The organism is Gemmatimonadales bacterium (assembly GCA_036279355.1).
Taxonomy (GTDB): Bacteria; Gemmatimonadota; Gemmatimonadetes; order Gemmatimonadales; family GWC2-71-9; genus DASQPE01.
The window spans coordinates 1-114,175 of sequence record DASUJH010000004.1 but is presented as its reverse complement, the minus strand read 5'-3'; the positions used below and the strand labels follow the sequence as shown (position 1 = coordinate 114,175).

The 114,175-nt window shown below is 71.4% G+C and carries 102 protein-coding genes (1 of these 102 cut by a window edge); 42 read left to right on the top strand and 60 right to left on the bottom strand.

The genetic code is table 11. The annotated features are described in order from the left end of the window. The 5 genes in view from VFW66_01265 to VFW66_01245 are tightly spaced (at most 36 nt apart) and all read left to right on the top strand, a layout consistent with a single transcriptional unit that may run on beyond the window. Positions 1–266, top strand: the 3' portion of a protein-coding gene (locus VFW66_01265) for a response regulator transcription factor (GenBank protein ID HEX5385309.1). It extends 424 nt beyond the left edge of the window; only the last 266 of its 690 coding nucleotides appear in the window; the start codon falls outside the window, past its left edge; the stop codon is at positions 264–266. Continuing rightward, positions 256–1,719: a HAMP domain-containing sensor histidine kinase gene (locus tag VFW66_01260; GenBank protein ID HEX5385308.1), complete on the top strand. Its 1,464-nt coding sequence runs from the start codon at positions 256–258 to the stop codon at positions 1,717–1,719. The genes VFW66_01265 and VFW66_01260 overlap by 11 nt, the downstream gene beginning before the upstream one ends. A 36-nt stretch (positions 1,720–1,755) precedes the next feature. Beyond that, a complete protein-coding gene (locus VFW66_01255; protein HEX5385307.1) occupies positions 1,756–3,066 on the top strand; it encodes a TolC family protein in 1,311 nt (436 codons plus the stop codon). After that, positions 3,063–4,136 (top strand): efflux RND transporter periplasmic adaptor subunit, encoded by a 1,074-nt coding sequence (locus tag VFW66_01250; protein ID HEX5385306.1) that lies wholly within the window; start codon positions 3,063–3,065, stop codon positions 4,134–4,136. The genes VFW66_01255 and VFW66_01250 overlap by 4 nt, the downstream gene beginning before the upstream one ends. Then, positions 4,133–7,213: an efflux RND transporter permease subunit gene (locus tag VFW66_01245; protein ID HEX5385305.1), complete on the top strand. Its 3,081-nt coding sequence runs from the start codon at positions 4,133–4,135 to the stop codon at positions 7,211–7,213. Before VFW66_01250 ends, VFW66_01245 begins: the two co-directional genes overlap by 4 nt. 55 nt (positions 7,214–7,268) lie before the next feature. Here VFW66_01245 and VFW66_01240 read toward each other — a convergent pair whose 3' ends face one another. The 5 genes from VFW66_01240 to VFW66_01220 all read right to left on the bottom strand — a co-directional run bounded on the left by VFW66_01240 (position 7,269) and on the right by VFW66_01220 (position 12,108). Further along, positions 7,269–7,676 carry a hypothetical protein gene (locus VFW66_01240; GenBank protein HEX5385304.1) on the bottom strand — a complete coding sequence of 136 codons (408 nt, stop codon included), beginning with the start codon at positions 7,674–7,676 and terminating at the stop codon, positions 7,269–7,271. 75 nt (positions 7,677–7,751) lie between these two features. Next, on the bottom strand, positions 7,752–8,063 hold the full coding sequence (locus VFW66_01235; protein ID HEX5385303.1) for a hypothetical protein: 312 nt from the start codon (positions 8,061–8,063) through the stop codon (positions 7,752–7,754). After that, a complete protein-coding gene (locus VFW66_01230) occupies positions 8,060–9,985 on the bottom strand; it encodes a hypothetical protein (GenBank protein HEX5385302.1) in 1,926 nt (641 codons plus the stop codon). Before VFW66_01230 ends, VFW66_01235 begins: the two co-directional genes overlap by 4 nt. A 204-nt stretch (positions 9,986–10,189) precedes the next feature. After that, positions 10,190–10,786 (bottom strand): YSC84-related protein, encoded by a 597-nt coding sequence (locus VFW66_01225; protein HEX5385301.1) that lies wholly within the window; start codon positions 10,784–10,786, stop codon positions 10,190–10,192. Positions 10,787–10,815: 29 nt separating this feature from the next. Then, positions 10,816–12,108, bottom strand: coding sequence for a glucose-1-phosphate adenylyltransferase (locus VFW66_01220; GenBank protein ID HEX5385300.1), 1,293 nt, complete (start codon positions 12,106–12,108; stop codon positions 10,816–10,818). Between the two features lie 65 nt (positions 12,109–12,173). Here VFW66_01220 and VFW66_01215 point away from each other — a divergent pair, with 65 nt between their 5' ends. Beyond that, positions 12,174–13,040, top strand: a complete 867-nt coding sequence (locus tag VFW66_01215) for a neutral zinc metallopeptidase (GenBank protein ID HEX5385299.1) — start codon at positions 12,174–12,176, stop codon at positions 13,038–13,040. Here VFW66_01215 and VFW66_01210 read toward each other — a convergent pair whose 3' ends face one another. The 9 genes from VFW66_01210 to VFW66_01170 form a co-directional block, all read right to left on the bottom strand. After that, positions 13,041–13,538, bottom strand: coding sequence for a hypothetical protein (locus VFW66_01210; GenBank protein HEX5385298.1), 498 nt, complete (start codon positions 13,536–13,538; stop codon positions 13,041–13,043). 44 nt (positions 13,539–13,582) lie between these two features. Then, entirely contained in the window at positions 13,583–15,505 is a 1,923-nt protein-coding gene (locus VFW66_01205) for a PAS domain S-box protein (GenBank protein HEX5385297.1), read from the bottom strand. A 199-nt stretch (positions 15,506–15,704) separates the two neighbouring features. After that, positions 15,705–16,697, bottom strand: a complete 993-nt coding sequence (locus tag VFW66_01200) for a GNAT family N-acetyltransferase (protein ID HEX5385296.1) — start codon at positions 16,695–16,697, stop codon at positions 15,705–15,707. Next, complete coding sequence (locus tag VFW66_01195; GenBank protein HEX5385295.1) at positions 16,694–17,779, bottom strand: glycosyltransferase; 1,086 nt, start codon at positions 17,777–17,779, stop codon at positions 16,694–16,696. The genes VFW66_01200 and VFW66_01195 overlap by 4 nt, the downstream gene beginning before the upstream one ends. Then, on the bottom strand, positions 17,776–18,663 hold the full coding sequence (locus VFW66_01190) for a PIG-L family deacetylase (protein HEX5385294.1): 888 nt from the start codon (positions 18,661–18,663) through the stop codon (positions 17,776–17,778). Before VFW66_01190 ends, VFW66_01195 begins: the two co-directional genes overlap by 4 nt. Before the next feature lie 47 nt (positions 18,664–18,710). Continuing rightward, positions 18,711–19,253 (bottom strand): CoA-binding protein, encoded by a 543-nt coding sequence (locus tag VFW66_01185; GenBank protein ID HEX5385293.1) that lies wholly within the window; start codon positions 19,251–19,253, stop codon positions 18,711–18,713. Next, on the bottom strand, positions 19,214–20,512 hold the full coding sequence (locus VFW66_01180; GenBank protein ID HEX5385292.1) for an O-acetylhomoserine aminocarboxypropyltransferase/cysteine synthase family protein: 1,299 nt from the start codon (positions 20,510–20,512) through the stop codon (positions 19,214–19,216). The genes VFW66_01185 and VFW66_01180 overlap by 40 nt, the downstream gene beginning before the upstream one ends. Positions 20,513–20,522: 10 nt before the next feature. Beyond that, a complete protein-coding gene (locus VFW66_01175; GenBank protein HEX5385291.1) occupies positions 20,523–22,718 on the bottom strand; it encodes a glycogen debranching N-terminal domain-containing protein in 2,196 nt (731 codons plus the stop codon). Positions 22,719–22,815: 97 nt separating this feature from the next. Beyond that, positions 22,816–23,874, bottom strand: a complete 1,059-nt coding sequence (locus VFW66_01170) for a glycosyltransferase family 4 protein (GenBank protein HEX5385290.1) — start codon at positions 23,872–23,874, stop codon at positions 22,816–22,818. Between the two features lie 170 nt (positions 23,875–24,044). On the opposite strand from VFW66_01170, the gene VFW66_01165 reads away from it, so the two are divergent. Then, the gene (locus tag VFW66_01165) at positions 24,045–27,200 is read left to right on the top strand and encodes a BamA/TamA family outer membrane protein (GenBank protein HEX5385289.1); all 3,156 of its coding nucleotides are present in this window, start codon (positions 24,045–24,047) and stop codon (positions 27,198–27,200) included. Positions 27,201–27,380: 180 nt separating this feature from the next. On the opposite strand, the gene gcvP is transcribed toward VFW66_01165, so the two are convergent. Both gcvP and gcvH read right to left on the bottom strand, forming a co-directional pair. Then, positions 27,381–30,332, bottom strand: a complete 2,952-nt coding sequence (gene gcvP, locus VFW66_01160) for an aminomethyl-transferring glycine dehydrogenase (protein ID HEX5385288.1) — start codon at positions 30,330–30,332, stop codon at positions 27,381–27,383. 5 nt (positions 30,333–30,337) lie between these two features. Further along, on the bottom strand, positions 30,338–30,724 hold the full coding sequence (gene gcvH, locus VFW66_01155) for a glycine cleavage system protein GcvH (GenBank protein HEX5385287.1): 387 nt from the start codon (positions 30,722–30,724) through the stop codon (positions 30,338–30,340). A gap of 110 nt (positions 30,725–30,834) precedes the next feature. On the opposite strand from gcvH, the gene VFW66_01150 reads away from it, so the two are divergent. Further along, positions 30,835–31,098, top strand: a complete 264-nt coding sequence (locus VFW66_01150) for a type II toxin-antitoxin system HicA family toxin (protein ID HEX5385286.1) — start codon at positions 30,835–30,837, stop codon at positions 31,096–31,098. Continuing rightward, a complete protein-coding gene (locus VFW66_01145) occupies positions 31,095–31,439 on the top strand; it encodes a type II toxin-antitoxin system HicB family antitoxin (GenBank protein ID HEX5385285.1) in 345 nt (114 codons plus the stop codon). Before VFW66_01150 ends, VFW66_01145 begins: the two co-directional genes overlap by 4 nt. Here the strand turns inward: VFW66_01145 and VFW66_01140 are convergent. From VFW66_01140 to VFW66_01125, 4 genes are read right to left on the bottom strand one after another with little or no spacing between them, the layout of a single operon-like run. Further along, the gene (locus VFW66_01140; protein ID HEX5385284.1) at positions 31,388–34,435 is read right to left on the bottom strand and encodes a glycosyl hydrolase; all 3,048 of its coding nucleotides are present in this window, start codon (positions 34,433–34,435) and stop codon (positions 31,388–31,390) included. The genes VFW66_01145 and VFW66_01140 overlap by 52 nt on opposite strands. Positions 34,436–34,464: 29 nt before the next feature. After that, positions 34,465–35,073: a dephospho-CoA kinase gene (gene coaE, locus VFW66_01135; protein ID HEX5385283.1), complete on the bottom strand. Its 609-nt coding sequence runs from the start codon at positions 35,071–35,073 to the stop codon at positions 34,465–34,467. Next, on the bottom strand, positions 35,070–35,675 hold the full coding sequence (locus tag VFW66_01130) for a thymidine kinase (protein ID HEX5385282.1): 606 nt from the start codon (positions 35,673–35,675) through the stop codon (positions 35,070–35,072). Before VFW66_01130 ends, coaE begins: the two co-directional genes overlap by 4 nt. Positions 35,676–35,721: 46 nt before the next feature. Further along, positions 35,722–37,203, bottom strand: coding sequence for a potassium/proton antiporter (locus tag VFW66_01125; protein HEX5385281.1), 1,482 nt, complete (start codon positions 37,201–37,203; stop codon positions 35,722–35,724). Positions 37,204–37,286: 83 nt separating this feature from the next. Here VFW66_01125 and VFW66_01120 point away from each other — a divergent pair, with 83 nt between their 5' ends. Then, on the top strand, positions 37,287–37,625 hold the full coding sequence (locus VFW66_01120) for a ribbon-helix-helix protein, CopG family (GenBank protein ID HEX5385280.1): 339 nt from the start codon (positions 37,287–37,289) through the stop codon (positions 37,623–37,625). After that, the gene (locus VFW66_01115) at positions 37,622–38,116 is read left to right on the top strand and encodes a DUF6036 family nucleotidyltransferase (GenBank protein HEX5385279.1); all 495 of its coding nucleotides are present in this window, start codon (positions 37,622–37,624) and stop codon (positions 38,114–38,116) included. The genes VFW66_01120 and VFW66_01115 overlap by 4 nt, the downstream gene beginning before the upstream one ends. On the opposite strand, the gene VFW66_01110 is transcribed toward VFW66_01115, so the two are convergent. Continuing rightward, complete coding sequence (locus VFW66_01110) at positions 38,106–39,650, bottom strand: DbpA RNA binding domain-containing protein (GenBank protein ID HEX5385278.1); 1,545 nt, start codon at positions 39,648–39,650, stop codon at positions 38,106–38,108. The two genes, VFW66_01115 and VFW66_01110, sit on opposite strands and share 11 nt — an antisense overlap. Before the next feature lie 226 nt (positions 39,651–39,876). Here VFW66_01110 and VFW66_01105 point away from each other — a divergent pair, with 226 nt between their 5' ends. Both VFW66_01105 and VFW66_01100 read left to right on the top strand, forming a co-directional pair. Then, the gene (locus VFW66_01105; protein HEX5385277.1) at positions 39,877–41,088 is read left to right on the top strand and encodes a pyridoxal phosphate-dependent aminotransferase; all 1,212 of its coding nucleotides are present in this window, start codon (positions 39,877–39,879) and stop codon (positions 41,086–41,088) included. After that, positions 41,085–41,597 carry a hypothetical protein gene (locus tag VFW66_01100; protein ID HEX5385276.1) on the top strand — a complete coding sequence of 171 codons (513 nt, stop codon included), beginning with the start codon at positions 41,085–41,087 and terminating at the stop codon, positions 41,595–41,597. The genes VFW66_01105 and VFW66_01100 overlap by 4 nt, the downstream gene beginning before the upstream one ends. Positions 41,598–41,606: 9 nt before the next feature. On the opposite strand, the gene VFW66_01095 is transcribed toward VFW66_01100, so the two are convergent. From VFW66_01095 to VFW66_01075, 5 genes are all read right to left on the bottom strand, one after another. Next, entirely contained in the window at positions 41,607–42,191 is a 585-nt protein-coding gene (locus VFW66_01095) for a TMEM175 family protein (GenBank protein ID HEX5385275.1), read from the bottom strand. A 5-nt stretch (positions 42,192–42,196) separates the two neighbouring features. Beyond that, positions 42,197–42,565, bottom strand: coding sequence for a PIN domain-containing protein (locus VFW66_01090; protein HEX5385274.1), 369 nt, complete (start codon positions 42,563–42,565; stop codon positions 42,197–42,199). After that, positions 42,562–42,759, bottom strand: a complete 198-nt coding sequence (locus VFW66_01085; protein ID HEX5385273.1) for a type II toxin-antitoxin system VapB family antitoxin — start codon at positions 42,757–42,759, stop codon at positions 42,562–42,564. The genes VFW66_01090 and VFW66_01085 overlap by 4 nt, the downstream gene beginning before the upstream one ends. A gap of 64 nt (positions 42,760–42,823) precedes the next feature. Next, complete coding sequence (locus VFW66_01080; protein HEX5385272.1) at positions 42,824–44,635, bottom strand: ABC transporter ATP-binding protein; 1,812 nt, start codon at positions 44,633–44,635, stop codon at positions 42,824–42,826. A 110-nt stretch (positions 44,636–44,745) separates the two neighbouring features. Further along, positions 44,746–45,345 carry a histidine phosphatase family protein gene (locus tag VFW66_01075; protein HEX5385271.1) on the bottom strand — a complete coding sequence of 200 codons (600 nt, stop codon included), beginning with the start codon at positions 45,343–45,345 and terminating at the stop codon, positions 44,746–44,748. A 121-nt stretch (positions 45,346–45,466) separates the two neighbouring features. Here VFW66_01075 and VFW66_01070 point away from each other — a divergent pair, with 121 nt between their 5' ends. From VFW66_01070 to VFW66_01060, 3 genes are read left to right on the top strand one after another with little or no spacing between them, the layout of a single operon-like run. Then, on the top strand, positions 45,467–46,546 hold the full coding sequence (locus VFW66_01070; protein ID HEX5385270.1) for a glycosyltransferase: 1,080 nt from the start codon (positions 45,467–45,469) through the stop codon (positions 46,544–46,546). After that, positions 46,547–47,368 carry a sugar phosphate nucleotidyltransferase gene (locus VFW66_01065; GenBank protein ID HEX5385269.1) on the top strand — a complete coding sequence of 274 codons (822 nt, stop codon included), beginning with the start codon at positions 46,547–46,549 and terminating at the stop codon, positions 47,366–47,368. Positions 47,369–47,378: 10 nt separating this feature from the next. Continuing rightward, positions 47,379–48,266: a hypothetical protein gene (locus tag VFW66_01060; GenBank protein HEX5385268.1), complete on the top strand. Its 888-nt coding sequence runs from the start codon at positions 47,379–47,381 to the stop codon at positions 48,264–48,266. Here VFW66_01060 and VFW66_01055 read toward each other — a convergent pair. The 13 genes from VFW66_01055 to VFW66_00995 form a co-directional block, all read right to left on the bottom strand. Next, positions 48,254–50,566: an HAD-IIIA family hydrolase gene (locus VFW66_01055; GenBank protein HEX5385267.1), complete on the bottom strand. Its 2,313-nt coding sequence runs from the start codon at positions 50,564–50,566 to the stop codon at positions 48,254–48,256. The genes VFW66_01060 and VFW66_01055 overlap by 13 nt on opposite strands. Positions 50,567–50,587: 21 nt before the next feature. Then, a complete protein-coding gene (locus tag VFW66_01050) occupies positions 50,588–51,361 on the bottom strand; it encodes a TIGR04290 family methyltransferase (protein HEX5385266.1) in 774 nt (257 codons plus the stop codon). Beyond that, positions 51,358–52,473, bottom strand: a complete 1,116-nt coding sequence (locus VFW66_01045; protein ID HEX5385265.1) for a glycosyltransferase — start codon at positions 52,471–52,473, stop codon at positions 51,358–51,360. The genes VFW66_01050 and VFW66_01045 overlap by 4 nt, the downstream gene beginning before the upstream one ends. Then, complete coding sequence (locus VFW66_01040) at positions 52,470–53,555, bottom strand: glycosyltransferase (protein ID HEX5385264.1); 1,086 nt, start codon at positions 53,553–53,555, stop codon at positions 52,470–52,472. Before VFW66_01040 ends, VFW66_01045 begins: the two co-directional genes overlap by 4 nt. Then, positions 53,552–54,664, bottom strand: coding sequence for a glycosyltransferase (locus VFW66_01035; GenBank protein ID HEX5385263.1), 1,113 nt, complete (start codon positions 54,662–54,664; stop codon positions 53,552–53,554). The genes VFW66_01040 and VFW66_01035 overlap by 4 nt, the downstream gene beginning before the upstream one ends. Next, the gene (locus tag VFW66_01030) at positions 54,652–55,887 is read right to left on the bottom strand and encodes a glycosyltransferase family 4 protein (GenBank protein HEX5385262.1); all 1,236 of its coding nucleotides are present in this window, start codon (positions 55,885–55,887) and stop codon (positions 54,652–54,654) included. The genes VFW66_01035 and VFW66_01030 overlap by 13 nt, the downstream gene beginning before the upstream one ends. After that, the gene (locus VFW66_01025) at positions 55,878–56,951 is read right to left on the bottom strand and encodes a Gfo/Idh/MocA family oxidoreductase (protein HEX5385261.1); all 1,074 of its coding nucleotides are present in this window, start codon (positions 56,949–56,951) and stop codon (positions 55,878–55,880) included. Before VFW66_01025 ends, VFW66_01030 begins: the two co-directional genes overlap by 10 nt. Beyond that, positions 56,948–57,880, bottom strand: coding sequence for a zinc-binding dehydrogenase (locus tag VFW66_01020; GenBank protein HEX5385260.1), 933 nt, complete (start codon positions 57,878–57,880; stop codon positions 56,948–56,950). Before VFW66_01020 ends, VFW66_01025 begins: the two co-directional genes overlap by 4 nt. After that, complete coding sequence (locus VFW66_01015; protein HEX5385259.1) at positions 57,877–59,070, bottom strand: NAD-dependent epimerase/dehydratase family protein; 1,194 nt, start codon at positions 59,068–59,070, stop codon at positions 57,877–57,879. The genes VFW66_01020 and VFW66_01015 overlap by 4 nt, the downstream gene beginning before the upstream one ends. Then, on the bottom strand, positions 59,067–60,185 hold the full coding sequence (locus VFW66_01010; protein ID HEX5385258.1) for an NAD-dependent epimerase/dehydratase family protein: 1,119 nt from the start codon (positions 60,183–60,185) through the stop codon (positions 59,067–59,069). Before VFW66_01010 ends, VFW66_01015 begins: the two co-directional genes overlap by 4 nt. Positions 60,186–60,412: 227 nt before the next feature. Next, positions 60,413–60,868 (bottom strand): hypothetical protein, encoded by a 456-nt coding sequence (locus VFW66_01005; GenBank protein ID HEX5385257.1) that lies wholly within the window; start codon positions 60,866–60,868, stop codon positions 60,413–60,415. 88 nt (positions 60,869–60,956) lie between these two features. Then, positions 60,957–61,607 carry a hypothetical protein gene (locus VFW66_01000; protein ID HEX5385256.1) on the bottom strand — a complete coding sequence of 217 codons (651 nt, stop codon included), beginning with the start codon at positions 61,605–61,607 and terminating at the stop codon, positions 60,957–60,959. A 68-nt stretch (positions 61,608–61,675) separates the two neighbouring features. Further along, positions 61,676–63,376: a PQQ-binding-like beta-propeller repeat protein gene (locus VFW66_00995; GenBank protein ID HEX5385255.1), complete on the bottom strand. Its 1,701-nt coding sequence runs from the start codon at positions 63,374–63,376 to the stop codon at positions 61,676–61,678. A 94-nt stretch (positions 63,377–63,470) separates the two neighbouring features. Here VFW66_00995 and VFW66_00990 point away from each other — a divergent pair, with 94 nt between their 5' ends. Continuing rightward, positions 63,471–65,351, top strand: coding sequence for a hypothetical protein (locus tag VFW66_00990; GenBank protein HEX5385254.1), 1,881 nt, complete (start codon positions 63,471–63,473; stop codon positions 65,349–65,351). Positions 65,352–65,368: 17 nt separating this feature from the next. Here VFW66_00990 and VFW66_00985 read toward each other — a convergent pair whose 3' ends face one another. Both VFW66_00985 and VFW66_00980 read right to left on the bottom strand, forming a co-directional pair. Beyond that, positions 65,369–67,297, bottom strand: a complete 1,929-nt coding sequence (locus tag VFW66_00985; GenBank protein ID HEX5385253.1) for a chloride channel protein — start codon at positions 67,295–67,297, stop codon at positions 65,369–65,371. A gap of 1 nt (position 67,298) precedes the next feature. Beyond that, a complete protein-coding gene (locus VFW66_00980; GenBank protein ID HEX5385252.1) occupies positions 67,299–67,823 on the bottom strand; it encodes a MarR family transcriptional regulator in 525 nt (174 codons plus the stop codon). An 89-nt stretch (positions 67,824–67,912) separates the two neighbouring features. Here VFW66_00980 and VFW66_00975 point away from each other — a divergent pair, with 89 nt between their 5' ends. From VFW66_00975 to VFW66_00960, 4 genes are read left to right on the top strand one after another with little or no spacing between them, the layout of a single operon-like run. Next, positions 67,913–69,091: an exonuclease SbcCD subunit D gene (locus VFW66_00975; protein ID HEX5385251.1), complete on the top strand. Its 1,179-nt coding sequence runs from the start codon at positions 67,913–67,915 to the stop codon at positions 69,089–69,091. Further along, on the top strand, positions 69,091–71,511 hold the full coding sequence (locus VFW66_00970) for an SMC family ATPase (protein ID HEX5385250.1): 2,421 nt from the start codon (positions 69,091–69,093) through the stop codon (positions 71,509–71,511). The genes VFW66_00975 and VFW66_00970 overlap by 1 nt, the downstream gene beginning before the upstream one ends. After that, complete coding sequence (locus tag VFW66_00965) at positions 71,498–72,457, top strand: GNAT family N-acetyltransferase (GenBank protein ID HEX5385249.1); 960 nt, start codon at positions 71,498–71,500, stop codon at positions 72,455–72,457. The genes VFW66_00970 and VFW66_00965 overlap by 14 nt, the downstream gene beginning before the upstream one ends. Before the next feature lie 5 nt (positions 72,458–72,462). Then, entirely contained in the window at positions 72,463–73,686 is a 1,224-nt protein-coding gene (locus tag VFW66_00960) for an SLC13 family permease (GenBank protein ID HEX5385248.1), read from the top strand. Positions 73,687–73,711: 25 nt separating this feature from the next. Here VFW66_00960 and VFW66_00955 read toward each other — a convergent pair whose 3' ends face one another. Next, complete coding sequence (locus VFW66_00955; GenBank protein ID HEX5385247.1) at positions 73,712–73,852, bottom strand: hypothetical protein; 141 nt, start codon at positions 73,850–73,852, stop codon at positions 73,712–73,714. Between the two features lie 327 nt (positions 73,853–74,179). On the opposite strand from VFW66_00955, the gene VFW66_00950 reads away from it, so the two are divergent. From VFW66_00950 to VFW66_00930, 5 genes are all read left to right on the top strand, one after another. After that, positions 74,180–74,578 carry a 6-carboxytetrahydropterin synthase gene (locus tag VFW66_00950; GenBank protein HEX5385246.1) on the top strand — a complete coding sequence of 133 codons (399 nt, stop codon included), beginning with the start codon at positions 74,180–74,182 and terminating at the stop codon, positions 74,576–74,578. Then, a complete protein-coding gene (gene folE, locus VFW66_00945; protein HEX5385245.1) occupies positions 74,565–75,227 on the top strand; it encodes a GTP cyclohydrolase I FolE in 663 nt (220 codons plus the stop codon). Before VFW66_00950 ends, folE begins: the two co-directional genes overlap by 14 nt. Continuing rightward, on the top strand, positions 75,224–75,997 hold the full coding sequence (locus tag VFW66_00940) for an SDR family oxidoreductase (protein HEX5385244.1): 774 nt from the start codon (positions 75,224–75,226) through the stop codon (positions 75,995–75,997). Before folE ends, VFW66_00940 begins: the two co-directional genes overlap by 4 nt. A 25-nt stretch (positions 75,998–76,022) precedes the next feature. Beyond that, positions 76,023–76,643 (top strand): hypothetical protein, encoded by a 621-nt coding sequence (locus VFW66_00935; GenBank protein HEX5385243.1) that lies wholly within the window; start codon positions 76,023–76,025, stop codon positions 76,641–76,643. A 383-nt stretch (positions 76,644–77,026) separates the two neighbouring features. Then, the gene (locus VFW66_00930; GenBank protein HEX5385242.1) at positions 77,027–77,248 is read left to right on the top strand and encodes a hypothetical protein; all 222 of its coding nucleotides are present in this window, start codon (positions 77,027–77,029) and stop codon (positions 77,246–77,248) included. Between the two features lie 20 nt (positions 77,249–77,268). On the opposite strand, the gene VFW66_00925 is transcribed toward VFW66_00930, so the two are convergent. The 3 genes from VFW66_00925 to VFW66_00915 are packed head-to-tail and all read right to left on the bottom strand — an operon-like array spanning position 77,269 to position 80,242. Further along, positions 77,269–79,077, bottom strand: a complete 1,809-nt coding sequence (locus tag VFW66_00925) for a long-chain fatty acid--CoA ligase (protein ID HEX5385241.1) — start codon at positions 79,075–79,077, stop codon at positions 77,269–77,271. A 5-nt stretch (positions 79,078–79,082) separates the two neighbouring features. Then, the gene (locus tag VFW66_00920) at positions 79,083–79,802 is read right to left on the bottom strand and encodes a hypothetical protein (protein ID HEX5385240.1); all 720 of its coding nucleotides are present in this window, start codon (positions 79,800–79,802) and stop codon (positions 79,083–79,085) included. Then, a complete protein-coding gene (locus tag VFW66_00915) occupies positions 79,799–80,242 on the bottom strand; it encodes a tetratricopeptide repeat protein (GenBank protein ID HEX5385239.1) in 444 nt (147 codons plus the stop codon). The genes VFW66_00920 and VFW66_00915 overlap by 4 nt, the downstream gene beginning before the upstream one ends. Positions 80,243–80,370: 128 nt before the next feature. Here VFW66_00915 and VFW66_00910 point away from each other — a divergent pair, with 128 nt between their 5' ends. Then, on the top strand, positions 80,371–80,880 hold the full coding sequence (locus VFW66_00910) for a phosphoribosyltransferase family protein (GenBank protein HEX5385238.1): 510 nt from the start codon (positions 80,371–80,373) through the stop codon (positions 80,878–80,880). A gap of 28 nt (positions 80,881–80,908) precedes the next feature. Here the strand turns inward: VFW66_00910 and VFW66_00905 are convergent, their stop codons facing one another. Further along, complete coding sequence (locus tag VFW66_00905) at positions 80,909–81,718, bottom strand: serine/threonine-protein kinase (protein ID HEX5385237.1); 810 nt, start codon at positions 81,716–81,718, stop codon at positions 80,909–80,911. Between the two features lie 144 nt (positions 81,719–81,862). Between VFW66_00905 and VFW66_00900 the strand changes: the two genes are divergently transcribed. After that, complete coding sequence (locus VFW66_00900; GenBank protein ID HEX5385236.1) at positions 81,863–82,867, top strand: DUF4097 family beta strand repeat-containing protein; 1,005 nt, start codon at positions 81,863–81,865, stop codon at positions 82,865–82,867. Here the strand turns inward: VFW66_00900 and VFW66_00895 are convergent. The 6 genes from VFW66_00895 to VFW66_00870 are packed head-to-tail and all read right to left on the bottom strand — an operon-like array spanning position 82,864 to position 92,577. Next, positions 82,864–83,286: a hypothetical protein gene (locus VFW66_00895; GenBank protein ID HEX5385235.1), complete on the bottom strand. Its 423-nt coding sequence runs from the start codon at positions 83,284–83,286 to the stop codon at positions 82,864–82,866. The genes VFW66_00900 and VFW66_00895 overlap by 4 nt on opposite strands. A 54-nt stretch (positions 83,287–83,340) precedes the next feature. Then, positions 83,341–86,151 carry a serine/threonine-protein kinase gene (locus VFW66_00890; GenBank protein ID HEX5385234.1) on the bottom strand — a complete coding sequence of 937 codons (2,811 nt, stop codon included), beginning with the start codon at positions 86,149–86,151 and terminating at the stop codon, positions 83,341–83,343. A gap of 16 nt (positions 86,152–86,167) precedes the next feature. Then, positions 86,168–89,089 (bottom strand): protein kinase, encoded by a 2,922-nt coding sequence (locus VFW66_00885; GenBank protein HEX5385233.1) that lies wholly within the window; start codon positions 89,087–89,089, stop codon positions 86,168–86,170. A gap of 60 nt (positions 89,090–89,149) precedes the next feature. Then, a complete protein-coding gene (locus VFW66_00880; protein ID HEX5385232.1) occupies positions 89,150–89,752 on the bottom strand; it encodes a V4R domain-containing protein in 603 nt (200 codons plus the stop codon). A gap of 33 nt (positions 89,753–89,785) precedes the next feature. Beyond that, a complete protein-coding gene (ligA, locus tag VFW66_00875; GenBank protein HEX5385231.1) occupies positions 89,786–91,801 on the bottom strand; it encodes an NAD-dependent DNA ligase LigA in 2,016 nt (671 codons plus the stop codon). After that, complete coding sequence (locus VFW66_00870) at positions 91,798–92,577, bottom strand: GAF domain-containing protein (GenBank protein ID HEX5385230.1); 780 nt, start codon at positions 92,575–92,577, stop codon at positions 91,798–91,800. The genes ligA and VFW66_00870 overlap by 4 nt, the downstream gene beginning before the upstream one ends. 224 nt (positions 92,578–92,801) lie before the next feature. Here VFW66_00870 and VFW66_00865 point away from each other — a divergent pair, with 224 nt between their 5' ends. Beyond that, positions 92,802–93,128, top strand: coding sequence for a YtxH domain-containing protein (locus tag VFW66_00865; protein ID HEX5385229.1), 327 nt, complete (start codon positions 92,802–92,804; stop codon positions 93,126–93,128). Here the strand turns inward: VFW66_00865 and VFW66_00860 are convergent. Continuing rightward, positions 93,112–93,993 carry a hypothetical protein gene (locus VFW66_00860; protein HEX5385228.1) on the bottom strand — a complete coding sequence of 294 codons (882 nt, stop codon included), beginning with the start codon at positions 93,991–93,993 and terminating at the stop codon, positions 93,112–93,114. The two genes, VFW66_00865 and VFW66_00860, sit on opposite strands and share 17 nt — an antisense overlap. A 65-nt stretch (positions 93,994–94,058) precedes the next feature. Between VFW66_00860 and VFW66_00855 the strand changes: the two genes are divergently transcribed. Continuing rightward, positions 94,059–94,256: a hypothetical protein gene (locus tag VFW66_00855; GenBank protein HEX5385227.1), complete on the top strand. Its 198-nt coding sequence runs from the start codon at positions 94,059–94,061 to the stop codon at positions 94,254–94,256. Between the two features lie 76 nt (positions 94,257–94,332). Then, positions 94,333–95,052 (top strand): hypothetical protein, encoded by a 720-nt coding sequence (locus tag VFW66_00850; GenBank protein ID HEX5385226.1) that lies wholly within the window; start codon positions 94,333–94,335, stop codon positions 95,050–95,052. Positions 95,053–95,104: 52 nt separating this feature from the next. Here VFW66_00850 and VFW66_00845 read toward each other — a convergent pair whose 3' ends face one another. Together VFW66_00845 and VFW66_00840 are read right to left on the bottom strand one after the other, a co-directional pair. Continuing rightward, positions 95,105–95,719, bottom strand: coding sequence for a Uma2 family endonuclease (locus VFW66_00845; GenBank protein HEX5385225.1), 615 nt, complete (start codon positions 95,717–95,719; stop codon positions 95,105–95,107). Between the two features lie 50 nt (positions 95,720–95,769). Continuing rightward, positions 95,770–96,945, bottom strand: coding sequence for an alpha-hydroxy-acid oxidizing protein (locus VFW66_00840; protein HEX5385224.1), 1,176 nt, complete (start codon positions 96,943–96,945; stop codon positions 95,770–95,772). A 133-nt stretch (positions 96,946–97,078) separates the two neighbouring features. Between VFW66_00840 and VFW66_00835 the strand changes: the two genes are divergently transcribed. Then, complete coding sequence (locus VFW66_00835; GenBank protein ID HEX5385223.1) at positions 97,079–97,687, top strand: gluconate 2-dehydrogenase subunit 3 family protein; 609 nt, start codon at positions 97,079–97,081, stop codon at positions 97,685–97,687. Next, complete coding sequence (locus VFW66_00830; protein HEX5385222.1) at positions 97,665–99,371, top strand: GMC family oxidoreductase; 1,707 nt, start codon at positions 97,665–97,667, stop codon at positions 99,369–99,371. Before VFW66_00835 ends, VFW66_00830 begins: the two co-directional genes overlap by 23 nt. Before the next feature lie 39 nt (positions 99,372–99,410). On the opposite strand, the gene VFW66_00825 is transcribed toward VFW66_00830, so the two are convergent. Genes VFW66_00825 through recF form a run of 4 tightly spaced genes read right to left on the bottom strand, consistent with a single transcriptional unit; the run spans position 99,411 to position 103,273 of the window. Beyond that, positions 99,411–99,845 (bottom strand): YbjN domain-containing protein, encoded by a 435-nt coding sequence (locus tag VFW66_00825; GenBank protein ID HEX5385221.1) that lies wholly within the window; start codon positions 99,843–99,845, stop codon positions 99,411–99,413. A 3-nt stretch (positions 99,846–99,848) separates the two neighbouring features. After that, complete coding sequence (gyrB, locus tag VFW66_00820) at positions 99,849–101,804, bottom strand: DNA topoisomerase (ATP-hydrolyzing) subunit B (protein HEX5385220.1); 1,956 nt, start codon at positions 101,802–101,804, stop codon at positions 99,849–99,851. Between the two features lie 15 nt (positions 101,805–101,819). Next, a complete protein-coding gene (locus tag VFW66_00815) occupies positions 101,820–102,140 on the bottom strand; it encodes a DUF721 domain-containing protein (GenBank protein HEX5385219.1) in 321 nt (106 codons plus the stop codon). After that, positions 102,137–103,273 (bottom strand): DNA replication and repair protein RecF, encoded by a 1,137-nt coding sequence (gene recF / locus VFW66_00810; GenBank protein HEX5385218.1) that lies wholly within the window; start codon positions 103,271–103,273, stop codon positions 102,137–102,139. Before recF ends, VFW66_00815 begins: the two co-directional genes overlap by 4 nt. An 84-nt stretch (positions 103,274–103,357) precedes the next feature. Here recF and VFW66_00805 point away from each other — a divergent pair, with 84 nt between their 5' ends. Beyond that, positions 103,358–104,014 (top strand): hypothetical protein, encoded by a 657-nt coding sequence (locus tag VFW66_00805; GenBank protein ID HEX5385217.1) that lies wholly within the window; start codon positions 103,358–103,360, stop codon positions 104,012–104,014. Between the two features lie 60 nt (positions 104,015–104,074). Then, complete coding sequence (locus tag VFW66_00800) at positions 104,075–105,403, top strand: hypothetical protein (GenBank protein HEX5385216.1); 1,329 nt, start codon at positions 104,075–104,077, stop codon at positions 105,401–105,403. A 22-nt stretch (positions 105,404–105,425) separates the two neighbouring features. On the opposite strand, the gene VFW66_00795 is transcribed toward VFW66_00800, so the two are convergent. Then, complete coding sequence (locus VFW66_00795) at positions 105,426–106,208, bottom strand: enoyl-CoA hydratase-related protein (protein HEX5385215.1); 783 nt, start codon at positions 106,206–106,208, stop codon at positions 105,426–105,428. Between the two features lie 268 nt (positions 106,209–106,476). On the opposite strand from VFW66_00795, the gene VFW66_00790 reads away from it, so the two are divergent. From VFW66_00790 to VFW66_00760, 7 genes are all read left to right on the top strand, one after another. Continuing rightward, positions 106,477–107,031 carry a hypothetical protein gene (locus VFW66_00790; protein HEX5385214.1) on the top strand — a complete coding sequence of 185 codons (555 nt, stop codon included), beginning with the start codon at positions 106,477–106,479 and terminating at the stop codon, positions 107,029–107,031. A 27-nt stretch (positions 107,032–107,058) separates the two neighbouring features. Further along, positions 107,059–108,582, top strand: coding sequence for a tetratricopeptide repeat protein (locus tag VFW66_00785; protein HEX5385213.1), 1,524 nt, complete (start codon positions 107,059–107,061; stop codon positions 108,580–108,582). 30 nt (positions 108,583–108,612) lie between these two features. Next, the gene (mtnA, locus tag VFW66_00780; protein HEX5385212.1) at positions 108,613–109,653 is read left to right on the top strand and encodes an S-methyl-5-thioribose-1-phosphate isomerase; all 1,041 of its coding nucleotides are present in this window, start codon (positions 108,613–108,615) and stop codon (positions 109,651–109,653) included. 22 nt (positions 109,654–109,675) lie between these two features. After that, positions 109,676–111,172 (top strand): glycerol kinase GlpK, encoded by a 1,497-nt coding sequence (gene glpK / locus VFW66_00775; GenBank protein ID HEX5385211.1) that lies wholly within the window; start codon positions 109,676–109,678, stop codon positions 111,170–111,172. Between the two features lie 65 nt (positions 111,173–111,237). After that, the gene (locus VFW66_00770) at positions 111,238–111,660 is read left to right on the top strand and encodes a cytochrome c maturation protein CcmE (protein HEX5385210.1); all 423 of its coding nucleotides are present in this window, start codon (positions 111,238–111,240) and stop codon (positions 111,658–111,660) included. Continuing rightward, positions 111,657–113,696: a heme lyase CcmF/NrfE family subunit gene (locus tag VFW66_00765; GenBank protein HEX5385209.1), complete on the top strand. Its 2,040-nt coding sequence runs from the start codon at positions 111,657–111,659 to the stop codon at positions 113,694–113,696. The genes VFW66_00770 and VFW66_00765 overlap by 4 nt, the downstream gene beginning before the upstream one ends. After that, positions 113,693–114,175 (top strand): cytochrome c-type biogenesis protein CcmH (locus VFW66_00760; protein ID HEX5385208.1); only part of this gene is annotated, 483 nt, incomplete at its 3' end. The genes VFW66_00765 and VFW66_00760, both read left to right, overlap by 4 nt.

Below are 114,175 nucleotides of genomic sequence, written 5' to 3'. Positions count from 1 at the left end.
ACTTGGGCTCGCGCGCGGTGCGGCGCGGCGGCCGCCCGATCGAGCTCACCGCGAAGGAGTTCGCGCTCCTCGAGTTCTTCGTGCTCAACGCCGGCGCGGTGGTGGATCGCGCCGCCATCACCGCGCACGTGTGGGACGAGAACCACGATCCGTTCACCAACGTGCTCGAGGTGCTGATCCGCCGGCTCCGCCGCAAGATCGACGACGACTTCGAGCCCAAGCTGATCCACACCGTGCGCGGCGCCGGGTATCGCTTTGGCGCGTGAGCCGCTTCGGCGCGAGTCCCTCGGGCGCGAGTCCCTCGGGCGCGAGCCACTCCGGCGCGAGCCCCTCACGCGCCTGCGCTGGAAGCTCACCGGCTGGTACGTGGCCACGCTGGCGCTCGTGCTCGTGGCGCTGGGCGGGCTTCTCTTCGGCGTGCTGGTGCACCTCGCCGCCGCGGACCTCGACGCCTCGCTCCACGCGGCCGTGCGCGAGATTGCGAGCGCCGCCGGCCGGCGCGAGCGCGAGATCGCGATGACGGGCGGCGGTGCCATTGACGCGGTCGAGGAGCTGCGGATTCCCGGCCGCGGTCTCTATCTCTTCGACCTGTCCGGCCACCCGGTGACGCCCGCCGCGGCGCCCGATTCGCTGCAAGCCGTCGCCGCGCGTGCAGGGGCCGACGGAAGCGCCGATGGGCGCTGGCGCAATGCGCCCGCGAGCGCAGCCGGGGGGACCGGTCGCGGCAACCTCGAGATCTACGCCGAGCGGTTCGCGACGCCGCGCGGCGCCAGTTACGTGGCGCTCGCCACCGCCGACCGCGCGGCGCTCGACGAACGCTACGCCGCGCTCATGGGCGCCTTCGGCGGGGTGGCGCTGCTCGGCCTCGTGCTGGTGGCGGGCGGCGGGTGGCTTCTGGCCGGCCAGTCGGTGCGGCCGGTGCAGCAGAGCGTGGCGTACATGCGCCGCTTCATGGCCGACGCGGCGCACGAGCTGCGCACCCCCATCGCCGTGCTCCGCACCCGCGCCGAAGTCGCGCTCCAGCGCCCTCGCACGCCCGACGCCTACGTCGCGGCGCTGGAACAGGTGGACCGCGAATCGGAGCGGCTCGGCGCGCTGGTGGACGACCTCCTCACGCTCGCGCGTGCCGATGCGGGGGAGCGGCCGGTGCGGCGCGAGCGGGTGCGGCTGGACGAGGCCGTGCTCGATGCGGTGGCCGCCGCGAGTGCGCTGGCCGAGCGGCGCGGCGTACGCGTGGATGCGGGCGGGATGGACGAGGTGTCGGTCGACGCCGACCCCGCGCTGGTGCGGCAGCTCGCGATGATTCTGCTCGACAACGCGATCAAGTTCAGCGAGCCGGGCGGCGTGGTCGAGGCGAGCGTGTCGCGCGACGGCAAGAGCGCCGGAGCAGGGCAGGGCCACAGCGGCCACGCGAGCGGTCCCCAGCTCACCGTGCGCGACGCGGGGCTTGGCATCCCGCCGGCCGAGCTGCCGCACGTCTTCGACCGCTTTTACCGAGGCGACGCGGTGCGCGGCACCACCGGCGGCGCGGGCCTCGGGCTCGCGATCGCGCGGTGGATCGCCGGCGCGCACGGGGCGACGATCGACATTGCGTCGGCGATGGACGAGCGCACCGCGGGCGAGCGCGCGGCCCGCGGCGACGGCGCCGCGCGCGCCGGCCAGCAGCCCCGCGGCACCACCGTGCGGGTGACCTTTCCGGAGCCCGGGCGGCGGCTGTAATCCTGGCGACAGCTTCGGCCGCTAAGCTTTGCCGCCATGACGAGGCGAACGTGGGCGCTCGCGTGCGCCGCCCTGCTCCTCGCCGGTGCGGCGACGGCGCCGTGCGCGGCGGGTCAGGCGCCCCAGGCGGCGCTCGGCGCGCCGGGTGATCCGGCGCGCGCGGCCGTCATCGAGTCTCGCGCCATCGCCCCGCGCGCGCTCACCCGCGAGGAGGCCGTCGCCCTTTCGCTCTCGCAGGGCTCGCGCGCGGCGCTCGCCGCCGCCGCGGCACGGGCGGCCGCCGCCCGGCTCGTGACCGCGGGCGCCGTCGCCAATCCCACGCTCAACGCGAGCTACAGCAAGTCGGTCCCTCGTTATCACGCCACGGTCGACCTGCCGCTCGACGTTCTCCTGCTCCGCCCGCTCCGGGTCGCCGCGGCGACGTCGGCGAGCGAGGCGGCCGGCGACCGGCTCGCCCTGGAGCGCGCGCTGGTGCGGCTCACCGTCGATACGCTCTACACCACCGCGGCGGCGGCGGCAGTGCACGCGCGACTCGCGGCGCGCAATGCGGCGGCCGCGGAGAGCCTGCTCGTCGCCGCGCGCATCCGGCGCGACGCCGGCGACGCGAGCGACCTCGACGTCGAGTTGGCGCGCGTGAGCGCGGGGCAGGCGGCCAACGCGGCGGCAAGCGATTCGCTCGCGGCCATTGCCGGCCTGCTCGACGTGCAGGCCGCGCTCGGTATGCCGGCGGGCGAGGTGAGCATTGCGCTCGCCGATTCGCTCGCGCTGCCGGCGCCGGACTCGCTCGCGCGGCTGTCGCGCGGCGGAGCGGCCGCCGGCACCCCGCTCGCCGTCTCCGCGGCGGAGCACGATGTCCGCGCGGCCGAGCAAACCATCCGAGTCGAGCGCCGCGGCGGCTGGAGCGGGCTTGCGGTCCAGGCCGGCGTCGAGGCCTACGATCCGACGGGAAGCGAGACCGGCGTGCTGCCGACGGTGGGCCTGAGCCTTCCACTTCCGATCTTCCGCGCGCACCGCGGTGACGTGGCGCTCGCGATGGCCGAGCGCGACCGGGCCGCGCTCGAGTTGGCCGTGGCGCGCCGCGAGAGTGCGGGCGCCGCGGCGCGCGCCGAGCGCGAATTGAACGCCGCCGCGGCACGAGCGGAGCGTGACCGCGACCTCGCGGCAAGCGCATCGCGTCTGGCGGCGCTGGCGGTCCGGGCGTACGGCGAAGGCGCGTACGGACTGGCCGCGGTGCTCGAGGCCGAGCGCAATGCGCGCGAGTCGCTGGCGCAGTTGGCCGACGACACCGCGGCGGTGCTGCGCGCGTCCGCCGTGGTGCGCTTTTACTCGGAGGCGACGGCGCCATGATCGGTCGCGCGTTGCCTGCCGCGTGGCTCGCGGCGTTTCTGATTGCCCTCGCCGCCTGCCACGGCTCCGGCGCCCCGGATGCTTCGGCTGACAGCACCGCGGTGCCGGTCGTCGGCGCCACCACCGCCGTCGCGCAGCGCGAGCCGTTCACCCGGACGATTGACGCCATCGGCACCGTGGCGGCGCGGCCCGGGCACATCGCCCAACTCGCCGCGCCGGGGCCGGCACGCGTGGCGCGAGTGTACGTGGCGCCGGGCGAGGCGGTGGCCCGCGGCGCGCCGCTCGTCGCCTTCGATCAGGCGCCGTTCGAGGCCGACGCGCGGAGCGCGGACGCGGCGCTCGCGGCGGCCGAGCGCGGCAGCGAACGGGCGCAACGGCTCACGGAGGCCGGCATTCTTCCGCGCAAGGATGCGGAGCAGGCCGCGGCCGCGCTGGCGCAGGCGCGCGCGAACGCGGAAGCGGCCCGGCGCGCGCGCTCGCTCTCGACCTTGCGCGCGCCGATCGCCGGCGTGGTGACCCGGCTCGACGCCGTGCTCGGCGCGAGCGTCGATCGCGGCCAGCCGATGGTCGAGGTGGCCGACCCCGCCGCGCTCGACATCCTGCTCACGCTGAGTCCGGCCGACGCGGCGCGCGTCCGTCGGGGTGCCGCCGTCACCCTCTCCGCCGGCCAGCGCGCGAGCGGCGAGCCGCTCGGACAAGGCCGCCTGCTCGACGTGGCCGCCACGGTGGACTCGGCATCGGGCGGCGTCGTGGCGCGGGTGCGCGTCGCCCGGCCGGCGCGTCCGCTCCGGATCGGCGAGACGGTGTTCGGGCAGATTGCCATCGGCACGACCGCGAGCGCCGTGACGGTGCCGCCCGAGGCGATCGTGCCCGACGGCGAGCACTACCAGGTATTCGTGGTCGACTCCGCCGGCATCGCCCACGCGCGGCAGGTGACGGTGGGCGGCCGCACCGCATCGACGGTCGAGATCACGAGCGGCCTCGAGGGCGGCGAAACGGTGGTGACCCACGGCGCGTACGGCGTCACCGATTCCGCGCTCGTGGTGCCGCCGCGCGGCCGGCATCCGTGAAGCTCTTCGATCTGCTTGGGGCGCAGCGCCGCTTCGTTTATCTCGCAGTGGCGCTGCTCGCCGCCGCCGGCATCGGTGCCGCGCTCTCGCTTCCGTCGGCCATCTATCCCGAGCTGCTCTTCCCCCGCATCACCATCGTCGCGCAGGGCTCGGCACTGGGCGCGCGCCAGGTCGTGTTCAGCGTGACGCGGCCGCTCGAGGAGGCGGTGGCGATCGTGCCCGGCGTGCGGCGGGTGCGCTCGCGCTCGATCCGCGGCGCCAGCGAGATCGACATCTACTTCGCGCCCAGCACCGACATGCAGGTGGCCTTGCAGCAGACCCAGGCGCGGGTGAGCCAGGTGCGCGCGCAGCTCCCGGCCGACCTCGAGCTGGAAGTCGAGCGACTCACGCCGTCGGTGTTTCCCATCCTTTCGTACAACCTCGAGGGCGGTGATCCCGCGACGCTCTACGACATCGCGCGCTACCAGATCCGCCCCGTCCTCTCGCGCATTCCGGGCATTGGGCGGGTGGACGTGATGGGCTCCGCGGTGCGCGAGATCGAAGTCGTGGCCGATCCGGCCCGGCTCGCCGCGCACGGCATGACGTACGGCGACCTCGCGGCCGCGATCTCCCGCTCGCTGGCCGTCGACGCCGTGGGCCGCGTGGCGCAGGACTACCGGCAGTACCTCGTCGTGTCCGACCAGCAGGCGCGGACGCCGGAGGATGTGGGTGCCGTGGTGTTGGGCGGCGGTCTCCGCGTGCGCGACGTCGCCACCGTTTCGCTCGGCACCGAGGACCGCACCCGCGTGATCGCGGGCGACGGCCGGCCCGCGGCACTGCTCAACATCACCCGCCAGATCGGCGGCAACACCGTCGCCATCGCCGACAGCGTGGCGGGTGCGGTGGCCCAGCTCGCGCGCACGCTGCCGCCCGGCGTCCACTTCAAGGCGGTGTACGACCAGGCCGCGCTGGTGCGCGAGGCGGTTGCCTCGGTGCGCGACGCGATGCTGATCGGCGCGGCGCTCGCCGTGCTGGTGCTGCTCGCCTTTCTCCGGCAGGGACGGGTGACGGCGATCAGCGCCGCCTCGATTCCGCTGACGCTCGCGATCACGGTGTTCGTGATGTCGCTCGTCGGCCAGACGTTCAACCTGATGACGCTCGGCGCCATGGCCATCGCTATCGGGCTCGTGATCGATGACGCCGTCGTGATCACGGAGAACATCGTGCGCCACACCCGCCTGGGCGGCCCGCGCGACCGCGCCATCCGCGAGGCGGTGCAGGAGCTGGTCTGGCCGGTGGTCACATCCACGCTCACCACCGTCGTGGTGTTCCTGCCGCTCGGATTGCTCCAGGGCGTGGTGGGACAGTTCTTCAAGGCGCTCTCGATCACCCTCACGATCGCCGTGCTGGTGTCGCTCGGCTTGGCACTCACGATCATCCCCTTGCTGGCCGAGCAGTTCCTGCCCGTGGAATCCGCGGCTGCCGATGCCATGCGCGGGGGCAGGGGCGTGCGCGCCGGCTTCGGTCGCGCCATCGAAGGCCTCGCCGACCGCTACGAGCGCTCGCTCGGTGCGGCGCTCCATCATCCGCGGTTCCTGGGCGGCGGCGCCATCGTCCTCGCCGCGCTCGGTGTTCTGGTGTACCGCTCGGTCGGCACCGGATTCCTGCCCGAGATGGACGAGGGCGCCTTCGTGCTCGATTTCTGGACGCCCGGCGCCACCTCGCTCGCGGAGTCGGACCGGGAGGTGAACATCGCGGAGCGCATCCTTGCCCGGGAGCCCGAGGTCACCGGCACGTCCCGCCGGCTCGGCGCCGAGCTCGGGCTCTTCGCCACCGAGCAGAACCGCGGCGATATCGTGGCGCGGCTCAAGCCGGCGCGTAAGCGCAGCCGGTCGAGCTTCGAGGTGATCGACGATGCGCGGGAGAAGATCAACCGGGCGGCGCCGCGGCTCCGGATCGAGTTCGTGCAGATCCTCTCGGACGTGATCAACGATCTGGCCGGCGCGGCGCGTCCGGTCGAGCTCAAGCTCTACGCCGACCGGTTGACGACGCTGGAGGGCTACGCCCGCTCGCTCGCGCCCGAGCTGGCGCAAGTGCCGGGGCTGGAAGACCTGTTCGACGGCGTGAGCGAGCCCGCGGCCGAGCTGCGCATGCGGGTGAGCGATGCCTCGGCGAGCCGGCTCGGCCTGACGCCGGCCGAGGTGGGAACCGAGGTGAGCGGCGCGCTGCTGGGCGCCGGGGCGGGGCAGGTCTACCTCGACGACCGCGCCATCGGCGTCCGCGCCCGCGCGCCCGACTCGGTGCGCTACGACGCGACGGATCTCGCCGCGCTCCCGATCGTGAACCCGCGCACCCGCGCCGCGACGCCGCTCGGCGCGCTCGCGACGCTCACGCGCGTCGAATCACGGGCCGAGCTCACGCGGGAGAACCAGCAGCAGATGATCGCGCTCACCGCCGACGTGAGCGGGCGCGCGCTCGGCAGCGTCATGGCCGACGTGCGCGGGGTGCTCGCGCGCCACCCGCCGCCACCGGGGGTGCGGCTCGAGGTGGGCGGCCAGTACGCCAACCAGCAGGCGTCGTTCCACGCACTGCTGCTGGTGCTTGGCCTCGCGGGCGTGAGTGTCGTGGCGCTCATGCTGATTCAGTTTCAGTCGTTCGTCGAGCCGATCGTCATCGCGCTCGCCGCGCCGGTCTCGTTCGTGGGCGCGGTGGCGCTCCTCTGGATCACGGGGACTCAGCTCAACGTGTCGAGCTTCATGGGACTGATCTTGCTGGTGGGCCTCATCGTGAAGAACGGGATCATCCTGCTCGACTTCACCCGGCTCCGTATGCGCGCGGGAGGTGTGCCGCTCGAGACCGCCATTCGCGAAGCGGGGCGGGTGCGGCTCCGGCCCATTCTCATGACGACGCTCTGCACCCTGTTCGGCCTGCTGCCGCTGGCACTCGGCCTGGGCGCCGGGAGCGAGCTGCAGCGGCCGCTCGCCATCGCGGTGATCGGCGGGCTGGCGCTCTCGACACCGATCACGCTCTATGTGGTGCCGGCGCTCGTGGTGGCGGTGCGCGGGCGGGGGTTCATGCTGGAGGACGGGCAGACCTGAGACGCCGCCGCGCCGATCGCGGCGCCTTGGCGGAATGGAGCTTCGATAGGCGCTGTCAGCGGGGGCCCGGCATCTGCGCCGGGGCGTTCGCGGTCTCCTGGTAACACGCCGGGCACATGCCGTGGGTGGTATGCAGGTTGTCCCGGCGGTTGACGTAGGTCTCGATCGAGACCCACTCGCCGTCCGTGCGGATGCGTTTGCACCAGGCGCAGATGGTGAGCAACGTCTCGAGCTCGCGGATCCGGTGAAAGGCGCGCACCGAGGCGGCCACGACGAGGGCGCCGAGCAGCACGACCGCCGTGCTCTCGAGCCAGCATTCCTCGGGGCGGATCGGCGAGCGCGCCGCGTGCAGCAGGATGTGCGGCAGGTCGAGGTATTCGTCCAGCCAGATGAGCAGGATGACGAACAGGAAACCGCCGATTTCGGCGGCCAGTACCCAGGGCAGCGCGCGTTGCTGTCGCATCGTCGAGGAGCGGTGCAAAGGGAAATGCGTGCAAGCTCCCCCGGAACCTAGCGGAGTGGCGCGGCGCGCGGCGGGTCAGGCGTTCGGAGCGCGCATCCGCCGCCAGAGGACCGATCCCGCGGCCGCGATCAGCGTCGCGTTGGCGCAGAGCCCGGCCACGAGCGCGATGGTCTTGCCGCCGCTCGTCTCGGGCCTGATCCAGCGCGCGCACCAGACGAACCAGGGCTGCGCCGCGCCGAGCATGAGCGGGTCGATTGCCCTCACCACGGCGCCGGGCAGCCGGCGCCAGAGATTGAGATAGATCGCCACCGCGGCGGCGATGCTGAGCCAGAGCGCGGGCAGCGGGGTGATGGAAAAGCCCGGCGACTCGGTCGGCTTGGCCTTCACCGGCGCGCCCCCGCCACCTCGACCTCCACCCGCCCCTTTGCCGCCGTGCCCGGCACCGATGCCGTAAGCGTCTGCGTTGTGCCCTTCCGTCCCGGCGTCCATCGCGTCGCCGCCGTACCCGCGGGGTCGGTCATGGCGCGCGCCGGCGCCACCGTGCCGGCTGGTGCGCTGAACGCCACGAGCTGCCGCGCGACCGGATTGCCGTAGACATCGGTCACGAGCACCCGCACCAAGGAACGCGGCGGCCGGCCCGCCCGCGCGGCGCTCGGGGGATCGCGAAACACGAGATTGGCCGCGGCACCGGCGCGCGCCCGCGCCGTAAGCTCGAGCGACGGGATGTCCGGCGCCCGCACGGTGAGATGCTGGTCACCCGCCTTCTCGCCCAAGGTCCAGGCGATCGACGCGCGCCCCGCCGCGTCCGTCGTCGCGATGCTGTCGGGCACCGAGCCGCTGGCGGCCGCGAGCACGAGCCGCACATCCGGCACCGGATTGCCCGCCGAGTCGGCCACCTCCACCACAACGGCGCGCGCGAGCGGCCGGCCAGCAACGCCGGTGTAGCTCACGCCGCGCGGCGCCGTGAGTGTCGCCGCCGCGCCCGCGAGCGCGTGCGCCACGAGGATGAACGGCGGTACCCCGCGCCCGCGCCCTACCACCACCTCGGCCCGCTGGGCGCCCGACTTCGGTCCAAGCGTCCAATCCGCCTGCGCTTCGCCCAGCGAATCGGTGCGCGCGGCGCTGCCGCGAATCGTGCCGCCGCCGCGAGCACTCCAGAGCACCGGCACGCCGCCGAGCGGGCGTCCGAGCGAATCGTTCACCCGCACCCCGACGGGTAAGGTGAGCCGCGCGCCCGCCGGCCCGCTCGGCGCCGAGTCGATGGCACTGATGCGCGTGTTGGCCGCCACCGGATCGGCCTCGGCGGTGAGGGTGAGCCCGCTGTCGAGCCCCGACACCGCGGCGACGAGCCGCTGGCGCCCGGGCAGCTCGCCGAGCGTCCACACGGTGCGGGCCACGCCGTCGGCCGCGGTCACCGCGCTGTCGGGCGAGACGGCGCCCGCAAGCGCACCCGCGTCCGCCGGTGTGAAGCGAACCGTCACGCCGCCCAGCGGCGCGCCGCCTCGAGACTCCACCCGCACCGCCGCCGGTTCCGGCAACCGCCCGCCCGCGGCGAGCCGCTGCTCGTCACCGTGCACCGCGACGAGGCGCGCGGGCACCGGCACCACCTCGATGGCGACGCTGTCACTCGCACCGTCCACCGTCGCCACGACCATCGCGCGACCCGGCGCGCGGCCCAGCACGGTGTCGCCCGCCCCGACCGCCACAACGGCGGTGTCGGACGAGCGGAGCTCGGCGCGTCGCGGCAGCAGATTGCCACGACCATCGCGCGCGCGGACCCGCACCTCGCGCTCGGCCCCCTCGGCCACGCGCAGTACGCCCGGGCTCGCGAGACTATCGCGCGTCGGATCACCATGCGCGCTGTCGCGCGGGATCTCGACTCCCGTCACCACCGGCAGCACCACGATCCGCGCGCGGGCCACGTGCTCACCCACCCGCGCCACCACGAGCGTCGTGCCCGCGCGCCGCGCCACCACGAACCCCGCGCTGTCCACCGTGGCCACCGTGCCGTTCTCCGTGCTCCAGCCGAGCGTGGCACCGATGAGCGCGGCGCCGCGGCGGTCGGTCACCGTGGCGACGTAGCGCAGCGTGTCGCCGAGCGCGCGGGCGGTGTCGGCCGCGGGCGACAGGCCGATCCAGTTCACCGCGAGGTCGGTGAGGCTCAGGCGCGACGACTGGTCGCCCATGAGGCCGCAGGAGTGGGCCGACGCGAGGATGGTGGCGATCGTCGCGATCACGCCGAGTGCCGCGCTCAACCATCGTCGCGTCTCGCTGAGCGGCTGCAAGGTCTTGCGCTGCGCCTGGGGCACGCGTCGTCGCCGGAAGGGAGAGGGTCGGCGTTCCTGCACGGGTCGAACCACGGCGCGCCGAGCGCCGGCGCAACCCGACGCACGCGGTTAACCTGTTGCCGCTGAACCGCGTTCGGCACCGAGCGTGACGGGGGCTCCGCGAGCGGAGCGCCACGCCCCGGCCGTGTCCCATTGAAGAATGCGGGAGCGCCTGCTTCAGGCCGCCTATTTGTCGGCGTCGCCGGTGTCGCCCACCGGCGTGAACGAGAACTTCTGCCCGCCCACCGACGCCTCGTACATGAGCCCGCCCTTCGACATCGTGACGATCGCAATGCCGGAGCGCCACGGCAGGTCGCCCGAAGCGCGCGCCTTGAGCGCCACCGCCGAAGCCTGCGCATCGAGCTTGAGGTGCCCGGTGCGGAAGCCATCCAGCGCGCCCTTGTTCTTGAAGAACACCACCTCGCTATAGGCCTGTCCGCCGAGCTGGAAGCCGATCGACACCTGGGTGAGGGTCGAGCGGCCGATGAGCTTCCCGGCCTCGTACACCCAGCCCTTGCCGCGGGCGCCCCCGATCCCGATGGCGCCTTTGCCGACGCTCGGGAAGACCGCGTAGCCGTACGCGTCGGCAAAGACCTGCGCCATGCCGGGGTCCTTCTCCTTGAACTTGGCGATCACCTTGGCGACGTCGCCTTCATCGACCGGACTGCCGTCGGCGCGCGCGGCAGCCGGCGCGGTGGCCCGCGACATCGCCGGCGCGGGCGCCGCCGCGGTGAGCGCAATGGCGGAAATCGCGAGCAACGCGGACCGGCAACGTGACAGCATGCGGAGCCTCCGGAAGGAAACGGGTGGCGTCAGATCACCGTGCCGCTCGGCACCACGGCGTTCTTGGGGATCACCACGATGCCGTCGCGCACGTAGTAATTCGGGCCGTCGAGATCGGGCGGCTTTCCTTCGGGCGAAATCCGCACCCCGTCGCCGATGCGCGCGTTCTTGTCCACGATGGTGCGCTCGATGCTGGTGCCGTGCCCGATGCCGAGGGGCGGCGCACCGGGCGCGGGCGGGCGATCCTCGGTCTCGTAGTAGTCGGCGCCCATCACCAGCGACGAGCGAATGGTGGCGCCGGCCTCGATGCGGCTCCTGAGCCCGATGAGCGAATAGTCGATGAGCGCGTCGTTGATGATGCACCCTTCGGCAACGACGGCGCGCGACACGCGGGCGTGGATCATCTTGGTCGCGGGCAGGTAGCGCGCGTGGGTGAAGATCGGCGCCGACGCGTCGTAGAAATTGAACTTGGGCACCGGCTGGCAGAGGTCGAGATTGGCCTCGTAGAACGCGCCGATGGTGCCAATGTCCTCCCAGTAGCCCTGGTGCAGGTAGGCAAAGACCCGGCGCGACTCGATGAGCTGCGGAATGATGTGCTTGCCGAAATCGGCTTCGCGCCCGGCGAGCGCCGCAGCGAGCACCTCGCGGTCAAAGACGTAGATGCCCATCGAAGCGAGCAGCGAGCCCGCTTCGGGCCGTTCGGCCAGCGGCCCGATGGCGGCACCCTGCACGCGGAGCGTGCTCAGCACGGCGGGGTCGGTCGGCTTCTCCACGAACCGCGTGATCCGGCCGTCCGCCCCGACGTCCATGATGCCGAAAGCGTGCGCCTCCTCGGGGCGGACCGGGAGCGTCGCCACCGTGACCTCGGCGCCGGTGGCCACATGCTGCTCGATGAGCGTGCGGAAGTTCATCCGGTAGAGCTGGTCGCCCGAGAGGATGAGTACCCAGCGGTGGGGATGGTCGTTCAGGTGGACCAGGTTGCGGCGCACCGCGTCGGCGGTGCCCTGGTACCACTCGGCCCACTCGGGCGTCTGCTGCGCCGCGAGGATCTCGACAAATCCGGGTGAGAACTGGTCGAAGCGGTAGCTCTCCTGGATGTGCCGGTGCAGCGAGCTGGAATTGAATTGGGTGAGCACGAAGATACGGCGCAGGTCCGCGTTGATGCAGTTGCTGATCGGGATGTCGACCAGCCGGTACTTGCCCGCGAGCGGCACCGCCGGCTTGGCCCGATCCTTGGTGAGCGGAAAGAGCCGGGTGCCGGCGCCGCCGCCCATCACGACGGCGACGATGTCGAGCGGGCGCAGCATGGATGCCCAGGGCATGGACAAGCATACCGCGGTGAGTACTGTTGGGGCAATCGATCTGACGCAGAGCCAAGGAGGCCACCGTGCGCTGGAGACCGGGTGGGCGGAGTACGGACCTGGAGGACCGCCGGGGACAGAGCGGCGGAGGCGGCGGCTTCATCCCCGGCGGCGGCATGCGCCTCGGGCTCGGCGGCATCGTCGTGCTGCTCGTACTGAGCCTTGTCTTCAAGCAGGATTTCTTCAGCCTGCTCGCGGGCGCCGGCGGCGATGCCGCGCCCGCCGGTCAGGTGGCGGACGGGCCGGTCGCGAGCACGCCGGAAGAAGACCGGATGGTGCAGTTCGTCTCGTTCGTGTTCGACGACGTGCAGAAGAACTGGGAGCAGATCCTCCCGCCGCTTGGCGTGCCCTACCGCCACGCCAAGCTGGTGCTGTTTCGCGATGAGATCCAGTCGGCCTGCGGGTTTGCCGAGACGGCGAGCGGACCTTTCTATTGCCCGGGCGATGAAAAGGTGTACATCGATCTGGGCTTCTTCGACGAGCTGAGCCGCCGCTTCGGCGCGCCCGGCGACTTTGCCCAGGCGTACGTGCTGGCGCACGAGCTTGGGCACCACGTGCAGAAACTGCTCGGCACCGAGGCTAAAATGCGCGAGGCGGGCGCGCGCCGCCCCGACCTTGCCAACCAGCTCTCGGTCAAGCTCGAGCTGCAGGCCGACTGCTACGCCGGGATCTGGGCCAACTCCACCCAGCAGCGGGACATCCTGGAGCGCGGTGACATCGAGGAAGGCCTGGGTGCCGCTGCGGCCGTCGGCGACGACCGGATCCAGCGCATGACCACCGGTCACGTGAACCCGGAGACGTTCACCCACGGTACATCGGCCGACCGCGAGCGCTGGTTCCGCGAAGGCTTCAGCGCCGGTCGCCTCGATGCGTGCGATACGTTCAGGTCCTGACTACTTCTTGATCTCGAATTCCCTGGTGCCGACCGATTTGCCGTCGAGAAAGAGCTCGACCTGATACTTCCCGGTGGGCCACGGGCTCCGCTTGGTGATGTGGAACTCGGTGGTGGCCGGTCCCGTGGGCGCGATAGGTTGCGCGGTCGAGTCCACCTTCTGCCCGGTGTGGTAGGTCCATTTGGCCGAGAGCGTGGCGCTCGGCGCCGCGCCCGTGGTGGCCACCGACGCGTAGATCGTGTCGCGCAGGCCGAACGTCGCGGTGGGCGACGCCACCGTCTTGTCGTCGTTGAGATGCTTCCCCATCTCGATATTCCGGACGGCAAGGTGCGCGGGCGCGCCCGGCGCGGTGGACTCCGCCGGCGCCGCTGCGGGTGCCGAGCTCTCGGCCGCCGGCGGAGCCTCCTTCGACTTGCAGGCGGCCAGGGCCAGCACCACCCCGCCCGCCAGCGCTGCGCGATGAAGCGACGTGCGAAAGCTGTCGTCGGGGGCAAACATGCGGCTGTCCTCGCGAGGCGCGCGTGTCGCCATTATAGGCCGCGTCAGGCTCGCGCGTCCAGTACGCCGCGCACGCGTGCCAGCAGTTCCTCCAGCGCGAACGGCTTCTCGATAACAGTCGACTCCGTGTCGGGTGGGAGGGGCTCGCCCGGACCGCCGGCGGCGTAACCGGACATGAAGATCACGGGCAGGCTCGGTCGCTCGGCCCTGAGCGCCGCGGCCAGCTCGACGCCGCCCATGGCCGGCATGCGTAGATCGGTGATGACGAGCTGCACGGCCGCGCCGCGCTCGCGCCAGAGCGCCAGCGCCTCGGCGCCGTCGCGCGCCTCCACCACGGTGTACCCGTGTCGCTCGAGCGCCCGCCGGGCGGAGGCGCGCACGGCCGCTTCGTCTTCCACCAGGAGAATGGTCTCGCTGCCGCCCGGCACCGCGGGGCGACGCTCAGGCATCGGGGCCGTGGGTTCCGTGGTGCACGGAAAGGTGAGGGTGAACGTGGTGCCCCGCCCAGGCGCGCTCTCCACCCGCACCGCGCCGCCGCTCTGCGTCACCACGCCGTAGACCATCGCGAGTCCCAGTCCGGTGCCCTGGCCCACCGGCTTGGTGGTGAAGAACGGCTCGAAGATGTGGGGGACGTTGGCCGGTGCGATGCCGACGCCGGTGTCGCGCACGGTGAGCCGCACGTACTCGCCCGGCGCGAGGCCACCGCTGCCGGGACGCACGTCGGGCTCGACCAGGAGCGGCGCGGTCTCGATCGTCACGGTGCCACCCTCCGGCATCGCGTCGCGCGCGTTCACCACCAGGTTCATCAGCACCAGCTCGAGTTGATCCGGATCGGCGCGCACCGGTGCGAGCCCGGGTGCCAGCTCGAGCTCGAGCATCGTGCGCTCGTCCAGCACCCGGGTAAGCAGCGGGGCCGAGTCCCGCACCACAGCGTTGAGATCGAGCGGCCGGGCCGACTGCATCTGCTTCCGGCTGAAGGTGAGCAGCTTGTGGGTGAGCGCCGCGGCGCGGCGCGCGGCGCGGGCGATCTCGTCCAGCTCATGCCGCGCCGGGGTTCCGGCGGGGAGGTCGGCCGCGGCCAGCTCGGCGTTGCTCAGGATGGCGGTGAGGAGGTTGTTGAAATCGTGCGCCACGCCGCCGGCGAGCTGGCCCACCGCCTCCATCTTCTGCGCCTGCCGGTACTGCGCCTCGAGCGCGATCCGGTCGGTCACGTCGACCGCCACCGACCAGGAGGAGAGTCCCGTCAGCGGTATGGTGCGCGCGCGGGAGGACCAGGAGAGCGTCCGCTTCTCGCCGTCCTTCCGGGTGAGGGTGAACTCGCGGTCGCGGAAGTCGCCCAGCTCCTTCATCTCCTCCCGCTCGCGCAGCACCGCGTCCCGGTATGCCGGATCGGGGTACATGAGCGCGTAGGCGTCGGTATTCCCCACCATCTCCTCGCGCGAATAGCCGGTGACGCGCTCCGCCTCGCGGTTCCATACGCTGATGAGCCCCTGCTCGTCGCGCGCGACGAAGACCACCGGCATCCCCTCGACGATGGAGCGGAACCGCGCCTCGCTCACGCCGAGTGCTTGCAGGGCCCGCTGCAATGCGCCGGCCGAGCGGCGGCGCTGGGTGACGTCGCGGAAGACGGCCAGCACCCCGGGACGCCCCTCGAATTCGATCGGTGTGCCGATCACTTCGGCCGCTACCGTCGCCCCATCGAGCCGCAGCAGCTCGATCTCCGCCGGGCCCGAGCTCTCCCGCCGGCCCACGACGCCGTAGATGCGCTCGCGGACGAGCGCGCGAAACGCGGGGTGTGCCAGGTCCACAGCGTCGAGGCCGATCAGCTCCCCGACCGATGCGGCGCCGAAGAGCCGCGCTGCCGCGCCGTTGGCGTAACGCACGCGGCCGTCCACGTGCACGAGGACGCCATCGGGCAGCAACTCGATGAGGGCGGCGAGCTCGTCGCCGGCAGGGATCTCGGGCATGGCTGTCCGGGACCCGGCGCGAGGCGCAATGGCCCGCGGCGCCGGTGGGTCAAGTATGGGAACCGTGCGGGATGCCGGTTCGGACGAATCGCGGCCAGGAAGGAAAGGGGTGCCGCGCTCCGGAAAAGGTACCGCGCGAATCGGGGGAGCGCCATGCGCCGCGGGCCTGCGCCGCGGGCCCTGCGCCGCGGGCTACGCCTCAGTCCGTGCGCTCCAGTCGGAGCCGCCAGGTGAGCCGGTCGCGCGCCCCCCAGGCATACTTGTACGGCTCGCGCCCCCGGAGGAAGTCCAGCTCGCGCGCGCCCTCGCGCGCCGCTTCCTCGGCGGCGTGCGCCAGGACGAGCGTGCCGACGTTGAACCGCGCCCACGCGGGGTCGAACCCGGTGATGTATGCGAACGCGCGTCCCTTGGCGGCAAGGCCGTAGTACGCGGCGGTTACGGCACCGTGCACTTCGAGCAGATAGAGCCGAAGCACGCCGCCGGCGAGGAGCCGCGCCGCGGCTTCGCGATGGAATGCGGTCACCGCGCGGTCGGCGAGCACGCCCGGCTCGCCTTGCGATTCCCAGCGCGCCGTGTGGACCGCCGCGAGCGCGTCAAGCGCCGCCGGGAGCGCGCCCGCCTCGGTGACGCGTACGATCCGCGGCGGGGGCTCGGCGTGGGCGCGCTCGAGATGGCGGCGGTAGTAGCTGATCCGCGGCGAGAGCTCGATGGGGAGGGCAATTGTGGTGCAGGTCTCGTCGGGCTCGCGTGATGCCCGCCAGCCCGCCGGGGCCGTGGCGCCGAGGAGCGGCGAGTCGGCGGGGAGGGCGACGAGATCGATGCACCGCGAGTCGGCGCAGCCCGCGAGTGCGGAGAGGAGCAGTGCCGCGTCCGCCGCATCCACCCTGTCATCGCCGATGACGTCGAGTCGGTCGCTCACGCCGACGCCGACGGCGCGCATCACGCCGCCTTCGCCCAGGTAGCACGGCAGGAGCGCGGCCAGCCGGCCCGCGCGCCGGAGCGTGGCCACCCGCGGCGTGCCCCGGCCGAAGGCGTGCCACCACGGCATGAGCCACGCCGGCGACTCGAACGGGGTTGCGCGGGTGCTGGCGCTCCAGAGCGCGTACCACTCGGGCTCGAGCGCGGCGAGATCGGAGCCGACCTCCGCGTCGACCCGTGCGCTCGCGGACGCTGGGCGCGCGCGCACGGTCACGCGGCGTTGGCCGGCGGTGCAAGCGCGGCAGGCGCGAGTCGGTCGGGATCCGCGACGATGGTCCGATACATTCGCAGGTAATCGCCGGCCATGCGCTCGGCGGAAAACCGGCGCCCCGCCGCGCGGCACGCCTCACCCGCGAGCGCGGGCGCCGCGCGGAGTGCATCGGCCAGCTCGGACACGTTGCCGACGAGCATTCCCGTCGTGCCGTGGGTGACGATCTCGCCGAGCGCGCCCGCGGCGAGCGCCACGACCGGCGTGCCGCAGGCAAGCGCCTCCATCGCCACGAGCGAGCTGGTTTCCGGTACGAGACTCGATACCACGAGGCAGCTCGCCCCCGCGAGCAGCCGTTGCTTGCGGCGGAGTCCCACGGGCCCGATGAACCGCCGTAGCCGATCGAGCCGCGGAACGATCATCTGCTCGAAGTAGCGGCGGTGCGCCGGAAAATCGAACACGTCGCCCGCGAGCAGGAGCGCCACGCCGGCCCGGCGCGCGGCGTCGAGCGCCAGATGGAAACCCTTCTCCGGACAGATGCGGCCGAGCGCGAGCGCGAACCCGCGCCGGCGGGGCGGCTGGGTGAACGGCGGCTCGGGCACGCCGTTCTCGATCACCGGAATGGCGAGCGGGGAGAAAGGGCAGGCGCGGCGTTGCGTCGCGGAGACGCAGTTGAGCCAGGTGCGCGGCCGATCCGGTGTGAAGATGGACGCGGGATACCACGCAGGCGGGAGGTGCAGCGTCGCGAGCACCGGTCGCCCGGGCGGCGGCAGGTAGCGGTGGAAGTCGACCCCATGCATGTGCACCAGGTCCACCGGCCATCGTGCGAGCGCCGAGTCGATGCCTGCGCGGCAGCGGGCGTGCGCGTCCGCCCACGCGCGCTCTTCGGTGGGGTCGAGTCGGGGCATCGAGATGAGCGTCCCCGCGGGCGACGAGCCCTCGCACGCCACCACGAGGGATTGGTGCCCGCGCCGGACGAGTGCCGCGTCGAGCGCGGTCAGCACCTGCTCCGCGCCGCCCACGGCGTCGGCGCCCACCGGCGCGAACGGGAACGCCACGCTGAGGACGGTGAGCTGCGCGAGCGTCACAGCGGCGCCTCCGCGTCGAGATCCAGCTCGCGCGCGGCGCGGTGAACGAGCGCAGGCCAGCGCGCGCTCGTGAGTCCCCAGTGAAATCCGTCGTAGAAGAGCGGCGGAGTGGCGGGCAGCCGGGCAAAGCGATAGGCGGGCGCGTGCCGGATCCGCTCGCGCTCGACGCCGAACGGCGCCAGCGTCGCCGCCTGGGTGCGGAAGCACGCCAGCATGCGCCGCTTGAGCGCGCGCTCGGCGGGGGAGAGCTCGAACGCGGGGACGTCCGCGCCGTGAGCACCTGCCTCGGTCTCGGCGGCACCGTCGAGCGGCGCGAACTCGCCGGTTACCATGCGGCCGCCGCGCGCGTGATAGCCGGCGAACTCGAACACCACCGGCGCCGCCCGACCCATACGAAGCAGCAGCGCGCGCGCCGCGTGGACCGCGAACGCCACCGCGTCGTGATCCGGGTGGCCGCCTTCGTAGGCGTGGGTGAGCACCGCGGCGGGCCGCCGCCGGTCGAGCACCGCGGCGATCGTCCGAGCGAGTGGCGCGAGCGAGAACGCGACGCCCTGGTCGCGCACGCCGAGCGACGCGACGCACTCGGGCCCGACCCGCGCGAGGGCCAGCGCGTCGAGCGCCTCGCGCCGGCGCGCGGCCGCGTATCCGCGCCACCCGGTGAAGCCTGCGCGCCGCGCGTCGGTGAGGTCGCGCGGCGCGCCATCGGTCACGTGCAGAATCGCGATGCCGGGCAGCCCGGCGAGCTGCGCGCCGGCGCCGATGACCTCGTCATCGGGGTGGGCGACCAGGACGAGCGTGCTTTCGGCGAGCGGGCTGGCGGCGCGAGTGCTGGTGGGAAACGGACTGCCGGGCGTACGGGATCTCCGGTCGGGAAGGAAGCTCAAGGGACCGGAAGAATCGCGTGCCGACCGAGGTGGAGTTGTGACGGCGGTCACGCCGTCGCGAGCCGCCGTTTCCGGGCGGTGACGATCTCCGTATTCATGCCGGCCCAGTGCAGGCTCCCCGCCCAGCGGCCGTGCTCCATCTTGATGCAGCGGTCGAGGACCGCCGTCAGTCCGAGCGACGCCGCCCGTTCGGCGGCTTCGTTCGCGTGGATACGGAGCTGAAACCAGATGGCCGGGATCCCGACCGCGGCCGCCTGCGCCGCCACGGTCACGCACTCGTGTCCCGGGCGGAACACATCGACCAGATCCACCTTGAACGGAATGCTGCCGAGATCGGGATACGTCGTCTCGCCGAGAATCGTGCCCGCGCGCGGCGTCACCGGCACGATCCGGTAGCCCTCGTGCTGCAGGTACGTGCCGACGAACCCGCTCGCCTTCTGCGAATCGGCCGAGAGGCCGACGATCGCGATCGTCCGACTCTCGCGCAGCAGCCGGCGAATGGTCTCGACGTTCTGGAAGCGGCGGCGCTCGTCAGCGGTGAGCTGCGTGTTCAGCCGAATGTCGCACGCAGGGCCTGATCCAGGTCCCACAGCAGATCCTCCCGGGTTTCGAGTCCCACCGAGAGCCGGATAAGCTCCGGCCCCACCCCGGCGCGGGCCAGCTCGTCGTCGCTGAGTTGCTGGTGCGTGGTGGACGCGGGGTGGATGACCAGGCTCCGCGCATCGCCCACGTTGGCGAGGTGGGAGAAAAGCTGGAGCGATTCGATGAAGCGGCGGCCCGCCGCGCGCGCATCGCCCGCGGGCGCCTCGAGTCCGAACGAGAACACGGCGCCCGGCCGGCCGCCCATATACTTGCAGGCGAGCCCGTGCTCCGGATGGTCGGGGAGCCCGGCGTATGCCACCCACGCCACCTTCGGGTGGTCGTGCAGGAATTCCGCCACCGCGCGCGCGTTCGCCACGTGCCGGTCCATCCGCACCGAGAGCGTCTCCAGTCCCTGTAATAAGAGGAAAGCGTTGGTGGGCGAGAGGCACGCCCCGGTGTCGCGCAGCGTCTCGGCCCGGGCCTTCATCAGGAACCCGTAGTGACCGAACGTCTCGTAGAACTTGAGATCGTGATACGACGGCGACGGCGCCGAGATGGTGGGGAACCCGCTGTAGTCGAACGTGCCCGACTCCACGATCGCGCCGCCGATGCTGTTGCCGTGGCCGCCGATGAACTTGGTCGCCGAGTGGACCACGATCGTGGCACCCCATTCGATCGGGCGGCAGAGGTACGGCGTCGCGAAGGTGTTGTCCACCACGAGCGGAATGTGGTGCGACTCGGCGAGCGCGGCCAAGCGTTCGAGATCGAGAATGCTGCCGCGCGGATTACCCACCGTCTCGCCGAAGAGCGCGCGCGTCCTGGGCGTGATGGCGCGCTCCCAGGCGCCGATGTCGCCGGGATCCACCCAGCGCACATCCACCGAAAGCTTCTTGAACGTGTGGGTGAACTGCGTGACCGTGCCGCCGTACAGGTGCCTGCTCGCCACGATCTCGTCACCCGGACCGAGCAGCGTCATGAACGCCACGAGCTGCGCCGCCATGCCGCTCGCCGTGGCGAGCGCGCCGGTGCCGTTCTCGAGCGATGCGAGCCGCTCCTCGAACACAGCGGTCGTCGGATTCGCGATCCGCGTGTAGATGTTGCCGTACTGCTTGAGCTCGAAGAGCTGCGCCGCACTCTCCGCGTCGTCGAAGACGTAGCTGGTCGTCTGATAGATGGGGACGGCACGCGCGCCCACCACCGGGTCGGGAATGTGTCCGGCGTGGAGCATCCGCGTCTCGAAGCCGAACCGAGGTGTGCGTGAGGCCATGGGCCGGAAATCAATCCAGCTCGATCCTCACTTGCAATGGGCCGCCGCGCACCTCGAGCAGGTTGGCGAGCGTGCGCTCGCCGTAGCGGCGGAACTGGAGCGCCACGCGCGCCTGGCCCACGGCGAGGTTGGTGATGGTGAGCCGGTCGAGGAAATCCGGCAGCACCGGATTGCGGATGTGCAGCAGGCCGGCCGGCGCCTCGGGAAAGACCCCGAGCAGCGCCTGCAGGAGCATGAAGAACGCACCCGAGGCCCAGCCCTGGGGCGAACAGCTCACCGGGTACCGCACCGGCCTGACACCGCGCTGCCGCGTCATGCCGCAGAAGAGCTCGGGCAGGCGCTGGAACTCCGCTCGCACCGCCGCCTCGTGCAGCCCCCGCACCACCGGGAGCGCCTGCCGCGCGCGCCCGTAGAGTGCCATGCCCAGCACGACGATCGCGTTGTCGTGCGGCCAGACCGAGCCGTCGTGATAGCTCATCGGGTTGAATACGGGATGCGCCGCCGAGAGTGTGCGGATGCCCCAGCCCGAGAAGAGCTCGGGCCCAAGCATGACGTCGGCCACGCGCGCGGCCTGCGCCGGCGTCGGCACCCGGCTCCAGAGCAGGTGGCCGGCATTGGACGCGACCGTCGGCACCGGCTGCTTCTCGCCGTCGAGCGCCAGCGCAAAGGTGCCGCCGTGCTCCAGCCAGAATCGCGTCCGGATCGCCTCGCGGAGGAGCGCCGCCTCGTGCCGCAGCGCCTCGGCCCGCGCCGGCTCGCCGAACGCGGCAAAGAGATCAGCCGCGCGCACCTTGGCATCGTAGACGTACCCCTGGACCTCGACCAGCGCGACGGGCGGCACGGGCATCGCGCCGTCGGGGAACGGCACGCCGTCGCTCGAATCCTTCCATCCCTGGTTCACCAACCCCTTGGCGCTGGTGCGGGCGTACTCCACGAACCCGTCGCCGTCGATGTCGCCCCAGCGGTCGATCCACTCGAGCGCGCGCTCGGCGTTCGGCATGAGCTCGCGCACCAGCGCGGCGTCGCCGGTCCAGCGCCAGGTCTCGTGCAGCAGCACGAGCCAGAGCGGCGTCGCGTCGATGGTGCCGAAATACGGGATGTGGGGGATCTCGCCGGCCCGCGCCATCTCGCCGCGGCGCAGCTCGTGGAGGATCTTGCCCGGTTGCTCCTCGGTGAACGGGTCCTCCCGCGCGCCCTGCCGGCGGGCAAGGTAGCGGAGCGTGTCCCGCGCGATGCGAGGGTTGAGCGGCAGCGTCTCGAGCGCGGTGATGATGGAGTCGCGGCCGAACACCGTCGAATACCACGGAATGCCGGCGGAGATGACTTCGCCGCCATCCACCTTGAGGTAGAGCGCGCGCAGATCGTCGGTGGCCCGCCGGAGCACCACGTCGAGCTTGGGCGAATCGGTGCTCCAGCGGCTGCACTCGCGCCGCCACTCCTGGTAGCGCATCTCCAGCGCGTTCCGCTCGGTCTCGATCAGGTCGAGCCGGGGCGGCCCCGCCGGAGCCGCCACCGCCACTTCGGGCGCGGGCCAGGTGTCGGGGGCGCCGGGCAGCACCTCCCACTCGAGCTGCCGCGGCGCCTGGGCCACGAGTGTGACGCGCCAGCGCGCGAGGTGCGCCGTCAGCTCGTCCGGCGGCTGGTGGAAGAGCACGCCGCTCTCGAGCAGCCGCCCGTCGCGCCCGCGGTAACGGAACACCAGCCGGTCATCCAGCACGCGTGGCGCGTAGAAGGTGCCGCGCCGCTCCCGGCGCCAGCCCCGCACCTCGAAGATGTCGGCGAAATCGGCGCCCAGCGACAGCTCGATCCAGTAATCGAGCGGGCCCGGCAGGTAGCTCGTGAGCGTCACCCGTTCGAGGAGCCGGTCCGCCAGCACGAGCTCGCGCCGGACGTGCACCGCGTGCTTCGGGTCCCACGGGTCGCCACCGAAAGGGAGATCCGACACCGCGAGATCGATCTGCGCGCCGTAGGTGCGCGGCACCTCCGCCGAAAGGAGGGTGGCGGGGCCGCCGGCGAGCCGCAGCGCATAGTCGCTCAGCATGCGGGTGTCGTCGCGGAAAAAGCCGAGCGAGCAGCGGCCGGGAGGCGCGATATCGCCGTGGGTGGTGACGACAAGGAAGAGCCGGTCGTTCTTGAGGACCAGCTTGTCCTCGCTGGTGTTCTCCTGGACGCACTCGATTCGGGCGTACCCGACAGCTGCCTGCATCTCGACCGGCTCAGGGGGCGCCTCGGGCGGCGCCCCGGGCGCGCCGGGGCCGGGCGCCGTACGCCGGGCGGAAGGCGCCGCGTCCGGCGTCATGCAATCATGCCGCCGTCGACGGGCGCCGGCCCGGACGGTTCGGCGTGCGGTCGCTCCCCGCCGCGACCTGGGCGTAGCACCGCTCGTACTCCTCCACCAGTCGCGCGCGGCTGAAGCGACGCACCGCGCGCGCCCGGCATCTCAGACGGTCGATGCGGTCCACCGCGCCACCCGGCGCGATCGCGTCGGCCATCGCGTCGATCGAGTCGACCACGAACCCCGTGATGCCGGGCTCGACCAGCTCGGGCACGCTCCCACGGGGGAACGCGACGACCGGGCACCCGGAGAGCATCGCCTCGACCATGATGAGTCCGAACGGCTCGTCCCATTCGATCGGCGCGAGCAGCGCGCGGGCCTCGCGGAGCAACCCGGTCTTGGCCGTCATGCCCACCGGCCCGAGCAAGGTCACACCCGGCGCGGCGAGTCGTTCGGTGAGACAGGACTCGGCATAGGGGCGGTCCGGCGGGTGTACGCTCCCCGCCACGCGGATCGGCACGCCGGCCGCCGCGGCGGCATCGATGGCGTTGTGCAGGCCTTTCTCCCGCGCGAAGCGCCCGACGAAGCAGACGTAGTCGTCCGGCCGATCGGTGGCGCCGTAGCGCGAGCCGTCGAGACCGTGGTGGATCACCCGGCAGTGCGCGATCTCGGGCGCGCGCCGGCGCTGGTCGGCCGAGATCGCGACGAACTGGACTTCCGGAAAATGTTCGTAAAACGCCGAGAGCCGGGGGTCGCGCGCGTGGTGCAGTGTGTAGACGACCGGCAGGTCCGGCGTCATTCGTGCGATCGCCAGCGCGCAAGCGGCATGCACGTGCACCACGTCGAACGGCTCCGCCGCCGCCTGGTGCATCGCCCAGGAGATATGGTTGAGGTCGATGAACGGCTCGGGCGGCCACTTCGCCTCGGGGTAGAAGGCGCGCAGCTCGGCCGACGTCAGGGAGTCGCCGGTGGCAAAGAGCGTGACGTCGTGGCCGGCAGCCACGAGTCCCTCCACCAGCTCGTGGATGACGAGCTCGGTACCGCCGTAGTCGCGCGGCGGTACCGCCACGAACGGCGTTGAAATCATCGCGATTCGCATCGCAGGGGGCCTCCAGGTTTCGCCGGGGGGTATTTTCGAGATGAATACTCGGCGGACCGGGCGTGAGATGTGGGCCGCATCACAGCACACGGACCAGTGACGACCACTAATAGATCATGAGGACAAATTGTCGCGGCGTACGCGCGCCGCCCAGGCGCGTGCCGACCAGGCAGGCCCCGGCCGTCCGTCTCCTGCTCGCCCTTGCCCTCGTGGCCACACTTCCGGGCACGGCCTCCGCGCAGTACTTCGGCCGCAACAAAGTCCAGTACGAGAGCCTCGACTTCAAGGTTCTCCGGACCCCCCACTTCGACATCTATTTCTATGAGCGCGAGCGCGACGCGGCGGCCATTGCCGCCCGCGACGCCGAACGCTGGTACGACCGGCTCTCGACCATCTTCGACCACAAGCTCCGCGGCCGGCAGCCCGTCATCCTCTACGGCACCTCGAGCACCTTCCAGCAGACCAACGCCATCCAGGGCGAGATCGGCGAAGGGACCGGCGGTGTCACCGAACCGCTCCGGCGCCGAGTGGTCCTGCCCATCGGCGGCCCGCTGCGCGATCTCGATCACGTGCTGGGTCACGAGCTGGTCCACGCCTTCCAGTTCGACATCACGGGCGCCGGCCCCACCGGCGCGACCGGCGGCATCCCGACCGCCACCGCCCTGCCGCTCTGGTTCATCGAGGGCATGGCCGAGTACTTCTCGCTCGGGCCGGTCGATCCGCTCACCGCGATGTGGATGCGCGATGCGGCGCAGCACCGGATGCCGAATTATGCCCAGCTCGAAGACCCGAACTTCTTCCCTTACCGCTACGGGCAGGCGCTGTTGGCCTACGTGGGCGGCCGCTGGGGCGATACGACGGTCGCCGCGCTGCTCCGCGTGGCCGGCGCCCGCGGCGACGTGGGCGTGGCCATCCGCCAGGTGCTCGGCATGGAGCCGGACACGCTGGTAAGCCGCTGGCACGAGGCCACCCACGAGGCGTATGACCCGCTGCTCAGGGTCACGGTGGCGCCGGCCCAGACCGGCCGAGCGATCGTGGGGCCCGAGGGCGAGGCGGCCCAGTACAACGTGTCGCCCGCGCTCAGCCCCGACGGCAAGCGGCTCATGTTCCTCTCCAACCGCGGCCTCTTCTCCGTCGATCTCTATCTCGCCGACGCGGCAACCGGCAAGATCATCCGCAAGGTCACGAGCACGGCGGTGAATCCGCACTTCCAGAGCCTCCAGTTCATCATGTCGGCGGGCGCGTGGAGTCCGGACGGGCGGAAGTTCGTCTTTGCCGGGGTGAGTGCGGGCCAGCCCCTGCTGAGCATTTACGACGTGGAGCACGACCGCACCGAGCGCGAGATCAAGTTCTCCGATCTGGGCGAGATCTACAACCCGACCTGGTCGCCCGACGGCCGCTCGATCGCCTTCAGCGCCGTCGTGGGCGGGCTCACCGATCTCTACGTCTATCCGCTCCACGCCAAGGCGCCGCGCCGTCTCACCCACGACGCCTTTGCCGACCTCATGCCGTCGTGGTCGCCCGACGGGCGCAGCATCGCGTTCGTGACCGACCGGTTCACGACCAACGTCGATTCGCTCACGATCGGCAATTACCAGCTCGCGCTCATCGACCCCACATCGGGCGAGGTGCGCCGCATCGGCCCCAACGACGGGGCCAAGCAGATCAATCCGCAGTGGGCGCCGGACAGCCGCAGCCTCTACTACATCTCCGACCCCGACGGCATTGCCAACCTGTACCGGCTGGACATGGCCGCGGGCACGAGCACCCGGCTCACCAACCTGTACACCGGCGCCAGCGGGATCACGGTGACGAGCCCGGCGCTCTCGGTCGCGTCCGGGAGTGGGGCGGTGGCGTACAGCGGATTCAACGACAATGCGTTCACGATCTTTGCGCTCGACACCACGGCCAATCCGGCGCCCATCGCGGTCGCGGAGCGGCGCGAGGCCGCCGCGGCGGCGGACAGTGCCGCGCGTGAGAACGGCGAACCTTCGAAAGCCGCGGGCGCGCTCGTGGCGCCCTACGTCGCCGCGCCGCTCCCGGTCGGCGGGCCGGCGCTGCTGCCGCCCGAGCACCGCGAAGGCCAGATCGTCGCCACGCTGCTGCACCAGCCGCTGGAGGGGCTGCCGCCCGACACCTCCTACGCCGTGCATCCGTATCACCCGAGCCTCGGCCTCGAGTACGTGGGCCAGCCGAGCCTCGCGGTGGGCTCGGACGCATTCGGTACGTTCGTTGGCGGCGGCGCCGCGCTCTACTTCAGCGACATCCTGGGCAACCACAACCTCGTGGTCGGCGCGCAGATCTCGGGCAGCATCAACGATCTTTCCGGGCTCGTCGCCTACCAAAACCTGAGCCACCGGTTCAACTGGGGCATCTCGCTGCAGGAGGTGCCGTTCCGCACCGGCGCGTTCTTCGCGGGCCCGGCGGTAATCGACGGCGACACGGTCTTCGCGCAGCAGGAGCTGCTCAACCGCCAGATCAACACCGACGCCAACTTCATCGTCCAGTATCCGTTCAGCCCGCAGCAGCGCGTCGAGTTCGGCGTAGGCTACAGCAACATCCGCTTCACCAGCGAGCTCAGGACCCAGGGCTTTTCGTTCATCACGGGCGAGCAGGTGATCGACGACAAACAGGATCTGCCGCACCCCAACGCGCTGAATCTGGGCACGGCGAGCGCGGCTCTGGTGTACGACAACAGCATCTTCGGCGCGGTGGGCCCGATCCTGGGGCAGCGCTACCGGCTGGAGGTGGACCCCGAGATCGGCTCGCTCACGCTGTTCAACGTGCTCGCCGACTACCGCAAGTACGTGCAGCCGGTCACCAAGCTCACGATCGCGGCGCGGCTGCTGCACTACGGCCGCTACGGCAGCGACGGCGACGACCCGCGGCTCACTCCACTGTTCCTGGGCTACGAGGGCCTGGTGCGCGGCTACACGCTCGGCTCCTTTAACGCGAGCGAGTGCCAGCCCACGGCCGCCGATCCGAACGCTTGCCCGGTGTTCGACCGGCTGGTCGGAAGCCGGATCGCGGTCGCCAACCTCGAGCTCCGCTTCCCATTGCTCGGCATCTTCAGCTCGAGCTACTACGGGGGCTTCCCGCTCGAGTTCGCGTTCTTCGGCGACGGCGGCGTGGCCTGGACGGGCAGCGAGTCCCCCACGATCACCGGCGGCACGCGGAAGCCGGTGTTCAGCACGGGGGCAGCTCTGAGGGCGAATATCTTCGGGTATCTGGTTGCTCAGGTCGACCTCGTGCATCCGTTCGACCGTCCGGGGAAGAACTTCGTATGGGAGTTCAGCCTGCTGCCGGCGTTTTAGGGGGCGGACAGGCGGTCAGGCGGACGGGCGGTCAGGGGGTCGGGCGGACGGCGACCAGCCGAGGCCCGCGTGGGGGCGAGGCGGAAAGGGGGAGCGGTGGGCGGAGCCGACTGTGTGCTTGTCGGCGGAGCCCCCGTACCCCTTTTGCTGCGCCCCCCACGCGATGCCGGCCATCACCTGCTACGACGCGTACGCCTCCATGGGCGGGCAGGTGCAGACGAGATTCCGATCCCCATACGCACTGTCGATCCGCCCCACCGTGGGCCAGATCTTGTGCTGCCGAGTCGCGGCGCTAGGAAACGCAGCGCGCTCGCGCGGATACGGCCGCTCCCACACATCGGCGATCACCTGCTCCAGCGTATGCGGCGCGTTGGTGAGCAAGTTGTTGCCCCGCGGCGCGCGCCCTTGTTCGATTTCGCGGATCTCCTCCCGAATCCCGATCAGCGCGTCGCAGAACCGGTCCAGCTCCTCCTTGGATTCGCTCTCGGTGGGCTCGATCATGAGCGTCCCCGGCACCGGAAACGACACCGTCGGCGGATGGAACCCGTAGTCGATGATCCGCTTCGCGATGTCCTCCACGTCCACGTCCGCGCTCGCCTTGAACGGCCGGGTGTCGATGATGCACTCGTGCGCCACCAGCCCGTTGGCGCCCGCATAGAGCAACGGATAGTGCCCCTCGAGCCGCTTCGCGATGTAGTTCGCGTTGAGGATCGCCACCTTGCTCGCTTCGGCCAGCCCGTCCCAGCCGAGCAGCGCGATGTAGGCCCACGAGATGGGGAGAATCGCCGCACTCCCCCACGGCGCCGCCGCAACGGTGCCGAACGACTCCGGCCCGCCCACCCGCACCAGCGGATGCGTCGGCAGGAACGGCGCGAGGTGCTCCGCCACGGCAATCGGCCCCATGCCGGGCCCGCCGCCGCCGTGTGGAATGGCGAACGTCTTGTGCAGGTTGAGGTGACATACGTCCGCGCCGTAGTCGCCCGGACGGCAGAGACCCACCTGCGCATTGAGATTGGCGCCGTCGAGATACACCTGGCCGCCGGCCTCGTGCACCGTGCGGCAGATCTCCCGGATCGACGGCTCGAACACGCCGTGGGTCGAGGGATACGTCACCATGAGCGCCGCCAGCTCGGCCGAGTGCTTCCTTGCCTTGGCGCGGAGGTCGGCGAGATCGATGTTGCCGCGCGCGTCCGACTTGACCGGCACCACCTGAAAGCCCGCCATCACCGCGCTCGCCGGGTTGGTGCCGTGCGCCGAGGTGGGGATGAGGCAGACCTTGCGCCCGTGATCGCCGCGCGACTCGTGCCAGGCGCGGATCACGAGCAACCCGGTCAGCTCGCCCTGCGACCCCGCGTTCGGCTGCAGCGACACCGCCGCGAACCCGGTGATCTCGGCCAACTGGTAGCGAAGCTGCTGGAAGAGCCGGAGGTATCCGCCGCTCTGGTCGCGCGGGGCGAAGGGATGCAGCCGGTTGAACTCGCGCCACGTGAGCGGCATCATCTCGGTCGTGGCGTTGAGCTTCATGGTGCACGAGCCGAGCGGAATCATCGCGTCGGCGAGCGACAGGTCGCGCGCCTCGAGCCGCTTGATATAGCGCAGCATCTCCGTCTCCGAGCGGTGCAGGTGGAAGACGGGATGGGTGAGAAACGCGCTGGTGCGGCGGACCGAATCGGGAATGGCCGACTGCGCGTGCACCGCCACCTGGTCCAGCATGAAGGGGAGCGTCTCGTCGAGCGCGAAGATCGAGATGAGATCGGCCACGTCGCCGAGGGTGACGGTCTCGTCGACCGCCACACCCACGCGCGTGGGCGAGAGCACCCGGACGTTGATCCGCTTGGCGCGCGCGTTGTCGAGGATGCCGGGCTGGGCCCAGCGCTCGACCTCGATGGCGAGGGTGTCGAAGAAGGCATCGTGCACCAGCACGTAGCCCAGGCGGCGGAGCGCCGTCGCGAGCAGCACCGCGTGCCCGTGTACCCGCGCGGCAATGCGCCGGAGGCCGTCGGGCCCGTGGTAGACGGCGTACATGCTTGCCATCACCGCGAGCAGCACCTGCGCCGTGCAGATGTTGCTGGTCGCCTTGTCGCGCCGGATATGCTGCTCGCGCGTCTGGAGCGCCATGCGAAGCGCGGGCCGGCCGGAGACGTCCTGCGACACGCCGATGATGCGGCCCGGCATGTGTCGCTTGTACCTGTCGCGCGTGGCGAAGAACGCGGCGTGCGGGCCGCCGTACCCCATCGGCACGCCAAAGCGCTGCGAGCTGCCGACGGCGATGTCGGCGCCCCACTCGCCGGGCGGCGTGAGCAGCGTGAGGGCGAGCAGATCGGTGGCGACGGTGACGAGCGCGCCCGCCTCGTGCGCACAGCGGCAGACGTCGCTGAAGTCGGCGATGCGGCCGTCGGTGGCGGGATACTGCACCAGCGCGCCGATCACGTCGGGGCCGAAGTGGAACTCTTCCGCCCGGCCCTCGCGCACGGTGAGCCCGCGGGCGCGCGCACGGGTGCGCATCACCGCGAGCGTCTGCGGGTGGCAGCCCTCGTCCACCAGATAGACCCGTGCGTCCTTCCGGTTCACCACCGCCTCCGTCATCGTCATCGCCTCGGCCGCGGCGGTGGCCTCGTCGAGCAGCGATGCGTTGGCGATCTCGAGACCCGTGAGGTCGGAGACGACGGTCTGGAAGTTGAGCAGCGCCTCGAGCCGGCCCTGGCTGATCTCCGCCTGATACGGCGTGTACGCGGTGTACCAGCCGGGGTTCTCGAAGATGTTTCGCTGGATCACCTGGGGCGTGAAGGTGCCGTAGTAGCCCATGCCGAGGTAGGAGCGGAACACCTGGTTCTGCGCGGCGAGCGCGCGAAGGGCGCGCAGCACCTCGCGCTCGGCGCGGCCTTTGGGGAGCGCCAGCGGGCGGCGGAGACGGATCTCCTCGGGCACCACGGCGTCGATGAAGTCGTCCATCGATGCGTAGCCCACCGTCTCGAGCATTTCGTGCAGGTCTTCGGGACGGGGGCCGATGTGGCGGTAGGTGAAACGCTCGGGGCGGGGAAGGAAGCGGCGCTCGGGATGGCCATCCGGGCGGCCGTCGGGGCGCGGCGCGTCGGAGCGCTGCGGTTCAGAACGCGGCAGTGATGCCGTCACGGTGGTTACTCGCCGATGTGGGTCTTGTACGCGGCAGGGGTGAGCAGCGTGTCCATCGCCTTGGCGTCATCGGGGCGGAGCTTCACCATCCAGCCCTCGCCGTAGGGATCGCGGTTCACGGCGGCCGGGTCCTTGTCGAGCGCGCCGTTCACCTCGACCACTTCGCCCGCGAGCGGGCTGAACAGCTCGGAGACGGCCTTCACCGCCTCGATGGTGCCGAACGGCTCGTGCGCGTTCACGCGGGCGCCGACCTTGGGCAGCTCGAGAAACACCACGTCGCCCAGCTCGCCCTGCGCGTAGTCGGTGATGCCGACGGTGACGACGCCGTCCTTGCCGGCGCGGACGTATTCGTGTTCGCTGGTGTAGCGGAGGTCGTCGGGGATGTTGGCCATGGTGTGGGTTGCTCCGGACCGGAAGCTAATAGCGAGCGGCGATAAGCCAATGCTGAGCGCGTTCCGTGGGCGTGGCTTGCCGGTGATACTATAATCTGGTATCTTGTCGAATGGCCGCGTTGAGTCGGCGCCATCTGTGCATCCTGGAGCAGGTGTTCGAACACCCGACCAGGGCCGACCTCGAGCGGGAGGAGGCCACGGCGCTCTTGCGGGCGCTCGGTGCCGAGTTGAGCGAAGGCAGGGGATCGCGGTTGCGCGTGCATTTGGGAGGCGTGCGCGCCGTTTTCCACCGGCCGCATCCGGGCAAGGAGTTGCGGAAGTACGCGGTCGAGGATCTGCGAGACTATCTGAAACGTACGGGGATAACACCGTGACCGACGTTCTGCGCTACAAGGGATACATCGGACGGGTCGACGTCGATGCCGACGCCGGCATTCTCCACGGTCGGGTCATCAACACCCGCGACATGATCACGTTCGAGGGTCGAAGCGTCGCGGAGGCCGAGCGTGCCTTTCACGGTTCCGTCGATGACTACCTGGAATTCTGCGAATCGCGTGGCGAGCCGCCTGACAAGCCGTTTTCGGGGAAGTTCCTCGTGCGCGTGTCCGCCGAAACCCACCAGGCCATCGCGGTCGCGGCAGCCCGCGAGGGCAAGAGCCTCAATCAGTGGGTGGCCGAGCAGCTGGAGCGCGACGCCGCAACGCAATCCAGATAATCCAGCCGCTCGCGCGCCGCGCGCTCCTGCTGGAGCGTCGGTGCGACGTCGGCGCCCTGCATCGATTCCAATAGCTCGACCAGCTCGCCGCGGACCTTGTTCACCCGGGCGGTGTCGACCGTCGCGCTCGGCGCCGTGCCCGCGGCCGAATCGGGGCTCAGCGCCGCGGCGCGCTCGATGCCGGCCACGAGCCGTTGTGAAAGCGCGAGTTGGCGGCGCAAACCGTCCATCGGTGTCTTCACCCGCGGGTCCATCCGCACTACGAGCGGCTGTGTGTACGTGCGTCCGTCGACCGTGAGCCGCACGGTGTACCTGCCCGGCAGCACGAACGGGCCGCGCGGTTGCGGCCGAGTGCGGCCCGGCACTGCGCTGATCGGATAGGTGAAGTCCTCGAGATCGGCCCTGGGCCACGGATAGCGCAGGTCCCACACGAAGCGGTGCAGGCCCGGCTCGGCCGAGAGAAAGGGCGACGGCGCGACCCAATAGTCGGGCACGTTGACCAGGTTGCGCGGGTTGGGATCGGGGTTGAGGCCGCGCTCGTAACGCCTTACCGGCTTGCCGCTTGCGTCCACGATCTCAAGCGACATATCCGACGCGCTACCGCTCAGGTGATAGTCGATGATCGCGCCCGCCGGCGGGTTCGGCGCGGTCGGCTCGTCGGGCGGAAGCGGCGTGTCGGTGTAGGTCGAAAGTCTCACGCGCGTCGCGAGCGCGGGCCTGAAGAGATGCGCCGGATCGGCGAGCGCCGCGGCGCCGAGCTGGCGGAGCGGCGAGATGTCGTCGAGGATCCAGAACCCGCGCCCATGGGTGCCGGCGACGAGATCGGCGCCCTTCACCACGAGGTCGCGGATCGACGTCGCCGGCATGTTGCCGCGGAGCGACTGCCAGTGGTCGCCGTCGTCGAACGACACCCACACCTGCGTCTCGCTTCCCGCAAAGAGCAGCCCACGCCGCACTGGGTCTTCGCGCACCACGTTCACCGCCGCACCCGAGTCGATGCCCGCCGTGATCTCGATCCAGCTCCCGCCGCCGTCGCGCGTGCGATAGATGTGCGGGCGCAGGTCATCGAGCCGGAACGTATTCACCGCCGCGTACGCGGTGAGCGTGTCGAAGTGCGAGGCGTCCATGAGCGAGATCTTGGCCCACGGGCGGACCTGGCGCGGCGTCACATTCTTCCAGTGCCGCCCGCCGTCGAAGGTGACGTGGATGAGCCCGTCGTCAGAGCCGGCCCAGAGGATGTTCTCCCGGAGATACGACGGCGCCAGCGTGTACACCACGCCGGGGTGACGGGCGACGGCGTCCGAGTCGTGCGCGTAAGTGCCGACGCTCGGCGGCACGGTCGAATCGCGGCGGGTGAGGTCGGGCGAGATCTCGCGCCAGTGCGTGCCGCCGTCCGTCGTTTCCCAGACCGTGTTCGAGGCGAAGTAGAGCTTGCGCGGGTTCACCGGCGAGAAGAGCGCCGGCGCGGTGCGCAGCTCGCGATAGGTGGAATCGCGGAACGGCTTGGGCGCCACGTCGCGGGTCTGGCCGGTGCGCCGGTCGTACACGGTGAGCCGGCCGCCGAACACGAGATCGGGGTCGAGCGGATCGGCCGCCACGTAGCCGTACTCCTCGGCGCCTACCGGGTGCCAGTCGCGGAAGGTGATCTCGCCGTCGTCGCCGCGGCTCGCGACGCACGCCGAGCCCGACTCCTGCTGCCCGCCGCAGACGCGATACGGCCAGGCATTGTCGGTGCTCACGTGATAGAACTGGGCGGTGGGCTGGTTGTACCACGAGCTCCAGCTCTCGCCGCCGTTCACCGTGATGATGGCGCCCTGGTCGGAGGCGATGAGGATGGTGCGCGGATCCCTGGGGTCGATCCAGATGCGGTGGTAGTCGTCGCCGCCGGGCGCGCCGCGCAGCATGTGCCACGTCGTGCCGCCGTCGGTCGAGCGCCAGACGACGATCGTCGTGGTGTAGACGATGTCGGGATTGGTCGGGTCCACCTTCACTTCGGCAAAGTCCGAGGCGCGCTGGTTGATCCGCTGATCGGTGGTCATCCGGCGCCAGCTCGCGCCGGCGTCGTCGCTCCGGAACACGGCATTGCCGTGGATCTCGTCCACCGAGAGAAAAAGCCGGCCAGGCAGGCTCGGCGCGATACCGATCCCGATACGGCCCAGTCCCTGCTTGAACGTGGGGAGGCCGCGCATGATCGGCGTCCAGTGGTCGCCGCCGTCGGTGGTCTTGTAGAGGCCGGTGCCCGGGCCCTGCCACTGGCCGTTCTCCCACGGCGCCTGGCGCGATTCCCAGAGCGCGGCGTAGAGCGTGTTCGGGTCGTCGGGCGCCATCACGATGTCGATGCCGCCGGTGTTCTCGTCCTTGTAGAGCACCTTCTCGAAGGTCTTGCCCCCGTCAGTCGAGCGGAAAATGCCGCGCTCCGCGTTGGGCCCATACGGATGACCGAGGACGGCGACGAAGAGCCGGTCGGGATTGTGCGGATCGACGGCGATCTGCGGAATCTGCTGGCCGTCGCGGAGGCCGAGGTGGGTCCAGGTGCGGCCGGCGTCGGTGGACTTGTAGATGCCGTCGCCGGTCGAGAGGTCGGGGCGCTGCAAGCCCTCGCCCGAGCCGACGTAGATCACGTCGGGATTCGAGGGCGCCACCGCGATGGCGCCGATCGAGCCGGTGGGTTCGTCGTCGAAGATGGGGGTCCAGGTGCGGCCGAAATCGGTGGTCTTGAAGACACCGCCGTTGACGGCGCCGATGTAGAAGAGGCCCGGATGGCCAGGCACGCCCACCGCCGCCTTGGTGCGGCCGCCGCGGTAGGGGCCGATGGGGCGCCACGTGAGCTCGCGGAAGAGCGCCGGGTCGAAGCCCTGGGCGAATCCCTTCGCGACGCGCTGCGAAACGCCCTGCGCCGGCGCGGGCGGCGCCGCCAGGAGGAGCACGAGCCCGAATGCGACGAGCGCGCGTGCCATCGGCATGCGCGCGGGACGGTCGAACGTCGGAGGGTTCATCGGCAATTGGATCGGCAATTGAATTGAGGTCACTGCGACCGGTCCGTCTGCAAAGCGCTCCACACGTCGCGCGCCGCCTGCTCCAGCGCGGCGCGGCTGCCCGCATTGTCGATCACGTAGTCGCTCCGCGCGCGCTTCTGCTCGGACGGCATCTGCGACGCGATCATCGCGTCCGCCTCCGCCGCGCTGAGCGACCGCTCGCCGATGAGCCGCGCCCGCCGCACCGACTCGGGCGCGTCCACCAGCACGACGACGTCGTACGCGGCGGGATCGGCCGCCTCGAAGAGGAGCGGGATGTCGGTCACGACGATCGCGTCGCCGCGGGCCACCGCCTCGCGGAAGAGCTCGTCGAGCCGGCGGCGGACCTCGGGATGGACGATCGCGTTGAGCGCCGCTAGCTCGACCGGGTCGCCCATCACCCGGCGCCGGAGCAGCGCGCGGTCGAGCGTGCCACCGGTGGCCACCACGTCCGCGCCGAACCGCGCCGCGATCGCCGCGAGCACGGGGCCACCGGGCCGCTGCGCCTCACGCGCCAGCCGATCGGTGTCGATGATCGTAGCGCCCCAGCTCCGGAACAGTTGGGATACCGCCGACTTGCCGGCGGCGATGTTGCCCGTGAGCGCCACGTTCAACGTCACAGCAGCTTCACCTGGTCTTCATCCACCCGCGGCACCTCGTGGCAGCGGCGGCAGCGCGCCTCGTAGCTCTCGTGCCCGCCCACCATGATCGTCGGCGCGTCCCACCGCGCGGGGCGGCCGTCCACCAGCCGCTGGTTGCGGCACGCGAGATCGCCGCACACGACGCAGATCGCCTGCAGCTTGTCCACCGTCTCCGCCACGGCCATCAAGTCACCCATCGGCCCGAACGGCTCGCCGCGGAAGTCGGTGTCGGTGCCGGCGAGCAGCACCCGCGTGCCGCGGCCCGCGAGCGCGGTGGCCACGCCCACGATGCCGCGGTCGAGAAACTGCGCCTCGTCGATCGCGATGAGCGCCGTGTCCGCGCGGGCGAGCCGGTAGATCTCTGCCGCCGAGTCCACCGGGGTCGCGTCCAGCTCCTTGCCGTCGTGGCTGGAGACGCTGTAGAGGCCGGCGTACCGGCTGTCGACGTGCGACTTGAATACCTGCACCCGGCGCCGCGCGATCACGGCGCGCCGCACCCGGCGGATCAGCTCCTCGCTCTTGCCCGCGAACATGACGCCGGCGATCACCTCGATCCAGCCGGTGCGGGCTCCCTGATACATCGCGAATCTCCGGAAGGGCGCGGATGGAGCCGCTAATCTAACGCGCTTAAGGCTCCTCGGGGCGGCCGAGGAGGAGCTGCACCCAGGCGCGGTCTTCCGGACGACTCACGACGTACACGTGGTCGCCCGGCGTGAGCACCGTCGAGCCGCGGGGCGGGATCATCTCGTTGCCGCGGATCACGAGCGTGACGGCGGCGCCGTCGGGCAGCGCCAGCTCGTCGAGGCTGGCGCCGCTCACGGCCAGCCGCTCGTCGATGTAGAAGCTCAGCAGCTCGCCGGTGAGCGGCTGGCGCGACTCGATGGCCAGCACCGCCGGCGGGCTCGGCGGCTCCTTGCGCTCGAGACCCAGGCGCCGCGTGGCAAAAGCGACCGTGCTGCCGGGCACCAGCGCGCTCAGCACCACGATGATGAACACGATGTCGAAGAGCCGGTCCGCGCCGGGCACGCCGGCGAGCACCGGATAGGTGGCGAGGATGATCGGCACGGCACCCCGGAGCCCCACCCACCCCATGTAGCCCACCTCGGCGCCGGTGAAGCGGAACGGCAGCAGGCAGAGCGTCACCACGAGCGGCCGCGCGACGAACGCGAGCACGGCGGTGAGCGCGAGGCCGATCCACACCACCCCCGGGAGATCCGATGGAAACACCAGCAGGCCGAGCAGCAGGAACATCGCGATCTGGCTCAGCCACGCGAGCGCGTCGTGCACCCGGAGCACGCCCGACTGGAACGGCAGCGGGCCCTTGCCCAGCATCACGCCGGCCACGTACACGGCGAGGAATCCGCTGCCGTAGAGCAGCGTCGGCACGCCGAACGCGAGACAGGCGATCGCCACGGTGAACGCGGTGTAGAGCCCGCTCGAGGGGAGCCGGAGCCGGCCCATGAGCGCCCGCCCCGCAGCGCCGAGGAGCCAGCCGGCCAGGAGGCCCACGGCGAGCTGGACGGCGGCGTCGAGCGGCACCCGCCAGAGCACGAGCGGGCCGGGCTCGAGCATGTTGCGGGTGAGCTCGGTCGTGAGGATCACCGCCATCGGGTCGTTGACGCCGGACTCGAGCTCCAGCGTGGCGCCCACCCGGCGCTTGAGCTGGATGCCGCTCGCGCGGAGGGTGGAGAAGACGGCGGCCGCGTCGGTCGAGGAGACGAGCGCGCCGAGCAGCAGGCCGCTGGGCCACGGCGCGCCGAGCACGTGCGCGGCAAAGCCCACCACGACCGCGATGCCCGCGACCCCGACCGTGGCGAGGATCGCCGCGGGGGCCGCCGCGTCGCGCAGCGCCTTGATCGGCGTGTTGAGGCCGCCGTCGAAGAGGATGAGCGCGAGCGCCACGGTGCCGGCGCGGTAGGCAAAGTGGTAATCGTCGAACGCGAGGCCGCCCACGCCCTCCGAGCCCGCGAGCATGCCGATGCAGAGGAAGAGCAGCGCGAGCGGCACGCTGAAGTGCTCGATGGCGCGGCTCGCCACGACGCTGAGCGCGAGCAGCGCGCCGAAGGTGGCGAGGAGGACGGCGGTGGCGGCGGGTTCGGGGGTGAGCATCGTGGCCAATATGGCTTGTCGCGCCGGATGCAGCAGCGCTAAATTAATAGCAGTTAATAACTCAGGGTACGAGGAGCGGACCCATGCCCAAGCCCAACATCTTTTCCGTCTCGCTGCCGCCGCCGGTGCGCGCGCTGCTCGACGCGGAGGCGGAGCGCCAGCAGCGCTCGCGCAGTTACATCGTGAGCGAGGCCATCCGAGAGTATACCACGCGGCGGCAGGAGGAGGAGTTCGGCGCGGCGCGAGACCGCACGCTGCGCGAGGGGCTCGCCCTCACCCCGGCCGAGCGCGTGCGGTTGGCGGAAGACCTGTGGCGGGAGTTGACGCGCGGGCGCAAGCCGGGCAAGGCGTGGACCGCGTCATTCGAGACGTTCGAGGACTACGAGCAGTGGCGGCGCCGGGGCGGGGAGGATCAGCGGTGAAGCCCGGGTCCGGGCCCGCTGACTCTGAGGGGCGCCTTGTCGCCGTCTGCCGCCTGCTCAACGAGGCGCGGGTCCGGTACGTCGTCATCGGCAGCTTTGCGCTTGCACTCCACGGGCTCGTGCGCGCCACCAAGGATGTGGACGTGCTCCTCGAGCCCACCCTCAGGAACGCGCGCCGCGCGCTGGATGCGCTGAGCGCGCTGCCCCTCGGCGCGGCCGCCGAGCTCGACCCGGCCCGTGTCGTTGCCCGGCCGGTCACGATCGTCGGCGACGACCCCCGCGTAGACCTGCTGACGCTGGCCTGGAGCGTCCGCTATGCGGATGCCGCGCCCCGGATGCAGCGGGTCACCATCGGCGGCGTCGACATTCCATTCGCTGATCTCGACACGCTCATTCGCAGCAAGCGGACAAATCGACTGCGGGACCAGGCTGACGCGGAGGAGCTCGAGCGGCTGAAGCAGTTGCGCGGCGAGCCCGACCTCAGCTCCTGAGCTTCGGCCGGCCCGGCGGTCTGGGCGGCCTCGGGCCGCCGCGCCCCGCCGGGCGCGCGCCCTCCCGCGCCGGGCCGCGGTCGAGCCGCGCCACCACGCGCTTCCGCCGGATGGTTGACCCGGTGAGCGCCGCCGCGATCCGCTCGGCGTCCGCGGCGGGCAACTGCACCAGCGAGTAGCCGTCGCGTAGCTCGATCCGCCCGATCTGCTCGCGCGGCACGCGCAGCTCCTTCGTGAGCACGGCGACGAGATCGTTGGCCGTCGCGCCTTCGTTCTTGCCGACGCCGACCCAGACGCGCGCCGTCGCTGGGGTCGCCGCCGGCGCCTGCGCTGCCACCGCGCCCGCGGGCGTTTCGACGGCGGCAGCGCCCGATGCAGCGGCGCCCTCCCACAACTCGTACAGCGCCGCCGCCACCGCGACCGGATCGTATCGCTCGAGCAGCGGACCCAGCACGTAAAGCGCGCGCTCCGGCCGACCGCTCTCGACGGCCTTCGCCACCGCCGCGCGCCGCGCCGCGGCCGCGCTTGCCGTGCGCTCCGCGACGCTCGGCAGGCGAATCGGCCGGCGCGGCTCGGCGATCCGCTCGACGTACGCTTCAGCGCCCGGCGGCACGAGCAGCACGACGGTGCCGGCCGAGATGAGCTGGCGCAGGCGGTCGGGCGTCGGCGGGTCGAAGGCGACGACGATTTCCGATGCGGGTGCGTCGCCCTCCGGCGAGTCGCCGCTTACGACGTGCACGCCCGAGTCCCCGACGGGGAGCGCCTCGGCCAGCGCCGCATGCCGGCTCCGGTCCGCGGTCCACACGGTGAGCGAGGCCGGGTCGAGCAGCTCGAGCAATTCGCCCACTGCTGCCGCACGCCGCGCCCACGCCACCGACGCCGTACGAACCGGCCCGGCGCGCTCGCTCCTCGCCGCCGCGCCGGGCGCCGCATGCTCCGCCGCCCCGCCTACCGTGAGCGCTCGGCGGGCATACCGCTCCGACAGGTCGGCCGCGCGCGCCGGCTCACTCGTGAGGATGACCCGCTGCGCGTCCCGCGGCAGCTCGGCCATGACTGCGGTGAGCGCGTCCGCGTCGGGCCACTGCTCGGGCCACCCGAGCACGAGCGCCGCGATCGACTCGGCCCCGAGCGCGCTCCGATGCAGCAGCGCGAGCGCCGTATCGGGCGAGGCAACGAGAAGGTCGAGCGCCTCGCCCGCGAGCCGCCGCGCCGCGCGCGCCGCACCATGCGTCACCTCCACGCCGAGCGACGCGCCGCGCGCGAGCGCGTGGGCCACGACGCCCCACTCGTCGAGCATCGTCTCGGGTGCCAGCACCAGCGCCCGCCTGCGCGACTCGCCCCCCAAACGGCTCAGCACCCCCGCGAGCGCGGGCCCCGCATACGCGGGCGCCGGCGGCGCCACGACCACGACGTTGTGCCCCCGCGCCGCCGTGGGCACCACCTCGCGCACGGCGGCATCATCCGCGCTCCACCCGAGCCGGGCGAGCGCGTCCGCAATCGGCGGCGTGAGGTGAAGCGCGACAAGATCAGTCAACGGACGTCCTCGGTTGCATGTACCCACTCCGGGACAACGGCGGAGCAGCGAAAACGGGCGCGGGCGGAGCCGACTGTCGGCTTGTCGGCGGAGGCCCCGCGCCCGTTTTCGCCGCTCCCGCCCGCGCCCAACCTAAGCCCGGCCACACGAGCGCGCCAACCGTTGACATCCCCCCATCCTCGAAGAACCTTTCCCCCACGCACCCTCACCCATTCCGGATTCGCCGATGCCCGACCCGCTGTCGCCCAATCTCCAGCACCTCAAGGCCTCCGAGACGGTCGCCATCAGCAACGAGACCAAGCGCCGCAAAGCCGCCGGCGAGGACGTGCTGGACCTGAGCGTGGGCGAGCCCGACTTCGACACGCCGGCGCCCGCGGCGCAGGCCGGCATCAGCGCCATTCAGCGCGGCATGACGCGCTATCCGCCCAACATCGGCATCGCCGAGCTGCGCAACGCCATCGCGCGCCGCATGTCGACGCTCTCGGGCGGCCGCGCCGTGAACGCCGACAACATCGTGGTGAGCTCGGGCTCCAAGCAGTCGCTCTTCAACGCCTGCTTCAGCCTGTTCGGGCCGCACGACCAGGTGCTGATTCCGTCGCCCGCGTGGGTCTCCTATCCGCAGATCGTCCATCTCACGCGGGCCGAGCCGGTGATGGTGCCCGGCGCGCTCGACTGGGGCCTCAAGGTGAGCGCCGCCGATCTCGACCGCGCCAGCTCGAAGCGCACCCGCGGCTTGCTCATCTGCTCACCGTGCAATCCGACCGGCTCGGTGTACACCGCGCCCGAGCTCAAGTCGATCGCCGATTGGGCGCGGAAGAACGAGGTGTGGATCATCGCCGACGAGATCTATCGGCCGATCCACTACGGCACCGGCCCCGCCGCATCGTTCCTCGATCTGCCGGACGAATACCTCGAGCGCACCGTCGTGATCTACGGCGCGAGCAAGGCGTACGCGATGACCGGCTGGCGCATCGGCGCGGCGCTGGCCCCGCCGCACGTGGCAAAGGCCATGGCGGCGCTGCAGTCGCACACGACGACGGGCGCCAACCAGCCCGCGCAGTGGGCCGCGGCGACGGCGTTCAGCGACGATCGGGTGGAGCAGGAGGTGCACCGGATGGTGGCCGCGTTCCGCCGCCGGCGCGATTACCTGGTCAGCCGCTTCCGCACCGAGATGCCCGGCATCGAGTTCGTCGAGCCGCACGGCGCGTTCTACTTCTTTTTCCGGGTGGACGGGCTCCGCGATCAGAAGCCGGTGACCGGCTCCGAATTCTGCGAGAGCCTCATGCAGCGCGAGGGTGTGGCGCTCGTGCCGGGCGCCGCGTTCGGCGACGATCGCTGGGTGCGGTTGAGCTACGCCGTGTCCGACGCGGACCTGGAGCGCGCCCTCGACCGAATCCTCCGGCACGCGCAATCCGTCGCCTCGGCCCGCGCCGCATGATCGCGATGGAGGCGCGGGTCGAGCCGCTCACCGGAGCGCTCCCCACGCTCACCTGGCGCTGGGATCCCGAGACCGACATCCTTTCCGGCTCCTTCAAGGGCACCCGCTCCGCCGGCGGACTCACCGGCACCGTGGAGTTGGCGGACGAGCAGGGCTCGGTGGCGGTGCTCGACGTGAACAACGGCGTGGTGTGCGGGCTCGACGTCGTCGTGTGGCCCGAAGTGACGACGGTCATCGAGCTCAAGCTGCCGGCGACGCTCACCGACGGGCGGGTGGTGCTGCCGCAGAGGCCATCGCGGCCCGGCGTGGCGTCGGTCGAGGTGGATGCCGCGCTCAGCATCGCCACCGATCCGAGCGAGAGCATCTTTCACCTCACCGTGGGCCCGCGGCGCGAGGTGGACGTGGTGCGTGTGGCCGACCGGCTGCTGGTCGAAGTGGACCGCGTAGGAGATCTCGCCGGGTTCTGGCTCGTCGAAGTGCCGCCGTTCCCCGCCGAAGAAGAGGTCTAGCCGAAGAATTCAGCTCTCCTCGCGTGAGAGCGCGCGCTCGATCCGCGGATCGGGCACCAGCCACATCACGGCGACCAGCACGTAGAGAAGCTGCGCGATCCATTGCCGGGCAAAGGCCGACGCGATGGCGACGATATAGATCACGATCGAGACGCGGCCTTTGAAGTCGCTGCCCACCGCGGTGGCCAGGAGCGAATCCCGGCCCTGCCTTGCGACGATGACCTGCTCCAGGATCCAGTAGGCGATCGCCGCCATGAGCAGCACGACGCCGTACACCGCGGTCGGCGCCGCCGCGAAGTGGTTCTCGCCCATCCAGCCGGTGACGAACGGGACGAGCGAGAGCCAGAAAAGCAGGTGGAGGTTGGCCCAGAGAATGGCGCCGTTCACCCGCTCGGTCGCGAGGAGCATGTGGTGATGATTGCTCCAATAGATGCCGAGATAGATGAAGCTCAGAATGTAGCTGAGGAAGACCGGAAGGACGGGGCGCAGCGCCTCGATCGTCGTGCTGTGGGGCACGCGCAATTCCAGCACCATGATGGTGATGATGATGGCGAGGACGCCATCGCTGAAGGCCTCGACGCGGGCGGTGCCCATCTGCCTCAGGCCGGCGCGTGGCTGAGCCCGAGTCCGCCGGCGACGACCCGCAGGCGGCGGTCCCGGGTCCACAAGCGGATCGTTCCGCCCAGCGCCGCGGACGCCAGCAGGTGCACGTCGACGATTCCGATGCCCCGGCCCATCAAGGCACGACGCTCCAGAAATTCCAGTGCCTCGGCATCCGTAGCGGTTGGCGCCCGGGGGAGCCGCGCGAGCAGATCGAGCACCTCGCGCCGATTCTTCAGGTTTCCGCACGCCAGCTCACCGTGCACCAGCGGATGCACGCAGACCTCTCCCGCGTTCAGCGCCGCCGCAAGGGCCGATTCGCCCCGCCGCAGGTGGTCAACCCAGATGGAGGTGTCGACCAGGATCACCGGCTCCTCGGCCGGCGCCGTGGAATGCGGCGCAACGCCGGTTCGCTGCCGCCCAGGCGGGCCAGGCGCCGTGCGCTTTCGCGCTCGATCAGTGCGCGCAGGCCTTCGTGAATGAGGGCGGTCCGTTCGGTGGTCCCCGTGAGGCGCTGCGCCTCGGCGAGAAGGCGGGCATCGAGATTGAAGGTCGTACGCATGGCGGTCGCTCGGACTGGTATGCACCAAGCATACATCAAATGATGGCGTGCCGCGACCCGCGCACTACGCCGCCCGCTCCCCCAGGAACCCTTCCGCCTGCCGCCGCACCATGCCCGCGTAGTACCCGCCCCGGCTCACCAGCTCCGCGTGCGTCCCCATCTCCGCCACCCGCCCGTCGCGCACCACCACGATGCGGTCCGCGCCCATCACCGTCGAGAGCCGGTGCGCCACGATGATCGACGTGCGGCCGCGGAGCAGCGTCCGGAGCGCGTCCTGGATGAGCGCCTCCGATTCACCGTCGAGCGCCGAGGTGGGCTCGTCGAGCACCAGCACCGGCGGGTTCTTGAGCAGCGCCCGCGCGATCGCCACGCGCTGCCGCTGCCCGCCCGAGAGCCGGCTCCCGCGCTCGCGCACCACCGTGTGGTAGCCGTCGGGCAGCGCCACGATGAAGTCGTGCGCGTTGGCCGCGCGCGCCGCCGCCTCGATTTCCCCGTCGCTCGCCTCGGGCCGGCCGTAGGCGATGTTGGCCCGCACCGTGTCGTTGAAGAGATGCGAGTCCTGCAAGACGACGCCGAGCTGGCGCCGCAGCGACTTCTGGGTCATCCGCCGGATGTCGGTGCCGTCCACCAGTATGCGTCCTGACGTCGGCGCATAGAGGCGCTGGAGCAGGCTCACGAACGTGCTCTTGCCGCTGCCGCTCGGCCCCACCAGCGCCACCGTCTCACCCGCGCGCACGTGCAGGTCCACCGCGTGCAGCACCGGCGCGCCCGCCTTGTACTCGAAGCTCACGCCCTCGAACATCACGTCGCCGCGGAGCGGCGGCACCTCCACCGCGCCGGGCTCGTCGCGCACCGCGTCGTCGGCGTCGAGAATGTCGTAGATGATCTCGAGCGAGACCGACGCCTTGCGCAGCGTCTGATAGACGTTGGTGAGGTTCTGCACCGGCCCGAACAGTCCGCCGATGTAACCGAGGAAGGCCACCAGCGTCCCCAGCGTGATCTCGCCCTGCCAGACGAGCAGGCCGCCGAGCCCGATGGCGGTGAGCCGCGCGAGCGTGCCGGCGAGGCTCCGGAACGCGCCGTTCCGGTTGTCCTTCCGCACGCCCTTCCGCACGATGTCGAGCCCCTCCCGCACGCCGTCAAGGAATCGCCGCTGCTCGGCGTCCTCCATCGCGAAGCTCTTCACCGTCATGATGCCGGTGAGCACCTCGTTGAACCGGGAGTACACCGAGGTCCAGCGCTCGACCAGCCGCCGCTCGCGCCGGGTCTGCTCGCCCGCGGCGTATGCGCCGATGAGCGCCGGAAGCGGCGTGAAGACGACGACCGCCGTGGCGAGCCGCCAGTCGAGTTGCAGCATGGCGACGAGCGAGAGGCAGAGATAGAGCAGGGTGGGCAGCAGGTTGAACCCGATCTCGCTGAACGCGGTGACGAAGCCGGTGATCGCCGTGTTCACCCGGTTCACCGTGCCGCCCACCCCTTCCCGCTGGTGGAACGCGACCGGGAGCGAGTTGAGCTTGGCCGTGACCGCCTCGCGCACCCCGTACTCGACACCGAGCCGCAGGTCCCAGCTCAGCGTGCCGAGCCAGGCGCTGAGCCACGCGCGTCCCACCTCGAGACCGAGCAGCCCGGCCATGATGATGCCGAAGCGTACGAGGTCGCGCCGGCGGCCCAGCTCGTCGAAGAGGTACTTCATGACGAGCGGGTCGGCCGCGCTGAGCGACGACATGAAGAGGGCGAGCGCGAGCACGCCTACGAGCGCCCGCCGATGGGGCCGGACGAACTCGAACGAGCGCCGAACCAGCCCTTGGGCGATCGGCGATGCTTCGAGGGCGTGCGGCGGCGCGGCGGAACGAAGCGGGATTGTGGATGCGGGCACGATGGCGCCGAAGATAGCAAGAGTGGGGCCGGGGGGGCGGCAAACGGGCGGTCAGGCGGACGGGCGGTCTGGCGGTCAGCAACGATGCTGGACGGGGCTCGGGATCTCCCTCAGTCCGCCCGTCCGCCTGCGTTCAGCTCTACCAACCGCGGGCCGCCGCGCGTCATCTCCAGCGTGCTCACCGAGGCCGGGGCCAGCTCGAGACGAAGAAAGTGATCGAGCGGGATGCCCAGATAATGGCAGAGCACGGCCCGGAGCACATCGAGGTGGCTCACCACGACGACGCGGCCGTCGGGAAACGTCGCGCCGAGCCGCTCCAGCTCGGCCACGGCGCGGGACTGGGCTTCGAGCATGAGCTCGCCACCGGGGGGGCGGGTGGTGCCGCGGAACTGATTGAAGCGCTGCCAGAGGGGGTCGGGCGCGAGGAGCTCGATTTCCGCGCCGGTCCAGGCGCCGAAATCAAGCTCGGTGAGGGCCGCCGAGACCTGGGCCTCGACGCCTCGGTCCGCGGCGATCGCCTCCGCGGTCTCCCGGGCCCGCTCGAGCGGACTCGAGACGATCGCGTCGAGGGGCACCGAACTGAGCCGCGCCGCCAGCCGCTCCGCCTCCGCCCGGCCGGCGGCCGAGAGGTGCACGCCGGCGGCCCGGCCCGCGAGGCGGCGGCGCACCGAGTCACAATGCGCGTGGCGTACGAGCAGGAACGTGGTCACCCCGTATACTCCCGTGGCCGGCGGTCACCTGCTACAAGGCTGGTGTGATCCCAATCATCCACCGCCCGGCGAGGAACATACACCTTAGCACTTCCTCGTTCGTCGCAGTAAGGGTTCTCGAATGAAGCTGGTCGTCTTTGGCCTGTCCATCAGTTCCTCGTGGGGAAACGGCCACGCTACGCTCTGGCGGGGCCTCTGCCGCGCCCTGGGCGCCCGCGGCCACTCCGTCGTTTTCTTCGAGCGCGACGTCCCCTACTACGCCTCGCACCGCGACCTCACCGACATGCCCGGGGGCGGCCGGCTGGTGCTCTACCCGGAATGGGACCTCGTGCTCCCGATCGCGCGCGCCGAGCTGGCCGAGGCGGATGCGGCGATGGTGACCTCGTATTGCGCCGACGGGGTCGCGGCCGCGGAGCTGGTGCTCGACTCACCGGCGCGGGTCAGGACGTTCTACGATCTCGACACGCCGGTGACGCTGGAGCGCCTCCGCCGAGGCGAGCCCGTGCCTTATCTCCCGCCGCAGGGCCTGGGCGACTTCGACCTGGTGCTGAGCTACACCGGTGGCGGCGCGCTCGACGAGCTGGTGAGCCGGCTCAATGCGCGCCGGGTGGCGCCGCTCTACGGGAGCGTCGATCCTGAGGTGCACTATCCGGTGCCGCCGCGCCCCCACTATGCCGCCGACCTCTCATATCTCGGCACCTATGCGGAGGACCGGCAGGAGGCGCTCACCGCGCTCTTCGTCGAGCCCGCGCGGCAGCGGCCTGCGCAGCGATTCGTGATCGGCGGCGCGCAATACCCGCAGGCCTTTCCGTGGGCCCCGAACATCTGGTTCGTGCGTCACCTGCCGCCCGCCGAGCATCCCGCGTTCTACAGCTCGTCGCGTCTCACGCTCAACGTCACCCGCGCCGCAATGGCCGAAATGGGGCACTGTCCCTCGGGCCGTCTCTTCGAGGCGGCGGCGTGCGGCGTGCCCGTGCTGAGCGACCGGTGGGATGGGCTCGACCGCTTTTTCACGCCGGGCGAGGAGATCCTGGTCGCGAGCGGTCCCGACGAGGTCGTGGCCGCGCTCGACCTGCCCTACGAGGAGCTCGCGCGCATCGGCCGCGCGGCGCGGGAGCGCGCACTCGCGAGCCACACGGCGGAGCGTCGCGCCGAAGAGCTGGAGGAGGCGCTTGGCGCCACCCTCGAGGTGGAGGCCTGAATGATGTGGGGCATCGTTCCGGCGGCCGGGTCGGGAAGCCGCATCCAGCCGCTCGCGTTCTCCAAGGAACTGCTGCCGGTCGGCAGCCGGATCGACCACGGCATCGAGCGCCCGCGCGCGGTGAGCGAGTACCTGGTCGACCGGCTCATCCTGGGCGGCGCGGATCGGCTCTGCTTCGTCATCGCACCGGGGAAGTCCGACATCCTGGAGTACTATGGGGGCGGCGCGTGCCAGGCGCACATCACCTTCACGGTGCAGCCGCGCCCGGCCGGGCTCTGCGATGCGCTCTTCAGCGCGCTCCCGCTCACCCGGCCCGACGACTTCGTGCTCATCGGCCTGCCCGACACGATCTGGTATCCGGAAGACGCGCTGCATGCGGTGGGCAGCGATCCGCTCTCGTTTCTCCTCTTTCCGGTGAGCCGCCCCGAGCTGTTCGACGCCGTGCGCACCGACGCGGACGACCGGGTGCTCGAGATCCAGGTGAAGCACGCCGAGCCGGCGTCGAACTGGATCTGGGGCGCGGTGAAGCTTTCGGGCGAAACATTCCATGCGCTGCACGCGCTCTGGCTCGCGCGGGGCCGGCGCGACGAGTATCTCGGCACGCTGGTGAATGCGTGGCTGGCGGGCGGCGGCACGGCGGTCGGCGTGCGCGCGGGCGAGGCGTACGTGGACGTCGGTACGCTGAACGGATACCGCGAGGCGATCACGATGCTGAGCGCGCGGCCGGTGGAGCGGTCGGGCGGATTCCGGCGCGAAGCCACCGCGGCTCCGGGCGCCGTTCCCCCGGCCGCGGCCGCAGCGGCCGTGCCGGCCGGACGCTGAGGGCGCCGGCGTGGTCGAGGCGGTAAAGATCTGGAACGAGCCCAACAACCTCTCGCACTGGGACTTCGAGCTGGACGCCGGCTGGCGGATCTTTGCCGACACGGTGGCCGCCGCCTCCGCGGCGGTCGCGGCGGAGCGCCCACGAACCACGCGCGTGCTGGGCGGCATTTCGCCGATCGATCCTGGGTTCATGAGGAACATGCGGGACCAGGGCGTGCTCGACCGGGTGGACGCGGTCGCGGTGCATGGCTTTCCGCTCGACTGGAACCACTGGCAGATCCAGGAGTGGCCCGCCAAGCTCGACGAGATCCGCGCCGTCACCGACCGGCCGATCTGGGTGACCGAGGTCGGCGTGTCGACGTTCGGCGCGGAGGAGGTGCAGGCGTTCGGGCTTGCCCGTACGGCGGAGCTGCTCATCGGCCGGGCGCCGCGGATCCATTGGTACAGTCTCTACGACCTGCCGCGCGCCTGGCCCGCCACCACACGGCACCGCGAGGCGGAAGGCTCGTCCTACTACCGCCACTTCTACATGGGGCTGCTCAAGGAAGACGGCACGCCCAAGCTCGCGGCCGCCGACTTTGCGCGGCACACGCCGGCGCTCGGCATCTGCCAGTGGTTCCACTTCGAGGACCCTCGGCTCGACGACGCGGTGCGCTGGCTCGATCGACTGGGCGTGCGCCACGTGCGCACCGGCTTGAGCTGGGCTGACAGCCTCCGGCCCGGCGCGCTGGCGTGGTTCGACCGGCAGATGCGCGCGCTCGAGCCGTTCGACGTGACGCTCACGTTCTGCTTCACGCCCGAATCACGCGGGCTCCGCCCCCACCACACGAGCCCGCCGCGCTCGGTCGAGGAATTCGCCGATTTCTGCGGCGCGATGACCCGGCGCTACGTCTGCTGAGCGAGCGCCGGCGCGTCCGGCATCGTCGTCCCGAACAGGTCGTCAGCCCAGATGAAGTCGATCCCCGCGCGGCGTGCGGCCTCGCGGTCGGTCTCGGCGTCGCCGACGAAGAGGGTGCGTTCGGGCGGCACGCCCCAGAACGCCATGATGCGCTCGAGCATTGCGGGCGCGGGCTTGCGGCAACTGCACCCGGCCTCGTCCGCGTGCGGGCAAAGCTGGATGGCATCGTCCGGGAGCGCGCGGCCGAGGGCTTCGCGCGCGAGAGCGCGGAGCAGCCGCCGGGCCCGTGCGAGCGTGAGCTGGCCGTAGGCGATGCGGTCCTGATTCGAGGCGATGCCAAACCGCGGGGCGACCGGGGTTGCGAGCCGACGAATCGCGTCGGGGACGCCGGGGCGGAGCTCCCAGTCGCCGTCGTCGAAGGGACAGGGCTGGCCGGCGACCGTGGTGCGGCGGAGCGTGCCGTCAGCATCGAAGATGACGAGGTCGTAGCGCGGCGCGCCGCCGCGGTGGCGATCAGAGGCCGGCGCGCGGCACAACGCGTCGCGCAGTGCGGCGGCGTATCGGGCCGTGGCGGCGCGGAATCGCTCGGCATCCGCAGCGGCCGAGGAGATGCTGCCGAGCGCCTCGGCGGCGAGGGTGCAGTAGCCCACGCGAAAGGCGAGGTACGCGAGGCGGTAGGCGGGGAGCCGCTCCGCCGTGCCGCGGTCGCCGGAGTGCCGGGCGTACGCGTCGACCAGCGCGCGCTCGCCATCAGCATCGAGCGCAAATTCGACGGCCGCCGCGGCCAAATCCCAGGCGATGTCCTGCGGGCCAGGCATGAAATGATCGTCGCCGTGGTCGAGCGCGTCGGTCTTCATGTAACCGTGCGGCGTGCGGAGCCATTCGTGCGGCAGCATGCGGCCGTCGATGATGCACGCGTGGTCACTCCAGCGCGCCGCGCCCATCGCGCGATGGGCGCGCTCACCCCACTCATCGCCCAACGCGCGCGCCGCATTGAAGGCCGCCATTTCCGCCAGCGCCTCCCGCGACGCGCCCGGCTCGGCGGGAGCGAGGGCGCGTACGTCGGCGGCGTAGCGGGCGATGGCGGCGATGAGATGACTGGTGACGTCCGCGGCCGCGAGCGGGGTGCCCTCGACCCATCGCGTGCAGAGAAAGCCATGCGCGACCCCAAGCGGCTCGGGCGACCAGCCCATCGCGCTGAGCGCTTGTGCGCGCTCGAGCCGCCGCGCGCCGAATCGCCCGAGGCCGGCGAAGCGCAGCAGGTGGCGCGCGCCGACCTTACCGCCGCCCGCCGATGCGATGTCGAGATATTTTCGCCGCTCGTGCTGCGGCTGCACGGCCGGCCAGTCGCGGGCGTCGGGAATGAGCCGGCGGCGCCACGCACCGGCTGAGAGGTCTTCGAGTGCGGCGGCGCCGCATGCGCGGGCAAGGCGTCCCGATTCGAGCCAGACGTTCTCGAACGGGATGACCGTCTGGCGGAGCCGGGGCCAGCGATCCCGCGCGCGCGCCGATCGGAGCGCGCTTCCATCGGTGCACCAGCTCGGAAAGAGCGCAATCCGCTCCTCGGGCACGCCGAGCTGCACCAGCGCATCCACGGTGCCGTCGAGCGAGGAGCCGCTCAGGCCCGGTCCCTCGTCCACGACCAGAAACCATCCGGCGAGCCGCTCGCGCAGCGCCGCGGCGAGCTCGGATGCGAAGCGCGGCCGGCGGTCGAACGGATGTCCGCGCGGCCGCACCGTGAACGACGCGAGTTGCCAGCCGCGCTCGGCGAGCACGGCGGTGACGCAGGCGACGAGCGTGGCCCCGATGGTGCGGAGGCCGAGGCAGGTCGCCATGGGCCCGGGGGCGTCGCGCTCCGCACCGTGCTCGGCTTCGAGCCGCGCGGCCGCCTCGAAGTAACACTCGGGATACACCGCATAGTGCGCGAACCCCTCCGGCACCGCGAGCGCAACTTCGCTCGGCAGCTCGGCACGCTCGAGCCCGGAGAGCGCGTCGGCGGCGTGGTCGAGGTGCCCGCGCACGTCGTGTTCGATGCCGCGCCACGCGCACCATGCCGCGCCCGCCAGCGCGCGGGTCACACGATGGAGTGCGGCCATCGGCGGCAGCACCCGGTCGATTTCGGGGCAGAGTGCGTCGGCCACGGCGGACTCGAGCGCGCCCCCATCGATGAGCAGCGCGATCAACCGGTCATAGCGCGCCGGACCGGCTCCAAGACTGCGCGCGGAGCCGAGCGACTCCCGCAGCTCGGCCAGCGCCGCGTGCGACGCCGTGCACCGCGTCTCGTTCCGGTAGACGATCATGATGTCGAGCCCGGCTCGCCGTCAGCCCCAGCGCTGTCCCGTGGCGGCGAGGAGCTCGGGGGTGATGTCGTATGGTGGCCCGTCGGGCGCATTCGGCGCCGCCGGCTCGCAGAGCCAGATCTCGTGGCCGGGGCGCCGGACGATGCGCAGCCCGCTCGAGCGGAGCATCGCCTCCACACCGGCCTCGTTCGGCACCCACCAGTTGGTCGGGTCGCCCACCAGGCGCTGCTCGACGAACGCCATCGCGGGCCAGCCCGGCGCGCGGAGCGCCTCGCGATCGTCGAGCCCGGGATCCGCGCTCGCCGGCGCGCGCTCGGTCTCCGGAATCGTGAGCGTCTGGAACACGAGCAGCCGGCGCACCCGCCGGGCCACGAGGTCGAGGCCGAGCAGCGGATAGCGGAGGTGATACAGGACGCCCATGAAGAGCACGAGGTCGTAGTGCTCGCGCTCGCGGGCCAGGTCGTACACCTGCATCCGGCGGAACTCGATCGCGCGCTCGAGGCCGTACTCGCGCGCCGCCCACTCCGCCTGCCGCAGGTAGTGCGGGTCCACGTCGATGCCGGTGACGGAGGCGCCCCGGCGGGCCAGCTCGAACGAGTAGAAGCCCGCGTTGCAGCCGATGTCGAGCGCGCGCCAGCCGTGCAGGTCTCCCGGCACGAGCGAGGCGACGACATCCCATTTGTAGCTGGGAAAGTCGCCCAGGAAATGATCGGGCGCGGTCTCGACTCCGTCGGGGAGATGGAGGTTGTGGAACCAGGGCCCGAGCGAGCGGATGGTCTCGAGGCGGGTGCTCATGACGCCGGCCCCGCGGTCGCAATCGCACGGGCGGGGCGGCCCAGTCGCTCGAGCGCGTACGATTCGAGCTCGGCCGCACGGTGGCCGGCGGTGTGTTGCGCCAGCACGCGGGCGCGCGCCGCCGCGCCGACCCGGCGCCGCGCCGGCTCGGACGTCTCGCGGACGATGTCCAGCGCGTCGCCGGCGTCGCGGGCGAGATAGATCTCGGCGTCCGGCTTGAAGAGGGTATCGAGACCGGGCCACGCGTCACTCACGATCGGCGTGCCGCACGCCGCCGCCTCGAACAGCCGCACGCTGGGCGACCACCCGGCGCGCACCATATGGGCCCGGGTGACGTTGAGCGTGAAGCGCTGTGCGTTGTAGAACCGGCGATGCCGCGACGGCGGCAGATGCTGCACCCGGCGCACGTTGCGCGGCCACGCGATTCCGTCGGGATACTGCGGCCCCGCGACGACGAACCGGCCCGCGTTCCACCGGCGCGCGGGCTCGAGCAGCAGGCGGTCCAGCGCCGGCTGACGGTCCCCGCTGTACGTGCCCATATAGCCCAGGTCCCAGCGATGGGGCATGGGGTCGGGGTAGTACTGGGTTGCATCCACCGAGCAGTAGAGCGGCAGCGCCGCGCGCGCGCCGTACTCCACCTGCAGGCGCTCGAGCGTGGGCCCGCCGGTAAACGAGAGGTAGAGGTCGTACGCGCGGATCAGCTCGGCCGTGATGTAGCCGGCGCGCCGCTCGGCGAGCCGTGCGAGCGTCACCGGCGTGTCGATGTCGTAGAATGCCGTGACGCCGCGTGCGATTCGAGTCACCCACCGGCCGATGGTCGCCCCCTGCGGCACGAAGGAGCCGACCACGACGAGATCGGCCGCGCGCACCTGGTCGGCGTAGTGGGCCCGAAGCTCGCCGAAATTGGCGTACAGCTCGGTGCGGCCGTAGGGGGGGTCGGGGAGGTCGCGGTTGTCGGCGTACCACTCGAGGTCGCGCTCGAGAAACAGGACGTCGTGGCCCCGCGCCGAAAGCCCGCGCACGAGGCCGCGGTACGTGGTGGCGTGCCCGTTGCCCCAGCTCGACGTGATCGAGAGCCCGAGGATGACGATCCGGAGCCGCGCCGGGCTCATCGGACCGTGCTCCCGAGCAGCGCCTCGACCTGTGCGGCGCGGTGGGCGTAGGTGTGCTCGGCGAGGACGCGGGCGCGCGCCGCGCTGCCCAGCGCGCGCGCCTCGGCTGGCGATAGCGCCTCGAGCCGTTCGGCCACCTCGGCGCCGTCGTGCACCACGAGCACCTCGGCGCCGGGCTCGAGGAACAACTCGATACCTTCCCACGCGTCGGTCAGGAGGCACGCGGCGGCGCCCGCCGCCTCGAACACCCGCGTGGGCGGCGAGAAGCCGTAGCGCGCCATGCTCGCGCGGTTCACGTTGAGCACCGCGCGCGGCGAGCAATTGAAGGCGTTGTGCTCGTGGGTGTACACGTGGCCGGCGTTGCGCACGTTCTCGGGCAGCGGCTTGTCCTGCCAGCCGTTCCCGCCGAGCAGGAATCGGCGCGCCGGGAGCCGTCGGGCCGCCGCGAGGAAAAATTCGTCGACCCGCGCCTCGCGGTCCGGCAGGCGGTTGCCGAGAAAGGCGAGGTCGGCGGCAAAGCGGGGCTCAGGCGGAACGGGATGATGGGTTTCGGGATCGAGCGCGTTGTACACCGGCACGCACTCGCGCGCGCCGAGCGCACGATAGGCCGCCACCACCGGATCGCCGCCGCCGTAGGTGAGCACGAGGTCGTAGCGGGGCACGAGCGCGTGGAACGGATCGGCGGCATTGCGCTCGAGACGCTCGAGCGTCGCTGGCGCATCCACGTCCCAGAAGGCGACCAGCGTGTCGGCCCCCGCCAGCGCGAGCACCTCGCGCTCCAGCAGCTCGTCGAAGACGCCGACCCCGCTGGCTTTCACGAGGAGGTCCGCGCCGCGGGCGCTCTCGAGCGCCGCAAGTGCGGCGTCCTCCGACGCGCCGTCGTACACCACGACGCGCGCCCAGTCGGGGTCGGGGATGTCGCGGTGCTGCTGGCGGCCGTATGCGTCGGGCTCGTAGAAGGTGACGCGATGTCCGCGCGCCGCGAGCGCGCGCACGACGCCGCGGTAGTAGGTCGCGGCGCCGTTCCAGTACGCCGAGACGAGGCTCGAGCCGAAGAAGGCGACGTCCATGCCGGGGCTCACGCGGCGGCCTCCTGCGCGCCGTCATCGAGCTCACGGTGGATCCGGAGCAGCTCGTCCACGCGGTGGGCGCAGGTATGCCGCGCGCGCACGGTGCGGAGGCCGTTGCCGGCGATCCGCGCGGCGAGCTCCCGGTCGAGCAGGAGCCGCCCGAGCTGCTCCCGCATCTCGTTGCCGGCGCGCGCCACGAGGTAGTCCTCGCCCGGCGTGAAGAGGTCTTCCGCATCATCCCAGGGCGCGGAAACCAGCGGAATGCCGCAGGCGAGCGCCTCGAACATGCGGATGGTAGGAATCCCCGGCAGCGCCTTGGCGTAGGGGCGCCGGGGCACGTGCACCGTCACCCGGAACCGGGCAAACGTGCGGGCCACGTCGTAATTCGGCAGCCACCCGGCATACTCGATCCCCGCGCGGGCCAGCGCGTCGCGCGCCGGACGGGGGTAGCGGACGCCGTACACCGTCGTGCGGAGCCCAAGCGCGCGCGACGGCTCGATGAGAAATTCGCGCAGCTCGTCCGTGCGCTCCCCGTCCCCCCAGTTGCCGATCCAGACGACGTCGCCGCCGGGCGCGACGCGCGGCATCGGCCGGAACCGCCGCGTGTCGGCTGCTTCGTGCCAGACCCAGGCGCGGCGGGTCCAGCCATTGGCCAGATAGAGGTCGCGGATCACGCGCCCGAAGGCGAGTATGCCGTCGAACGCCTCGAGGCGGTAGGCGGCCATCTGATCGGCGTCGGTGACGGAGCGATGGTGGGTGTCGTGAAAAAGCAGCCGATAGCCGCCGTGCGCGGCGCGGTGCTCGCCCAGGCGCCGGATCAGCTCGTGCTCGTTCCACTCGTGCGCCAGCACGAGGTCGGCGCCGTCGAGTGCGCGATCGAGGTCGAGCGCGGACAGATCGTAGCGAATGCTCCGGAGACCGGGATATGCCCGATGAAACGCGGTGAGCGCGCGGCGGCCGTGATCGCTCACCAGATTCTCCGCGCTCCACGGGTGCCGGGGCTCGTACACCTGCACCTCGACGCCGCGCGCCAGCAGCTCGCGCACGACGCCGCGGAGGAAGTGAGCGTTGCCATGGTTCCAGTCGGACACGAGCGAGTGGCAGAAGATCACGACGCGCATGCGACCTCCGCCGGGCGCGGCGCGGGAACGCCGCGCCTCTGATACGCCCGTGCCGCGGCGCGCGCGTAGGCCGCCCGATACGCCATCGCGAAGCGCTCCACCGTAAAGCTGCGCGCCCGCCGGCGCGCCGCATCGGCCAGCGCGCGCCGCATCTCGCCGCGAACCATGAGCGTCCGCAGCACGCCGCGGAGCGTGTCGGCGTCATCCGGCTTCACGAAGAGCGCGGCGCCATCCCACAGCTCGCGTTGGCTCGGGATGTCGCCCAGCACGAGCGCGCAGCCGGCGAGCGCCGCCTCGAGCACGGACAGGCCGAACGGCTCGTAACGCGCGGGGAGTGCGTAGATGGCGGCGCGGCGGAGCCAGCGCGCGAGCACCGGCGCGTCGAGTCGGCCCAAAAAGCGGGCGGCGCTGCCGGCGTGGCCGGCCCCGGTGCGATCGGGCGCGGCGCCGTCACGCTCCGCGCCATCCGATCCGGCCGCGCGCCCGCTCGGATGCTGCGTATCGCCCGCGAGATAGACCGGCCATTCGAGCTCGGGCGCGAGCTGCGCCAGCATGCCGACGTTCTTCGCTTCATCCCAGAGCCGGCCCACCGCGAGGATCAGCTCCTCCTTCTGCGCGCGCGCGCCGCGCGCGAGCGGCGGCGTGCGCGCCGCGCGCGCGTTGGGAATCGCCGCGGCCGCGGCGAGCGGGCCGTGCTCGCGCTCGAGCGCAGCGAGCATCGCGCGGGTCGGCGCGATGACGAGGTCCGCGCCTGCGAGCCCCGCGCCCAGGCGGAGCCGATATTCGTCCCACTCCGGCGGCGCCGCGACGCCATGCACGGCCCGCCACCAGGAGCACACGCACGAGTGGGCGACCACGAGCCGGGGCGCGCGCCAGGGCAGGACCCCGGGCGCGAACTGGTTCAGGTGGATCACGTCGGGCGCGATCTCGCGCTCGAGAGAAAGGAGCCAGTCGCCGGCGGCATCGACGTCCGCCCAGGCATCCGGCATCCACTCGAGGCGGTAGCGGCACTCGCGCACCTCCACGCCCGGGAGGCCCGCCAGATCGCGCCGCTGATCGGGACGGAGCGCCGCACCCATCACGGCGACGCACACCTCCATCGGCGCTCCGCCGCCAAGGCCGCCGCTCAGCGCGCGCGCCAGCTCGACGGCGTAGGTCCAGACCCCGCCGATCGGATCGGCGGTGAGGAGAACGCGCCGGGCCACGGGCAGCATCACCGGCATGGCCGGATGCCCGCCGAGTAGACGGCGTCGAGCGCGGCGGCGACGTCGACCAGCTCGTCCACCGCCGGATCGAACCGCTCGCCGGCGGCGAGCCGGCGAGACCACTCGACCAGCGCGCGCCCGCCCCATTCGTCGGGCGGCTCGACCAGGAGCCGGCGCGCGGCGGTGTCATATCGCTCGGCGGCAAAGTCGTAGAACGAGCCGCCCACGTTGCGGAAGGCGAGCGCGCCGCGCGTGCCGTAGAACGTGGCGCCGATCTCGGCTCCGCGGCCCAGCGGGAGCCGCCAGGAGCAGGCGAGGCGCGCCACCGCGCCGCCTTCGAGCGTGAGCTGTGCCTCGGCGTAGTCCTCCACCTGGCGGTCGCGATCGGTGAGCGGCTCGCCGCCCGCGATGAGTCGCGCCGCGACGTGCGCGACGCGCGCGCCCTCGAGCGTGGAGAAGAGCATGTCGACGAGGTGCACGCCGAGATCCATCAGACAGCCGCCGCCGGCGAGCGCGGGGTCGTGGCACCAGGTCTGATCGGGGCCGTACGCATTGTGAAAGACCAGCTCGGCAGCGAAGACTCGTCCGATCTCACCGGCGCGCACACCGGCGCTCACGTGGCGCATCGCGGCCGTGTGCCGGTACGAGAGGTCCACCGCGAGCAGCCGGTCGGCCGCGCGCGCGGCGTCGATCACCCGGCGGGTTTCCGCTGCGGTGCGCGCGAGCGGCTTCTGGCAGAACACGGCCTTGCCTCGCGCCAGCGCCATTTCCGCCTGGCCGGCGTGCAGCGCGCTCGGTGTTGCGATGACGATGCCGTCCAGGTCGGTCGAGAGCAGCGCGTCCAGCGAGTCAAGCGCACGCGCGCCGGGCGCCTCGCGGAGCGCGGCCGCGAGATGGTCGGGAGAGGGATCGACGATCGCGGACACCCGGCCGGCGCCGCTCGCGGCGAGCGTCGCCATGCGCTGCCGGCCGATCCAGCCGACGCCGAGGAAGCCGAGGCGCGGGACGGGGGCGCCACGCGGAGCGCGGTCCGGCTCGGCGGCGCCGCGCATTTCGTTCATCGGGATTGGCCGCGCGGTCACGTCAGCACCAGCGCCTTCAGGAATCCGTCGGGCCGCTCGCGCAGCAGCTCGAGCCCGCGGCCGAGCGCGTCGAGCGGGACGCGATGGGTATAGAGCGGCTCGGGGTCGAGCGCGCCCGACGCAATCGCATCCGCCGCGGAGCGAATGCCGGCGACATACACCCGCGGGTCGCGCTCGTGCGCGTTCACCACGTCGAGGCCGCGCCAGTTCCAGAGCTGCATGTTCACGGTGCGCGGGCCATCCTGGTGATAGCCGGCAATGATGAGCCGGCCGCGGACCCGGGTCAGCTCGGCCGCGAGATCCAGCGGGGCCTGCTGGCCGGTCACCTCGATCGCGCAATCGGCCAGCCCGGCGGAGAACGCGTCCGCCGCGCGCTCGAGCGACACCGCCTCGGCCGCGCCCATCTCTCGCGCCACGTCGCGCGCGAATGGCCGCCGCGAGACGGCGGTCACGCGCGCGCCGGCCCGGGTCGCGAGCTGCACCAGCACCGCGCCGAGAAATCCGATGCCGACGATTGCGACGCGCTGCCCCGCCTCGATCCCCGTGCGCGCGAACACGTTCATCGCGCAGGCCAGCGCCTCGCCGGGAAAGGCGCGACCGGCGAGCGGCTCGGGGATGCGTGCCAGCGCGTCGGCCGCGGCGAGGTCGTACTCGGCAAAGGCGTGGTCCGAGAGGAACGCCACCCGGTCGCCCGTGGCCCAGCGATCGACTTCCTCGCCCACGGCGTCGATCACGCCCCACCCCTCGTGCCCCGGCGCGCCCGGCTCACGCGGATACTCGAACCACGGACGCCCCTCCCAGAGCGGCAGATTCGAGCCGCAGATGCCGCAACCCTCGAGACGTACGCGCACCTGACCCGCGCCCGGCTCGGGCCGCGCCACTTCGACGGTGCGCGCGCGGCCCGGCGCCTCGAGCACCGCCGCACTCACGGCTGTCTCCACTCCGCGGCCTCCTGCTGCCGACCAGCGCCGGCCGGGCGCGGCCGTGACCCGTTCGCGCGCGCTCCCGCCGGCTGGTCGGCCGCCGCCCGAGCGCCGTTCCCCTCGCCTCCGGCCAGCGCACCGCGGCCGGCAATCCGCTCGTCCTTGAGCCACGCGTGCAGCCGCTCCAGTCCTTCGGACACGTCGACCCGCGGCGCCCAATCCGCCGCCTCGCCGAAGCGGCGCGTATCCGACACGTAGTAGCGCTGGTCCGCCGGTCGCCACGGCTCGAAGTGCGCCTCCGGCGTGCGGCCCGTAAGCTCGCCGATCATCTCGATCAGCTCGAGCAGACTCACCGTGTTCTCCGGCCCGCCGCCGATGTTGAACGCGGTGCCCGCCAATCGATCCACGCGCGCGCGGGCCGCGAGGAACGCATCCACCAGGTCTTCGACGAACAGCACGTCGCGCACCTGGCGGCCGTCGCCGTACAGCGTGATCGGCTCGCGGGCGAGCGCGCGGATGAGGAAGTGCGCCAGCCACCCCTGGTCCTCGGTGCCGAACTGATGCGGTCCGTAGATGCAGCTCATGCGGAACACGAGCGCGGGCAGGCCGAAGGTGTGGGCGTAGTCGAGGACGTACTGGTCGGCCGCTCCCTTGGAGCAGCCGTACGGGCTGTGGAAGTCGAGCGGACGCGCCTCGCTCACGCCGTGCGTGCCGAGCTCGGGATCGGCGGGGCGGTAGCGGCGGACGCCGGGCTCGAGCGCCACGTCGTCGAGCGCGCCGTACACCTTGTTGGTCGAGGTGAAGACGAGCGGAGGCGGCGTGCGCCCTGGCCGCGTGGACTCGCGCCGAATCGCCTCGAGCAGATTGAGCGTGCCGCGCGCGTTCACCTCGAAGTCGTGGATGGGACCATCGAGGCTCGTCGTCACGGCCACCTGCGCCGCGAAGTGGAATACGGCCGAGGCCTTCGCCACGGCGGCGCCGAGGCTCTCGGCGTCGCGCACATCGGCCACCCACGCGTCCACCAGGCCGGGGTGCGTCACCTGCAGCCAGCAGAGATTCCGCTCGACGCCCGCGCGCGAAAGGTTGTCGTACACGATGACCGGCTGCCCCATGGCGAGCAGCCGGTGCGACAGATTGGTGCCGATGAAGCCGGCGCCGCCGGTGATGAGAACGGGGCCGGGCGCGGCCCGGCTCATACCGTGAGCCCGCGCGCCGTGAGCTCGGCGCGCATCTCGGCCACGCGGTCCTCGGCCACCTGACCCTCGAGCCAGGCGGACAATTCCACCAGCCCGGCATCGAGCCTCACCTCGGGCTCGTAGCCGAGCCGCGCGCGCGCCGCCGAAATGTCGGCAAAGCAGTGCCGGATGTCGCCGGCGCGGGCAGTGCCGGTGATCTCGGGCTCGACGGCGGGCTGGCCCAGCGCGCGGGCGATGCGCGCGGCCACCTCGCGCACGGTGTAGGAATGTCCGCTCCCGACGTTGAACACCTGATCCACCGCCTCCGCGCGCCGAAGCGCCAGCAAGCACGCCTGGGTGACGTCGCGCACGCTCACGAAATCGCGGCGCTGAAGCCCGTCCTCGAAGATCGACGGACGATTGCCATTGAGCAGCCGCGAGGCGAAGATCGCGAGCACACCGGTGTAGGGGTTGGAGAGCGCCTGGCGGGAGCCGTACACATTGAAGAAGCGGAGGGCGACGGTGGGCACGCCGTACACCCGGCCCAGCATGAGGCAGAGTCGCTCCTGGTCGAACTTGGACAGCGCGTACACCGAGGCGAGCGCAGGCTGCTTCGATTCCGGCGTCGGCACCGGCGCGAGGGGGCAGCCGTGCTCGTCGCGCAGCTCCCAGTCGCCGGCGCGCAACTGCGCCAGCGACCGCTCGCCGCCGGGCACGAGCGCGCCGTCGGTGCGGCGGTAGAGGCCCTCGCCGTACAGGCTCATGCTGGAGGCGACGACCAGCCGCTCGACCGGGTGCTCCGCCAGCGCCTCGAGCAGCGTGGCGGTGCCGACGCCGTTCACCTCGGTGTAGCGCGCGATCTCGTACATGCTCTGGCCGACGCCCACCATCGCGGCAAAGTGAAAGACGGCCTCGACTCCGGCGAGGGCCCGGCGGACCGCGGCGGCGTCACGCACGTCGCCCACGTGCAGCTCGACCTCGCGATCGAGATAGGCCGGCCGCCGCCGATCGGGGCCGTGCACCTGCGGGATCAGGCTGTCGAGCACCCGCACGCGATGGCCCGCCGCGAGAAGCGCGTCGGCCAGATGAGACCCGATGAACCCGGCACCGCCGGTGATGAGAACCTGGCTGCTCATGCGTGTGTGGCTGGGGGATATACGGAACGTCGGAACGGGCTCACTGTAATGCGTGAATCAGGAACGGCTGCCGGCGCGGCGCGCACGGCAGGTAAGTAGGTCGCAGCATGGCCGCGAGGCTACTTACGTGTCTGTGAGGCGGGTCACGGGAGGTGGGCGGCGGGACCGCGCCGCTGGGATTCATCTCCTTGCGGCGCGGCGTGTTACGGCAGGACGCGGTTCCTCGCTCAATCTCGCGTGAGCACGACCAAAAGTGTCTCTTCGCCGGCGGTGAGCGACGTCTTCAAATCACTGCCGGCAAGGGTCCAGTCGACCGACCGCACGAAGGTGTCGGCATCCTGAAAGAAGCGGACGGTCGTGGCCGCAATGCTGAACCGGCCGGCCATGTCGATGGTGGCGGGGCCACCCGCCTCGGCCGGGAGAACGAGCGTCCCGCGCACGGTGCCGGCCACCGCGCTCCCATCCTGGGTAAGCTCGAGCACGAGGCTGCCGCCTTTGGCGAGCAGGTCGGTCTCGGTGCCGCCGCTCGAGACGGTAAATCGGGTGGCGTGATAGGTTCCTGCCACTTCGGGCGTCGGGCCGGCGGCGTCGCCGCCGCATGCCGTGAGGCCGCCGGCGGCAAGCGCCCCACCAAGGACGAGAAACGCGAGTGCGCGTCCGCGCGAAAGACCGAGGACCGACATGGGCGGGCTCCGAGGGTATGGTTGGCGCCAAGCATACGCCTGCTCCGTCAACCGACCCTCAAACCCGCCCAACACCCAAACCGCGGGGCTACGTGTTCCTTCTGAACTGCACCAGTTCGCCCTGGCCGTCCACCAGGCAGGAGCCTAATGCGTTGCCCATCTGCCAATTGATCACCGTCGCGTCGTTCTCCTGGCGCTGGCCGGGTCGGATCGTCACATCTTCGCCGGGGACGTCGAGGCGACGGGCGACCTCGTCACGGCAGGTTTCGCCCTGTCGCGTGAGCAGGCTGTTCGGCCCCGTCTCGCTCGGGTTGATGAAGCCGCCGTTGCTCACCGTGTCGCCGTAGGTCCCGTTGTTCTCGTACCCGTTGTCGTTGCCATACCCGCCGCCCGTCGCGTACGGGCTCTGCTCCTCGTTGAATGCGAGGATGGCGCCATCGGCGCTCACCAGGCAATTGCCTGAGCCGCCGCCGCGCGTGGTCCAGCCCACCCGGGCGCCTTCGCCGTTCGACTCCTCCTGGCCGCCCTCGACCGTCACGTCGCCCGACCTGAGCTCGCCGTAGCGGTGGAGCACTTCGTCGCGGCACGCGTTCATCTGGCGGTCGGTCGCCGCGCGCTGCCGGTAGCCGGTGTCCTGGTCGTTCGGGAGCCGCAGGCTATTGCCGGCGCAGGCGGCGAGCACCCCCAGCGCCGCGCCGGTCAGCAGCCGACGCCCGGCCATTGCAAGACGTTGCGACATCGTGATACGCCTCGGTTGTTGGGACCGGAAAGGATACGACGCGAGAGCTCAACCTGCGGTGCGGCCCGTCACGGAGCCGGCGCGCCGCCGGCCCCAAGCCCGAACACGACCACCGTGGCCGGGCTGCTCTCGATCTGCCAGGTGCGCGGCGCGTCGAGGCCGGCTGCGACGGCCGCGTACTGGCGCCCGTCGACCGCGTAGGAAATCACGCCGCCACCGATCGGCTGGCCGGTCGAATAGCGGTAGACCTCGTGACCATCGTGCGCGTCGAACACGAGGAACTCGCCGTTCAGGTCGCCCGTCATCACCACGCCGCCCGCCGTCGTGGTTACCCCCGCCACGAGCGGCGTCGGCGAGGCGTAGCGCCACGCGACGCGGCCGTCGTCCAGATCGACCGCCGTGAGCCACCCGCGCCGCGTCTTGTCGAACGTGCCGAAGGGGTGCTTGAGCTCGGCCGAGCCGGTCCAGGGAATCCCTGTCTTGCCGAGCAGCTTCTGGGCGGGTTCGATCTTGACGGTGCTGCACCAATCGATCGACGGCACGTAGGCCAGGTTGGTCTCGCGTGAAATCGCGGCACCGTTCCACTCGACCCCGCCGTCCACGCCGGGGCAGTACCGCGTCCCCTCGGGCGTGAGCGGCGCGTCTGCGTTTTCGATCGTGGCGACCGGAGTCTTGAATGCAAACTCACCGCTTGCGGGATCGATGCCATAAAGATGACCGTCCTTTCCGCCCTCGACGATGAGCCGGCGCCCACCGCGCGTGGTGACGAGCGCGGGCGGCGCGGCCACGTCCCAGTCGTGAAAGTCGTGCTTCAGGAGTTGGTAGGTCCGCCGGATGAGGCCGGTGTGCGCGTCGAGCGCCACCACGGAATACGCGTGCTCGTTGCGGCCGGGGCGCACGTTGGAGAGGAAGTCGGGCGCCGCGTTGCCGGTTGGGACGTACACGAGGCCCGCGGCCGTGTCGATGGCGTACGAGGTCCAGGTGGCGCCGCCGCCCTTGGGGAACACTTCGGTGGCCGGCGGCCAGGTGAAGTTGGCGGGGCCCGACCGCGGTAACAGCGACGCGGTCCAGATCCGCTGGCCGGTGCGCGCGTCGAACGCCATCATCCGGCCGGTGACGTTGAAGTTGTCGCCGCCCGCGTTGCCGATGAACACGAGCCCGTGCCAGGCCACCGGTGCTGCGGGAAAGGTTTCGCCCACGTGGGGGTCACCCGCGACCACGTTCCAGAGCATCTTGCCGGTGCGCGCATCGAGCGCGTACACCCGGCCGTCGTTGGCGCCGCGGAACACCCGCCCGTCCAGATAGGCCACGCCGCGGTTCACCTTGAGGTCGAACGGCGGCTCGGGCGAGTAGTCGTAGTGGTGCTTCCAGCGGAGCGCGCAGGTGGCCGCGTCGAAGGCGTAGGTGTTCTTGGGCGTGGCGACGAAGATCGTGCCGCCGACTTCGACGAGGCCGGTCTCCATCGCGGCCCGCTCGTGCAGCTCGAAGCGGCAGACCGGCTGCAGCGATGCCGCGGTGGCGGGCGTGATCCGGGTGAGCGGTGAGTAGCGAAGGCCGTCGTAGCTGTTGTTGTAGGCGCCCCAGTCGGTGCGCGGATCCGGTGTGGCGGGGAGCGGTGCCGCGAGCGGCGCCGGCCCCTCCTCGGTACCGTGCGGGCCGAGCGGGCGGGGAACCGCCGGGGCCTTGAGGAAGCTCAGGCCGGAGCAGGCGGTGGCGGCGAGAAGGAGGACGCCGCCCAGCGCGCGTACCCGGGGACCCACGATGCTCATGCTGCCAATCCGCGGCCCGGCATGCCCCGCTCGCCATGATCCGAATCACACGCGCGCCGTTTACGGCCGCGCGTTTGTGGTGCATACTCCCGCCATGCCCGACTCCATCGGCCGCGTGGTGGCCACGGAATTGAAGCCCGCCACGCCGCACCAGTTCTGGTTCCGCGCCGCGCGAGGCGCGGCCGTGGGCATCGGGGCCGTCGTACGCGTCGACGCTGCCGGCGCGGCCCGCACGGTGTACGCCGTCGTCACCGACGCCGCGGCCTACCCGGATCCAGCGGCATCGGCCGACGAGGTCCGCCTCTTCCTGGCCGCCGTGCTCCGTCAGCTCCCCGAGGAGCCGCTCGAGCCCGTGCCGCTTGGCGCCGTGCACCTCGCCACCGATGACGACGTGCGACTCGCGCTTCGCATGGAGTCGTACACCGCCGCCGAGCGGGCCACCGGCGTGCCCATCGGCGTCTACGCCGCGGGCGGGCTCGACGCCCCCGTCCATCTCGACTGCGACTTCCTGCTCGGCCCCGAGGCGGCGCACCTCAACATCAGCGGCGTGTCCGGCCTCGCCACCAAGACGAGCGCGGTGGAATTTCTACTCTCGAGCATTTTCCAGACGTTTCCCGCGCGGAAGGGCAGCATCGCCGCCGTCTGCCTCAACGTGAAGGGTCCCGACCTCTGCTTTCTCGACCGGCCGGGCGAGATCTCCGAAGACGACCGCCGGCTCTACGCGCGTCTCGGTCTCCGGCCCGAGCCGTTTTCGCGCGTGCACTACTTCGCGCCGTTCAAGCCCGACGGGGTCAACCTCAACACGCTCCGGAGGCACGAGGATCTTGCGGCCAACACCCAGCCGCTCGTCTGGGGTCTCCGCGAAGTGCTCGATTATGCCGAGGTGGTGCTCAACCGCGACGATGTGGACGCCAAGGCCGACGCGTTCATCGACTTCCTGGCCGAGCGGGTGGTGGACCGGGAGTATCAGGACGACATGCTGCGCCCGAAGCCATTTCGGGTGCAGACCTTCGCCGACCTGGAGGAGTTCTTCCGCTGCATCTTTCAGTTCATGGAGGTGCTGGGGAAGGGCGGGGAGGTGTGGCGCACCCATCATCTCGCCACGATTCGCAAGATCCGCAACCGGCTGGGCAACATCGCGACGCGATCCAAGGGCCTCGTCACCGACGACGGCGCGGCGAACGATCTTCCGTGGGGCGCGTTCGAGGATCGGAGCCTGTACGCGATCGACGTGGCAGGGCTCGATCCGCTGGCGCAGGATCTCGTCTTCGCGCGCGTCGTCTCCAAGCTGCGCGAGCACCTGGAGCGGCGAGACCTTGGTGTGGACCACGTCGTCGTGTTCGTGGACGAGCTCAACAAGTACGCGCCGGGCGACGGACCCGACACTTACGTGCGAAAGATGCTGCTCGACCTCTCCGAGCGCGGCCGCTACCTGGGCCTCGTGCTCTTCTCGGCGCAGCAGTTTCGCTCGCAGGTGCAGCGGCGGGTGGTGGGCAACGCGGGCACGGCGCTGTTCGGCCGGATGGACGTCGACGAGCTGGCGACGCCCGGCTACGCCACGCTCTCACCCGCCACTCGGCTCAAGCTCGCGACGCTCCCCAAGGGCGAGCTCATGGTGAGGCATCCGCATTTCACCCAGCCGATCTTCGTGCGCTTTCCGCGGCCCGCGGTGCTCTCCGGCCGCGACGGCGTGGAGCGCTTTCCGCCCGCGGCCGACCTGCCGTTTGCGGACGCGGTGGTACGGCAGCTCGAGGCGATGGATCGGCGCGTTTCGGGCGACGCGATCCGCGCGCTGATCGACGGCCGCCGCGAAGACGAGGTGCGCCGCGCGCTCTCCGCCGCTCGGCGCGAGCGGCCGGATGATGTGGAGGCGTACTTCCGGAGATGTCTGGGCCGGCGAGTGAGCGCCGAGACCGCGGGCACGCGGCGCGGCGTGCCGCCGGTGTGGGCGGGGGAGGATCCGTATGGGGGGTGAGGGGTGCGGGAGCGCTGCTACCCCTTCCGCTCCCCCCCATTCTCCTGCGCCCGCGCCGCCGGTTCCGCCGGCACGTGCCCCCACTCGAGCCCGAATCGCGCCGCCGTCGTCCGGATGTCAAGCGTCCGCCCGGCCCGGCGCGCCGCAAGCCGTGAGCGGTGCGCCTCGAGCAGGTCGCTCCGCGAGATGAGCCCCAGCATCTGCCACGGCGCCTCGCGCTTCACCACCACCAGCCGGCCCACTCCCTCCTCCACCATGTGGTCGGCCGCCTCGCGCAGGGTGTTGTCCTCGTAGATCACGGCCGGCGGCCGCCGGATGACCGACGCAACCGGCGCGTTCGGGTCGACCTTCGGATTGGCGATGTCGCGCAGCGTCACTACTCCGATCAGCGTGCCGGCGCCGTCCACCACCGGATACCCGTGGTGCTGCGACTCGGGCGTGCCTTCCGCGATCCACTCGCGCACCTTCTCGATGGTGTCATTGGCCGCGACCGTGACGAGACCGGGCGCCACGACTTCGCGCACCAGCAGCCGGGTGAGGTAGTCCACCGCGTAGTCGGTGCGGATCGGGGCGCCGCGCCGCGCCAGCCGCTCGGTCATGATCGAGTTGCGCATGCCAGCGAGCGAAATGATATAGGCCGCGCTGCACCCGAGGAGCAGGGGCATCAGGCCGAGCGGCTGCCGGGTAGTCTCGAAGGCGAACACGATCGAGGTGAGCAGCGCGCGCGACGCCCCCGCGAACATCGCCGCCATGCCAACGAGCGCCGCGATCCTGGAATCGATGCCGAGCCCCGGCGCCCAGCCCGACACGAGGCGCCCGAGCACGAGGCCGAGTCCGCCGCCGATGGTGAACAACGGCGCCAGCGTACCGCCGGACGTGCCGCTGCCGAGTGCCACCGTCCATGAGATGAACTTGAGGACGACGAGCAGCACGAGCGCCTTCCCGACGATCGCGCCGTTCAGCACCTCGCGGATGTTGTCGTACCCTACGCCCAGAATGTCGGGCTGGATGTAGCCCAGCACGCCGACCGCGACCGCGCCGATGGCCGGCCACCACATCCAGTGGATCGGCAGCCGCTCGAAGGCATCCTCCACCGCGTACACGCTCCGGGTGACGAACACCGAGGCCACGCCCACGATCGCGCCGAGCACCAGGTACGACACCAGCGCCTGCCAGCTTGGCTGCGCCAGGTTTGACATCGCGAACACCGGTTGCGGCCCGTGGAATACCATCCACGCCGCGGTCGCGGTGGCGCTCGCGAGCGCCACCGGAATGATTGACCGCGGGCGATACTCGAAGAGCAGCAGCTCGACCGCGAGCAGCACCGCCGATACCGGCGCCGAGAAGATGGCCGCCATGCCGGCCGCGGCACCCGCCGCGAGGAGCGTCTTGCGTTCGTCCGCCGTGATCTTGAGGAACTGGCCGATGACCGAGCCCAGCGCGCCGCCGGTCGCGATGATCGGTCCCTCGGCGCCGAACGGGCCGCCGGTGCCGATCGATACGGCCGCCGAGAGCGGCTTCAGCAGCATGATGCGCGGCGCGATGCGGCTCTCGGCGAAGAGCACCCGCTCCATCGCCTCGGGAATGCCGTGCCCGCGAACGGCGGGCGAGCCGTAGCGGGCCATGACACCCACGATGAGGCCGCCCACGATCGGCACCAGCACGACCCAGAGCCCGAGCAGATGGTCAGAGGGAGAAACTCTGGTGACCGACCAGCGCCCGTAGAACGAAATGTTGGTGATCAGCGCGATGAGCCGGACGAGGATTTCGGCCGACAGCGCGCCCCCCAGGCCGATCACGATCGAGAGCGCCGATACCTCGAGCAGGCGCCGGTTGGCGCCTGTCTCCTCGTGCGGAAAGCGGAGTTGGTCGAGGGCGGGCCCGAGCGCGGGCGCGACTGGCAAGCCGCCCGTGGTCGAGGCGCGGCTCGCTTCGTGGTCCGGCACGTCAGCGGCCTTTCTGGCGGTGTGACCGCCGACCGCCGTGCGGCGGTTCGAAGAAGAGCTCGGGTGGGCCGCCCGGGGAGCCACCGCCGAGCGCATCGGCGATCAGGTGGAGACTGGCGCCGAGCGGCCGGAGCGAGCGCGCCGGCAATCCCTCGAGCGCCTCGAGGAGGCGACCCTGCGCCGTTTCGGGTGCGTCGGCGAGCAATGCGTGGCCGCCCGGAGACAGCTCGAGGAGCAGGCGCCGGGCGTCCTCCGGTGAGCGCCGGCGCGAGACGAGCCCACGCCCCACCAGCCGGGTGACGATCACTGACACCGAGCTCTGATGGGTGCGGGTGCGCTCGGCCAGATCGTTGAGCGACTGGGCCGGCGCCTCGGCAAGCTGCTGCAGGACGAAGAGCTGCGCGCCGCTCAGGCCGGTGGCGCGCTGCGCCTTGACGCTCGAGAGCCGGAGCGTCTGCACGATCCGGCGCAGCCCGTCGAGTACCGCCGTCGTGCCGTGTCGATCGAGCGAAGTTTGGGAGCCCATGGGCGTACGCTACTTACCCGGACCCGTAAGCGCAAGTTATGCCGCGCGAACGCCTTGCGAGCGACGCCCGATCCCGCCATTCTCCACCCGTGAAGCTCGCCCACATCGCCGATCCCCACCTCGGGGTCCGGCAATATCACCGGCAGACCCCGTCCGGCATCAACCAGCGTGAGGCCGACGTCGCCAACGCATTCCGGGCGGCGGTGGACGGCGTCATCGAGGCGCGCCCCGACGCCGTGCTCATGGCCGGAGACCTCTTCCACTCGGTGCGGCCGACCAACGCGGCCATCGTCTTCGCCTTCCGCCAGTTCCAGCGGTTGCGCGAAGCCCTCCCCGGCGCGCCCATCGTGCTCATCGCCGGTAACCACGACACGCCGCGCTCGGCCGAGACCGGCTCGATCCTCCGCCTTTTCGCCGAGCTCGGAATCGACGTCGCTGCCGACGAAGCACGGCGGCTCGTCTACCCTGCGCTCGACCTGAGCGTGCTCGCCATTCCCCATCAGGCGCTTGCCGCCGGCGAGCGGCCGGCGCTCGCCCCCGAAGGTGGTGAGCGGCATCAGGTGCTGCTGCTGCATGGAGAGGTCGAGGGCGTGCTCCCCGCGGACCGGGCCGCCCTCGAGTACGGCGGCGCCGCCGTCGCCCCGAGCGAGATTATGGCGGGTGCCTGGAGCTATGTCGCGCTCGGCCACTATCACGTTCGGCACGAGGTGGCGCCGCGCGCGTGGTACGCCGGAGCGCTCGACTACGTGAGCCCGAATCTCTGGGGTGAGCTGGAGGATGAGCGGCGCCTTGGCACGGCCGGCAAGGGATGGCTGCTGGTGGAGCTCGAGAGCGGCACCGTGGAGCCCCGGCTGGTGCCGCCGGTACGCCGCGTGCTCGATCTCCCGCCGATCAGGGGCGAAGGTATGAGCGCCGCCGCGCTCGACGTCGCCATCGCCGACGCGCTGGCCTGCGCTCCCGGCGGCATCACCGACGCGGTCGTGCGGCTTCGGGTGCTCGACGTGCCGCGCCACGTGGCCCGCGCGCTCGACCACACCGCGATCCGCGCCCGGAAGGCCGAGGCGCTCCATCTCAACCTCGACGTCCGGCGCCCCGAAGTGCGCGAAACCGTCGGCGTGGGCGCGCCAGGCCGGCGCCAGACGCTGCCGGAGCTGGTGCGCGCCTATCTCGGCCGCCGGGTGCTCCCGGCCGAGATCGACCGCGAGACATTCGTGCGCACCGGCGTCGAGCTGATCGACGCGGTCGAGCGCGACGCGGCGGCCACCTGATGCAGATCCACCGCCTGCGCCTCGTCAACTTCCGCCAGCACGAGCTGACCGAGCTGGATTTCGGTGCCGGGCTCACCGGCATCGTGGGCCCGAATGGGGCGGGGAAGACGACGCTGCTCGAGGCGATTGCCTGGGCGATGTATGGTGCGACCGCGGCGCGCGGCGGCCGCGACTCGATCAAGCGGCGCGGCGCGCCGCCCCGCTCCCGGGTCGAAGTGGAGCTGGAGTTTTCGCTCGGGCGGCACCGCTATCGCGTCGTTCGCAGCCTCTTCAACGCCGAGCTGTACCAGGACGGCGAGCCCGCGCCGATCGCCAACAGCGTCAACGCCGTGACCGAGCGCATCACCCGGCTCCTGGGCATGACCCGCGACGAGTTCTTCAACACCTACTTCACCGGGCAGAAGGAGCTCGCGGTGATGGCGGCGATGAAATCCGCCGAGCGGGCCCAGTTCCTTTCCCGCGTGCTCGGGTACGAGCGGATCAGCAAGGCGCAGGAGCGGCTCCGGGAGAAGCGTTCGGCGCTGCGCGCGCGGCACGAGGCCCTCCGGTCGAGCCTTGCGGACCCGGCGGCGCTCGAGGCGGAAGCCGAGCGAGCGACGGCGCGGCTCGCGGCGGCCACGTCGGCCAGTGCGTCGGCGGTGTCGGCCGCCGAATCTGCCGCGGCGCGTCTGGCCGAAGCCCGGCCTCACTCGGAGCGCCTGCAGCAGCTCCGCGACCGCGCGCTCGCGCTCGAGACCGAGCGGCGGATCGGCGAGCACGCAGCGGAAGCCGCCGCCGAGCGCGTCGAACGGCTGGATCATCAGGTGGCGGAGGCGACCGCGGCGCGCGCCCGTCTGGAGGAGCTGTGGCACGACCTGGAGCCGCTGGCCGCGCTCCGGGACGAAGCGGCGCAGTTGCGCGCCGGCGCGGACGCCTTTGCCATGCGCCGGCAGATCGAGGCGCAGCTCGTGGAGCTCAACGCCCGGTCCGCGGCGCTCGACGAGCGGCACGCCCGCCTCCCCGCGCCCGACGCGGTGGCGGGCGCAGCGGCGCGCGTGGCCGAGATCCGCGCTGCACTCGCCGCGAGCACGCTCGAGGCGGAGGAGCAGCGCACCGTATGGGTGCGCGACGCGCAGGACGCGCAGACCAAGCGGAAGGGTTTGCTGGATCAGTTTCACGAGCTCAAGCAGCAGCGCGAGCGGATCGTGGCCGCCGGGCGCGAGGGCGACTGCCCCACCTGCGCCCGCCCGCTCGGCGACGAGTTCGAGACGGTGCTCGGCGTGCTCGACCGCCAGCTCGACGAGGTGGTGTATCACGGCAACTTCTACAAGCATCGCATCGAGCAGCTCGCGCAGGAGCCGCCCGCGCTGGTCGAGGCCGACGGGCGGCGCCTCGCGCTCGAGCAGGAGCTGGGCGCGGCGGCGGCCGACTCGGGGCGGCTCGCCGCCGAGCGGCGGGACGCGGCCGCGCTCGTGGCGGAGCGCGATTCGCTGGCGGCGCGCGTGCGCGAGCTCGAGGCCGCGCTCGCGCGGCTCCCCGGCGGCTACGATCGCGCGCGGCACGACGAGATTCAGCGCCGGATGGAGGCGCTGGAGCCGCTCGCGCTGCAGGCGGAGCGGGTCCGCGGTACCGCAGAGCGCGCCACGGCGCTTGCGGCCGAGCTGGCGGAGGCGCGCGTGGCAGCCGGCCACGCGGCGGAAAAGGTCGCGACACTGCGTGCGCGGATCGCCGAGTTGAGCTACGACGAGTCCGCATACCGCGCCGCACGCGATGCCGAGCAAACCGCCGAGCGCGAGCGGCGCGATACCGAGCTGGCACTCGTCCGCGCGCGCGCCGAGCAGGCGGCGGCGGCGGAGGCGGCGGAGGGCGTGGCATGCCGCCGCGCCGAGCGGGCCGCGCGCGAAGCCGAAGCGAAGATCGCGGCAGCCGACTACGCGCTGCACCAGGAGCTGGACCGCGCGCTCAACGAGCTGCGGACCGACCTCAACGCCACGCTTCGGCCCGACCTCTCCGAGCTTGCCTCCGGCTTCGTCAACGATCTCACCCGCGGGCGGTACACCGAGCTGGAGCTGGACGAGGACTACGGCGGCAGGCTGCTCGACGGCGGCGAGCCCCGGACCGTCATCTCGGGCGGTGAGGAGGACGTGGCCAACCTGGCGCTGCGGCTCGCAATCAGCCAGATGATCGCCGAGCGGGCGGGGCAGCCGCTGTCGCTCCTCGTCCTCGACGAAATCTTCGGCTCGCTGGACGAGGACCGCCGGGCGGCGGTGGTCGAGCTGCTGCGGAGTCTGGCCGACCGATTCCCGCAGGTTATTCTCATCACCCACGTCGAATCGGTGCGCGAAGGCTTCGATCGGGTGATCCGGGTGGGGTACGACATGGCCAAGGGGGTGGCCGTGGTGCAGGAGGACGCGGGGGGCGATATCGATGTGGCGGCCTGACCGGAGCGTCCGCGGCCCCGACCGCGCGACGCTGCGCGACGTGGACCCGCTCAACCGCGTCTTCGCGGAGGCGTTCACCGACCGCTACAGCCGCGACGGCCTCGTCGGCGTGCGGGTGCCGCAGTTGAATCCCGCGATCTGGCGGTACGCACTGGAGGACGCCGGCGACGGCGCCATGGTCTGGCGCGACGCCGAGGGCCAGCTCGTCGGCTTCAACGTGGTCCACCGGTCGGGCAGCGAGGGATGGATGGGGCCGCTTGCCGTGCGCCCCGACCGGCAGGGCGAGGGGCTCGGCTCCACGATGGTGCAGGCCGGCGTCGACTGGCTCAAGTCACAGGGCGCCCGCACCATCGGTCTCGAGACCATGCCGCGCACCGTCGAGAACATCGGGTTCTACAGCCGGCTTGGCTTCATCCCCGGCCATCTCACGATCACGCTGATCCGCGACGTCGCGCGCCGCCCGGGCGACGTCGGCGAGCGGCTCTCCGAGGCCGGTACCGCGCTTCCCGCCCGCCTGGCCGAGTGCCGCGCGCTCACCGAGCGGGTGGCGCCGGGCATCGACTTCACCCGCGAGCTGCAGCTCACCCACGAGCTGCGCGTGGGCGATACCTGCATCGTGCGGCGCGATGGGCGGATCACCGGGTTCGCGCTCTGGCACTCGGCGCCGCTCGCGGTGGGGCGGCCCAAGGACGAAGTGCGGGTCTTGAAGCTCGTGGCCGAAACGCTCGACGACGTGGACCGCGCGCTCGAGGCCGTCCACCGCGCCGCCCAACTCGAGCGCGCGCGGCGGCTCGCCATCCGCTGCCAGACCGCCTACGCCGAGGTCTATCACCATCTCACGGAGCAAGGCTTCCGGGTCCACTGGACCGACCTCCGCATGATCCTTCGCGGGCATGCGCAGGCGGGGCCGCGGGCTGGCATCGTCCTGTCGAACTGGGAAATCTGACGGGCGTGGCGCTCGCGATCTTCGCGGTCACCTACTTCCTCATTGCGGTGCAGCGGGTGAGCTGGCTGCACCTCAACCGGCCAGCGGCGGCGCTCATCGGCGCGGTCGCCATGGTCACGCTCGGCGGGCTGCCGCTCGACGAGGCGTACCGCGCCGTCGACCTCGACGTCATGGTGTTCCTGCTCGGGCTCATGATCCTGGTGGGCCACCTCGACGCGGGTGGGTTCTTCAGCGCGGCGGCGGACTGGCTGCTGCGGCGGGCGCGCACGCCGCGCGCGCTCCTCGTGCTCGTGATAGTCGGCGCGGGGCTCCTCTCGGCGCTCTTCGTGAACGACACCGTATGCCTCGTGTTCACCCCGGTGCTGCTCGCCGCGCTCCTGCCACTGGGCGTGCGGCCGACGCCGTATCTCGTCGCCCTCGCCATGGGCGCCAACGTCGGCTCGGCGCTCACCATCGTGGGCAACCCGCAGAACATGCTGATCGGGATCTGGAGCGGCATCGGCTTCGGCGCGTTCGCGCTGCGGATGCTGCCGGCGGTGGCGGGCGGCCTCGCGATCACCTGCGGCATGCTGCTCTGGATTTACCGGGCCGAGTTGGGCAAGCCGTTCGGCGACATCCCGCGCCCCGCGCCGCCGCCGCTCGACCGCCCGCTCGTCATCACTGCGCTCGCGATCTTTGCGGTCGCGGTCGCGGCGTGGCTCGCCGGGGCCAGCCTGCCCCTCGTCGCGATTGCGGCGGGCGCGCTGATGCTGGCACTCGCGCGGCGCGACCCGACGCCGGCGCTCGCGCGGGTGGAGTGGTCGCTGCTGCTCTTCTTCGCGGCACTCTTCGTGGTGATGCGGGGGCTCGAGCGCTCGGGCGCGCTCGCGTTCATCAGCGACCGCGGGGCGCAGGAGATCGCGCTCGGCGGTCGCTGGACGACCGCACTCGCCGTAAGCGGCGTGATGGTAGTGCTCTCGAACCTGATCAGCAACGTGCCCGCCGTGCTGCTCTGGCGCACGGTGGTGCCGGCGCTGCCGCACCCGCGGCTCGTATGGCAGGTGATGGCGCTGAGCGCGACCTTCGCGGGCAATCTGCTCCTGATCGGCTCGGTGGCGAACCTGATCGTGGCCGAGCGGGCGGAGGCGCGCGGCGTGCGGATCGGCTACTGGGAGTATGCCCGCGCCGGCGTTCCCGTGACGCTCGTCACGCTCGCGTGGGGCATTGCGGCGCTGGTGCTGCTCGGATAAGGCGGCGACGATGCCGCACCCGCGTTCACCTCCTGACCGCGATCCACCGCACCAGCAGGATCACTCCGAGCGCGAGAGGGACATGGATCCATCCATTGGGCGAGCCGCCGGCGAGGAATCCGATCCAGAGCGCGAAGCAGGCCAGCGCGGCCACGAGCGTCGCCATCGTGCGCACCTCGAGCGTGCGGGTGAATGGTTGCAGAATATGGTTGACGGTGCCTGACCCGACCTCTATCTTAATGCCCGGCGAACGGCAGCGGCGAGCCACGTTATTGAGCCAACAGGTCCGGTGATGGGCCCGCATGCTGTGGCCGATGTCATGCCCCACGGGGGAAGACAGACGTCACGGTGAGGGTGCCAAGCTTTCTCATTGGGCTTCAATAATCCTCGCCGTTGTCGTTCCCATTCTCCTCCTGCCACCGTCTTGACCCAGCCCCCGACCCGGCCATCTTCCGAGTGACCTCCGCCGGGCCGGTCAATGCCGCGATGCAGCGTGACGCGGCGCGTGCACTTCAACGCCGCGCACCGTCTCTACAACCCCGAGCACTCTGACGAGTGGAATCGTACGACCTACGGGAAGTGCGCCAATCCGAATTTCCACGGCCACAACTACGAGATGGACATCACGGTCGAAGGCGACATCGACCCTGACACCGGTTACGTCTTCGACCTGACCCACCTGCACCGGCTGGCCGAGGAACGCGTCCTCCGGCATCTCGACCACAAGAACCTCAACGTCGACGTGCCATGGTTCACCGAGCTCATCCCCACCGCGGAAAACATCGCCGTCGTCTGCTGGCGTCAGCTCTGTCCCGCGCTGCCGGCCGGTCTCACCCTGCGGCTCCGCTTGTGGGAGACGCCGCGCAACTACGTGGATTATGAAGGCCACTGAGCCCACGGCCGCCGAGCAGGTCGCGGACCCGGCGGCGCGCCCCGAGCGCACTGCCATCACCCATCCCGAGGAGCCGGCGCCGCATCCGGCGCCGTTCGCCGAGTACGTGCGCGAAATCCTCGCCGACCTGGGCGAGGACCCCGGCCGCGAGGGCCTGCTCAAGACGCCGGAGCGGGTCGAGGCATCGCTCCGCTGGCTCACCCAGGGGTACAACCAGTCGGTCGCCGACGCGGTGGGCGACGCCGTGTTCGAGGAAGAGCACCAGAGCATGATCATGGTGCGCGACATCGAGCTGTACTCGCTCTGCGAGCACCATATGCTGCCATTCTTCGGCCGCGCCCACGTCGCCTACATCCCGAAAGGCAAGATTCTCGGCCTCTCCAAGGTCGCGCGCATCGTGGACGTCTTTGCCCGGCGCTTGCAGGTGCAGGAGCGCCTCACCGACCAGATCGCGGACGCGGTGATGGAGGTCATCGAGCCGCACGGCGTGGGCGTCGTGATCGAGGCGGCGCACTTCTGCATGATGATGCGCGGCGTGCAGAAACAGAACTCGCGCACCGTGACCAGCGCGCTCCGCGGCATTTTCCGCGACGATTCCAAGACCCGCGACGAATTCCTGCGGCTCGCGCACAACCACGCGGGGGAGTGACGGCGCCGGGCTCGGTCACGGTGGATCCCGCCGGCCCGCGGCCGCTCGCCGGCCGGCTCGCCGTGGTGACCGGCGCGTCGCGCGGGATCGGGCTCGCCGCGGCGGTGGCGCTGCGCGACGCCGGTGCCGGCGTGGTGCGCATCGCGAGGAGCCTCGGCCGGCCCGCGGGCGGCGCGGCGAGTGGCGCCGCCGGCGAAGGCGTCCACGACGGCTTCGAGGACTTCGCCTGCGACCTCACCGACCGCGCGCGTACCGCGGCGGTGATCAGCCAGGTGCTCGCCGAGCGCGGCGCGCCCGACGTCGTGGTGAACAACGCCGGCGTGTTCGACCGGATTCCCTTCGAGCAGTCCGACCCGGCCGAGCTCGAGCGGCAGCTCATGATGAACCTGGTGGCGCCGTTCGCCGTCGCGCGCGGATTCCTGCCGCCGATGCGGGCACGCGGGAGCGGCATGCTCATCACCATCGGCAGCGTCGCCGACCACGTCGCCTACCCCGAGAACACGATCTACTCCGCCGCCAAGTTCGGGCTGCGCGGGCTGCACGAGACGCTCGCTGCCGAGTACCGGGGCACCGGTGTGCGGTGCACGCTCATCTCGCCCGGACCGACCGACACCGCCATCTGGGATCCGATCGATCCCGACCATCGCCCCGGCTTCCTGCCGCGCCGCGCCATGCTGCGCCCGGACGACGTGGCCCAGGCAATCGTCTGGGCCGCGACCCGCCCCGCGCACGTGCGCATCGACTGGCTCAGGATCGAGCCGGCGGTCTAGAGCCGCGGCGCCGTCGCGCCCGTCCATGTTCATCGAGCTGACCGACCATCTGCGCTGCCCCGCCGAGCACGAGGAGCGGTATCTCGTGCTGCTGCCGGACCGGGTGGAGCGGCGCTCGGTCGTCTCGGGTCAGCTCGGATGCCCGGTTTGCGGGCGCACCTTTCTCGTCCGCGACGGCGTGGCCGAGTTGGGCGCCCCGCCACCGGATTCCACCCGCGCGCAGGCCACGACGCACGATCCCCTCACCGCGTCCGCCGCGCACGTTTTCCTCGGCCTCGGCGGTCCGGGCGGCTACGTGGCGCTCGTGGGAAGTGCGGCGGCGATGTGGCGCGAGCTGTCCGAGCTCGTGCGCGGCGTGGCGATCGTAGCGGTAAATCCACCGGCCGAGGTGGCGGACGCGGCGCCGGTGCTGAGCGTGGTGCGCGCGCCGATCATTCCGATCAAGTCGCGCTCGCTGAGGGGGGTCGTGCTGGGCTCCGAGCACGCGGGTGATGCAAAGTGGCAACGCGAGGCGGCACGGGTCACGCTGCCCGGCCTTCGAATAGTGGGCCGGGGAGCCGCACCCGCGCTCTCCGCCGGTGCGGGCGCCCCGGCGCTCGAGCTGCTTGCGAGCGCGGGTGACACCTGGGTGGCGGCGCGCCGCTGACGGCGTGTGCTTTACGGTAATCAGGCTTGCGCCGCCGAGGCGCTGCCCTCGCCTCCGCGCTACCGGCGCCTGGGCCGGCTCGCGATGCGCATCAGGACAAAGGCCGCGATCACGACCCCGAATACCACGCCTGCGATGATCTCGAACCCCATGCGGCCATCCCCTGGTGCCTCGACGTGCTCCGTAAACGATCACGATCCAAGCCGATACGCGGTGACCCCACGCACACGACCGCGTGATCCGCGGCCGGGGTGACGGGCCTCACCGCCGGACGAGCCCGCGCGAGAGATACTCAGCGCGATGATCGCACGGCCTCGCCGCCCGACGGAGGGGTGGTACGCGACCGATGCGCATTCTCAACGCCGGCGAGCTCGGAGGGTTCGATGCGATTCATGATTGCAGGGATGGCGGCAGCAACGTTCGCGGTGGTGGCCTGTTCGGGCGGCCGTGAACGCACGCAGACCGCGACTGCGAAAGACACGATCGTTACTCAGCAGCGGACGCAGGACACGGCGGTGGTCACGCGGCAGAGGCAGACCACCGTGAACGTCGACACGAACAAGACGGGCTCGGGGGTGGTCGGGAAGGATACCGTCCAGCACTGACGCTCGCGCGTCAGCGGTGCTCACGCGCGATAGAGCGCCTCGATCGCGGCGGCGTGGTTTCGTTCGACCACCCGCCGTTTCACTTTGAGGGTCGGCGTGAGCTCGCCGCTCTCGATCGTGAAGTCGGCCGGGAGGAGGAGCAGCTTTTTCGGCGTCTCGAAGGGCGCCAGGTCGCGAAAGGTGGCGCGCACCTCGCGATTCATCCGCTCCACCACCGCCGGGAGCGCCAGCAGGGTTGCATCGTCCGGCGCGGTGAGTCCCTCACGCGCCGCCCACACCTTGAGCTGCGCCATATGCGGGACCACCAGCATCACCGGAAACTTGCGGCGGTCCCCGAGCAGCACGGCGTTGGCCACGAGCGGACTGGTCTTCGCCATCGCCTCGATCGGCTGCGGTGCGATGTTCTTGCCCCCGGCCGTCACGATCAGGTCCTTCTTGCGGTCGGTGATCCGGAGGAACCCGCCGTCGAGCACCCCGATGTCGCCGGTATGGAACCAGCCGTCACCGTCGATCGCGGCGCCGGTCGCGCCGGGATCGTTGTAGTAGCCGCGCATGACATGCGGGCCGCGCGTGAGGATCTCGCCGTCGTCGGCGATCCGCACCTCGACACCGCGCAACGCCGGGCCCACGGTGCCGATCCGGATCTGGTCCAGCGAGTTGACGGCGATGACCGGGGACGTCTCGGTGAGGCCGTAGCCCTCGAGGATCGGCAGCCCCGCCGCGTGAAAGAACTTGATGATGCCGGGCTCGAGCGGCGCGCCACCCGAAATGAGGATGCGCAGCCGGCCCCCGGTCCGCTCGCGCAGCTTGGCGAAGACGAGGCGGTCGGCGAGCCGCTGCTGTATGGCGAGAGCGGGGGGCAACGGACGTCCCGCGAGCGTGTGGTCCACCACCATCTCGCCCGTGAGCCGGGCCCAGCGGAACACGAAACGGGTGAGCGCCGAGCCGGAGGCCGCGCCGTCGAGCACGCGCTGAAAGATCTTCTCGTAGAGACGCGGCACCGCCGCCAGCAGCGTCGGACGCACCTCGATGAGCTCGGCCCCGACCGACTCGGCACTGGTGGCGTAGTTGATCACGACGCCCGCGTGCAGCATGCTGTAGTGACCCACCGTCCGCTCGAAGATGTGCGAGAGCGGCAGCACCGACAGGCACTCGTCCTCCGCCGAGATCGACCGGTGCGCCGCGAGCGCCGCCAGCACGTTCGTGGCGATGTTGCCGTGGGTGAGCATCACGCCCTTGGGATCGCCGGTCGTGCCCGAGGTGTAGATGAGCGTGGCGAGATCGTCCGGGCGAATCGCGAGGGCATCGTCCCGCCAGGCCGCGTGCCGCTCGCGCGCCGCGCGGCCCTGCGCGGCGAGCGCGGCGAAGCGGACTGCCTCGCCACCGGCCGCACCGTCGCCGGCCGCGTTCCCGTCGAAGGCGATCACCGCGCGGAGCGCGGGCAGCCGCGCGCGGATCTCGCCCACCTTGGCGAGCTGCCCCGCCGTCGAGACGAACACGGCCACCGCCCCTGAGTCGTGCAGCAGGTGCTCGATCTGTTTCGGGGGGAGTGTCGGGTAGATCGGTACGTCGGCCGCGCCCAGCGCAAGGCACGCGTAGTCGGCAATGGCCCACTCGGGCCGGTTCTCCGACAGGATCGCCACCCGGTCGCCGCGCGCAATGCCCTGCTCCCAGAGCCCGATGCTCACGTCCTGCACCCGCTCCAGCAGCTCGGCGTGACTGACGTCGACCCAGCGGCCGTTCACCTTGTGGCGGAGCGCCGCCGGCCGGCCGCGGTTGGCGTCGATGGCGCCGAAAAACAGCTCGGTGAGGGTGCGCGGCTCGGCCATGATCGCTACTGGAACGTCACCACGAACCGTTGGCCGGACCCCGGCACCGTGCTCCCCGTCGCGGTGGTGGCGCTCACCATCACCACCGCGCTCGCGGGCGCCGTCCGCCCGGACACCCGATTGAGTGTCACGGCGGGTGTGGGTGCGCCATCGCTCCCGGTGTGGGCATCGAGCGAGAGCACGCCGCCGCTGAGCTCGACGGTGCGCTGGGCGGGGTCGGCAAAGGCCGGGGAGGTCACCTGGTAGTGGATCGTCTCCGCGGTGAGCGGCTGCAGCGCGGGGGCCCTGGCAAAAATAGCGGCCGCGAGCGGCGCCGACGTCGTGATGCCCGCGGCCACCGTAAGCATCGAGTCGCCCGTGAGCGCGAGGGTATCGGGACGGAAGTTCACGGTGAAGGTGATGAAATCGGAGAAGATCGAATCGGTCCGCGCCTGCACCCGGGCCTGCACGCCGCCCGTAACTCCGGTGAGGTGGCCGTCACTCGTGAGCGACACGCCGGCGTCGGGCGAAGCCCAGGTAATCGGCGCCGCCACACTATCGCCGTTCTGGTCCAGCGCGTGCGCGTGAAGCACGATCGTCTGCCCCACCTCGACGGCCGGCGGGTCAGGAACCTGGACCTCGAGCCCCGCGATGCCGTTCTGCACCGGCAGGTTACTGCACCCGGCGAGCCCGCCGTTTCCGCCGCCCCACGCCGCCATCAAACCGAGGAGCGCGCGCCACCTCACAGCGTCTCCGGCGCGGGCGAGCTGGCGATCTCTCGGAGCGCCGCTTCCGCATGCCGGATCCAGCGCTCTGCATCCGGACCCTTGGGCGGCCGCGCGAGAAAGGCGCGGAGGTGCTCGGCCGCCTGCTGAGTCTCGCCGCGCTTGAGCAGCAGGAACGCCACGCCGTAGTGCGCGCCGCCGAGCGATGGGTCGAGGTCGAGCGCGCGGCGGTAGTGGCGGATCGCTTCGTCGGGCTGGCCCGTCTTGGTGAATGCGATCGCCATGTTGAGCAGAATCCGGGAGTCGCTCGGGTTATCGCGAAAGGCGAGCCGATACGACGTGAGCGCGGCCTCGTACTCGCCCTGACGTTCGAGCGCGAGGCCTTCGTTCAGATAGTCGAGGCGCTGGGGGCGCAGCGCCTCTTTCGGCGCGCTGCCGAACAACCGTTGCCAGATGCTCATCAAATCGCGGGCGCGGCTCGGGGAAGTCCTTTGCGCGGTGGAGATTACGCGCTTGGCGCAATAATAGCCCGGGCCCAAGTGCCCCGCAACGCGGTTGCTCCGCGCGCGCCGGCCGTTAGCTTGCTCCCATGCGCCGCCCCCCTCCCGCCTCGCCCCGAGGCACGCTCGAGGTCGATTGGCCGTTCTTCGGCGAGCTGTGCCGCGCGCTGGCACTCAGGGTCGCCCGCGAGTTCCAGCCCGAGGTCGTGCTCGGCATCGCCAAGGCGGGTGTCATTCCGGGCGTCGTCGTCGCCTCGATCATGCAGTGCGACTTTGCGTCGATGGTGGTGACGCGCCAGGGCGCCGATACCGATCCGGTCGTCGTCGCGGGGCCGCCGGCAAGCGTTCGCGGGCGCCGGGTGCTGGTGGTGGACGAGACCTGCGAGTCGGGCAACACGATGAAGCTCGCGCTGAGCGAGGTGCGCTCGCTCCGCCCGGCTGAGGTGCGGAGCGCCGTCTCGTTCAAGACCGGCGAGTACGCGCCCGATTTCTGGGCATTCGAGACCGAGAACTTCATTATCCTGCCGTGGGACCGGGAGATCATTCAGAACGGCGAGCTGATCACCCGTCCCGATTACGCGACGCGGCTCGGCATGTAAGGCGTCGGGCGGTCAGGCGGTCAGGCGGTCAGGCGGTCAGCGCCGCCGCCATCGCGCCGGCGGAATCCCAGCGCCTGTCCCGCTCCTTCTCCAGCGCCTGTCCGATCGCGCGGGCCAGCGCCTCAGGCGTCTCTTCCCTGAACGATCGCACGTCGGGCGGCGCATCGTTCAGGTGCATCTGCAAAACCACCATCTCATTTCCGTGCCGGAACGGCGGCCGGCCCGCCAGGCTCTCGAACAACACGCAGCCGAGCGAGTAGAGATCGGTGCGATGGTCGAGGTCGCCCGCGGCCTGGATCTGCTCCGGGCTCATGTAGCTCGAGGTGCCGACCGTCATGCCCGAGCGGGTGAGGCTGCCGGAGCCCGCCGCCTCGATCGCGCGCGCGATCCCGAAGTCGACCAGCACCGCGCCGTCGGGTGAGAGGAGGATGTTGTCCGGCTTCACGTCCCGGTGGACGATGCCGGTTGCGTGTGCGGCGGCAAGCGCGCCGAGCAGATCGCGGCCCGTGCGCCTCACGTCGGCGACGGTCATCCGGCGCACCCGGTCGAGGTGGCAGCGGAGCGTCGGGCCCTCGATGAACGGCATCACGTAGTATACCAGCCAGCCGGCTTCACCCGAATCGAGCACGCGCGCCACCAGCGGGTGGTCAATGCGCGAGGCGAGGTTGATCTCGCGGAGGAACCGATCGGCGGTGACGCTCACCTGCAGTTCGGGATGGAGAATCTTGAGCGCCACCCGGCGGCCGGCACTGTCCTCGGCCAGGAAGACGCGCGCGGCGGCACCCCGTCCGATCTCGCGGCGGACGGCGTAGCGGTCGCCCAGGGCCTCCTGCAGCATCGGAAGCAGATCGCGCCGGATCGGTCGAGCCTCGAAGAGGGGACTTCGCTATAGTCGGGGGTGCGCCGTCCCGACGCAAGCGGGCGGCTGCAACCTTTCGGGCGTCGCCACCGTCTCAGCGGTGATTCCCCACCGGAGATCCACATGCGTCTCGCCGCTGCCATCACCGCCGCCGCGCTTGTCTCGGCCGTCGCCTTTCTGCCCGCATCCGTTTCGGCTCAGGGCTCAGGCAACTACGTGCTCCGTGGAACCGATCCGGTGATCTACGATCTGGCCGGCACCATCCGGGTCGAGCCGGGGAGCGGCGACGGTGTAGGGGTGGCCGTGACACTGGCCGGCGCCGATGCCGCGAAGTTGCGCGTGGCACAGGGCCAGGTGAGGGGCCGCGACGCGCTCCGGATCGTCTACCCCGGCGACCGGCTGCGCTACCCCGCCATGGGAAGCGGCTCGACCACGCTTCGGGTGCGAAATGATGGGACCTTCGACCGGAACGACGACGACGAGGACCGCGGCCGCCGGCTCAGGATCGGTGACTCAGGCGACGAGGCCTGGGCCGATCTCCGGGTCGCCGTGCCGGCCGGGCATCAACTGACCATGCACCTCGCGGTAGGCGCGGTGACGCTCACGAACGTGGACGGGCGCATTGCGGTCGAGGCCAGCGCCGCGCCGATCACCGCCACCGGCAGCCGGGGCGAACTCTCCTTCGAGACCGGCGCCGGCAAGATCGACATCTCCAATTTTCAGGGCGAAACCGTTGCGGCCGAAACCGGCGCGGGCGAAGTGAGCGCCGGTGGGGTCAAGGCGCGGACGCTCAAGATCGAGACCGGCGCGGGCGACGTCCGCCTGAGCGACTTGCAGACGCCCACCATCAAGGTCGAAACCGGCAGCGGCAACGTCACGGCCGACCTCACCGGCGGGGTGGAGTCGCTCCGGATCCAAACCGGCTCGGGCAACGTGGCCATCACGGCGCCGCCGTCGCTCGGCGCCGTCGTCGACCTCGAGACCGGTAGCGGCGATGTGGATCTCGACTTTCCGCTGACGATCGTTCGGACCGGCCGCGACCACGTGCGCGGCACCATCGGCGACGGCCACGGCCGGATCGCCGTCTCGACCGGCTCGGGCGACGTGCGTCTGCGCAAGGCCTCCTAGCGCGCCGGGCCCGTGGCCGGCGGCACCCCGCCTTTGGCCCGGCCGGCCAGATCCCCGAGCAGCCGCTCGTGCGCCGGCCCCGCCCGCCGGTGCGCGGCGAGCAAAGCCTCCTGGGCACGCGCCGCCCGCTCCTGCCACGACACGGCCTCGAGGGTGCCTTCATTCAACCGGTCGTAATCCCGCTTGAGATCGGCCGCCAGCTCGGGCGAGCCGTATGCCCCGAACTCGGCGGTCGCGAGGAAGAGGTATTCCATCCGCCGCTGCAGGTCGAGCACGTAGGTCACGAGAAACGCCGTGACATCGTCGAGCCCCTCGAGCGTCGGCGGGTCGATTTTGGGCGACGACTGCTTGATCGGATGGTCGCCCAGGAGCGCCAGGTTGCCCAGCGCCTCCTGCACCTTCGTTGCATCCCCGGACATGCGAGCCTCCCATCCCTGGTGTGACGGCGTGAGTCTCACTGCTGGCCCAGCGTATTACCGGGCGCGGGGGTTCCGCGCCCCGGCGGCGAACATCGCGTCTGCGAGCGCCCACGTCTCGGAAAACGATTCGCGGACCTGCGCCGCCCCCGCCGAGTCGCCGCGCGCCGCGAGCAGGCGTGCAAGCGCGACGCGTTCCGGAGCCATGGAGAGCATCGGAAAGTAGCTGTCGCCCGGACCGGCGACGCGCGAGACCGACTGCCGGAGCGCCGCGATGGCGCGGACGGTGTCCGCCGCCAGCAGCGCGAGCCGGGCGTCGAGCGCCGCGCGGAACGCCGGCGCGACACGATACGGGAGCGTCGTGTCCTTGGGCGCGCGATCGATTGCGTCGCGCAACGCGCGCACGCGCTGGCCATCGCCGTCGAGCACCGCCTCGTGCACCAGCGCGAAGAACGGCTGCTGCACCGCATCCCATGCGGGCATTCGGAAATCCGGAGACTCGCCTCGGTCGACAGCCTGGCGCGCGTAGTCCAGCATCGGCCGAGCGAGCCGCTCGGCGGGGAGGCCCGCGAAATATGCCTGCACGATCCACCCATCGAACGGCGTGATGGCGGCCGCGGAGTCCCACACCGCTTCCGCCTCGGGCCAGCGGCGTTGCGCGCCCAGGGCCGCGACCCGGTACTCCGCCGCGCGCACCCGCTGCTCCGGTGTCGCATCGGGTCCCGTGAGCATCGTGGCCAGCGTATCCGCGAGGCCGGCATCGATCGGGCCGTGCAGCCAGAGCTGGATCAGGTCGGTGAGCGTGGCGCGGCTTGCCGTCCGGAGCTGGGCGAGCTCGCGCCGGCGCTCGGCGGGCGAGCCGAACCGGAGGGCGAGCGCCGCCGCGCGTGCCGGGCGCCACATGTCCTCCGGGCGCATGCGCGCGAACGCGGCCATCGCCCGTGCCCGATCGCCGCTCGCGATGGCGAGGTCGATCTCGTGGTCGTGAATCGGCGCGAACACGCTGTCGAGCGCGTACATGCGCGCGAACGCCGCTTCCGCGTCCACGGCGTGGTAGCCCGCGTATCCGGCGTAGTGGAAGAGCGACTCACCCAGGCCAAACCACGCGTCGGTGGCATCGGGCCGATCCAGCACCGTCTCCTGGAAGGTGGCGATCGCGCTGTCGCCCTGGCCGAGCAGATAGTAGCGCCGGGCCTGAAGCAGCTCGGCGGCCGGCGCGGAGAGCCGCTGCTCCCGCGCAAGGCCCGCGGCCAGGGCGGCCATCGCGGCGGGGAAATCGTGCCGCCACTCGTGCGCCACGCTCAGCCGGTGATAGGCGAGCCCGCAGTCCGGGTCCGCCGCGATCGCATCGCGGAACGCGGCCGCGGCGCCGTCGTAGTCGTCGCGGAAGAGATCGGTCTGGCCCTGCACCAGGTGGCCGAATGCCGCGGCGGATGAGGTGGCGGACAGGGTCCACTTCCGGTCGGCGGAGAGCAGGCCGTCGCGGAGGGCAATTCCCGAGAGGGCGCGGAGCGCGATCCCGTCCAGCGCCCGCGCCAGGCGGCCGCTGTCGTCGGTCTCCTCGTAGCGATACAGTCGGCTGCCTTCGGACGTGGAGTAGAGATCGATGACGACGCCGTCCCCGTACTCACCCGAGCGCACGGTGCCGGAGGCCACGTAGCGCGCGCCGAGCGCGCGCGCCCTGCGCAGCACGTCGGGGAGACCGGCCGAGCGCCAGTTGGCGACCCGTGCCACGACGGGCGCGCCGTCGATCGCGCGCAGGGCTGGCAGCCACTCGAGCCCATTGGCGAACAACTCTTCCGGCCGGGCGGTGCCGGCACCCTCGTGCCCCGGGGCCGCGCTGTCGCTCGCGAACGGGAGCACGACCACGCCCGTGCCCGACAATGCGCGCGGCCGCCACTCGCCGCTCCACACCACAGCGGCGGCGGCGAGCAACAGCAATGCAGCGCCGGCAACGATCCAGCCCGCCTTGCTCGGCGCGGGGCGCTCGTCGACGGGGCGCGCCGATTCTCGGTCCTCGAGCGCGTCGACGAATTCCGCGGCGGTGCGGTATCGGTCCGCCGGCAATTTCGCCATGACGCGTCCCACGGCCGCGTTGACGCGCACCGGCACCGACGGCCGGCCTGCGCGCGCGCTCGGCGGCGGATCGGTCGAGTGCCGCGTGAGCACGGCCTGGGGTGTCGGGGCGGGGAAGGGCGCCGCGCCGGTGAGCATTTCGAACAGCACGCAGCCCAGGCTGTAGAGATCGCTGCGTCCGTCCACCGGCCCGCGCGCGCCCGCCTGCTCGGGGCTCATGTAGGCCGGCGTTCCGATCACGAGCCCGAGCTCGGTGAGCGCGGCATCGCTCGCCCCGACGTCATCCATGTCGCGCAGCGCGGCTTTCGATGCCGTGGCGATGCCGAAGTCCGCCACCACGGCGTGGCCGCCCACGAGGAGGATGTTGCCCGGCTTGATATCGCGGTGCACGACGCCCTGCGAGTGGGCGTAACCCAGCGCGTCCGCTACCTCGCGGGCCACCCGGAGCGCGTCGTCGAGCGGCAGCGCGCCTTCGCGCCGCATGCGCTCGCGCAGCGACTCGCCCTCGACGAACGGCATGACGTAGTACAGCAGGCCGCCGGCCTCGCCCGAGTCGTGCACCGGCAGGATATGGGGATGGGTGAGGCCCGCGGCGATGCGGATTTCGCGGAGAAAGCGCTCGGCGCCGAGCGAGGCGGCCACTTCCGGGCGGAGCACCTTGAGCGCCACCGCGCGCCCGTGCTTCCGGTCATGGGCGAAGAACACGATGGCGGCGCCGCCGCTGCCGAGCTCGCGCCCGATCGCGTAGCGGTCTCCGAGGGCGGCGGCAAGGCGGGAACTCAAGTCGGCCACGAGCGCCCTCTCCGGTTTACGTCGTTGCGCGCTCCCCCGTCAGCGCCGCGAGCCTCCGCCGCGCGTCCGCGACCTTGGGCATGAGCTCGGGGTCGGCCCCTTTCCAGAGCCGCACGAACTTCCCGTAGTTATCGGCCGCGCGTGCCCGGTCGCCGCGTTCCTCGTAGAGGCCGCCCAGGTGCAGGTAGGTCCAGGGCAGCCATACCGCGTCGGGGCCGAGCCGCTCCATGAAGGGCGTGGTGACGTAGCGCTGGTAGGCCGCTATGGCCGAGTCCGGCTCGCCGGCCGCCTCGTACGCGCGGCCGAGCGCGGGCAGCCGGCAGGCCGCGCACTTGTCGTCACCGGCTTCCCGGAGCTCGGCGATGGCGTCGCGCGGCCGGCGCTCCGCGAGCGCAATGGAGCTCATCGCCACGTGGCGTTCCGTTTCCGCGAGGCGGCGGTCGCCGGCGGATGCTGTCCGGTCGAAGTCCGCCAGCAGCGCGCGGGCCCGGTCGGGCCGGCCGGCCTCGGCGTAGAAGGTGGCGAGCGGAATGTAGGGCCGGTCCGCGGGGGCGAAGCTCGCCAGCGGATGGCGCTCGAGCGCGGCATCCACGACCCGGACGGCGCGGTCCCGCGCACCGCGGAACCAGAGATCGATCCCCGCCCGCGCGACGTCGAACATGAGCACCTGCTGTGGCTGCCCCAGCGACGCCGCCGCGTCCGCGCCCTCGCTGAACTCCGCTGCGGACTCGGTCAGGCGTCCGCGGGCCGCAGCAACGAAACCGAGCTGCTCGGCCGTCATGGTGCGCCAGCCCGCACTCTCGCGCCGCGCCGTCTGCAACTGCTGCAGGACCGCCTCCGCGCTGTCGTAGTCGCCACCCATCACGGCGAAGCCGGCCTCCGACAAAGCAGCGTACGGCGTGCCCGGCACCCGGCTCCGCAGGGTGTCGAGCGTGGCCCGCGCCGCGGCCAGCTTGCCCTGCGATGCCTGCGCGCTCATCAAGTTGAGGTAGAACGTCGGGTCATTTGGCTGCGCATCCACGGCCCGGCGCGCGAGGTTCTCCGCCTCCGCGTAGTTCCGCGAGTCGGTGTACACGATGCTCAGGTTGTTGAGCGCATACGTGTCGTTGGGATAGAGATCGAGCAGCGACCGGTAGGCCGTGATCTCCTTTTCCGTCTCGCCGGTGACGTAGGCCGCGTAGGCCGCCTCGGTGAGATAGCGCTCGCGGTCGGTGAGCCGGTCGCGGTGTTGGTAGGCGCGGGCAAAAGCGTCGACCTGCTCGCTCCGGCGGGCGCCGCTATTGCTCAGCACCACGCCCAGTTTGCGATAAGCCATTGCGAATCCGCTGTCCAGCCCGATCGCCTCACGCAAAAGGGCGATGGCGCGCTCCGTGTCGCCCTCCCGGTTGGCGGTGAGCGCCAGCGAGTACTTCCTGAGTGCCGCGAGCGAGCCGGTGGAGACCTGCTCGAGCGGCTCGTTGGCGCCCAGGGTCCGGAGCGACTCGCCGATGCGCTGGCGCATGGCCTTGCTGAGCCGATCGATGGCGGAGAGGATCCGGGTCGAATCGTCGGCCGTCTCCCGGAGCGACACCAGCGCGTCGCCCGACGTGCTCGAGATGAGCCGCGTGGAGATGACGTAGCCGGTGCCGGCGTGCACGACCTCGCCGGCGACATACGCCTTGATCCCGTCGCGGATCGCGATTTCGCGCGCGACCTCCGGGTCGAGCGGCGCCTTGGGATCGCGCCGCATCCGGGCCAGCGTCTGCTGGACGTAATCCGGCTGGAGCACGGTGACCGTCGGAGACTGCGCGAGGTCGATCCGGAACGCCTCGGTGATGGCTCCGCCCAGCACCGAATCGGCCGGCGGGCTACGGAACTCCGAGACGATGATCCGCTCCCGCGCGCTCAGCAGTCCCCGGTCCATGAGCGAGCGGCCCGGCCAGATGCCGGTCGCGTGGAGGCCGATGGCAAGGACGCCGAGGGCCCCGGCGCCGGCGAGCGCGGTGGTGACGCGGCGCCGGCGGGGCGCACGCGTTGCCGGCACCGGCGTCGTGGGCGCGACCGCCGCGGCACGATGCGCGGTGGTGGCGACGGTACCGGTGCCGGGCGTCGCCACGGCCTCGAGCGCGCGGAGCAGCTCGTCGGCGCTCTGCCACCGGTCGGCGGGACGCTTCTCGAGGCAGCGCATGACGACCGCCGCCAGCTCGGGCGGCGCCGACGGCCGCACCGACTCGAGCGGCTCGGGGGTGCGGTTCACTTGCGCCGCGAGGAGCTGTTGCGGCGTGCGGCCGGTGAACGGCGTGTGTCCGGCAAGCATCTCGTACGCCATGACGCCGACCGAATAGATGTCGGCGCGATGATCGATGGCCGGATCGGCCGCTGCCTGCTCTGGCGCCATGTAGGCTGGCGTGCCCATCGCGACGCCGGCCGAGGTGAACGGGCCGCCCGCCGGCTCGCCGCTTGCCGCCTCGCTCACCGCCTTGGCCACGCCGAAGTCGGTGACGAGCGCGTGATGCCGGCTCACCATCACGTTGCCCGGCTTGATGTCGCGGTGGACCACGCCGTGCTCGTGCGCGTACGCGAGGGCGTCGGCCACGTCGCGGAGGAGCCGGACCGCGTCGGTCACGGGCAGCTCGCCCTCGCGCGCCAGGCGCGCGCGGAGCGACTCGCCCTCGATGAACGGCATGGTGTAGTAGAGCAGCTCGCCGGCGCGCCCGGCGGCGAGCACCGGCACGATGTGCGGGTGCTGGAGCTTGGCGGCGAGCTGAATTTCGCGGCGGAATCTTTCGGCGTTGAGGCCCGCCGCGAGATCCGGCGGGAGCACCTTGACGACCACGCGGCGGCCGAGTGCAGTCTCCTCGGCGAGGTAGACGCGACTCATGCCGCCGCCGCCCAACTCTCGCTCGAGGCGATAGGCGGCACCTAGCGCGGCTTCAAGTCGCTCCTGCAGCTCCGGCACGGGCCAGCTCCGCCATCACGTTGGGGGTCTCCGGAAGTATAGACCCCTCGACCAGCGGCGTCAGGTCGGGGAGGCGCTCCCGTTCGCGCCGCCGGCCGCTCCGCCGTCCAACCCGAGCGCATCCGAGTAACTCATTCCCTGCGCCATGCGCTCGTACATCGCCGCGAGCGTCTCGGGTGCGGCTGCGATGAAGCGGCAGCGCCCGTCTCCGCGCGAGCGGCACTCGACTTCCATTACGCCCACGAGCTCGCCCGAGATTCGGCCCAGAAGATCGGCGAGCAGCCCGCACGAGAGGTGGCAGCAGGGATACTCGGCGCCGGCGCCGTCCACCGCCTCCGCCCAGTCGGCCGAGTCGAGTGCCAGCGCCGCGCCGCCGAGCGGCGTCACGGCGATGCTGCCCCAGCCCAGCTCGCCGAGAAAGCGCGAGAGCATCTCGCTCAGGTGCGCGGCGTCGAGCGCGGCGGGTCGGTCGATGCCGGTCGCATCCCGGAGCCAAGCCGCGTAGGCGTCGTAGAGCGCCTCGCCACCGGCAAAGCCGGCCTCCTGCAGATAGGCGGCCGCCTGCAGGCCCGCATCCCGCTCGAGCGTGGTCCGAAGCTGCTGCAGGACGCGCCGGCCGAGTGTCACGCCGTAGCGGCCGGTGGGGAAGGTCGGTGCGGTCATGGGCACCCGGTTGAGAAGAGTGGAAGGTTGACGTTAGCGCCGCGAGCCGGCACGGCGCAACAGCTCGGCTTCGTCGATCACTTCGATCTCGAGCGCGCGGGCCCGCTCGAGCTTGCTGCCCGGGTCGTCGCCGGCGACCAGCGCGTCCGTCTTCTTGCTCACCGAGCTTGCGACCCGGCCGCCGGCGCGCTCGATCACTGCCATCGCTTGGGGTCGAGAAAGCGTTGGCAGCGTGCCGGTGATGACGAAGGTCTTGCCGGTGAGCGCGCCGTCGGCGGCGGCCGCGGTCGGCTCGGTGAAGTTGAGGCCCGCGGTGCGGAGGCGCTCGACGAGCCCCCGATTCCGCGCATCGGCAAAGAAGTGCGTCACCGCGTCCGCGATGGCGCTCCCGACCCCCGGCACCGCGTTGATCTCGTCCGCCGATGCCGCCATGAGCGCGTCCATCGTGCCGAAGCGCCGCGCGAGGAGCAGCGCAACGTTCTTCCCGACGTGCCGGATGCCGAGGCCGAAGAGAAGGAGCGCAAGGGGCCGGGCCTTGGATGCCTCGATGGCCTGGACCAGTTGCTCCGCGCTCTGCTCGGCGAAGCGGTCCAGCTCGACGAGCTGCGCGGCCGTGAGCCGGTAGAGATCGCCCACATCGGCGATGAGCCGGGCGTTGAGGAGCTGTCGCACCCGCTCGTAGCCCAGCCCGCGGACGTCCATCGCCTCGCGCGCGGCGTAGTGCACGATGCCTTCGAGCACACGCCCGGGGCAGGTGGCGTTGGGGCAGTACCGCATCGCCTCGTCGGGCGGGCGCTCGACCGGGGTGCCGCAGGCGGGGCAGCGGTCGGGCATCACGAACACCCGTTCCGCGCCGGTCCTTTTCTCGATCAGCGGGCGCACGACCTGCGGGATCACCTCGCCGGCGCGGATCACCTCGACCCAGTCGCCGATGCGGATGTCCTTCTCGGCAATGAGGTCCTCGTTGTGCAGCGTCGCGGCGCTCACCCGGACCCCGCTCAGCTCCACTGGCTCGAGCTCGGCCCAGGGGTTGAGCGCGCCGGTGCGGCCCACGTTGATCTTGATGTCGCGCACGCGGGTGACGGCGATCTCGGGCGCGAACTTCCGCGCGATCGCCCAGCGCGGCTCGCGGCCGCCCACGTCGCCCAGCTCGCGGTGCAGCGCGAGCGGGTCGACCTTCACCACGATGCCGTCGGCCTGGAAGGGCAGCGTGGCCAGCACCGCCTCGAGCTCGCTGACCCGCCGCATCACATCGGTGAGATCCGCGTGGCGCTCCCGGTGCGGCTCCACCTGAAAGCCCCACGCCGCGAGCCGGTCCAGCATCCGCCACTGCGTCCTCAGGTCGAGCCGGCCCTCCATGATCTCGATCTGGAAGGCGAACATGCGGAGCCGGCGCGCCCGCGTCACCCGCGAGTCGAGTTGCCGGAGGGCGCCCGCCGCCGCGTTGCGCGGGTTGGCGAAGAGCGGCTCATCCTCCGCCTCGCGCGCCGCGTTCACCCGCCGGAACGACGCGAACGGCATGTACACTTCGCCGCGGATTTCCATCAGCGCGGGGTGGTCGCTGCCCGCGAGCGCGAGCGGCACGTCGGCCAACGTGCGGAGGTTGGCGGTCACGTCCTCGCCGATGATCCCGTTGCCGCGCGTGGAGCCCACGCTGAGCCGGCCGCGCTCGTAGGTGAGGCTCACGGCGGCGCCGTCGATCTTGATCTCGGTAGTGTAGCCGGCGGTGCGGACTTCGGGCGCGAGCCGCGCGTTGCGATCCTCCCACGCGGTGAGCTCCGCCGATGAGAAGGCGTTGGCCAGCGAGAGCATGGGGCAGCGGTGGCGATACTTGACGAGCGCGCTGGCCGGCGCGGCGCCGACCCGGCGGGTGGGGCTGTCGGGTGCGGCCAGCTCGGGGTGCGCCGCCTCGAGCGCTTCCAGCTCGCGGAAAAGGCGATCGTACTCCGCGTCGGAGATCTCCGGCGCGTCGAGCACGTAGTACGCGTGGTTGGCCCGATCGATCTGGCGGCGGAGCTCTTCCGCGCGGCTCACCGCGCCAGGAGTCACCGCGCTGCGGCCTCCTGCGACAGCACCGTGAGCGCCACGCCCACCAGCCGGTCCACTTCGGCCGCGCTTGCCCGCGCCAGCGCGCCTTCGCCCCATGGCTCCTCCTTGGCCGCGAACGCGTCCAGCAGCCGGCGCAGGAAGCCGAGGACGGCGGCGCGCTCGCGGTCGGCGGCGCGGCCCGCCGGGTCGTCGCCGCGGCGGAGCTGGAGCCGCTCGTACCGGTGCGCGTTGCGCAGCGCCTTGGCGGTCAGGCTTGCCACGACCTGGCAGAATCGCACGTCCGCCTCGGTAAACGCGGGCCCGTCGCGGAACGTGCGCAAGAAAATGGCGCCGATCGGGGCGCTCCGCCACGTGATCGGCACGACGGCGATGTTCTTCACCCGCCGGAGGCTCAGCGCGTCGCGCGCGCCGCGGAGCGATGGGTCGGTGGCGACGTCCGGAATGAACACCGTCTGCCCCGTGTCGAACGCGCGCTTGAGCTCGGGGTAGCGCGCCAGGTCCACCACGTAGTTGCGGATGCTCGGGTCCTCGTAGCTCGCCACCAGGCGCACCGTCTCGCCGCCGCGCTCGGCCAGGAAGATCGAGCAGCGGTCGAGGCCGAACGCCTCGCCGAGTCGCCGGGCCACCGACTGCACGATGTCCACGAAGTGGAGCGACCCCGCGATCTCCTGCAGGATCTCGACGACCGCGAGGAGGTGTCGGTGCTCCTGCTCCAGGAGGTCGATCCGCGCCTGCAGGCGTTCGATGTCCTCGGGGGCCGACGAAATCGTCGTCATGGGTCCGGTCCGGGAATGATGGGGGTGGTCCAATTATAAGGAATGACCCCTGCCGGGGGGAACGTGTGCAAGGGCTGGCGGGCCCGGGCGCGTTACGGGCGGTGTTTCCGGGTGTCGCGAAGGTTGACGCCGTTCTCGCCGCCGCCTTACGTTCCGGAGCATCTGAGCCAACGGAACCTCGTTGCCCGCAACACCGAGCCGCGCGTTGCAGTCGGGAGGCGCACATGGGACGGAACCAGGATCACCACGATCCGGCGGAGAGCGCCGACGATCGCGAACGGCCGGACGGGGGCGGCACGTTCGCCGCCGGCATCGTGCTCGGCGTGGTCATCGGCGTCGGCATCGGGATGCTGTTCGCGCCGAGCTCGGGGGAGCGGACCCGCCACAAGCTCGGGCGGCGGGTGCGCGAGCTGCGCGAGCGGGCCCAGGAGGGTCTCGACGACGCGACGCGCGGCGCCCGGCGCGACCTCATCCGGCGGCGCCGGCGCCTCCGCAGCCAGCTCGACCGGCTGGCGGGCGAGGCGCGCGATACGCTCAGCGACGCCCGCTGATCCGCCCGCGGAGCGCCGCGGCTTCTCCCTTGTATTGGGGGTCGAGATAGTCGCGCACCGGGAGCGTGGTCACGGTATCCAGCTCCGCACGGGCGTCGCCCCAGCGCTTGCGATCGACGTAGATCTTGGCAAGATCCAGATGGTGAACGATGCGGGTCGAATCCAGCTCGACCGCGCGGCGCATGTTGTCGATGGCGCCGTCCCACGAGGCCTGGCCGAAAATCCCCCCTCCCATAAGGTGCCGGGCGAGAAAGCGACTGAAGCCGCTCAGCCGCATGATTTCCGCGTTCCAGAGGCCGAGCACGTGATAGGCGCCGTCGTGCCGCGGGTCGAGCGCAATGGCGCGGAGGGCCGCGGAACGAATTTCGGCGGCGAGGCGGATGCGTTCGTCGCGGCTCCTGGTCAGCGCGGTGCGGCCGAGCGCGTTCGCGAGCACGAACTGGCCCTCGGCGCCCATGCTGTCGGCACGCACGGCGCGGCGGGCATAGAGTTCGGCGCTATGGTAGAGCGAGTCGCGCGCGGGGCTCTCCACCCGGTCGGGCGTCGCGGCGCCCAGGGTGATGCACGCGAGCGCGGCGCGCCAGTTGGCCTCGTAGCTCGTCGAGTCGCGCGCGAGGGCGTCCTGGAAAGCGGCGAGCGCCGCGGCGGGCTCCCGCGCGCCGAAGGCGGCGATGCCCCGTGCGATCGGGTCGGACGCGGAGTCGCCGAGGGGCGCGGGCCTGGCGGTCCGCGTTTGAGCCGGGATGGCGGACGCGGGCGCGGCCAGCCCCGGCATCTGCGCCGCCGCGGTCTGACCGGGGGCAGCAGGCGCGAGGCCGGCGAGGGCGGCGGCCATCAGCAACGTCGGTACGGGTCTATGTGTCATCGCTGCATGTATCATCGGTCCACAGTGTCTATCGAGCGAAGGACGCCGGAGCGAAGGACGCCGCCATGCCGCTCGTGAGCGGCGGGCTCGGCACCATTCTCGTGGCGGCCGCGGCGGTCGGCGCGTTGCTCGCATGGCTGCTCCGGGAGCGGCACTATCCCGGTCCCCGGCTGGTGGGCGGCAAGCCCCGCATCGATCGCGAGGCGCTGGAGCGCGCGGAGCAGGAGGTGCGCGCCGCCGCGCCGCCGCCCGACGCGGCCTGAGCGCGCGCGTCCCCGCGCCGCCGCACTCTGACTCAGACGAACGAGACGGTCGACAAGAACACGCCCCGGAGGCACCGTGACCACCGCCACCCTTTCTTCCGCGCGCCCCCATGCCAACGATCGCTTCTTCTACGGGGCGATGGCCGTCGCGGCTGCGGCGCTGGTGTTCGCGGGCTTCTCCCGCAGCTTCTACCTCGCGCCCTACTTCAACCGTCCAGTGCCGACCGGGCTGCGGCTGGTGCACGGCCTGGTTTTTTCCTCCTGGATCCTCCTCTTCCTGGTCCAGACCGCGCTCATCGCGACCCGGCGCGTTGCGATCCATCGGCGGCTCGGCGTGGCGGGTGCGGTGATCGCTCTGCTCATGGTGATCCTCGGGACGGTAACCGCCATCGGCGCGGCGCGGGCGGGGCATGGACCGCCGGGCATCCCGCCGCTCACCTTCCTCGCGATTCCCCTGTTCGACATGGCGGTGTTCGCGCCGCTCGTGGCGGCGGCAATTTATCTCCGGCGCAGCCCGCAGGCGCACAAGCGGCTCATGCTGCTCGCCACGGTGAGTCTGCTCGCGGCGGCGGCGGCGCGCCTCCCGACGGATCTGATGAAGGCGGGACCCCTCTTCTACTTCGGCGTGGCCGATCTCTTCATCCTGGTCGCGGTGCTGTACGACCTGGCGACCCGGCACAAGGTGCACCCGGCGTACGTCTGGGGTGGGCTGCTGATCCTCGTGTCGCAACCGCTGCGGCTCGCGGTGAGCGGCACCGAGGCGTGGCAAGCGTTCGCGCGCATGCTTATCGGCTGACGCGGACGGCGGGCGCGGTGCGGGGGCAGCCCCGGTCTGCGCCCGCGGGTGGTCAGCTTATCTCGGCGAAGATGCGGGAGAGGTCCAGCGAAAGCGGCACCGCCATGCCGCGCGGGTGCCATGTAAGCTCATCGCGATGTGGCGTGAACCGGCCGCCGTCCTGCGCGGAGACTTCGACGACGAGCCCCTTCGGATCCACGATCCAGACCTCGTCGACGCCAGCGGCGAGGTAGGCGTCCACCTTGTAGTCGCGATCGTAGATGCGCGATTGCGGGCTCAGCACCTCCACCGCAAGCCACCACTCGGCTATTTCGGTCCACGTGCTCCGAATGGGATATGACGCCGGGAAGACCAGCAGGTCGGGCTCGAGGTGCAAGCTCGGTTGGATCTCGATCTCGCCGGGGCTCGCGGCGCGAGCCACGCCTTCGTGCTCGAGATACACGGCGATGCTCGTCAGCAGGCGCGCCAGTACGATCTGATGCAGCGGCGCCGGTGCCGGCGTCACGAGCAGCACTCCCCCGACCAACTCGTAGCGGTTGCCGTCGTCGGGGAGGGCGCGGACCATGTCCACGGTGAACGTGGGGAGCGGCCACGGCATGGCCATAATCTGGGGCCTCGGCTGGGGACGGTGCAACTCGGCATCCGCCAGCATGTCAGCGGCCGGCATCGGGACGTGTACCGAACCGCCGCAGTTCGGATCGGATTCTGCCACGCGCGTCATTCGCGCCTGAGAAAGTCCCGCGTCACCTCCGCCACCGATGCGCATCCACTCAGCCCGAATGTCAGATCGAGATCCGCCAGAAAATTGAGCAGCACCTCGCGCACGCCCTGCTCGCCCGCGGCCGCGAGACCCCACGCGTACGGCCGCCCGAGCAGCACGGCGCTCGCGCCGAGCGCCAGCGCCTTGAACGCGTCGGCGCCACGGCGGATGCCGCTGTCGAGCAACACCGGCACCCGTCCCGCCACGCGCTCGGCCACGCGCGGCAGCGCGTCGAGGCTCGCGACGGCCCCGTCCACCTGCCGGCCGCCGTGGTTCGACACGATGAGCCCGTCCACCCCCGCGTCGAGCGCGCGCGCCGCGTCGTCCGCGCGCAGGATGCCCTTGAGCACGATCGGCAGCCGGGTGTGGCGCCGGAGAAATGGAAGATCGTTCCAGGTGAGTGCCGCGTTGCCGAACGTCTCGACGAAGCGCCGCACGGCCGGCTCGATGTCCTCCTCGGGCGGCCGCGCGAGGCGTGAGCGAAACACCGGATCGCTCAGATAGTTTGCCATCCCCTCGCCGAACACGACGGGCGAGTACGCGAGGCCAAGGTCGCGCTCGCGCCAGCTCAGGATGGGACAATCGACGGTGACCACGATGGCGGAGTATCCTGCCCGCTCGGCGCGGCCCAGAAAGCTTGCGGCGACCTCGGCGTCCGCGCTCCAGTAGAACTGGAACCAGCGCGGCGCGTCCGCCATCGCATCGGCCACCTGCTCGAGCGGGCGGGATGCCGCGCTGCTCAGGATCATCGGGACTCGGACCGAAGCCGCGGCGCGCGCCGTCGCCAGCTCGGCGTCTGCGTGGAAAATGCCCTGCATCCCGATCGGGGCCAGCAGCACCGGCGCGGGAAGCACCGTGCCGAGAAGCGGCGTGCGCCAGTCGCGGCCGGAGAGATCGCGCAGGACGCGCGGCTCGATCCGCCAGCGCCGGAACGCCTCGAGATTCGCCCGCATCGTATCCTCGGCGCCGGCGCCTCCCGAGAGATACGCGAAGGCCTGCGGCGTGAGCGCCTCGCGCGCCCGCGCCTCCAGCGCCTCGCACGACACCGGCACGCACGAGCCGCGCTGGTACACTTCGAGCTGGCGCGCGACGCTGAACGAGATTGACCGGTCGACCGCTGGGGTGGGCTGCATGGGATGAGAAGCTACCCGCCGGTGCGGTCCTGGCAACACGGCGGCACCACACGCGTGGCGCGTACTGGACAAAGTACGTCAGGCCGCACACTTTGACGGCCGACTCTCACTCCTTCCACTTCCGCGGATTCCGATGCCCGACCAGACCTGGAGCCGGCGCTCCTTCGTGCGCGGGATGGCCGGCGCGATCGCGGCGCCGTGGCTTGCCGCCGCGCTCGCGCCGGCGCTCATGCTCGGAGAGAGCAACGGGGCGACCGACGGGCTCGGCCGGCACCCCGCCGGAACGATCCTCACCCCCGCCGAGCGGCGCGACCTCGATGCGTTCGCGGCCCAGATCATTCCCACGGACGGTCTGCCGGGCGCCCGCGAGGCGAACGTCGTCGAGTTCATTGACCGTGCGCTCGGCTCGTTCGCCGATGACCAGCGCCCGATGTTCACGCAGGGCCTGGCCGACCTCGCCTCCCGCGCCCGGACGCGTTCGCCCGGCGCCCAGGGCTTTGCCGATCTCGACGACGCGGCGCAGATCGCAGTGATGCGGGAGCTCGAATCGGAAAAGTCGGAGTTTTTCGAGGCGGCGCGGGCTGCCACGATCGCCGGATTGCTGGCGGACCCGGCCTACGGCGGCAACGCGAACAAGATCGGCTGGCGGCTCATCGGCTTCGAGGATCGGTACGCCTGGCAGCCGCCGTTCGGCTGGTACGACGACGACGCAAACGCGCATGACGCATCCGGCGCACGGTAACGGGCCCGGCGGCGCACGCCGCGCGCGAGCGCCGGCGGGGCCGCGCTATTCGGCGCGCGAGTCGGTGGACTTCGTGGTGGTCGGCGCGGGCGCGGCGGGCGGCGTCGTGGCGCGGGAGCTTTCGCGCGCCGGGTTCCGCGTCGTGGTGCTGGAGCAGGGCCCCTACCTGCACGAGGCCGACTTCACCCACGACGAGCTTGCCGTGCAGTCGCTCAACGCCCTCACCAACGATCCTAGGCTTCAACCCAATACCTACCGCACGTCGGAAGCCGAAGAGGCCAAGCCGAAGTACGTCGTGCGGTACGGGCGGCTGGTCGGCGGCGGCTCGGTGCATTTCACGGCCAACTTCTGGCGCTTCCACGAAATCGACTTTCTCGAGGGGAGCCGCACCGGGCGCGTCGCGGGCAGCGACCTCGCCGACTGGCCGATCACCTACGCCGAGCTGGAGCCCTACTACACGCGCGCCGAATGGGAGCTCGGCGTGTCGGGCCAGGCCGGCGCGAGCCCGTTCGACCCGCCGCGGAGCCGCCCGTATCCGCTCCCACCGCTTCCGATCAAGCCGTCGGGCGTGCTCACCGAACGCGCCGCGCGGAAACTCGGCTGGCACGCCTACCCCGCGCCGGTCGCGATCCTCTCGGAGCCGTATCGCGGGCGCCCCGCCTGCATTCAGTGCGGCAAGTGCGAGTTCTACGGTTGCGAGGTGCGGGCCAAGTCGAGTACGCTCGCCGCGATGATCCCCGACGCGGAGCGCACCGGCCGCTGCGAGATCCGCCCCCACAGCTACGTGCGGAAGATCGAAATCGATCGCCGCGGCCGCGCCATCGGCGTCAAGTACTTCGATGCCGCTCGCCGCGAGGTCTTCCAGCGCGCCCGCGCCGTGGTCGTCTCGGCCAACGGCGCCGAAACGCCGCGGCTCCTGCTCATGTCACGCGCGAAGGGTTTTCCGGACGGGCTCGCGAACGGAAGCGGAGTGGTGGGCCGCCATCTCATGTTCAACGGCGGCGCGTTCGTCGGCGGCCTGTTCGAGCACGAAATCAACGGATACCGCGGCATGGTCGTCACCCGCGTGATCCACGATCTCTACGAGCTCGATCCTGCGCTGGGCCTGGCCGGCGGCGGCGGCTTCGACTTCCGCTTCGACATGGGCCCGATCGACTTCGCCCTCGGCGGGATGCCGGACGACGCGCCGACCTGGGGCGCCGAGTACAAGCAGCTCTTGCGCCGGATGTACACCCGATCGATCTACGTGCTGGCGCACACCACCCAGCTTCCGGCACCCACCAACTCGATCTCGCTCGACCCCGCGCTCAAGGATGCGTGGGGCCTGCCCGCCATCCGGGTCACGTTCAGCGAGCACCCCAACGACGTGCGGCTTTACTCGTACTTCCGCGACCGCGCGCACGAGCTGCTCGACGCCGCCGGCGCGGTGCGGCGGTGGGATTTTCCGCTCGACACCTACTATCCGGCCGTGCACCTGCTCGGCACCTGCCGCATGGGCGACGATCCCGCCACGTCGGTGGTGGACCGCTATCACCGCACCCACGAGGTGCCGAACCTGTTTCTGGTGGATGGGAGCAGCTTCGTGACGTCGGGGCGGGGTCAGCCGACGCTGACGATTCAGGCGCTCGCCTTCCGTGCCTCGGAGCATATGGCCAGGATGGCGCGGCGCGGCGAGCTGGGCTGACGCGGAAGGCTCGGTGCCCGCCGGCGCCGTTGCGGGAGACTACTCGATCGCGAGCTGCCGGCCGAACTGGTCGAGCAGCTCGTCGTCGTATCGGTCGGCCAGCTCGGCCACCTGCGCGATGAGCACGCGCAGCTCGCTCTCGTCGAGCTCCGCCGCGAACCGGCCGGCGCCGAGCCACACCCGGCCGTGGGGATCGAGCGAGAACGACGCGAAATTGCCGAGCTGGTGGTTGAGCTCGAGCAGGTGCCGGAGCAGCGGCTCCGCGTCCTCCGCCGGCACGCGCAGAATGGGAAAGGTGACGTGGACGACGGGATCGGCGTCGGCCTCGTCCTCGCTCGCGATGAGCGCGATGTAGCCGGTGACGGAGCCGCGAAAGATCGCCCACGCGTCCTGGTCCAGCTCGGATACGCGGGAGTCACCGCCCAGCGCGTCAATTGCCGCCGGGATCGCATGCCGCAGTGCTTCGATGTCCATGCGTCAGACGTCCAGATTGCTCACGTACTTCGCGTTCCGCTCGATGAACTGCCGCCGCGGCTCGACCTCATCGCCCATCAACTCGTCGAAGAGCTTCGAGGCCTCGACCGCATCCTCCATCGTGACCCGGAGGATGGTGCGCGTGGCCGGATCCATCGTGGTCTTCCAGAGCTGGCCCGGGTTCATCTCGCCGAGGCCCTTGTAGCGCTGGATATTGACGCTCCCGCGCCCGTCGCCGTTGGCGAGCCGCTTGGAGTAGTCCTCCCGCTCGGCCTCGGTGTAGGCGTAGAACTCCTCCTTGCCCTTGGCCACCCGGAAGAGCGGCGGCTGCGCGATGTACACGTAGCCGGCCTCGATCAGCTCCTGCATCTGCCGGAAGAAGAACGTGAGCAGCAGCGTCCGGATGTGGGCGCCGTCCACGTCGGCGTCGGTCATCAGGATGATCTTGTGGTAGCGCGCGTCATCGAGCGTGAAATCCTCCCGGACGCCCGTGCCGATCGCGGTGATGATGGCGCGGATTTCCTCGTTGCTCAGGATCTTGTCGATCCGGGCCTTCTCCACGTTGAGAATCTTGCCCCGGAGCGGCAGGATGGCCTGGAACTGCCGGTCGCGGCCCTGCTTGGCGCTGCCGCCGGCGGAGTCGCCCTCGACCAGGTACAGCTCGGTCATGGTCGGGTCTTCGATCGAGCAGTCGGCCAGCTTGCCCGGAAGCACGGCGTTCTCGAGGCCGCTCTTCTTGCGCACGAGGTCGCGCGCCTTTCGGGCCGCCTCGCGCGCACGGGCGGCGCTCACCGCCTTCTCGATGATGGCGCGGGCCACCGGCGGATGCTCCTCGAGCCAGGCGCCGAGATACTCGTTCACCACCTGCTTCACGATTCCTTCGACCTCGGAGTTGCCCAGCTTGGTCTTGGTCTGCCCCTCGAACTGGGGCTCCCGCACCTTCACGTGAAGCACGCAGGTGAGCCCCTCGCGGATGTCCTCGCCCGAGAGGCTGAACCCTTCCTTCTTGAGGAAGTCGCGCCGCTTGGCCACATCGTTCATCGTGCGGGTGAGCGCCGCGCGGAAGCCGGTGAGGTGGGTGCCGCCCTCGTGGGTGTTGATGTTGTTGACGAAGGTGAAGGTGTTTTCGTTGTACCCGTCCTCGTACTGCAGGGCGAGATCGACGTCGACGTCGTCCTTCACCGCGCTGAACGCGATCGGCTTGGCGTGCACCGGCTTCTTGTTCCGGTTGAGCCACTCGACGAACTGGACCAGGCCGCCCTTGGCGAGGAAGGTCTCGCTCTTGGCGGGCGTGTCGCGCTCGTCCTTGAGCGTGATCGAGATGCCCTTGTTGAGGAACGCGAGCTGGCGCAGCCGGTCGGCCAGCGTCTGGTAGTGGAACTCCAGCACCGTGAAGATCTCGGTGTCGGGCTTGAAGCGGACCGTGGTGCCGGTGCCGCGCGCCTTGCCCAGCACGTTGAGCTTCTTCACCGTCTTGCCGCGCACGAACGCCATGTGGTGGCGGCTGCCGTCGCGGTCCACCAGCACCTCGAGCCGCTCGGAAAGCGCGTTCACCACCGACACGCCGACCCCGTGGAGGCCGCCCGACACCTTGTAGGTGTTCTTGTCGAACTTGCCGCCGGCATGCAGCACGGTGAGCGCAAGCTCGACGCCCGGAATCTTCTCGGTCGGGTGGACGTCCACCGGGATGCCGCGGCCGTTGTCGGCCACGGTGATCGAGTTGTCCGGGTGGATGGTGACGGAGATCGTGTCGCAGTAGCCGGCCAGCGCCTCGTCGATCGAGTTATCGACCACCTCGTAGACGAGATGGTGCAGGCCGGTCTCGCTGGTCGAGCCGATGTACATGCCCGGCCGCTTGCGGACCGCGTCGAGGCCCTTGAGGACCGTGATCGCCTGCGCGTCGTACTGCGCGCCGGCGTCCCCGTTGCCGTTGCCGTGTGTCTCTCGCTCTCGTGCCATGGCGTCCTTTGTCGCTTAAGGCTGGCGCCGGTCCAGCGGACCGGGCACCCAGCGGATTTCTTTCACCCGTCCCGAGCGGCCCTGGTTGAGCCGCGCCAGGATGCGCGGGGCCATGAGGCCCAATTCGGTGGCCCAGGGCGCGCTCGCCACGTGAACCCGGAGCACGCCGTCGGGCGTGATGTACTGCGGCGCCGTGACGGCCGCGATCTGCGGGCCCACCAGCGCGGCCCACTCCTCGAGAATGGCGGCCTGCTGCACCCGCTTGGTGAGCCCGGCCCGCTGCAGGAAGCTGGCGAGCGCCTCCGCGAGCACGGTTGGTTGGCGATCGTCCTTCACTCGACCACGCTCCGCGCCGCCATTCCCGCCGAAGTCGCGCCGTCCGCCGCTACACGGCTCGAACCGGATCGGCCCGAAACCGTCCCCGCCGAAATGCTCCAGAGCTCGAGCTCCATGCCCGGCGGCAGCTCGTCGCGCCGGGGCGCCGTCACGAACACCTGCCGCTCGCCGCCCAGACCCAGTCGCCGTGCCAGGCGCTCCTGGCGCTCGCGGTCCAGCTCGGCGAATACATCGTCGAGCAGCAGCGCGGGCTCGGTGCCGTGCGCACGAGCCAAGGTGTCGGCCTCGAGCAGTTTGAGCGCAATGGCCGCGGTGCGCTGCTGGCCGGTCGAGCCGACATCGCGCAACGGCCGGCCGCCCACCTCCAGCACCAGGTCATCGCGCTGCGGGCCCACGGTCGTGGCGCCTCGCGCCCCATCCCGCGGCTCCGCGGCCGCGAGCGCCGGCGCCCACGCGGCGGGGTCAGCCAGATCCGCGCAGCCTCGGTAGCCGATCGACACCTGCTCCCGCTCGCCGAGGCACGCGAGCTCGGCCGGAAATCGGGCCGCGGCGCCCGCGGTCCACGCCAACCTGCGTTCCGTCACGACCGCTCCCGCGTCGCTCAGCACCCGGTCGAATGCCCGCGCCAGATTGGGGCGGCCCTGCCGGAGGGCGCCGTTCCGCTGCGCGAGCGCCGCCCGATAGCGGCCGAGCGCGGTGAGATACCGCGGGTCCGCCAGCGAGAGCACCCGGTCGAGATAGCGGCGCCGCTCCGCCGCCGGTCCGCCCGCGAGCCCCACGTCCACCGGCAGGAAGGCGACAGCGAGGCAGGAGCCTATGGCCCTTGCCACCCGGCGAATTTCTTCGCCGCCGATCGCGATGCGCTTTCGCCGCGGACCCGCCGAGTAGGTGGCCGTTACGACGCGGTCCGCCGCGCGCACCTCGACATGAAATCCGGGACCGCCAAACCCACCCACGTCGGCGTCGGTGGCGCCGCGGAATGAGCGGAAGAGCACGGGGTAGTAGAGCGCTTCCAGGAGGTTGGTCTTGCCCTGCCCGTTGGCGCCGAGGATCGCCACCCCTGCCGCCGGAAGGTCGCGGTCGAGGTCGGCGAGGTTCCGAAAACCCCGTGCAACCAGGCCTTGGAGCCTCACGTGAGCCCTCGTTTCGCAACCCCGAAAAATAGCCGATATAGGGAAAGAAATGCAGGGTCGTTAGCTTGTTCGGAGAGCCCTTTCATGCCCGATCCCTACCTCTTTGCACTCGCCCTGGGTGGCGCGGGCCTCGGCGCCATGGCGCTGCTCGGCGCGCATGGGCACGCGCCCGGCGCGCACGGCCACATCGGCGCGGACGGCCATGCGGCCGGCGGTGACGGCGCCGGGCACGGTGGCGCCGGCCATGGCGGCGCGGAGCACGCGGCCGCCGGCCATGGCACCACCCAAGGCAGCGGGGAAGCCCACGCCCCGCAGTGGCTCATGCTGCTCTCGCCCCGCGTCGCCTTCAGCGCGCTGATCGGATTCGGTGCCGTGGGGCTGGCACTCCGCGGTCTGCTCGGCGGACCGCTGCTGTTCCTCGCCGCGGTCGCGGGCGGCATCGCGTTCGAGGCGCTCCTTGTCCGGCCGCTCTGGGGGCTGCTGCTCCGCTTTGCCTCACAGCCTGCGCTCACCTTGGAGCACGGCATCATGGATGAGGCCCAGGCGGTGACCGGCTTCAGTCCTGACGGCGACGGGCTGGTGCGACTCGTGGTCGACGGTCAGGTGGTGCAGTTGCTCGGCAGCCTTGCCCCGGAGGACCGCGCCGCGGGCGTCCGGGTGCGGGCCGGCGACCGGCTCACGGTCGAGGCGGTGGACGCCTCCCGCCAGCGCTGCACCGTGTCGCGCCTCGGCCCCGCATGACGCATAGCGCGTAGCGCCGCGCGAAGCCCCGCAGCGTCTTTCCTTCTCGGAGCGTTTCCCATGGAACTCCTCGGCCCAGTGCTTCTCATCGCCATCGTCGTCCTCGGCGTCGTCGTGGTGCTTCCGCTCATTGTGAGCAGCATCCTGCGCAACGTGGAAGCCGGCACCATCCGTCTCGTGAGCTGGCTTCACGGGCACACGGTCATCTACCGCGGGCCCGGGAAGTCGAAGGAGATCCCGCTGCTCACGACCGGCACGACAATCTCGAGCAAGGTCATCAACATCGACCTCGACATCACCGACCAGACCGCGGACCTGGATGCAAGCGGCACCCCGCGTCCGATCAAGGTGCGCGTGCTCGCGAGCGCGATCGTCTCGGTGGGCGACACCGACGAGCTGATCAAGACCGCGGCCAACCGCTTCTTCTCCAAGCCGGACGGCGATCAGGTGAACACGCTCACCGACCTGCTCTCGAGCTCGGGCCGCCGCGCCATCAACCTGCTCACGCACGACCAGCTCTTCTCCGCCAAGACGGCGCCGGTGCGCGCGCTCCCATCGGGCGAGGGCGCGGCACCGGGTACCGCGCTCGCGCCGGCGCCGCCGCCGGGGCCGCCCGCACCCATCGGGAGCGTTGAGGACGATGACGATCCGCTTGCCGTGATCATCCGCAAGGCGTGCTCGCGCGAGCTCACCGATCTCGGCCTCATCTTCAACTCGCTCAACATCAAGGCGGTGCAGAGCGAGGTGGCCGAGGCGCGGCGGCGTCAGAGCGCCGCGGAGGCGCAGGCTAACGCCGAGATCGTTTCGGCGCAGCAGGCCCGGCGCTCGAAGGAGGCGCAACTCGACGCCGAGCGCGCCATCTCCGACAAGCAGCGCGAGCTGGAGCAGACCAAGGCCTCGAACGCGGCGCTCGTCGCGGCGGCCGAGGCGAAGAAGCAGGACGCGCTGGCGGTGCAGCGCGCCTCGGAGCTGGATGCGACGCAGATCGCGCAGGCCAAGGCCGACGCCGAGCGGGTACGGATCGAGGCGCAGGCTGCGGCGGAGGCGGAGGCGATCCGGATCACGACGGTGGCGACGGCGCAGGCTGAAAGCATCCGAAAGGTGAACGAGGCGATCCGGGAGGGCGGGGAATCGTACTTCCGTTACCGGCAGATCGAGATGCTGCCGCAGATCGCGCCCGTCATCGCGGAGGCGCTGGCGGAGGCGAAGCTCGTCACGATCGCGGGCGACGGTGGCGCGCCCGAGGCGACGACCCAGCAGATCAGCGGGGTGATCCAGACGGTGCTGGCGGCGCAGCTCGTGGCCAAGAGCGGGATGCTCGATCCCGTGGCGCCCCAACCTGTATCGCCGAGGCCGGTGACGCGGGGCGACGGGGCGAAGCAGGGGTAGCGCCGCCCCGCCGCCCCGCGCGCTACTTCCCCTCGAACCGAGGCGCCCGCTTCTCCAGAAACGCCGACGTGCCCTCGCGCATGTCGGCGGTCCCTGAGAGCAGGCCGAACAGGTTCGCTTCGAAGCGCAGCGCGTCGTCGAGCGGGAGGTCGAGCCCCGCGTCCACCGCCTCGAGCACGGCGCGCAGCGCCAGTGGCCCCTGGGCGAGGATCGTGCGCATCAGCGCTTCGCTCTCCGCCATCAGCCGGTCCGCCGGCACCACGCGGTTTACCAGCCCGATGCGCCATGCCTCCTGTGCGCCGATCATGTCCCCCGTGAGCAAGAGCTCGAGCGCGCGCCCCCGTCCCACGAGCCTCGGCAGCCGCACCGTCCCGCCGTAGCCGGGCGCGAGCCCGAGCTTGACTTCGGGCTGCCCGAACTTTGCCGTCTCGCTCGCCACGCGCAGGTGGCACGCCATCGCAAGCTCGCACCCACCGCCCAGCGCGAACCCGTTCACCGCCGCGATCACCGGTTTGCCGCACCGCTCCAGGCGCCGCATCATGCGTTGGCCCGCCTGCGCGCGCGCCTTGCCTTCCATTGGCCCCTGCTGTGCCAGCTCCGCGATGTCCGCACCGGCCACGAATGCCTTGCCGCCGGCGCCGGTGAGGATCACTCCACCCACCGCGGCGTCGCTCTCGATGTGACTCACCGCATCGTCCAGCTCGGCGATGACGCTTGCGTTGAGCGCGTTCAACTTGTCGGGGCGATTGATCGTGACTCGGGCGATCCCGCCGGCCACCTCGTAGAGCAACGCCGTGAATGTCATGCCGGAAGCTAACGCGCGACGAGAACCCGCAAAACGCCCCGCGTGCGCTGCCAGCCGTTGCACCCGACGCATCATGCGCCCAGCGAGGCGCCTCGTGGTATGTGCCTTGCCCCACGCGAGGCCGCTCGTGCTGGCGTTCCGCGTACCGCGCGATTCCACGCACAGTTGCCTCGCCGCCCTGGCGCGCGAGGTGTGGGATCGGGCGACGGCCGGATTGATCCGCGCCGTGGTACCGTCGCATGGCATTCACCCGAACCCGGAGCCTCTCATGAAGTCCGCGCGCGCACTCTCCGCTCTCCTGCTGGCCTCGCTGCTCGCGACCGTCGTGAGCTGCTCCTCCGGGAACGGGCCGACGGCCCCGACCGAGCCTGCCGCTCCATCCAACCTGCTCGGCAGCGCCGGCGGCGGCCTGCTGGGCACCGGCATCGGCGCCGGCCTGCTCGCGTGCAAGCCGCTGCCGTATGCCTACACCGAGCAGACGATCGGTCCGGCGGGCGGCACGATCGACGTCGGTCCGCACGCGCTCACGATTCCGGCCGGCGCGCTGACCGCCCCGGTGCTGATCACGGCGGAGGCGCCGGTGAGCACCGTGAACTCCGTCAAGTTCGGGCCCGAGGGGCTGCACTTCGCCGGCGGTCATCCGGCGCGCCTCACGATGAGCTACGCCAACTGCCCGCTCCTCGGCCAGCTGCTGCCGAAGCGGATCGCGTACACCAGCGACCTGCTCCGGATCCTCTCGTATCTGATCTCGGCGGACGATCTCCTCACCCACCACGTTAGCGCCGATGTGGAGCACTTCTCGCGCTACGCGGTCGCGTGGTGATCCTCCGGCCTTTCCGTTGACCGTCCGATGAACCCGCAACCGGTTCCCCCGCCCGCCCGCAATGCACCGCGGGCGGGCGGCTCCGTTGCCGCCGACGTGCTCCGCCAGGCGCGCGACCGGGAGCATTATGGCGCCCTGACGGAGGCGGCGGCGGGATACGATGCCGCAGCGGCGCTCGCACGGCGCGAGGGCAACCTGGCGATCGTCTCGGAAGCCATGCGCTGCCGCGCCGTGGTGCACCACCACGCGAACGAGCGAGCCGAAGCGCTCCGCCTCTGTCGCGCGAGCCACGAGGTTGCGCGGCAGCTCGGCGACGACCTCCTGAGCGCCGAGGCGCTCAACGCACTCGGCGGCATGCAGCTCGAGGCCGGCGATGTCGACGCGGCGCACGAGAGCTTTCGCCAGGCATCGCGGCTCGCCGGCGCCCGCGCCGAGCTCTGCGCGCGCATCGAGCAGAACCTCGGCATCGTCGCCAACATTCGCGGCGACCTCGACGGGGCGCGGAGCCACTACGCTCGTGCGCTCGCCGCCCATCGCGCAGCCGGCGCCAACCGCGGGTGCGCCATCGTCGAGCACAATCTCGGCATGGTCTGCGCCGACCAGCGGCGCTGGCGCGAGGCGGCGGGACACTACGAGCGGAGCATGGCGCTCGCCCGCGCCCTGCCCGACCGTCACCTCGAGGGTCTCTGCCTGTTGAACGGCGCCGAGGCCCTCCTTGCGCTGGACCAGCCGGAAGAGGCGCAGCGACAAGCGGAGGGTGCGCTCCGGATCTTCGAGGAGCTCGGCACTCGGCTCGACATGGCGGATGCGTTCAAGGTGCTCGGCATGGTGCTGGCGAGCGCCGGGCGCGCCGCGGCGGCGGAGTGGCGGCTGCAATCGGCCATCGAGCTGGCGGCCAGCACCGGATCGCTCCTGAGCGAGGCCGAGGCCTCCCGCGAGCTTGCGGTGCTGTACCGCTCGATCGGCCGGCCGCGCCCTGCGCTCGCGCTGCTCACCTCGGCGCACAGCCTCTTTTCGCGAGTGGGCGCCCGCGGTGACCTGGCGGACCTGCGTGCCACGCTGGGCGAGCTGGAGGACGCCTACCTTGCCGCCGTGCTTGCCGATCCGTCGCTCACGTCCGACGGCGACGGCGGCCCCGGCCATGGCGCGCGGGTCGCGGCGTACGCGCTGCGCGTGGCCGACGCGCTCGGCCTCGACGCCACCGACCGCGCGACGCTCCGCATCGGCGCGCACCTGCACCATGTGGGGCTCGAATGTCTCGCGGGGCTCGACTGTCCCTGGCCGATCGCGCCGATCGTCCGCTCGCACCGCGAGAAGTACGACGGCAGCGGCTATCCCGACGGTCTCGCCGGCGATGCGATTCCGCTGCACGCGCAGATGGTCTGCATCGCCGACGTGTACGACGCACTCACCAGCGAGCGGAGCTGCCGCACGGCGCTCGCCCCGCGCGACGCGGTCGCGCGCATGCGCGAGGTGGCGCACTGGTGGCGGCCCGACGTGCTCGCCGCGTTCCTCCGCTGCGTCGCGGATCGGCCGGAACTAGCCGCGTAGCGCTGGATTCGCGCTATCTTGATTCTCGCCATGACGTCCATCCGCCCCATCGCGTGGACCGCCGCGCGCGGCATCCGCCTGCTCGACCAGACCCGCCTTCCGACCGAGGAGCGCTACCTCGAGCTCACCTCAGTGATGGATGTGGCCGAGGCCATCCGCATGCTCCGCGTCCGCGGGGCGCCGCTCATCGGCATCGCGGCGGCGATGGGAGTGGTGCAGGCGCTCGACGAGCGGAAGATCGCCCGAAGCGACGCGCTCGCCCGCGTGGACGAGGCGTGCCGTACGCTGGCCGCCACGCGACCCACCGCGGTGAACCTGCGTTGGGCGCTCGACCGGACGCAGCGCCGGGCGCACGCTACGCCGGGCGACGGCGCGGCAATTCGGGCCTCGCTCATCGACGAGGCGCAGGCGATCTGGGACGAGGACCGCGCGATGTGCGACCGCATCGGGCAGCTCGGTCTGCCGCTCGTGCCCGACGGCGCCACCGTGTGCACGGTCTGCAACGCCGGCGCGCTTGCGACCGGCGGCATCGGCACCGCGCTCGCGCCCATCTACGCGGCACACGCGGCCGGGCGCTCGGTGCGCGTCATCGTTCCGGAAACCCGGCCGCTGCTCCAGGGGAGCCGGCTCACCGCGTGGGAGCTGTCGCGCGCCGGGGTTCCGTGCACCGTCGTCACCGACAACATGGTGGCGAGCCGGCTGAGGCGCGGGGACGTCGCCTGCGCCATCGTGGGCGCGGACCGGATCGCGGCCAACGGCGACGTGGCGAACAAGATCGGCACCTACGCGCTGGCGCTCGCCGCGCGGGCGCACGGGGTGCCGCTCTACGTGGCGGCGCCGAGCTCGACGGTGGACCTCGCCACGCCCGACGGCGCGAACATTCCGATCGAGGAGCGCGCGGCCGACGAGGTGACGTGCTGGGGTGCCCGGCCGACGGCACCGAGCGGCGTGTCGGTGTGGAACCCGGCATTCGACGTGACGCCGGCCGAGCTGGTGGCGGGAATCATTACCGATCGGGGACTGCTGGCGCCGGGCGCAATTGCCGAGGTTGCGCACACGACGCCGGCGTAGCGGACGGCACGCCGGTCGCGAGATGCCTTCCATCCTCGCCCTCGACCAGGGCACCACCGGTTCCACCGCGCTCGTCGTGCACCAGGACGGGACGGTCCTCGGCCGCGGCTACCGCGAATTCCCTCAGCACTACCCTGAGCCGGGCTGGGTGGAGCACGATCCCGATGACCTCGTCCGCTCCTCGCTCGAGGCGATGCGCGAGGCGATGGACCAGGCCCGCGCCCGCGGCGAGCGGCCCGCCGGACTCGGCATCACCAACCAGCGCGAAACCGTGGTGCTCTGGGATCGCCGCAGCCTCCGACCCGTCGCACCCGCGATCGTCTGGCAGGACCGCCGCACCACCGGGCGCTGCCGCGAGCTGCGGGATTCGGGCGCCGAGACGCTGCTGCGCGAGCGCACCGGGCTCGTGGCCGATCCCTATTTCTCCGCCACCAAGCTCGAGTGGCTTTTGAGAGACGCGTCGCTCCGCCGCCGCGCCGAGCGGGGCGAGCTGGCGGGGGGCACGGTCGAGAGCTGGCTCGTGGCGCGGCTCACGGGCGGGCGCGCCCACGTCACCGACCACACCAACGCCTCGCGCACCCTGCTCTACGGGCTCGCCGCGCGCGAGTGGGACCCCGAGCTGCTCCGCCTCTTCGGCGTGCCGCGCGAGCTGTTGCCCAGCATCGTGCGGTCGGCCGGCGTCGTCGGTGAGACGGAGCCCGAGCATCTCGGCGCGGCGCTCCCGATCGCGGGCTTGGCCGGCGACCAGCAGGCTGCGCTCTACGGCCAGGGCTGCTGCACCGAGGGGCTCGCGAAGAACACCTACGGCACCGGCGCCTTCCTGCTGGTCTATCGCGGCGCCGAGCTGCCGATTCCGGGCGCCGGAATCCTCGCGACGGCAGCGTGCGGACCGCGCGGCGAGCCGGCGTACGCGCTCGAGGGGAGCGTCTTCATAGCGGGCGCCGCGGTGCAGTGGCTGCGCGACGGCCTCGGCCTCATCGCCCACGCGGCCGACACCGAAGCGCTTGCCCGGAGCGTCGAGGACACCGGCGGCGTCACCTTCGTGCCGGCGTTCGTCGGCCTCGGCACGCCCCACTGGGAGCCGGCGGCACGCGGCACCATCACCGGCCTCACCCGCGGCACCACCCGCGCCCACCTCGCGCGCGCGGCGCTCGAGGCGATGGCATACAGCAGCGCCGACCTGCTCCGCGCAATGGCGGCCGACGGGTCCGGAGATGCGCCGCTCGACGTTCCGGCGCTCAGGGTGGACGGCGGCGCCTCCGCCAACAACTGGCTGATGCAGTTTCAGGCGGACGTGCTGGGCCTGCCCGCCGAGCGTCCCGATCTCATCGAGACAACGGCGCTCGGCGCGGCCGGGCTCGCCGGCGTCGCGCTCGGCATCTGGGAGTCGGTGGATCAGTTCGAGGCAGGCCGGCGGTTCACCCGCTTCGAGCCCCGGATTACAGACGCCGAGCGGGCATCGCGCCTCAGCGCCTGGGAGCGCGCGGTCGGGGCCGCGCTCGCATGGGCGCGCGGCTGAGGGGTGAGGCCCCCGGGGCTCCGCTCTCTATATATTGGGTTACCGTGCTTGCACCGGAGCGCTTCATGAAGGCTGGGCACAAGTTTCTCCTCGGCGCGCTGCTCATCGTGGGCAGCGTCGGGTTTCTCATTACGGAAGGGGTAAAGGAAACCGGCACCTACTTCCTCACGCCCACCGAGCTCGCGGCCAAGACCCAGGCCGACCCCACCTTCGTCGAAAACGTGGGCTTCAAAGTCGGCGCCAAGGTGGTGCCCGGCTCGGTCCGCCGCGACGAGGCGAGCCGCACCATCGACTTCAAGGTGTCGGATGGGGTGAAGACCTACGCCGTCACCTATCACGGCCTGGTGCCCGACACCTTCACCGACGCCGACGACATCGACGTCGTGGTGGAGGGCCGGCTCGGACGGGACGGCGTCATCCGCGCCACCGACGTCCTCGCCAAGTGCGGCTCGCGCTACGAGGCCAAGTTCGCCACCAGGAAGGCATGACCCTCCTCGGAAACTTCGCGCTCTGGACGGCGCTGCTGGTGGCACTTTGGTGCGCCGGCATCGCGTTCTCCGGCCGCTGGCGCGACCGGCCCGAGCTGGCCCGCGCGGTCACCCGCTCGGTGTATGCCGTGCTCCTCTGCCTGCTCGTGGCCTCGGTATCGCTCTGGAAGGGGCTCATCAGCCACGACTTCAACATCGAGTACGTGGCGTCGTACACCTCGCGCAACCTGCCGCCGTACTACATCGTCTCCGCGTTCTGGGCAGGGCAGAAGGGCTCGCTGCTCTTCTGGGCCGTGGTGCTCTCGATCTTCGCGAGCGCCGCGCAGTTCCTCACCTCGCGCCGCTACGCGGACCTGCTGCCGTACGTGGCCGGGGTCACCTCGTCGGTGGTGGCGTTCTTCGTGAGCGTGATGATCTTCGCGGCCAATCCGTTCGCGCGGCTCGCGTTCACGCCGGCGGACGGCCGCGGGCTCAACCCGCAGCTCCAGAACGTCGGCATGGTGATCCACCCGCCGATGCTCTACCTCGGCTACATCAGCATCACCATTCCGTTCGCCTTTGCCGTGGCCGCGCTGCTCTCGCGGCGGCTCGACACCGGCTGGCTGCACGCGATCCGCAAGTGGACGCTCGTCTCCTGGCTCTTTCTCTCGATCGGCATCACCCTCGGCATGTGGTGGGCGTACGTCGAGCTGGGCTGGGGCGGCTACTGGGCCTGGGACCCGGTGGAGAACGCGAGCCTGCTGCCGTGGCTCACCATGACGGCGTTCCTCCACTCCGTGATGATCCAGGAAAAGCGCGGCATGCTGAAGCGCTGGAACCTGGGGCTCATCATCGGGACGTTCCTGCTCAGCGTGTTCGGCACCTTCATCACGCGTTCCGGCGTGATCTCGAGCGTGCACAGCTTCACCCAGTCGAACGTGGGGTACTTCTTCCTCGCGTTCCTGGTGGCGGCCGCGGTCCTCTCGTTCACGCTGCTCTACACCCGCTGGCCCCTGCTCGAGGCCGAGGTCCAGCTCGACTCGGTGGTGAGCCGCGAGGCGGCGTTCCTGTTCAACAACCTGCTGCTCGTGGGCATCGCGTTCTCGGTGCTCTGGGGGACGCTCTTCCCGATCCTCTCGGAGGCGGTGCGCGGCACCAAGATCACGGTCGGGGCGCCCTTCTTCAATCGGGTGAACGTGCCGCTCGGGCTGCTGCTGCTGGCGCTCACGGGCGTCGGGCCGCTCATCGCCTGGCGCAAGGCGTCGCTCAATAACCTGAGGCGCCAGTTCGTCGCGCCCGGACTCGCCGGCCTCGCGACGCTCGCGGCGTTCCTCGCCGCCGGGATGCGCGATCCGTATCCGCTCATCGCGCTCGCACTCGCCGGTTTCGTGGCGGGCACGGTGGTGCAGGAGTTCTGGCGCGGCGTGCGCGCGCGGGTGCGCATCCACGCGGAGGCGGCGCCGGTGGCGCTCGTCCGGCTCATCGGGCGCAACCGCCGGCGGTACGGCGGGTACATCGTGCACGTCGGCATACTCATTTATTTCGTCGCCTTTGCGGGCATGGCGTTCAAGCAGGAGCGCGAAGCGACGCTCAAGCCGGGGCAGTCGGTCGACGTCCGGAGCCCGTTCGGCTACACCTACCGGTTCACCCACATGGGTGTCTCGCAGTACGAGGCGCTCAATCGGGTGGTGAGCGCCGCCACGGTCGAGGTCTCGCGGGACGGGAAGCGCATCGGGCTCATCACCTCGGAAAAGCGGCAGTACGTGGACGGCCTCAAGCGGCCCACCTTCGAGCCCTCCACCGAGGTCGGCATCCGGAGCGGCTTGAGGGAGGACCTTTACGTCGTGTTCGCCGGGTCGGTGAACGGCAGCGAAGAGGCCGTGTACCGGTTCAACGTGAATCCGCTGGTCTGGTGGGTATGGTTCGGCGGATTCGTGCTGGCGTTCGGCGGCATCGTGACCATGTGGCCGGGCGGCGGACCGACGATCCAGGCGCGGCCTCGGCGTGCGCCGGTGCAGGCGGGCTACGAGGTGGCATTGGCAGGGGAGGCACGGTGAACCGCCGGCGATTCCTTCAGGCGGGCGCGGCACGGATCGGGGCCGGTGCGCTCGGCCTTTCCGCGGCTGCTGGCGCGGCAGCCGGCATGGCACCGCTGGAGCGGCTCCTCGGCCAGCAGCCGGGGCAGGAGCCGCTCGCGGGCCAAGGAGCCAACGGCAGCCTGCGCGATCCGGATGCCGCTGGCCGACCGCTCAGCGCCACCACCGCCGCCGACAACGACGAAGCGATCAAGCAAATCGAGCAGCACCTGCACTGCACCTGCGGCTGCAATCTCGACATCTACACCTGCCGGACCACCGACTTTTCGTGCAGCTACTCGCCCGAGCTGCACAAGGAAGTGGTGGCACTCTACGACAGCGGCAAGACGGCGCAGCAGATCGTCGATGCCTTCGTCGCCAAGTACGGCGAGAAGGTGCTCATGGCGCCGCCGGCCGAGGGGTTCAACCTGGCCGGGTATCTGGTGCCGGGGGCGCTCATC

What these genes read in the sequence shown, in the direction of transcription:
- VFW66_01170 (HEX5385290.1), bottom strand. Translation starts at nt 23,874, where the DNA reads ATGATTTCAACGCCGTTCGTGGCGGTACCGCCGCGCGACTACGGCGGT.
- VFW66_00980 (HEX5385252.1), bottom strand. Translation starts at nt 67,823, where the DNA reads ATGGGCTCCCAAACTTCGCTCGATCGACACGGCACGACGGCGGTACTC.
- VFW66_01220 (HEX5385300.1), bottom strand. Translation starts at nt 12,108, where the DNA reads ATGCCCTGGGCATCCATGCTGCGCCCGCTCGACATCGTCGCCGTCGTG.
- VFW66_00860 (HEX5385228.1), bottom strand. Translation starts at nt 93,993, where the DNA reads ATGACACATAGACCCGTACCGACGTTGCTGATGGCCGCCGCCCTCGCC.
- VFW66_01175 (HEX5385291.1), bottom strand. Translation starts at nt 22,718, where the DNA reads ATGCAGGCAGCTGTCGGGTACGCCCGAATCGAGTGCGTCCAGGAGAAC.
- VFW66_00900 (HEX5385236.1), top strand. Translation starts at nt 81,863, where the DNA reads ATGCGTCTCGCCGCTGCCATCACCGCCGCCGCGCTTGTCTCGGCCGTC.
- VFW66_00805 (HEX5385217.1), top strand. Translation starts at nt 103,358, where the DNA reads ATGCCCGATCCCTACCTCTTTGCACTCGCCCTGGGTGGCGCGGGCCTC.
- VFW66_00855 (HEX5385227.1), top strand. Translation starts at nt 94,059, where the DNA reads ATGCCGCTCGTGAGCGGCGGGCTCGGCACCATTCTCGTGGCGGCCGCG.
- VFW66_01120 (HEX5385280.1), top strand. Translation starts at nt 37,287, where the DNA reads ATGCCCAAGCCCAACATCTTTTCCGTCTCGCTGCCGCCGCCGGTGCGC.
- VFW66_01095 (HEX5385275.1), bottom strand. Translation starts at nt 42,191, where the DNA reads ATGGGCACCGCCCGCGTCGAGGCCTTCAGCGATGGCGTCCTCGCCATC.
- VFW66_00965 (HEX5385249.1), top strand. Translation starts at nt 71,498, where the DNA reads ATGTGGCGGCCTGACCGGAGCGTCCGCGGCCCCGACCGCGCGACGCTG.
- VFW66_00880 (HEX5385232.1), bottom strand. Translation starts at nt 89,752, where the DNA reads ATGACCGCACCGACCTTCCCCACCGGCCGCTACGGCGTGACACTCGGC.
- VFW66_01240 (HEX5385304.1), bottom strand. Translation starts at nt 7,676, where the DNA reads ATGCGACAGCAACGCGCGCTGCCCTGGGTACTGGCCGCCGAAATCGGC.
- glpK (HEX5385211.1), top strand. Translation starts at nt 109,676, where the DNA reads ATGCCTTCCATCCTCGCCCTCGACCAGGGCACCACCGGTTCCACCGCG.
- VFW66_01105 (HEX5385277.1), top strand. Translation starts at nt 39,877, where the DNA reads ATGCCCGACCCGCTGTCGCCCAATCTCCAGCACCTCAAGGCCTCCGAG.
- VFW66_01045 (HEX5385265.1), bottom strand. Translation starts at nt 52,473, where the DNA reads ATGAGCCCGGCGCGGCTCCGGATCGTCATCCTCGGGCTCTCGATCACG.
- VFW66_01050 (HEX5385266.1), bottom strand. Translation starts at nt 51,361, where the DNA reads ATGAGCACCCGCCTCGAGACCATCCGCTCGCTCGGGCCCTGGTTCCAC.
- VFW66_00790 (HEX5385214.1), top strand. Translation starts at nt 106,477, where the DNA reads ATGAAGTCCGCGCGCGCACTCTCCGCTCTCCTGCTGGCCTCGCTGCTC.
- VFW66_01000 (HEX5385256.1), bottom strand. Translation starts at nt 61,607, where the DNA reads ATGTCGCAACGTCTTGCAATGGCCGGGCGTCGGCTGCTGACCGGCGCG.
- VFW66_00990 (HEX5385254.1), top strand. Translation starts at nt 63,471, where the DNA reads ATGCCCGACTCCATCGGCCGCGTGGTGGCCACGGAATTGAAGCCCGCC.
- VFW66_01255 (HEX5385307.1), top strand. Translation starts at nt 1,756, where the DNA reads ATGACGAGGCGAACGTGGGCGCTCGCGTGCGCCGCCCTGCTCCTCGCC.
- VFW66_00785 (HEX5385213.1), top strand. Translation starts at nt 107,059, where the DNA reads ATGAACCCGCAACCGGTTCCCCCGCCCGCCCGCAATGCACCGCGGGCG.
- VFW66_01180 (HEX5385292.1), bottom strand. Translation starts at nt 20,512, where the DNA reads ATGGCCTCACGCACACCTCGGTTCGGCTTCGAGACGCGGATGCTCCAC.
- VFW66_00770 (HEX5385210.1), top strand. Translation starts at nt 111,238, where the DNA reads ATGAAGGCTGGGCACAAGTTTCTCCTCGGCGCGCTGCTCATCGTGGGC.
- VFW66_01205 (HEX5385297.1), bottom strand. Translation starts at nt 15,505, where the DNA reads ATGCCCGAGATCCCTGCCGGCGACGAGCTCGCCGCCCTCATCGAGTTG.
- VFW66_00925 (HEX5385241.1), bottom strand. Translation starts at nt 79,077, where the DNA reads ATGGCCGAGCCGCGCACCCTCACCGAGCTGTTTTTCGGCGCCATCGAC.
- VFW66_01210 (HEX5385298.1), bottom strand. Translation starts at nt 13,538, where the DNA reads ATGTTTGCCCCCGACGACAGCTTTCGCACGTCGCTTCATCGCGCAGCG.
- VFW66_01225 (HEX5385301.1), bottom strand. Translation starts at nt 10,786, where the DNA reads ATGCTGTCACGTTGCCGGTCCGCGTTGCTCGCGATTTCCGCCATTGCG.
- mtnA (HEX5385212.1), top strand. Translation starts at nt 108,613, where the DNA reads ATGACGTCCATCCGCCCCATCGCGTGGACCGCCGCGCGCGGCATCCGC.
- VFW66_00825 (HEX5385221.1), bottom strand. Translation starts at nt 99,845, where the DNA reads ATGGACATCGAAGCACTGCGGCATGCGATCCCGGCGGCAATTGACGCG.
- VFW66_00895 (HEX5385235.1), bottom strand. Translation starts at nt 83,286, where the DNA reads ATGTCCGGGGATGCAACGAAGGTGCAGGAGGCGCTGGGCAACCTGGCG.
- VFW66_01085 (HEX5385273.1), bottom strand. Translation starts at nt 42,759, where the DNA reads ATGCGTACGACCTTCAATCTCGATGCCCGCCTTCTCGCCGAGGCGCAG.
- VFW66_01130 (HEX5385282.1), bottom strand. Translation starts at nt 35,675, where the DNA reads ATGTATCAGGGAGCCCGCACCGGCTGGATCGAGGTGATCGCCGGCGTC.
- VFW66_01005 (HEX5385257.1), bottom strand. Translation starts at nt 60,868, where the DNA reads ATGTCGGTCCTCGGTCTTTCGCGCGGACGCGCACTCGCGTTTCTCGTC.
- VFW66_00870 (HEX5385230.1), bottom strand. Translation starts at nt 92,577, where the DNA reads ATGACGACGATTTCGTCGGCCCCCGAGGACATCGAACGCCTGCAGGCG.
- VFW66_00795 (HEX5385215.1), bottom strand. Translation starts at nt 106,208, where the DNA reads ATGACATTCACGGCGTTGCTCTACGAGGTGGCCGGCGGGATCGCCCGA.
- VFW66_01015 (HEX5385259.1), bottom strand. Translation starts at nt 59,070, where the DNA reads ATGAGCCGGGCCGCGCCCGGCCCCGTTCTCATCACCGGCGGCGCCGGC.
- VFW66_00835 (HEX5385223.1), top strand. Translation starts at nt 97,079, where the DNA reads ATGCCCGACCAGACCTGGAGCCGGCGCTCCTTCGTGCGCGGGATGGCC.
- VFW66_01065 (HEX5385269.1), top strand. Translation starts at nt 46,547, where the DNA reads ATGATGTGGGGCATCGTTCCGGCGGCCGGGTCGGGAAGCCGCATCCAG.
- VFW66_00915 (HEX5385239.1), bottom strand. Translation starts at nt 80,242, where the DNA reads ATGAGCATCTGGCAACGGTTGTTCGGCAGCGCGCCGAAAGAGGCGCTG.
- VFW66_01070 (HEX5385270.1), top strand. Translation starts at nt 45,467, where the DNA reads ATGAAGCTGGTCGTCTTTGGCCTGTCCATCAGTTCCTCGTGGGGAAAC.
- gcvH (HEX5385287.1), bottom strand. Translation starts at nt 30,724, where the DNA reads ATGGCCAACATCCCCGACGACCTCCGCTACACCAGCGAACACGAATAC.
- VFW66_00845 (HEX5385225.1), bottom strand. Translation starts at nt 95,719, where the DNA reads ATGCCGGCCGCTGACATGCTGGCGGATGCCGAGTTGCACCGTCCCCAG.
- VFW66_01010 (HEX5385258.1), bottom strand. Translation starts at nt 60,185, where the DNA reads ATGAGCAGCCAGGTTCTCATCACCGGCGGTGCCGGGTTCATCGGGTCT.
- VFW66_00930 (HEX5385242.1), top strand. Translation starts at nt 77,027, where the DNA reads ATGCGATTCATGATTGCAGGGATGGCGGCAGCAACGTTCGCGGTGGTG.
- VFW66_01140 (HEX5385284.1), bottom strand. Translation starts at nt 34,435, where the DNA reads ATGAACCCTCCGACGTTCGACCGTCCCGCGCGCATGCCGATGGCACGC.
- VFW66_01030 (HEX5385262.1), bottom strand. Translation starts at nt 55,887, where the DNA reads ATGCCGGTGATGCTGCCCGTGGCCCGGCGCGTTCTCCTCACCGCCGAT.
- VFW66_00830 (HEX5385222.1), top strand. Translation starts at nt 97,665, where the DNA reads ATGACGCATCCGGCGCACGGTAACGGGCCCGGCGGCGCACGCCGCGCG.
- VFW66_01150 (HEX5385286.1), top strand. Translation starts at nt 30,835, where the DNA reads ATGGCCGCGTTGAGTCGGCGCCATCTGTGCATCCTGGAGCAGGTGTTC.
- VFW66_00865 (HEX5385229.1), top strand. Translation starts at nt 92,802, where the DNA reads ATGGGACGGAACCAGGATCACCACGATCCGGCGGAGAGCGCCGACGAT.
- VFW66_00935 (HEX5385243.1), top strand. Translation starts at nt 76,023, where the DNA reads ATGTTCATCGAGCTGACCGACCATCTGCGCTGCCCCGCCGAGCACGAG.
- VFW66_00905 (HEX5385237.1), bottom strand. Translation starts at nt 81,718, where the DNA reads ATGCTGCAGGAGGCCCTGGGCGACCGCTACGCCGTCCGCCGCGAGATC.
- VFW66_00955 (HEX5385247.1), bottom strand. Translation starts at nt 73,852, where the DNA reads ATGGCGACGCTCGTGGCCGCGCTGGCCTGCTTCGCGCTCTGGATCGGA.
- VFW66_01100 (HEX5385276.1), top strand. Translation starts at nt 41,085, where the DNA reads ATGATCGCGATGGAGGCGCGGGTCGAGCCGCTCACCGGAGCGCTCCCC.
- VFW66_00840 (HEX5385224.1), bottom strand. Translation starts at nt 96,945, where the DNA reads ATGCAGCCCACCCCAGCGGTCGACCGGTCAATCTCGTTCAGCGTCGCG.
- VFW66_01125 (HEX5385281.1), bottom strand. Translation starts at nt 37,203, where the DNA reads ATGCTCACCCCCGAACCCGCCGCCACCGCCGTCCTCCTCGCCACCTTC.
- gyrB (HEX5385220.1), bottom strand. Translation starts at nt 101,804, where the DNA reads ATGGCACGAGAGCGAGAGACACACGGCAACGGCAACGGGGACGCCGGC.
- folE (HEX5385245.1), top strand. Translation starts at nt 74,565, where the DNA reads ATGAAGGCCACTGAGCCCACGGCCGCCGAGCAGGTCGCGGACCCGGCG.
- VFW66_01250 (HEX5385306.1), top strand. Translation starts at nt 3,063, where the DNA reads ATGATCGGTCGCGCGTTGCCTGCCGCGTGGCTCGCGGCGTTTCTGATT.
- VFW66_01055 (HEX5385267.1), bottom strand. Translation starts at nt 50,566, where the DNA reads ATGATCGTCTACCGGAACGAGACGCGGTGCACGGCGTCGCACGCGGCG.
- VFW66_00910 (HEX5385238.1), top strand. Translation starts at nt 80,371, where the DNA reads ATGCGCCGCCCCCCTCCCGCCTCGCCCCGAGGCACGCTCGAGGTCGAT.
- VFW66_00995 (HEX5385255.1), bottom strand. Translation starts at nt 63,376, where the DNA reads ATGAGCATCGTGGGTCCCCGGGTACGCGCGCTGGGCGGCGTCCTCCTT.
- VFW66_01035 (HEX5385263.1), bottom strand. Translation starts at nt 54,664, where the DNA reads ATGCGCGTCGTGATCTTCTGCCACTCGCTCGTGTCCGACTGGAACCAT.
- VFW66_00800 (HEX5385216.1), top strand. Translation starts at nt 104,075, where the DNA reads ATGGAACTCCTCGGCCCAGTGCTTCTCATCGCCATCGTCGTCCTCGGC.
- VFW66_00970 (HEX5385250.1), top strand. Translation starts at nt 69,091, where the DNA reads ATGCAGATCCACCGCCTGCGCCTCGTCAACTTCCGCCAGCACGAGCTG.
- VFW66_00765 (HEX5385209.1), top strand. Translation starts at nt 111,657, where the DNA reads ATGACCCTCCTCGGAAACTTCGCGCTCTGGACGGCGCTGCTGGTGGCA.